This is a genomic window from Betaproteobacteria bacterium, assembly GCA_009377585.1.
Classification (GTDB): domain Bacteria; phylum Pseudomonadota; class Gammaproteobacteria; order Burkholderiales; family WYBJ01; genus WYBJ01.
This window is the reverse complement of sequence record WHTS01000009.1, coordinates 1,668-94,389: the sequence shown is the minus strand read 5'-3', so window position 1 is coordinate 94,389 and position 92,722 is coordinate 1,668. Positions and strand designations below refer to the sequence as shown.

The 92,722-nt window shown below is 65.5% G+C and carries 93 protein-coding genes, 1 tRNA gene and 4 pseudogenes; 44 read left to right on the top strand and 54 right to left on the bottom strand.

Going from position 1 to position 92,722, the window contains the following annotated elements; translation table 11 throughout:
* Positions 1–46: 46 nt before the first annotated feature.
* Together GEV05_05420 and GEV05_05415 are read left to right on the top strand one after the other, a co-directional pair.
* Positions 47–502 (top strand): hypothetical protein, encoded by a 456-nt coding sequence (locus tag GEV05_05420; GenBank protein ID MPZ42840.1) that lies wholly within the window; start codon positions 47–49, stop codon positions 500–502.
* 36 nt (positions 503–538) lie between these two features.
* Positions 539–808 (top strand): SDR family NAD(P)-dependent oxidoreductase, encoded by a 270-nt coding sequence (locus GEV05_05415; GenBank protein ID MPZ42839.1) that lies wholly within the window; start codon positions 539–541, stop codon positions 806–808.
* Here GEV05_05415 and GEV05_05410 read toward each other — a convergent pair.
* Positions 736–941, bottom strand: a pseudogene (locus tag GEV05_05410) (hypothetical protein). The gene GEV05_05415 and the pseudogene GEV05_05410 overlap by 73 nt on opposite strands.
* Before the next feature lie 34 nt (positions 942–975).
* On the opposite strand from GEV05_05410, the gene GEV05_05405 reads away from it, so the two are divergent.
* Entirely contained in the window at positions 976–1,482 is a 507-nt protein-coding gene (locus GEV05_05405; protein ID MPZ42838.1) for a hemolysin III family protein, read from the top strand.
* A 192-nt stretch (positions 1,483–1,674) separates the two neighbouring features.
* Here GEV05_05405 and GEV05_05400 read toward each other — a convergent pair whose 3' ends face one another.
* The 3 genes from GEV05_05400 to GEV05_05390 form a co-directional block, all read right to left on the bottom strand.
* Positions 1,675–2,112, bottom strand: a complete 438-nt coding sequence (locus GEV05_05400; protein ID MPZ42837.1) for a VOC family protein — start codon at positions 2,110–2,112, stop codon at positions 1,675–1,677.
* Between the two features lie 158 nt (positions 2,113–2,270).
* Positions 2,271–2,648, bottom strand: coding sequence for a YciI family protein (locus tag GEV05_05395; protein ID MPZ42836.1), 378 nt, complete (start codon positions 2,646–2,648; stop codon positions 2,271–2,273).
* A 113-nt stretch (positions 2,649–2,761) separates the two neighbouring features.
* Positions 2,762–4,003: a sigma-70 family RNA polymerase sigma factor gene (locus GEV05_05390; protein ID MPZ42835.1), complete on the bottom strand. Its 1,242-nt coding sequence runs from the start codon at positions 4,001–4,003 to the stop codon at positions 2,762–2,764.
* Positions 4,004–4,131: 128 nt separating this feature from the next.
* Between GEV05_05390 and GEV05_05385 the strand changes: the two genes are divergently transcribed.
* Complete coding sequence (locus tag GEV05_05385) at positions 4,132–4,890, top strand: TSUP family transporter (GenBank protein ID MPZ42834.1); 759 nt, start codon at positions 4,132–4,134, stop codon at positions 4,888–4,890.
* Positions 4,891–4,902: 12 nt separating this feature from the next.
* Here GEV05_05385 and GEV05_05380 read toward each other — a convergent pair whose 3' ends face one another.
* The 8 genes from GEV05_05380 to GEV05_05345 all read right to left on the bottom strand — a co-directional run bounded on the left by GEV05_05380 (position 4,903) and on the right by GEV05_05345 (position 11,109).
* A complete protein-coding gene (locus GEV05_05380) occupies positions 4,903–6,093 on the bottom strand; it encodes a class I SAM-dependent RNA methyltransferase (GenBank protein MPZ42833.1) in 1,191 nt (396 codons plus the stop codon).
* Between the two features lie 127 nt (positions 6,094–6,220).
* Positions 6,221–6,607, bottom strand: a complete 387-nt coding sequence (locus GEV05_05375; GenBank protein MPZ42832.1) for an HIRAN protein — start codon at positions 6,605–6,607, stop codon at positions 6,221–6,223.
* A gap of 32 nt (positions 6,608–6,639) precedes the next feature.
* Complete coding sequence (locus tag GEV05_05370; GenBank protein MPZ42831.1) at positions 6,640–7,053, bottom strand: TIGR00701 family protein; 414 nt, start codon at positions 7,051–7,053, stop codon at positions 6,640–6,642.
* A gap of 123 nt (positions 7,054–7,176) precedes the next feature.
* On the bottom strand, positions 7,177–7,944 hold the full coding sequence (locus GEV05_05365; protein MPZ42830.1) for a nodulation protein NodJ: 768 nt from the start codon (positions 7,942–7,944) through the stop codon (positions 7,177–7,179).
* A 44-nt stretch (positions 7,945–7,988) separates the two neighbouring features.
* Complete coding sequence (locus GEV05_05360) at positions 7,989–8,912, bottom strand: ATP-binding cassette domain-containing protein (protein ID MPZ42829.1); 924 nt, start codon at positions 8,910–8,912, stop codon at positions 7,989–7,991.
* Between the two features lie 4 nt (positions 8,913–8,916).
* Positions 8,917–9,534 (bottom strand): alpha/beta hydrolase, encoded by a 618-nt coding sequence (locus GEV05_05355; GenBank protein ID MPZ42828.1) that lies wholly within the window; start codon positions 9,532–9,534, stop codon positions 8,917–8,919.
* A gap of 108 nt (positions 9,535–9,642) precedes the next feature.
* Positions 9,643–9,951 carry a (2Fe-2S) ferredoxin domain-containing protein gene (locus tag GEV05_05350; GenBank protein MPZ42827.1) on the bottom strand — a complete coding sequence of 103 codons (309 nt, stop codon included), beginning with the start codon at positions 9,949–9,951 and terminating at the stop codon, positions 9,643–9,645.
* 81 nt (positions 9,952–10,032) lie between these two features.
* Complete coding sequence (locus GEV05_05345) at positions 10,033–11,109, bottom strand: hypothetical protein (protein ID MPZ42826.1); 1,077 nt, start codon at positions 11,107–11,109, stop codon at positions 10,033–10,035.
* Between the two features lie 86 nt (positions 11,110–11,195).
* Here GEV05_05345 and GEV05_05340 point away from each other — a divergent pair, with 86 nt between their 5' ends.
* Both GEV05_05340 and GEV05_05335 read left to right on the top strand, forming a co-directional pair.
* Entirely contained in the window at positions 11,196–12,164 is a 969-nt protein-coding gene (locus GEV05_05340) for an acetyltransferase (protein MPZ42825.1), read from the top strand.
* A gap of 42 nt (positions 12,165–12,206) precedes the next feature.
* Positions 12,207–12,482: a hypothetical protein gene (locus GEV05_05335; GenBank protein MPZ42824.1), complete on the top strand. Its 276-nt coding sequence runs from the start codon at positions 12,207–12,209 to the stop codon at positions 12,480–12,482.
* Positions 12,483–12,554: 72 nt separating this feature from the next.
* Here GEV05_05335 and GEV05_05330 read toward each other — a convergent pair whose 3' ends face one another.
* The 11 genes from GEV05_05330 to GEV05_05280 form a co-directional block, all read right to left on the bottom strand.
* Complete coding sequence (locus tag GEV05_05330; GenBank protein MPZ42823.1) at positions 12,555–13,988, bottom strand: sodium:solute symporter; 1,434 nt, start codon at positions 13,986–13,988, stop codon at positions 12,555–12,557.
* Between the two features lie 141 nt (positions 13,989–14,129).
* On the bottom strand, positions 14,130–15,650 hold the full coding sequence (gene ubiB / locus GEV05_05325; GenBank protein ID MPZ42822.1) for a ubiquinone biosynthesis regulatory protein kinase UbiB: 1,521 nt from the start codon (positions 15,648–15,650) through the stop codon (positions 14,130–14,132).
* A 91-nt stretch (positions 15,651–15,741) separates the two neighbouring features.
* The gene (locus GEV05_05320; GenBank protein MPZ42821.1) at positions 15,742–16,305 is read right to left on the bottom strand and encodes a ubiquinone biosynthesis protein; all 564 of its coding nucleotides are present in this window, start codon (positions 16,303–16,305) and stop codon (positions 15,742–15,744) included.
* A gap of 4 nt (positions 16,306–16,309) precedes the next feature.
* A complete protein-coding gene (locus tag GEV05_05315) occupies positions 16,310–17,119 on the bottom strand; it encodes a Tim44 domain-containing protein (GenBank protein ID MPZ42820.1) in 810 nt (269 codons plus the stop codon).
* A gap of 186 nt (positions 17,120–17,305) precedes the next feature.
* The gene (locus GEV05_05310; protein MPZ42819.1) at positions 17,306–18,178 is read right to left on the bottom strand and encodes a ubiquinone/menaquinone biosynthesis methyltransferase; all 873 of its coding nucleotides are present in this window, start codon (positions 18,176–18,178) and stop codon (positions 17,306–17,308) included.
* The gene (locus GEV05_05305; protein MPZ42818.1) at positions 18,099–18,488 is read right to left on the bottom strand and encodes a DUF971 domain-containing protein; all 390 of its coding nucleotides are present in this window, start codon (positions 18,486–18,488) and stop codon (positions 18,099–18,101) included. Before GEV05_05305 ends, GEV05_05310 begins: the two co-directional genes overlap by 80 nt.
* Positions 18,489–18,690: 202 nt before the next feature.
* The gene (locus GEV05_05300) at positions 18,691–20,292 is read right to left on the bottom strand and encodes a hypothetical protein (GenBank protein ID MPZ42817.1); all 1,602 of its coding nucleotides are present in this window, start codon (positions 20,290–20,292) and stop codon (positions 18,691–18,693) included.
* 240 nt (positions 20,293–20,532) lie between these two features.
* Complete coding sequence (locus GEV05_05295) at positions 20,533–22,053, bottom strand: hypothetical protein (protein MPZ42816.1); 1,521 nt, start codon at positions 22,051–22,053, stop codon at positions 20,533–20,535.
* Between the two features lie 282 nt (positions 22,054–22,335).
* Positions 22,336–23,340, bottom strand: a complete 1,005-nt coding sequence (locus GEV05_05290) for an ATP-binding cassette domain-containing protein (GenBank protein MPZ42815.1) — start codon at positions 23,338–23,340, stop codon at positions 22,336–22,338.
* Positions 23,337–24,305 carry an ATP-binding cassette domain-containing protein gene (locus tag GEV05_05285; GenBank protein MPZ42814.1) on the bottom strand — a complete coding sequence of 323 codons (969 nt, stop codon included), beginning with the start codon at positions 24,303–24,305 and terminating at the stop codon, positions 23,337–23,339. Before GEV05_05285 ends, GEV05_05290 begins: the two co-directional genes overlap by 4 nt.
* A 1-nt stretch (position 24,306) precedes the next feature.
* Positions 24,307–24,726, bottom strand: coding sequence for a DedA family protein (locus tag GEV05_05280; protein MPZ42813.1), 420 nt, complete (start codon positions 24,724–24,726; stop codon positions 24,307–24,309).
* 414 nt (positions 24,727–25,140) lie between these two features.
* Here GEV05_05280 and GEV05_05275 point away from each other — a divergent pair, with 414 nt between their 5' ends.
* The 3 genes from GEV05_05275 (at position 25,141) to GEV05_05265 (ending at position 27,432) form a co-directional block, all read left to right on the top strand.
* Positions 25,141–25,830, top strand: a complete 690-nt coding sequence (locus GEV05_05275) for an FAA hydrolase family protein (GenBank protein ID MPZ42812.1) — start codon at positions 25,141–25,143, stop codon at positions 25,828–25,830.
* A gap of 83 nt (positions 25,831–25,913) precedes the next feature.
* Positions 25,914–26,903 carry an aldo/keto reductase gene (locus GEV05_05270; protein ID MPZ42811.1) on the top strand — a complete coding sequence of 330 codons (990 nt, stop codon included), beginning with the start codon at positions 25,914–25,916 and terminating at the stop codon, positions 26,901–26,903.
* A 106-nt stretch (positions 26,904–27,009) separates the two neighbouring features.
* The gene (locus tag GEV05_05265) at positions 27,010–27,432 is read left to right on the top strand and encodes a hypothetical protein (protein MPZ42810.1); all 423 of its coding nucleotides are present in this window, start codon (positions 27,010–27,012) and stop codon (positions 27,430–27,432) included.
* 3 nt (positions 27,433–27,435) lie between these two features.
* Here GEV05_05265 and GEV05_05260 read toward each other — a convergent pair whose 3' ends face one another.
* The gene (locus GEV05_05260) at positions 27,436–27,975 is read right to left on the bottom strand and encodes a hypothetical protein (GenBank protein MPZ42809.1); all 540 of its coding nucleotides are present in this window, start codon (positions 27,973–27,975) and stop codon (positions 27,436–27,438) included.
* A gap of 464 nt (positions 27,976–28,439) precedes the next feature.
* On the opposite strand from GEV05_05260, the gene GEV05_05255 reads away from it, so the two are divergent.
* Complete coding sequence (locus tag GEV05_05255) at positions 28,440–29,624, top strand: porin (protein ID MPZ42808.1); 1,185 nt, start codon at positions 28,440–28,442, stop codon at positions 29,622–29,624.
* A 275-nt stretch (positions 29,625–29,899) separates the two neighbouring features.
* On the top strand, positions 29,900–31,099 hold the full coding sequence (locus tag GEV05_05250) for a porin (GenBank protein ID MPZ42807.1): 1,200 nt from the start codon (positions 29,900–29,902) through the stop codon (positions 31,097–31,099).
* Positions 31,100–31,219: 120 nt separating this feature from the next.
* On the opposite strand, the gene GEV05_05245 is transcribed toward GEV05_05250, so the two are convergent.
* Positions 31,220–33,676, bottom strand: coding sequence for a tetratricopeptide repeat protein (locus tag GEV05_05245; GenBank protein ID MPZ42806.1), 2,457 nt, complete (start codon positions 33,674–33,676; stop codon positions 31,220–31,222).
* Between the two features lie 342 nt (positions 33,677–34,018).
* Here GEV05_05245 and mgtE point away from each other — a divergent pair, with 342 nt between their 5' ends.
* From mgtE to GEV05_05230, 3 genes are all read left to right on the top strand, one after another.
* On the top strand, positions 34,019–35,458 hold the full coding sequence (mgtE, locus tag GEV05_05240) for a magnesium transporter (GenBank protein MPZ42805.1): 1,440 nt from the start codon (positions 34,019–34,021) through the stop codon (positions 35,456–35,458).
* Positions 35,459–35,557: 99 nt separating this feature from the next.
* Positions 35,558–36,505 (top strand): protein-methionine-sulfoxide reductase catalytic subunit MsrP, encoded by a 948-nt coding sequence (gene msrP / locus GEV05_05235; GenBank protein ID MPZ42804.1) that lies wholly within the window; start codon positions 35,558–35,560, stop codon positions 36,503–36,505.
* 20 nt (positions 36,506–36,525) lie between these two features.
* Positions 36,526–37,155: a sulfoxide reductase heme-binding subunit YedZ gene (locus tag GEV05_05230; protein MPZ42803.1), complete on the top strand. Its 630-nt coding sequence runs from the start codon at positions 36,526–36,528 to the stop codon at positions 37,153–37,155.
* Positions 37,156–37,317: 162 nt separating this feature from the next.
* Here GEV05_05230 and GEV05_05225 read toward each other — a convergent pair.
* From GEV05_05225 to GEV05_05160, 14 genes and pseudogenes are all read right to left on the bottom strand, one after another.
* Positions 37,318–37,380 (bottom strand): annotated as a pseudogene (locus tag GEV05_05225) (DNA-directed RNA polymerase subunit L).
* A gap of 293 nt (positions 37,381–37,673) precedes the next feature.
* Positions 37,674–38,927, bottom strand: a complete 1,254-nt coding sequence (gene lysA / locus GEV05_05220; protein ID MPZ42802.1) for a diaminopimelate decarboxylase — start codon at positions 38,925–38,927, stop codon at positions 37,674–37,676.
* Positions 38,924–39,079 carry a sugar transporter gene (locus GEV05_05215; protein ID MPZ42801.1) on the bottom strand — a complete coding sequence of 52 codons (156 nt, stop codon included), beginning with the start codon at positions 39,077–39,079 and terminating at the stop codon, positions 38,924–38,926. Before GEV05_05215 ends, lysA begins: the two co-directional genes overlap by 4 nt.
* 145 nt (positions 39,080–39,224) lie before the next feature.
* Positions 39,225–40,025: a 1-acyl-sn-glycerol-3-phosphate acyltransferase gene (locus tag GEV05_05210; protein MPZ42800.1), complete on the bottom strand. Its 801-nt coding sequence runs from the start codon at positions 40,023–40,025 to the stop codon at positions 39,225–39,227.
* A 55-nt stretch (positions 40,026–40,080) separates the two neighbouring features.
* Positions 40,081–40,614, bottom strand: a complete 534-nt coding sequence (gmhB, locus tag GEV05_05205; protein ID MPZ42799.1) for a D-glycero-beta-D-manno-heptose 1,7-bisphosphate 7-phosphatase — start codon at positions 40,612–40,614, stop codon at positions 40,081–40,083.
* Positions 40,611–42,707 carry a glycine--tRNA ligase subunit beta gene (locus tag GEV05_05200; GenBank protein MPZ42798.1) on the bottom strand — a complete coding sequence of 699 codons (2,097 nt, stop codon included), beginning with the start codon at positions 42,705–42,707 and terminating at the stop codon, positions 40,611–40,613. Before GEV05_05200 ends, gmhB begins: the two co-directional genes overlap by 4 nt.
* Positions 42,704–43,603, bottom strand: coding sequence for a glycine--tRNA ligase subunit alpha (glyQ, locus tag GEV05_05195; protein MPZ42797.1), 900 nt, complete (start codon positions 43,601–43,603; stop codon positions 42,704–42,706). The genes GEV05_05200 and glyQ overlap by 4 nt, the downstream gene beginning before the upstream one ends.
* Before the next feature lie 128 nt (positions 43,604–43,731).
* Positions 43,732–45,225, bottom strand: coding sequence for an apolipoprotein N-acyltransferase (gene lnt, locus GEV05_05190; GenBank protein MPZ42796.1), 1,494 nt, complete (start codon positions 45,223–45,225; stop codon positions 43,732–43,734).
* An 85-nt stretch (positions 45,226–45,310) separates the two neighbouring features.
* A complete protein-coding gene (locus GEV05_05185) occupies positions 45,311–46,198 on the bottom strand; it encodes a CBS domain-containing protein (GenBank protein MPZ42795.1) in 888 nt (295 codons plus the stop codon).
* Positions 46,192–46,674 carry an rRNA maturation RNase YbeY gene (gene ybeY, locus GEV05_05180; GenBank protein MPZ42794.1) on the bottom strand — a complete coding sequence of 161 codons (483 nt, stop codon included), beginning with the start codon at positions 46,672–46,674 and terminating at the stop codon, positions 46,192–46,194. Before ybeY ends, GEV05_05185 begins: the two co-directional genes overlap by 7 nt.
* Positions 46,628–47,683, bottom strand: coding sequence for an AAA family ATPase (locus GEV05_05175; GenBank protein MPZ42793.1), 1,056 nt, complete (start codon positions 47,681–47,683; stop codon positions 46,628–46,630). The genes ybeY and GEV05_05175 overlap by 47 nt, the downstream gene beginning before the upstream one ends.
* 22 nt (positions 47,684–47,705) lie before the next feature.
* On the bottom strand, positions 47,706–49,034 hold the full coding sequence (miaB, locus tag GEV05_05170; protein MPZ42792.1) for a tRNA (N6-isopentenyl adenosine(37)-C2)-methylthiotransferase MiaB: 1,329 nt from the start codon (positions 49,032–49,034) through the stop codon (positions 47,706–47,708).
* A gap of 7 nt (positions 49,035–49,041) precedes the next feature.
* Entirely contained in the window at positions 49,042–49,383 is a 342-nt protein-coding gene (locus GEV05_05165; GenBank protein ID MPZ42791.1) for a hypothetical protein, read from the bottom strand.
* A gap of 87 nt (positions 49,384–49,470) precedes the next feature.
* Positions 49,471–49,547: transfer RNA gene (locus tag GEV05_05160), tRNA-Met, on the bottom strand.
* Between the two features lie 240 nt (positions 49,548–49,787).
* Here GEV05_05160 and GEV05_05155 point away from each other — a divergent pair.
* From GEV05_05155 to GEV05_05145, 3 genes are read left to right on the top strand one after another with little or no spacing between them, the layout of a single operon-like run.
* Positions 49,788–50,993, top strand: coding sequence for a UbiH/UbiF family hydroxylase (locus GEV05_05155; protein MPZ42790.1), 1,206 nt, complete (start codon positions 49,788–49,790; stop codon positions 50,991–50,993).
* 51 nt (positions 50,994–51,044) lie between these two features.
* A complete protein-coding gene (locus GEV05_05150) occupies positions 51,045–51,749 on the top strand; it encodes a thioredoxin fold domain-containing protein (protein ID MPZ42789.1) in 705 nt (234 codons plus the stop codon).
* A 16-nt stretch (positions 51,750–51,765) separates the two neighbouring features.
* A complete protein-coding gene (locus GEV05_05145) occupies positions 51,766–52,407 on the top strand; it encodes a hypothetical protein (protein ID MPZ42788.1) in 642 nt (213 codons plus the stop codon).
* A gap of 386 nt (positions 52,408–52,793) precedes the next feature.
* Here GEV05_05145 and GEV05_05140 read toward each other — a convergent pair whose 3' ends face one another.
* The 3 genes from GEV05_05140 to apaG all read right to left on the bottom strand — a co-directional run bounded on the left by GEV05_05140 (position 52,794) and on the right by apaG (position 55,380).
* The gene (locus GEV05_05140; protein MPZ42787.1) at positions 52,794–54,182 is read right to left on the bottom strand and encodes a transglycosylase; all 1,389 of its coding nucleotides are present in this window, start codon (positions 54,180–54,182) and stop codon (positions 52,794–52,796) included.
* 170 nt (positions 54,183–54,352) lie between these two features.
* Positions 54,353–54,955 (bottom strand): methyltransferase domain-containing protein, encoded by a 603-nt coding sequence (locus GEV05_05135; protein ID MPZ42786.1) that lies wholly within the window; start codon positions 54,953–54,955, stop codon positions 54,353–54,355.
* A gap of 41 nt (positions 54,956–54,996) precedes the next feature.
* Positions 54,997–55,380: a Co2+/Mg2+ efflux protein ApaG gene (gene apaG / locus GEV05_05130; GenBank protein ID MPZ42785.1), complete on the bottom strand. Its 384-nt coding sequence runs from the start codon at positions 55,378–55,380 to the stop codon at positions 54,997–54,999.
* A 384-nt stretch (positions 55,381–55,764) separates the two neighbouring features.
* Between apaG and GEV05_05125 the strand changes: the two genes are divergently transcribed.
* From GEV05_05125 to GEV05_05115, 3 genes are all read left to right on the top strand, one after another.
* A complete protein-coding gene (locus GEV05_05125) occupies positions 55,765–56,463 on the top strand; it encodes a ribulose-phosphate 3-epimerase (protein ID MPZ42784.1) in 699 nt (232 codons plus the stop codon).
* Between the two features lie 56 nt (positions 56,464–56,519).
* The gene (locus tag GEV05_05120) at positions 56,520–57,155 is read left to right on the top strand and encodes a phosphoglycolate phosphatase (protein MPZ42783.1); all 636 of its coding nucleotides are present in this window, start codon (positions 56,520–56,522) and stop codon (positions 57,153–57,155) included.
* Positions 57,156–57,280: 125 nt separating this feature from the next.
* Positions 57,281–58,756, top strand: a complete 1,476-nt coding sequence (locus GEV05_05115) for an anthranilate synthase component I (GenBank protein ID MPZ42782.1) — start codon at positions 57,281–57,283, stop codon at positions 58,754–58,756.
* Between the two features lie 110 nt (positions 58,757–58,866).
* Here GEV05_05115 and GEV05_05110 read toward each other — a convergent pair whose 3' ends face one another.
* Entirely contained in the window at positions 58,867–59,142 is a 276-nt protein-coding gene (locus GEV05_05110) for a hypothetical protein (GenBank protein ID MPZ42781.1), read from the bottom strand.
* Positions 59,143–59,207: 65 nt separating this feature from the next.
* On the opposite strand from GEV05_05110, the gene GEV05_05105 reads away from it, so the two are divergent.
* Positions 59,208–60,185: a D-2-hydroxyacid dehydrogenase family protein gene (locus GEV05_05105; GenBank protein ID MPZ42780.1), complete on the top strand. Its 978-nt coding sequence runs from the start codon at positions 59,208–59,210 to the stop codon at positions 60,183–60,185.
* Positions 60,186–60,201: 16 nt separating this feature from the next.
* On the opposite strand, the gene pyrF is transcribed toward GEV05_05105, so the two are convergent.
* A complete protein-coding gene (gene pyrF / locus GEV05_05100) occupies positions 60,202–60,936 on the bottom strand; it encodes an orotidine-5'-phosphate decarboxylase (protein MPZ42779.1) in 735 nt (244 codons plus the stop codon).
* A gap of 667 nt (positions 60,937–61,603) precedes the next feature.
* Here pyrF and GEV05_05095 point away from each other — a divergent pair.
* Positions 61,604–61,882 (top strand): hypothetical protein, encoded by a 279-nt coding sequence (locus GEV05_05095; GenBank protein ID MPZ42778.1) that lies wholly within the window; start codon positions 61,604–61,606, stop codon positions 61,880–61,882.
* A gap of 166 nt (positions 61,883–62,048) precedes the next feature.
* Here GEV05_05095 and GEV05_05090 read toward each other — a convergent pair.
* Positions 62,049–62,185: pseudogene (locus GEV05_05090) on the bottom strand (conjugal transfer protein TraG).
* Between the two features lie 149 nt (positions 62,186–62,334).
* Here GEV05_05090 and GEV05_05085 point away from each other — a divergent pair.
* From GEV05_05085 to GEV05_05070, 4 genes are read left to right on the top strand one after another with little or no spacing between them, the layout of a single operon-like run.
* Positions 62,335–63,264 (top strand): alpha/beta fold hydrolase, encoded by a 930-nt coding sequence (locus GEV05_05085; protein MPZ42777.1) that lies wholly within the window; start codon positions 62,335–62,337, stop codon positions 63,262–63,264.
* Positions 63,249–64,508, top strand: coding sequence for a tripartite tricarboxylate transporter substrate binding protein (locus tag GEV05_05080; protein MPZ42776.1), 1,260 nt, complete (start codon positions 63,249–63,251; stop codon positions 64,506–64,508). Before GEV05_05085 ends, GEV05_05080 begins: the two co-directional genes overlap by 16 nt.
* 17 nt (positions 64,509–64,525) lie before the next feature.
* Positions 64,526–65,371 (top strand): alpha/beta fold hydrolase, encoded by an 846-nt coding sequence (locus tag GEV05_05075; GenBank protein ID MPZ42775.1) that lies wholly within the window; start codon positions 64,526–64,528, stop codon positions 65,369–65,371.
* A gap of 2 nt (positions 65,372–65,373) precedes the next feature.
* Positions 65,374–66,414, top strand: a complete 1,041-nt coding sequence (locus GEV05_05070) for a tripartite tricarboxylate transporter substrate binding protein (protein ID MPZ42774.1) — start codon at positions 65,374–65,376, stop codon at positions 66,412–66,414.
* Between the two features lie 40 nt (positions 66,415–66,454).
* Here GEV05_05070 and GEV05_05065 read toward each other — a convergent pair whose 3' ends face one another.
* Positions 66,455–67,054: a hypothetical protein gene (locus GEV05_05065; protein ID MPZ42773.1), complete on the bottom strand. Its 600-nt coding sequence runs from the start codon at positions 67,052–67,054 to the stop codon at positions 66,455–66,457.
* Between GEV05_05065 and GEV05_05060 the strand changes: the two genes are divergently transcribed.
* The 4 genes from GEV05_05060 (at position 67,022) to GEV05_05045 (ending at position 70,556) form a co-directional block, all read left to right on the top strand.
* On the top strand, positions 67,022–68,071 hold the full coding sequence (locus GEV05_05060) for a tripartite tricarboxylate transporter substrate binding protein (protein MPZ42772.1): 1,050 nt from the start codon (positions 67,022–67,024) through the stop codon (positions 68,069–68,071). The genes GEV05_05065 and GEV05_05060 overlap by 33 nt on opposite strands.
* 10 nt (positions 68,072–68,081) lie before the next feature.
* The gene (gene leuC / locus GEV05_05055) at positions 68,082–69,512 is read left to right on the top strand and encodes a 3-isopropylmalate dehydratase large subunit (protein MPZ42771.1); all 1,431 of its coding nucleotides are present in this window, start codon (positions 68,082–68,084) and stop codon (positions 69,510–69,512) included.
* An 86-nt stretch (positions 69,513–69,598) separates the two neighbouring features.
* On the top strand, positions 69,599–70,207 hold the full coding sequence (gene leuD / locus GEV05_05050) for a 3-isopropylmalate dehydratase small subunit (GenBank protein ID MPZ42770.1): 609 nt from the start codon (positions 69,599–69,601) through the stop codon (positions 70,205–70,207).
* 73 nt (positions 70,208–70,280) lie between these two features.
* Complete coding sequence (locus GEV05_05045; GenBank protein MPZ42769.1) at positions 70,281–70,556, top strand: hypothetical protein; 276 nt, start codon at positions 70,281–70,283, stop codon at positions 70,554–70,556.
* A gap of 107 nt (positions 70,557–70,663) precedes the next feature.
* On the opposite strand, the gene GEV05_05040 is transcribed toward GEV05_05045, so the two are convergent.
* The 5 genes from GEV05_05040 to GEV05_05020 all read right to left on the bottom strand — a co-directional run bounded on the left by GEV05_05040 (position 70,664) and on the right by GEV05_05020 (position 75,070).
* Positions 70,664–70,969: an amidohydrolase family protein gene (locus GEV05_05040; protein MPZ42768.1), complete on the bottom strand. Its 306-nt coding sequence runs from the start codon at positions 70,967–70,969 to the stop codon at positions 70,664–70,666.
* Positions 70,970–71,207: 238 nt separating this feature from the next.
* Complete coding sequence (locus GEV05_05035) at positions 71,208–72,455, bottom strand: polysaccharide deacetylase family protein (GenBank protein ID MPZ42767.1); 1,248 nt, start codon at positions 72,453–72,455, stop codon at positions 71,208–71,210.
* Positions 72,155–73,114 (bottom strand): polysaccharide deacetylase family protein, encoded by a 960-nt coding sequence (locus tag GEV05_05030; protein MPZ42766.1) that lies wholly within the window; start codon positions 73,112–73,114, stop codon positions 72,155–72,157. The genes GEV05_05035 and GEV05_05030 overlap by 301 nt, the downstream gene beginning before the upstream one ends.
* A 4-nt stretch (positions 73,115–73,118) precedes the next feature.
* Positions 73,119–74,078, bottom strand: a complete 960-nt coding sequence (locus GEV05_05025; protein ID MPZ42765.1) for a tripartite tricarboxylate transporter substrate binding protein — start codon at positions 74,076–74,078, stop codon at positions 73,119–73,121.
* A gap of 26 nt (positions 74,079–74,104) precedes the next feature.
* On the bottom strand, positions 74,105–75,070 hold the full coding sequence (locus GEV05_05020) for a tripartite tricarboxylate transporter substrate binding protein (GenBank protein MPZ42764.1): 966 nt from the start codon (positions 75,068–75,070) through the stop codon (positions 74,105–74,107).
* A gap of 169 nt (positions 75,071–75,239) precedes the next feature.
* On the opposite strand from GEV05_05020, the gene GEV05_05015 reads away from it, so the two are divergent.
* Genes GEV05_05015 through GEV05_04995 form a run of 5 tightly spaced genes read left to right on the top strand, consistent with a single transcriptional unit; the run spans position 75,240 to position 81,157 of the window.
* Positions 75,240–76,127: a polysaccharide deacetylase family protein gene (locus tag GEV05_05015; protein MPZ42763.1), complete on the top strand. Its 888-nt coding sequence runs from the start codon at positions 75,240–75,242 to the stop codon at positions 76,125–76,127.
* 6 nt (positions 76,128–76,133) lie between these two features.
* Positions 76,134–77,108, top strand: coding sequence for a tripartite tricarboxylate transporter substrate binding protein (locus GEV05_05010; protein MPZ42762.1), 975 nt, complete (start codon positions 76,134–76,136; stop codon positions 77,106–77,108).
* A 2-nt stretch (positions 77,109–77,110) separates the two neighbouring features.
* Complete coding sequence (locus GEV05_05005) at positions 77,111–78,487, top strand: MmgE/PrpD family protein (protein ID MPZ42761.1); 1,377 nt, start codon at positions 77,111–77,113, stop codon at positions 78,485–78,487.
* Positions 78,484–79,860, top strand: a complete 1,377-nt coding sequence (locus GEV05_05000) for an MmgE/PrpD family protein (protein ID MPZ42760.1) — start codon at positions 78,484–78,486, stop codon at positions 79,858–79,860. The genes GEV05_05005 and GEV05_05000 overlap by 4 nt, the downstream gene beginning before the upstream one ends.
* Positions 79,861–79,909: 49 nt before the next feature.
* Complete coding sequence (locus GEV05_04995) at positions 79,910–81,157, top strand: hydantoinase/carbamoylase family amidase (GenBank protein ID MPZ42759.1); 1,248 nt, start codon at positions 79,910–79,912, stop codon at positions 81,155–81,157.
* 24 nt (positions 81,158–81,181) lie between these two features.
* On the opposite strand, the gene GEV05_04990 is transcribed toward GEV05_04995, so the two are convergent.
* A complete protein-coding gene (locus GEV05_04990) occupies positions 81,182–82,339 on the bottom strand; it encodes an iron-containing alcohol dehydrogenase (GenBank protein ID MPZ42758.1) in 1,158 nt (385 codons plus the stop codon).
* A gap of 71 nt (positions 82,340–82,410) precedes the next feature.
* On the opposite strand from GEV05_04990, the gene GEV05_04985 reads away from it, so the two are divergent.
* From GEV05_04985 to GEV05_04970, 4 genes and pseudogenes are all read left to right on the top strand, one after another.
* The gene (locus tag GEV05_04985; protein MPZ42757.1) at positions 82,411–83,094 is read left to right on the top strand and encodes a hypothetical protein; all 684 of its coding nucleotides are present in this window, start codon (positions 82,411–82,413) and stop codon (positions 83,092–83,094) included.
* 278 nt (positions 83,095–83,372) lie between these two features.
* Positions 83,373–83,726: pseudogene (locus tag GEV05_04980) on the top strand (tripartite tricarboxylate transporter substrate binding protein).
* Positions 83,727–83,742: 16 nt separating this feature from the next.
* Positions 83,743–84,984 carry a tripartite tricarboxylate transporter substrate binding protein gene (locus GEV05_04975; GenBank protein ID MPZ42756.1) on the top strand — a complete coding sequence of 414 codons (1,242 nt, stop codon included), beginning with the start codon at positions 83,743–83,745 and terminating at the stop codon, positions 84,982–84,984.
* Positions 84,851–86,038: a type II asparaginase gene (locus GEV05_04970; GenBank protein ID MPZ42755.1), complete on the top strand. Its 1,188-nt coding sequence runs from the start codon at positions 84,851–84,853 to the stop codon at positions 86,036–86,038. The genes GEV05_04975 and GEV05_04970 overlap by 134 nt, the downstream gene beginning before the upstream one ends.
* A gap of 24 nt (positions 86,039–86,062) precedes the next feature.
* Here GEV05_04970 and GEV05_04965 read toward each other — a convergent pair whose 3' ends face one another.
* Together GEV05_04965 and GEV05_04960 are read right to left on the bottom strand one after the other, a co-directional pair.
* Entirely contained in the window at positions 86,063–87,373 is a 1,311-nt protein-coding gene (locus tag GEV05_04965; protein MPZ42754.1) for an amidase, read from the bottom strand.
* A gap of 27 nt (positions 87,374–87,400) precedes the next feature.
* Positions 87,401–88,393, bottom strand: a complete 993-nt coding sequence (locus tag GEV05_04960; protein ID MPZ42753.1) for a tripartite tricarboxylate transporter substrate binding protein — start codon at positions 88,391–88,393, stop codon at positions 87,401–87,403.
* 491 nt (positions 88,394–88,884) lie between these two features.
* Between GEV05_04960 and GEV05_04955 the strand changes: the two genes are divergently transcribed.
* The 5 genes from GEV05_04955 to GEV05_04935 form a co-directional block, all read left to right on the top strand.
* A complete protein-coding gene (locus tag GEV05_04955; protein MPZ42752.1) occupies positions 88,885–89,358 on the top strand; it encodes a hypothetical protein in 474 nt (157 codons plus the stop codon).
* Positions 89,328–89,882 (top strand): hypothetical protein, encoded by a 555-nt coding sequence (locus tag GEV05_04950; GenBank protein MPZ42751.1) that lies wholly within the window; start codon positions 89,328–89,330, stop codon positions 89,880–89,882. The genes GEV05_04955 and GEV05_04950 overlap by 31 nt, the downstream gene beginning before the upstream one ends.
* A 466-nt stretch (positions 89,883–90,348) precedes the next feature.
* Complete coding sequence (locus tag GEV05_04945; GenBank protein MPZ42750.1) at positions 90,349–91,392, top strand: tripartite tricarboxylate transporter substrate binding protein; 1,044 nt, start codon at positions 90,349–90,351, stop codon at positions 91,390–91,392.
* Between the two features lie 11 nt (positions 91,393–91,403).
* Positions 91,404–91,610 (top strand): hypothetical protein, encoded by a 207-nt coding sequence (locus GEV05_04940; protein MPZ42749.1) that lies wholly within the window; start codon positions 91,404–91,406, stop codon positions 91,608–91,610.
* Positions 91,607–92,722, top strand: a 1,116-nt coding sequence (locus tag GEV05_04935) for an amidase (protein MPZ42748.1), incomplete at its 3' end; no start/stop codon positions are given. The genes GEV05_04940 and GEV05_04935, both read left to right, overlap by 4 nt.

The following is a 92,722-nucleotide window of genomic DNA, read 5'->3' as shown; positions in this document are numbered from 1 at the left end:
CGGTACCGGCAGCTTGCAGCATCTGGGATGGGAGGTCCTCGCCCAGATGACGGGTGCGAAATTCAACCATGTACCCTACAAGGGTGGCGCTCCGGCGATCGTCGCCACGCTTGCGGGCGAAGTTCAGATCGGCTTCATCACGCTCACCAGAGCAAGACCGCACCTGCAGGCCGGACGCGCCCGGGCGCTGGCCGTCACGTCGCGCGAGCGCATGCGCGCGATGCCGGACCTGCCGACGATCGCCGAGCTGGGCGTGCCTGGTTACGAGCTCAATCAGTATTACGGCGTCGCGATCACCGCCAAGGCACCGCCCGCGATCGTCAGAAAGCTGAGCGATGGTATCGCCGCGGCCGTCAGGGCGCCGGATGTCGCGCAGCGGTTCGAAGCCGATCGCTGGACCCTGGTCGGTTCGACTCCGGATCAGTTCGGCGCGGTCATCCGTGCGGACCTGGAGAAGTGGACCAAGGTGATGAAAAACATCGGTCACGCGCTCAACTATTGATAGCGCCGTTTCGAAACATCGACCCAACGTAAACCTATGGCCAGGACACCGGACTACTTCAAGGGCAAGACGATCGCGATTACGGGCGCGGGCAGCGGGATCGGCAGGGCGACAGCCATGATCTTCGCGCGCGAGGGCGCACGCGTCGTCTGTGGGGATATCAACGAGGCAGGCGGCCAGGAAACCGCGCAGCTGGTCACGGCCGCGGGCAGACTTGGGGCCCCGCTGCTTACTCAGGCCGGCGTAAGCTCGGATACTGCCTTCAGGCGGTTTCCAATTGCGCGCTCTGCAAGCTTGAGGTCATAGGTGGCCTGCAGATTCAGCCAATACTGCGGTGACTGAGCGAATGCGCGAATTGGGCTTGCGATATGGCCCTTTCCTCGAGGATCTCTCGAAGAAACTCTCCCGGATGAATCGCTGGCAAACCATTCCCGATCATGTGACGCTCTGCCAGCGAGTCCGGCGCCGCCAACGTGGTTGGCGCCAGCGTGTTTTCGGCAACGATGGTGCTGCTGTATCTCGTGTCGACGCTGTACCACGCTCTGCCGGCCGGGCGCGCCAAGCGTGTCTTCATGAAGCTCGACCACGGCGCAATCTGTGTATTCATTGCCGGCAGCTATACGCCGTTTGCCCTGGGTGCGCTGCGCGGTGCGTGGGGGTGGACGCTCTTCGGCCTGGTGTGGGCGCTCGCAGTCTTCGGGGTGACGATGAAGGCATGCGACCGGCTATCGCATCCCTGGCTTTCGACGGGTCTCTACCTCGTCATGGGCTGGCTTGCACTCATCGCGGCCGTGCCGCTGGTCGAGCGGGTGCCGCTGCCCGGCGTGCAATTGGTCGTGGCCGGAGGCATCGCCTACACGGCGGGCGTCGTATTCTTCGTGCTGGATTCGCGCTTCCGCTACGCGCACGCGATCTGGCATGGCTTCGTTGTTGCGGGCAGCAGTCTTCATGTCTTCGCGGTGCTGCATTACGCCGCGTGACCAGTCGCCTACGTCATGGTCTAACTTCGGTGTTCCGCGGCCCGGGCGCGCGCTCCTCAGGGTACAGCTGCCGGCCGGCTGTATCGATGATCGCGACGCTCAGGGGTCTGAGCGCCGCGGAGATTGGCCGCACGGCGGCACGTTGCTCCCCGGCTTTCTTGCTTGCAGGGCGCGTCGCCCCTGTCCCCGCTGTTACTGCCTCGCCGCGCTCGGTTCCTCCTGCGCAACGATCACCATCCAGCCCACACCGAAGCGATCGGCCAGCATGCCGAAGCGAGGCGAGAAGAACGTCTTGGTGAGCGGCATCTGCACCTGACCGCCTTCGCTCATCGCGGCGAACACGCGATCGGCTTCGGCTTCCTCGCGCACCGCGATCGTCAACGCGAATCCCTGGAAGCTCGGGCGTCCTTCGCAGCGGCCGTCGGAGGCCATGATCAGCGTGTCGCCGACCTTGAAGGCTGCGTGCATCACCTTGTCGTCGGCGCCCGGCTGCGCGCAGCCCTCTTGCGGCGGTTCGGGGCTGTCCTTGAAGCGCATCAGAAACGTGGTCTCGGCGCCGATCGCGCTGCGGTAGAACGCCAGTGCTTCTTCACAGCAGCCATCGAAAAACAGATAGGGTTCGACGTACATTGTTGATGTCTCCTCGTTGGTAAATGGGTAAATTGGGACGCACACGGTAAATTGGCGGTAAATTGGGACGCACACAATTTCCATAAACGACCGTATGAAGTACTACGCACGGCGGAACGAAATTGTGTGCGTCCCAATTTACGGTGAAGCCCGCAAGGCTATTTCGGCACGCCGAGCGCGCTGCGGGTCTGCGCGTCGTCGGCGACCGGGCGGATTTCCACGCAGCCGTAGCGCGCCCCCGGTATTCGTGCCGCGATCTGGATCGCTTCGTTGAGGTCGCGCGCCTCGACGATGTAATAGCCGCCGAGCTGTTCCTTCGTTTCGGCGTAGGGGCCGTCGGTCGCGGTCACGCGGCCTTGGCGCACCCGCACGGTCACCGCGGTTTCCGGTGGCTGCAGCCGGTTGGCGGTGAGGAATTGGCCGCCGGCACGCAGGTTCTCGGTGAATTCGCGGTACTCCTCGAAGTGCGCGGCCGCCTCGGCGGGTGCGAACCGCTCCATCCAGGTTTCCGCGCAGATGAGACAGAGGTATTTCACGGGCTTCTCCTGGCAAATTGCATTCCCTAGTCGTTGCCGACCTTCCGGAATCGACAGCGGGCGAGAGGAATTTCGCCAGTCTGTGCTCCGGCAAGGAAGCCGGAAGGTCGCGGCTAGCTTGGGGGCGTCGACCTCAGGGCAGCGATCCGCATTTTTAGAAAGCGCCGCTCCGGCTCCTGGCGAGCGAGCTTGAGTGCCCGGGTGTAGGCAGTGAGCGCATCGTCGTCGCGTCCGAGGCGGCGGCAGAAATCCGCCCGGGCCGCATGCGCGAGGTGGTATTGCATGAGCTCGCCGCGAGCGAAAATGGCATCGACCAGCTCCAGTCCGGCAGCCGGTCCGTCGCGCATCGAGATCGCCGCCGCCCGGTTCAGCTCGATGATCGGCGAAGGCTCGATGCGCGCCAGGACGTCGTAGAGGCCGACGATCTGCGCCCAATCGGTATCGGCCGATGACAACGCCTCGGCATGCACCGCCGCGATCGCCGCCTGGATGGCGTAGGGACCGTATCCGCGCAAGGCAAGCGCCCGTTGCACCAAGACGATACCTTCGCGGATGTAGTCGCGGTTCCAAGCCGAACGATCCTGATCTTCGAGCAGGACCAGGTTACCCGCAGCGGAAGTACGCGCCTCGCGCCGCGACTCGTGCAGCAACATGAGCGCGAGCAGTCCCATGACTTCGGGTTCCGACAGGAGCTCCAGCAGCAAGCGGCCGACCCGGATTGCCTCGCCGGAGAGATCGTGCCGCGTCAATGCCTCACCGGCGGATGCGTAATATCCCTCGTTGAACACCAGGTAGATCGTGCGCAGGACGCTATCGAGCCGTTCCGGCAACTCCGCGCGCGGCGGAACGCGGTAGGGAATGCGTGCGTCGCGGATCTTGTTCTTGGCGCGTACGATGCGCTGCGCGAGCGTAGCCGGGGTCGTGAGGAATGCGCGCGCGATCTCCTCGGTGGTGAGCCCGCACACTTCCCGCAGCGTGAGCGCAACCTGCGCGTCCGAGGGCAGCGCGGGATGGCAGCAGGTGAAGATGAGCCGCAGGCGATCGTCTTCCAGCTCTTCCCTGTCGGCATCGGGCCCCGGCTCCGCCGCGTCTTCGAGCTCGATGGCGAGCTCGGCAGCCGCGGCGTCGAAGCGGGAGCGGCGCCGGATCTTGTCGATGGCCTTGAAGCGGCCCGTGGACACGAGCCAGGCGCGCGGGTTGGCGGGGATGCCGTCACGGCTCCATTGCTCCACCGCGGCGATGAAAGCGTCGTGCAGCGCTTCTTCCGCGATGTCGAAGTGGCCGAGCAGACGGATCAACGTGGCGAGCACGCGCCGCGACTCGCTGCGATAGATCGCGTCGACCGCCTGGCGGATGGGTATGTTCACTTCCACGTCCTCGGGGTTCGCTAGGGCAACCGTGAGGGCGAAGCCTAAAGGCGGATGGCGCAAAGGGGAAGAGGGAAAGCGGCTACCATCGCGGGTCGGAACTGGCGAGGGCGGTCATGTTCGTTCTGGGCGACCCGGGGGCGACGCTCGCCGGGCTCGCGATCATCGTCTTCGGCTATGTCGTCTTCGGCTTTACCGGCTTCGGCGCATCGCTGTTCACCGTTCCGGTGCTCTCGCACTTTTATCCGTTGCCGCTGGTGCTTGCCCTGGCGTCCCTGCTCGATCTCGCCGCCGCCATCACGGTCGGCGCTCAGGGACGGCGCGATGCCGCCGTGCGCGAGCTGAAATGGCTGATCCCGTTCTCGCTCGCGGGCGCTGTTCTGGGCGTGAGCCTGCTGGTGAGTCTGCCGCGCACGGCGAGCCTGCTCGCCCTCGGCGTCTTCATCGGCGGTTACGGCGCCTATCAACTGGCGAGCCGCCGCAAGAGCGCACCGATCTCGCAGGCCTGGGCACCGCTCGCCGGAATGATCGGCGGTGCCAGCGGGACCTTGTTCGGCATGGGCGGGCCGCCGTATCTGCTCTACCTTGCCCGGCGCATCGAGGACAAGAATGCGCTGCGCGCAACCATGGGGGTGATGGTCTGGTTCAGCCTCGTGATCCGGCTGGTCGTATTCGCCGCAGCGGGCGTGCTGCTTCAGCCGGGAATCGCGACCGGCTTGCTCTGGTTCCTGCCGGCGGCAGGTCTCGGGCTGTGGCTCGGCAACCGCATTCACATGCGTGCCGCAAGCACGGGAGTCGTGCGGATTCTCTATGGGCTCCTGATTGTTTCCGGTTTGTCGCTCATTGCTCGCGCGCTGCTCGTAACCTCGGCCTGATCCTTCCTCGTGTCATCGGTCGTCCGTGGCCGGCCGATCGGACTGGGTATCGGCACGGTCGCGTGTCCGCATCGATCCGGCCACGATGTCGAAGGCATACAGACGGCATTCGAGCGCCCCGTTGTAGAGCGGCGTGCGGCGCGCTGGCTTCAGGCCGATCAGCTTCGGCAGGCGCGTATCTGCGGTGAAGAAGCAGCAGCGCCAACCGGCGAAGTGTCGCTTGAGCCGGTCGCCGAGCTTGGGATAGAACGCGGCGAGTGCCTCCTGCTCGCCGATGCGTACGCCGTAAGGCGGGTTCGCGACCAGGATTCCGTTCGGGGCAGGCGCGGACGCTTCGAGGATGTCGACCTGTTGGAGCGAGACCACCGCTTCGATGCCGGCTCGGCGAAGCGCGTCCCGGGTGGCATTCACCGCCTTGCGATCGTGATCCGAGCCGTGAATCGGCAACGGGCCGAGCGGTTGGCGTGCGGCATCCGCGGCCTCGCGCACTTCGCGCCACAAGCGCGCGTCGTAAGTGCTCAGGCGCTCGAAAGCAAAGCCGCGATTCGTGCCCGGCGCGATCCCGAGCGCGATGGTTGCCGCCTCCAGCAGGAACGTGCCGCCGCCGCACATCGGATCGAGCAACGGTGCGTGTGGCTCCCAACCGGCGATGTGAAGAATGCCGGCGGCGAGGTTTTCGCGCAGGGGTGCATCCACGACGCTGGTGCGCCAGCCGCGCTTGAACAGCGGATCGCCCGAGGTGTCGAGATAGAAGCTCGCCCGGTTGCGATCCAGGAAGACATGGATGCGCACATCGGGAGTGCGCGTATCGACGTCGGGGCGCGACCCGGTGGCGGCCCGGAACATATCGCAGACGGCATCCTTCACGCGCAGCGTAACGAAGTCCAGGCTTTCGAGCGGCGAGCGTATGGCCGAGACGGCGACGCGAATCGTGCAGCTGCCATCGAACCATCGCATCCAGTCGACCGCACGCGCCGCACGATAGATATCGTCTGCGCTGCGATAGTCCGCGCCGCCGACCAGCAACAGGATGCGGCTCGCAAGCCGGCTCTCCAGATTGGCGCGGTAGAGCAGGCGCGCGTCACCGTTCGCGGTCACACCGCCGTCGGTTGTTGTGGTCGTGCCCGCACCGAGTCGCGAAAGCTCGGCGGCGAGCAGCGTTTCCAGGCCGCGCGGACAGGGCGCGAACAATTGCAGGGACATGGGCCAAGCCTATCGATAATCCGCAAAGTGACTGACGGGCCGCTTTTTGCACGACACGCCCCTCTCCCATGCCGATGCGCGCCCTGCAAGGGAGGGGGCGAGTTATAAAGCATTTACCGGAAGCTCGCTAAAGCGGCATGAAGATCTCGAATTCGATGCGCCGGTTCGGCGCCCGGGTGTGCTGAAGCTTGCTCACCCGGGCGGCCAGCCGCGTGCCGCGATCGAGCATGCGCGCCACGGCTTCGTTCTGCGAGCGCGGCACGTAACCGAGCTTGAAGCTGCGCCACTCGACCCGCACCGCGTTGCGATCGTGCGGGTTGTCGGGCTCGCGCACCAAGGACAGTTCGTCGCCCGAGCGCACCTCGCCCCACAGATTGGGCGCTTCGTAATGGCGAAAGCCTGCCAGCGGCGAGCTTTGCACGACGATGCGAGCCGGCAGCGGTTGCGCCACGGCGCCGTGCGCGCCGCAGGCAAGCGCCGCGGCCAGGACGAGCGGCTTGGAACGCATGCTCATCGGCTTCTCCTCACCTGCCGTGCCTCGTTGCCTTAGAAGGGCTTCAGCACCACCAGCAACACGATGGCGATCAGGAGCACGACCGGGAATTCGTTGAACCAGCGGTAGAACACGTGCCCATGACGGTTTCGATCGTGCCTGAAATCGGCCATGAGAAATCCGCACCAGACGTGATAGCCGATCAGCGCACCGACCAGCGCAGCCTTGGCGTGCATCCATCCGCCGCCGATGCCGTAGCCCAGCCACAACCACAAGCCGAGGAGTACCGTGATGACCGCGCCCGGCGTCATGATGCCGTAGAAGAGCTTGCGCTCCATCATCTTGAAACGCTTCCTGCCCGTCTCGTCCTCGGCCAGGGCGTGATAGACGAAAAGCCGCGGCAAGTAGAACAGGCCCGCGAACCAGGTCACCATGAATACGATGTGAAACGCCTTGACCCACAGCATGGCGGCTGCCCGTTCGATTGGTGTGCGGATTCTAGCCGCCCCGTCGTTGTGGCGCCCATCGCGCTTCTCGCCTAGTCCGAATGGCGGATGCGATCGTGCGCCGGTATGGCGAAAAAACTGCGGCTACTTCAGCAGCCGCCTGCGGGTCATCGCAAGCGCGACATGGAACCCGACCAGGCCGTAGGCCACGAGGACCAAAAGGTGGGTGACCAGGCCCGCCGGAACGGCGTCGTTCATGAGCGGGCGCGCGATGGCGACCGCATGCGTGAGCGGCAGCACGCCCGCGACCGCTTGCAGTGCCGGCGGCAATTGTTCGATGGGAAAGAACACGCCGGACACGAGCATCATCGGCGTGATTACCAGGGTGAAGTAGTACATGAAGAAATCGTAGCTGGGGCTCACTGCCGTCATGATGAGCCCGAGGCTCGCGAAGGTGAGGCCCGCGAGCAGCGCCAGCGGCACGATCCAGAGTGCGAGCCACGATTGCGCGAGTCCCAGAGCCGTCGCCACGATCAATACGGCCACGCCCGAGAGCGTGGCCTTGGACGCAGACCAGGCCACCTCGGCCACCACCACGTCGTCGAGATCGATCGGCGTATTGAGGATCGCGTCCCAGGTGCGCTGGACGTGCATGCGCGAGAAGCTGGAGTACATCGATTCGAAGGTGGCGCTGTTCATCGTGCTGGAGCAGACGGTGCCGGCTGCGATGAAAGCGATGTACGACATGCCCTCCATCTGTGGGACCAGCGCGCCGATGCCGTAACCGAAACCCAGCATGTAGAGCAGCGGATCGGCGAGGTTGCCGAGGATGGATGGAATGGTGAGCTTGCGCCATACCAGGAAATTGCGCCGCCATACCGGCAGGAAGCGCAGGCTCGGCTGCGGCGGCAGGAAGTGTCTGATGGCGAGGCTCATGTCGAAGTCGCTCGGGCAGGTCAATCGCGCAGCTCGCGACCCGTCAGCTTGAGAAACACGTCCTCCAGATTGGCGTGCCGATGCAGGTAGCGCAGCTCGCGGCGGCCTTCCAGGTCGTGCACCAGCCGGGTCGCTTCGCGCGTGTAGCAGAACACGGTTTCGCCGCTGCGCTCGCAGCGTTCGGCCAGGCCACGCCCGTGCTGCTCGGCCCATTCGAACACCCGATCGCCGTAGACCTCGACCACCTGCGGCTCGATGTGGCTGGCGACGAGCTCGCGCGGCGCGCCGGTCGCGACGATGCGACCATGGTCGAGCACCGACAGGCGGTCGCACAGCCGCTCCGCCTCGTCCATGAAGTGGGTGGTGAGGAAAATGGTCTTGCGCTCGGCGAGCAGCTGCTTCAATCGGCCCCAGATGAGATGGCGCGCCTGCGGATCGAGCCCGGTGGTCGGCTCGTCGAGAAAGATCAAGTCCGGGTCGTTCACCAGCGCGCGCGCAAGCGTGAGCCGGCGCTTCATGCCGCCCGACAAGGTGTTGATGCGCGATTGCGAGCGCGCGGAGAGTCCCGCGAACTCGAGCAGCATCGGAATGCGGGCGCGCACGTCGTGTGCGGAAATGCCGAAGTAGCGCCCATAGACCAGCAGGTTTTCTTCGACGGTGAAATCGGGATCGAGATTGTCGACTTGCGGCACCACGCCGACGCGCATGCGCGCCCGTCGCGGCTCGGCGACGACATCGATGCCCAGCAACCGGATCTCGCCCGCATCCGGCGCGGTGAGCCCCAGGCACAGGCGCAAGGTCGTCGTCTTGCCGGCGCCGTTCGGTCCGAGCAGCCCGTAGCATTCGCCGGGTGCCAAGGCGATATCGATGCCGCCGACGACTTCCTGTCCACCGTAGGATTTGCGCAGCTTGCGGGCTTCGAGCGGATAGTTGGCGCGCAACATCGCTCTAGCTTTCTCCGGCTTCGTGGCCGCGCCACCAATGCACCACGATGCGCTGCAATTGGCCGAGCCGCCCGTGGAAGAAGTGCTCGCCGCCGGGAACGACGGTGACACTCACGCCGTGCGGCCGTGCCCATTCGAGTACCAGCGAAAGCGCCACTACGTCGTCCTTGTCTCCGTGCACGATCAACGTGTCCTGCGCGACCGGCGCGGTAGCATCGATGCGATTGACGGCCGGGGCAATCAGCGCGAGGCGCCGCGCCGCCACCCGGCGCGCGACCCGGGTCTGCACGAATGCGCCGAAGGAGAAGCCCGCCAACACGAGCGGCAGATCGCCGTAGCGGCTCCGCAGTTCGGCCGCAACGGCGACCAGATCGTCGGTTTCGCCGATGCCCTGATCGTGAGCTCCTTCGGAGCCTCCGACGCCGCGAAAGTTCGGACGAGCCGCGCAATAGCCGAGCGAGAAGAACGCGCGCGCGAGCGTCGTCACTACCTTGTTGTCCCGCGTTCCGCCCTGCAGCGGATGCGGATGGGCGATCAGTACAAGCCCGCGCCGATCGTTTCCCGGGTCGTTGATCGCCACGTCGATGGCGCCGGCCGGCCCAGCGAGGGAAAGCTCGGTCAAGGTCGACGGATGCACGCCATCCTCGTCATCGATGCGATCAACGGCTTCGCAAGCCCGTAGCGCCAAGTGCTGCGGTCGAACGCGAAGGAGCTCCGAAGTCCGGGAGCGCTAGATGCGCAGCCGTTCGACCGGGCATCCGCCCTGAATATGGCTGCGGATGATTTCGTCGACATCTTCCTTGTCGACGTAGGTGTACCAGACGCCTTCGGGATAGACCACCATGACCGGGCCTTCGTCGCAGCGGTCGAGACATCCGGCCTGGTTCACACGCACTTTGCCGGGGCCGTTGAGCTTCAGCGCTTTGATGCGGCTTTTGGCGTAGTCGCGGACTTCGGCCGCGCCATGATCGTTGCAGCAGCGCTCTGCGTTCTGACGCTGGTTGCAACAGAAGAACACGTGATAGCGGAAGTGGCTCATGATGCGATTCTCGGACCCGCAGGCTGGATCGGCCGATTATAGCCGAAGGCCCCACCGGGAAAACCCCACTGCGGCGCCGCTTCAGACATACGTGCGATCGCGCCGCCAGAGCAGCAACAGATAGAGCAGCGCCGCATAGGGCCAGACTTCGGCCACCGTTGCCGCCAACCCGGTGTAGTGCATCAGCTGCAGATCGTTCCAGCGAAACAGCCGCAACGACAGAAACGATTGCGCCTCCCCGGGTTTGAGCACCGAGAGCCCGATCGCGCACATGAGCGACAAGGCGCACAGCATGCGGATCAGCGGCCGAGGCAGCGCCGCCGCCGCGCCGACGAACAGCATGCCGGCAACGATCGCCCACGCCACTTCCTTGCTGACCCAGAGAAACGCCGCTTCGCTGCGCAGAAGCACCGAGGCCGCAACCAGCTTGGTGAGCGCCGCAATCCACACGAGCAGCGCCACTGCGACCAGCGCCGCGCGCTTGGAGCGCATGACGAGCGTAAGGAGCAGCCCGAGGCTCACGAGGTTCATCGCCACCGAGATGGGGCCGAGCAGGCGGCGCGCGTGGCCGCTGACGATGCCGGCAAGCTGCGCCTGCACGCCATCGGAGAAGAATACGATGCCGAATAGCGGCAGCGACGGATCGAGCTGACTGAACAGCCACAACGCGATCAACGCGATGCCCAGGTCGATCGCTCCGCCGGGCAGGAACCAGTGCTGGCGAAAGCCGGCGAGCGGGCGCACGATGCGAGGCACCGTACCTGCGTGCGCGCCGATCCATGCGCCGATGCCGGTACCCACCATGTTGGCTACGAGGTCGAGCCTGTTCGCAATGCGACCCGGGAGGAAGCCTTGCGCATACTCCATCGCGAAGCTCAAGGCGAACCCGGCGACGAATCCCGTGACGCCGGCGGCCAACGCAGTGCGCCCCGGCAGCATCGAGGCGGCCACCAGCAGTCCGAACGGCACATACGCCAGTACGTTCACGACGATGTCGAAGGCCACGACGTAGCGAGGCCACGGTTCCGACAGGAAATGCAGCGCACTTTGGCCCGGATCGCGCCAGCCGCTGAACGGCGACAGGCTGGCATAGAGAATCAGCAGTGTGTAACCTAGGGCCAGGTAGAGCGCCAGGCGGGATCTAGGCTCTGCGCTCATCGCGAATCCTGGCGCAGCGCTGCGATCGGCTCGGCGCAATCATCGCGGCTTGCAGCCGTGCCCGCAAAGATCTTGGCTCGAACACGATGGCATTCTATGACATCTTCAACGGCGACGCGGACGGCATCTGCGCATTGCACCAGTTGCGACTGGAAACCCCGTGCGCGGCCCAACTCGTCACCGGCGCGAAGCGCGAGATCCGGCTGGTGGATCGCGTTGAAGCCGCCGCCGGCGACGAGCTGACCGTTCTCGACGTCTCGTTCGATTCCAACCGTCAGGGCGTACTGCGTGCGCTCGAGGCGGGCGCGCGGGTGCGTTATTTCGATCATCATTTCGCCGGCGATGTGCCGCGTCATGAGGCGCTTCAGGCGAACATCGATACGGCGCCCGACGTATGCACCAGCCTCATCGTCGACCGCGCGCTGCATGGGAAGCACCGCGTCTGGGCGGTCGTAGCCGCGTTCGGAGACAACCTCGGTGCAAGCGCGCAGCGCGCTGCCGAGGTGCTCGGCCTGGCGCCGCATGCGCTGGAGCAATTGCGCGAGCTGGGCGAATGCATCAACTACAACGCCTACGGCGAATCGGTCGGCGATCTGCACTATCATCCGCGCGATCTGTACCGAACGCTCGCGTGCTTTGCCGATCCGTTCCAGTTCATATCCGACGAACCCGTGTTCGACGTGCTGAAGCAGGGCATGGCGGACGACCTGTACCGCGCCTCCGAAGCCACGACGTTCGGCGAGAGCGCGGGGCACGCGCTGATCGTATTGCCCGCCGAGGCCTGGAGCCGGCGGGTATCCGGCATTCTGGGCAACCGGCTGGCGCAGCAGCATCGTGAGCGTGCACATGCCGTGTTGACAGCGCGACCCGACGGCGGGTTCGTCGTCAGCGTGCGGGCACCGGTTGCCAAGCCCGGCGGAGCGGATGCGTTGTGCCGGCAATTCGAGTCGGGCGGCGGCCGCGCCGGCGCGGGCGGCATCGATCACCTGCCCGCATCCGAGCTCGATCGGTTCGCGCGCGCGTTCGCCGCTGCCTACCCTGGCTGCGCGCAATAGCTTGTGCGGGCATGCCCGCATCCCATCGCAGGAGGACTTGTCTTGCAACCCGACGTATCGCTCGACACCCGCGCAACCCAGGAGTGGCTCTACCAGCTGTGGCGCGCCGCCGGCTCGAATGCCGAGGAAGCGCGCATCACCGCCGAGCATCTGGTCGGGGCCAATCGGGCAGGACACGATTCCCACGGCGTGAGTGTCGTGCCGGGATACGTACGCTCGCTAGCCCGACCTTCCCTCACAGTTGGCACAGTTGGCATAGTACGACGAATTTCTAATTGCGAAACATTGTTCGCATCTGTGGTGACGTTGCACGACTAACGTGTCGCAATACTAATGCCGCGAACCATGTCCCGGCACGTGATGCGTCTGCGCGGCGGCGGCGTGATGCAGTTACGCGTGCGGGTCGGCCACCGGCGTCGGCCGGCCGACGAAGTGCGGCAAAAGCGAACCGATGATCATGCCGGCGATCGCCGCGAACAATCCGACCAGCTGCGGCGGCCAGACCGTTTCCGGCCGCAGCACTTCGAGCAGGAGCCAGGTGCCGAAGCCGCCGAAGACCGCGAACAGGGCGCCCTGGATGTTGGCGCGCCTCCAGTACAGCCCGAACGCAAGCGGCACGAACGCGGTCACGAGCGTCACCTTGTAGGCGTTCTCGACCATCTTGAAGATGCTCTCGTTCGAGACGAGCGCGTTCACCAGCACGATCGCGGCGAAGCACACCAGCGTGGTGCGCATCGTCCACAGGAACTGGCGGTCGTTCATGCGTGGCAAGGCATTGCGGACGATGTTCTCGCTGAAGGTGACCGAAGGCGCGAGCAGCGTGGCCGCCGAGCAGCTCATGATCGCCGAGAGCAGCGCGCCGAAGAAAACGACCTGCGCGAACATCGGCGTATGCTGCAGGATGAGTGTCGGCAGCACGAGCTGCGAATCCCGCTCCAGCAGACTGCCGAACATGCGCGGATCGACCAGGGTGGCCGCGTAGGCGAGGAACATCGGCACGAACGCGAAGAAGAAATAGATCGATCCGCCCAGCACCGAGCCGCGCGCAGCGGTCTTCTCGTCCTTGGCCGATGTGATGCGCTGGAAGACGTCCTGCTGCGGGATCGAGCCCAGCATCATGGTCACCCACGCGCCGACGAACGGGATCCAGGCGGCTGCGGCTGCTTCGGGGAAGAAATCGAGCTTGCCCGCCTGCGCCGCGTGCTCGACAACCGCGCCGACTCCGCCCGTCATGCCGGAAACCACCCAGCCGATGAACAGCATCCCCACCATGATGACGATCATCTGCACGAAGTCGAGCACCGCGACCGAGAGCATGCCGCCGAAGGTCGTGTAGGTGAGCACGATCACGGCGCCGATGATCATGCCTTCCGGCTGGCTCACCGCGCCGGCCGTCACGACGTTGAACACCAGCCCCAGCGCCTTGATCTGCGCCGACACCCAGCCCAGATAGGAGCCGACGATCGCGAGCGTGCACATGATCTCGATCGGCCGGTTGTAGCGGATCCGATAGTAGTCGCCGATGGTGAGCAGGTTGAGCCGGTAGAGCTTGCGGGCGAAGAAAAGCCCGGCGAGGATGAGGCACAGGCTCGAGCCGAACGGATCGGCGACGACGCCGCCGAGGCCCTCCTTCACGAACGTGGCCGATATACCGAGCACGGTCTCGGCGCCGAACCAGGTCGCGAACACGGTCGCGGTGACCACGGGCAGCGGCAGATGGCGGCCCGCGAGCACGAAGTCCTTGGTGGTGTGGACGCGAGTGGCGGCATAGAGGCCGATGCCCACGGACACGACCAGATAGGTGACGACGAACCACACGAGCATCGGCGGACCCCCGCAGCCGGCGCGCTGCGCAGGCGGCGACTCAGCTCCGAGTGCCGTGTTCGGCTGCGTGCGCGCAAAACGCGCGCATGATAGCCGATCGATGTCCCGGCGAACGAACGCGTGCGCGCTTGCGTGCCGTCATCAGCCCCTGAGTTGCAGCAGCAGCGCGAAGCTTGCCGCCATCAGGAGCACCAGCAGCACCAGCAGCCAGGTGTGCCGGCGCTGCTCGCGGGCGAGGCGCGCGAGACTCTCCGCAATGGTCTCCTGGCCGCTTGCGGCCAGGGCGCGATGGATGAGGCGCGGAATCTGCGGCAGCCACACGCCGAAGTTCGGCGCCTCCTGCTTCAGCCGCCGCACCAGGCCCCGCCAGCCGATCTGTTCCGACATCCAGCGCTCCAGGTACGGCTTGGCGCTCACCCACAAGTCGAGCTCGGGATCGAGATCACGTCCCAAGCCCTCGATGTTGAGCAGCGTCTTCTGCAACAGGACCAGTTGCGGCTGCACTTCGATGTTGAAGCGGCGCGAGGTCTGGAACAGCCGCATCAGCAGTTTTCCGAGCGAGATTTCCTTCAGCGGCCGGTCGAACACCGGCTCGCACACCGCCCGGATGGCGGATTCGAACTCGTCGACACGCGTCTGCTTCGGCGCCCAGCCCGATTCGATGTGCGATTCGGCGACCCGCTTGTAGTCGCGGTGGAAGAAGGCGAGGAAGTTCTGCGCGAGGTAGTGCTTGTCGGTATCGCTCAACGTGCCCATGATGCCGAAGTCGAGCGCGATATAGCGTCCGTCGCGGTCCACCATGATGTTGCCCGGGTGCATGTCGGCGTGGAAGAAGCCGTCGCGAAACACCTGGGTGAAGAAGATCTCCACGCCGGCGCGGGCAAGCCGCGGTATGTCGATACCCTGGGCGCGAAGCGCGGCCACGTGACTGACCGGCGTACCGTGCATGCGCTCCATCACCATGACTTCCTCGCTGCAGTAGTCCCAGTGGATCTCGGGCACCAGCAGCAGCGGCGAATCCTCGAAATTACGGCGCAGCTGGCTCGCGTTCGAGGCTTCGCGCATGAGATCGAGCTCGTCTTCGAGATGCTTGGCGAACTCGGCCACGACTTCGTGCGGCTTCAGCCGCCGGCCCTCGCGCCACAGCAGCCGCATCAAGGCCGCACCCGCATCGAGCAGCGCGATGTCGTGGGCGATGATCGCGCGAATCCCGGGGCGCAGGATCTTGATGGCCACCTCGCGCCCGTCGGGCAGAAGCGCCAGGTGCACTTGCGCGACCGAAGCGCTCGCGACCGGAGTGAAATCGAATGCCTCGAAAACGCTCTCGACTCGTCGCTGGTAAGTGCGCTCCAGCGTCTCGCGCACCTTGGCCGAAGCGAACGGCGGCACCTGGTCCTGCAGCTTGGCCAGCTCGTCGGCCAGATCGGGCGGGAGCAGATCGCGCCGGGTGGAGAGCATCTGGCCGAACTTGACGAAGATCGGTCCCAGCTCTTCCAGCGCCAGGCGCAGGCGCACCGAGCGCGATCCCTCGAGCCTGCGCCAGGACATGAGCGCGCCCACCAGCGGCCGGATCGCCCGGAATCGCTCGTGCCCCAGCACGAACTCGTCGAGCCCGAAGCGTAGGGCAATCCACAGGATCCTGATCAGCCGCAACAGGCGCATCGGCGGATTCTAACCGTGGCTCGGCTCCGGACCACCGAGCGCGGCGGCCAGGCTGTCCTGCGGCTGCAAAGGAAGATTTCGGTGCGCGCTGCTACAAGCGGGCGATACGCTGAGCGAGCCGCTCGACGTCGTCGCGCAGGAGGTCGACCTCGTGCACCCAATTCGCGACATCCGCGCGCCGCGCGATCAAGGGACGCTCTTCCAGCCAGTAATCGCTCAGATTGCGGGCGAAGCTCGCGGCCGCGCGCGCCTGCAATTGCAGGACCGCGCGCCCCGCGCCCACTGCGCGGTGCGCCAACGTATCGCCGACGACGCGCGACAGATCCTCTTCCACGTCCCAGCGCGCGTTGCGAACCACGAACTGCAGTGCCTGCGCAAATTCGCCGTCACCATCCACGGCGACCTCGTCGTACGCCGCCTGGTCGCCTGCGAGGATGCGGGCGGCCGCAGCTGGCGTGAGACGGATATGGACGTCGGCGGCGGCACCGGACGCGGCTGCGGCGATCTCACCGCTGTCGCGCACGGTGACGAGCGCCGAAAACGGCAGCACATCGAAGCGTGCGGTGCAGCCCGCAAACGGAGCCAGGCGCCGCAGCGCCCAGCTCTCGCCGCGCAGGACGTGGTTGATGGGCGCTACGGCGAGCTGCGTGAGCACAAGCTCAGTCCTGCTGGATGCCGGCCATCAGCCAGCCGCTCGAACCGCTCAGCGGCTTCTGCAGGTGCCACACTTCGCTGAAGGACTCGGGTTGCGCACCCGGCTCATCCTTCATGAGGCCGGTGAAGCGCACGCTGGCGATAAAGTGATCGCCCTCGGTTACGACCTCGATCACCTTGGCATCGAGCGTGACGACGTCGGTCTTCTGTGCCTCGCCGCCGCGTTCGCGAATCTGCGCCTCGATCTCCGGGTACAAGTGCGGCGTCATCATGTCGCGCAAGGCGGCAAGATCGGCGCGGTCGTTCGCCTCCTGCAAGCGGATGAAATTACGCTTGGCCTGTTGGGCGAAGCCTTCGGCATCGAAACCCGCCGGGAAATAGCGCGCGGCCGGCGCGGCTGCCGCGCCGGCGCTGACGGGCTCGTCACGTGGCGCCGGGTCGATGCGCGGCTCGGCTCCGACACCCGCGTACTGCAGCGGCTCGCGCCGCCGGTCGGGGTGTTGCGGTTTGCGCATCATCTTGAAGAGATAGAACAGGCCGAACGCAAGCAGCGCGATCAGCAGCACGTCCATGAGCTTGATGCCCTCGAACGCGCCGCCGAAGATCATCGCGCCCAGCAGGCCACCGGCCAGCAGGCCGGCCACGGGCCCGAACCAACGGCTGCCGCCTGCCGCCCCGGCCGCACCGGGTTGTTGCTGGGGCGCCGCCTGCGGCGCTTTCTCGGGACGCGGCTGCTGCGGCGTGGCCTGGCGCTGTGCGCCGAAGGACTTGCCGCCTCCGAGGCGTCGCGCCGCCTCCGAATCGGGAATCGACATGCCGAATCCGACCAGTACCGCAAAGACTGCACCAAGAATCTTGTTCACGGTCCCTCCTAAAGGGGGAAAGGCGGGGGAAAGCAAAGCCGGCTCATTCTAGCAACATAGCCTGACCGCAAGCGCAACAGATGCTATGGCTCTCATTGAAAATGCGAATGGAGTGCGCTGCGTGCCGGCCTGGTTCGGTCAGCACAGCTTGAACCCGCGATGCACCGCCACCACCCCGGCGGCGAGGTTGAAGTATTCGACGCGCTCGAAGCCGGCCTGAACGAACAGATCCCGCAACTGATTCTGGTCGGGATGAACCCGGATCGATTCCGCCAGGTAGCGATAGCTGGCGGAATCGCGCGCGACCAGGCGCCCGAGCAAGGGCAGGACGGCGAAGGAATACGCGTCGTAGAGCGGCGCGAGCGCCCGCTGCACGCGCGAGAATTCGAGCACGATCAGACGCCCACCGGGGCGCAGCAGGCGGTGCATCTCGCGCAGCGCATGCTCCTTCCGGGTGACGTTGCGCAGGCCGAAGCCTATTGTGATGCAGTCGAAGTGATCGCTCACAAAAGACATCTGTTCGGCGTTGCAGAGAATGGCGCCGGCAGGCATGCCGGCGTCGAGCAGACGGTCACGCCCGCGCAGCAGCATCGACTCGTTGATGTCGGCGAGCACGACCTCCCCGCCCGGCATCACCCGCGGCCATAGCTTCAGCGCCAGGTCGCCGGTTCCGGCGGCGACATCCAGGACACGCTGGCCCGGTCGCAATCCGCACAACTCCACGGTGAAGGCTTTCCACAGCCGGTGCAGCCCGCCCGACATGAGGTCGTTCATCAGGTCGTAGCGCGGGGCAACGGAGCTGAAGACGGCGCCAACCCGATTCACCTTGTCCGCCTCGGGCACGGCCTGGAAGCCGAAATCGGCAGTCCTGGGCCCTGTGGTCGGATCCGGTGTCTTGAAGGAATTGTCCGCGCCGGGGTCCGGCTCGGCGTCAAGGCTTGGCGACGGGCGCTTCACGGCTTGCTCCGGCCTGCGCCAAGCGCTGCAGATAGTCGGCCCACATCCGGTCATGCTTCAAACCGTACTCGTACAGCAGGTCGAAGGAGTAGATCCCGGTGTCGTGGTGGTCGGAAAATACCAGTTGGACGGCGTAATTTCCGACCGGCTCGACGCGCACGATGTCGACGTCTTGCTTCCCGGTCTGCAGCACTTCCTGCCCGGGTCCGTGGCCGCGCACTTCGGCCGAGGGCGAAAACACGCGCAGGAATTCGCACGGCAGGCGAAACCGTTTCCCGCCGGCGTATTCGATCTCCAGCACGCGGGATTTCTGATGCAGGGTGATTGCGACCGGCGCGGGCGCCGCGCCGCGGGCATTCGCCATGACTGGCCTTCGAGGATGCAAGGAAGCGGCGGCGCAGCGACGCGCCGCATGGGCATGGGTAGCCGCAGCTACGCTGCCCATGATAGGCAGCGCGGCGGGGGCATGCAAGGCGGCGTCCGGTCAGATTTTTACGTGAGGCACTTTTACGTGAGGCAGTGAGGCAGTTAGTAGGGCGCCGGTTGCGTGCGCAGTCGACGGCGTGCTACGCGATGACTTCGAACACCGCGCGCTCGAAATCGGCGCCCCGCTCCAATAGCCGAACCATACGCACCCGCCGCAGGGTGCCGGAAAGCAATTCCAGCTCGCGCCCCGGCTGGAACAGATTCGGCGCGAGCAGCAGGGTTGGCGGCGTGCGCATCTCCGGCGCCGCAGGCAACAGGAGCGCCGAGGGTTGTGCGCCTTCGTCCGCAGGCTGGCCGTGCAGCTGCACCGGCGTGACATGGGGAATGCCCGGCAGCAAGCGCAATCCGATCGACAGATCGCCGTCTTCTTCCAATCGCATCCATTGCGCCACCGCAAGCTGGAAATGCGTCGCGCTGCGCCGCCGGATGGCGATCAGCTGATGATGTTGAATGCGTTCGTCGCACTCGGGACCGCGCGCCACGGCGATGAACCCGGGGGCATGAGTGGCCGCGACGTACCACTGCTCGGTAAACGGAGCGCCGAAAGCTCGGATCGGGATCACTATGGCGGCGTTACGGAACGCCTCGCCCTCCAGGCCGAGCTGGCGGCAGACGCCATCGAACCCGACCGCGGCGTGCGCATCCTCGCCACGCTCGCGCCGGGCAGCCAGCTGCCCCACCCCGGTGCCGCACCACTGGATGTACAGCAGTGTGAGCAATCGCTCACAGCCTGGCTGGCGTAAATCCTCGCCCAGCCCAAGGCTGGCGGGATCATCGCCGTGCCGCAACGAAGTCAGCACGCGGCGCAATGCCTGTCCGAGCTGCTCCAGCGTGATATAGCGGATCGAGGGGCCGGCCTCGATCCGGCGGGCCGAAACGGCAGGCGCGCTGGCCTTCAGATCGACCGCGAGAATCGCGCTCACGCCCGGCGCGATCGGGCTCGGCCCGATGCCGACCAGGGATTCCCAAAGCCCTGCCCAGCGGTACATCACCGTCATCTGGCGTGGCGACATGGCGTACGGGTTCGCCAGGTGAGCGAGCAGGGTGCGTGCATAGGCGGACGCCGGCGTGCGTACCACGACCGCGGCTGCAAGCGGGTCGGCGACGCCAGCCGAGGCCAATCCGTGGCGCTCGGCGAATGCGTAGGACTCGTGCAACTGTTTCCAAAGTGCGGGAGATACGTCGCGATAGACGCAGTGATGCTCCCGGACGGCCGCCGCCGTGAGCTCGATGCAACGAAGCGCGAGCAGCGGCGCATGGGCGCCGAGACCGCGCTCGGCCTTGAAGCAGCGCCGCAGCAGCAACGCGTATCCCGCGAACAGGCTCTGCCACAACGCAACCACCGAGTTCCAAAGCGAATACTCGACAATCGAAAGCGGCAGCGCGCGCCCGACGTAGCGCTTCGCCAGCTCCTCCTGCAGGAATGCGGCGCTCTGGTAGAGCACTTCGAGGATACGCAGTCGCTCCAGCGCCGGCATATCGGCGTGGCCGAGGAGACCGACTTGCGCGGCGACCATCTCGTGCGCTTCGGCGGGGCGATGCAGCGGAATCGATTCCAGCCAGCCGACACAACTCGCGGCATCGGTGAATTGCAATCGTGCGTAGTAGGTCGGTCCCGACGGTTGGGTCAGCATGTAGGCTCCTTGCGGCACCGCAATCTCCAGTGTTTTCCATTGCTTCATTGCCGCGCCGGCGTCAGGGCAGCGAACGCTGCCCGCGCTGGAACCGACGGGATGCCTCCCTCGTGCGGCAAGGAAGGCGCACCCTAGCGCAAAATCCCCGTACCCGGAAGTCAACTTCCGCACGGAAGTGCCATGCGGGCAGGGGGAAATCCGCACTCGGTTGCTTAAACCTCGTTCAAACCTCGCGCATCCGCCGAGTTGGATCAGCTTCCGCAATCCCGGCGCATCCGCCGAGTCGGGCTAAGACGTAAAGGCGAGCCGATCGAAATCGAAGCCGCGCTCGACATAGGCGCCGAGCGTGATGGTCTCGGCACGGGCCGTATGCATCTCGATACGGGCGCCGGGCGCGAATCGGCCGGCTTCGACGAGAAGCGTAGCGGGGGCAGCGCGCTGGGCATCGGCCTCGATCAGCAATGCGCGTTCGTATTTCTGCGTGGCGTCGCCCGCTGGGCGCAGCGCGACCCCGCGCACCTCGCCGCGAACGAGCCGGATGCCCACGTGCGTCTCCCCGGCTGCGTCGAGCTTGAGCCGCTGTATGGCGCCCAGGCTGGGCGGATCGATGCTGGTCGTGCGCAGGGCTACCAATTGACCGTGCGCAAGTCGGGACGTCAGGTCCGCTTTGCGTCGCACGGCGAGCCCGGAGGCGTTCTGCGACAGCACCTCCCACGGCTCGAGCGCCGCGCTACGGCCCGTGAGCAAGCGATGCTCGGTGCGCTCGGTGATATGGCCGAAGGTGGCCAGATCGTGCTCTTCTTCCCGCGTATAGCGCAGCCCCGGCTGGCGGAACGCGCGCCCGGAAATCTGGAAGTGCACCGCGTGCATGCCAAGCGCGGCCTGAGCACGCCGCGCGTTGCCCTGGCGTTCGTCCGCAGTCGCCGAGCCGGCACTGCACCATTGCACGTACAATTGCGTCAGCAAGCGCTCCAATACGGCGCGAGGCATGTCGGCCGCTGCTGGCAGCTCCGCAGCAGGTTGGGCACTGCGCAGGCAATCGGCCAGTTCGCGCAGCCGCATGCCGAGCGCGCTGGTATCCAGGTAACGGACCCCTTCGCCGGTGCCCGTGTCGCGCGCAAGTCTCGCGCCGACCTCAGCGCCGAGATCCAGCGCAAGCGGGGAGCGAGAAGCCCACAAGGGCTCGGAAGGCATGATATCGACCAGGCCAAGCCAGTGCGGCAGCCATTGGCCGAGTACCCGCATCTGTACTGCGGAAAGCGCATAGGGATTGGCGCACTCGTACAGCACGGTGACGAGATACGCATGCTTGCAGCTCGTTTGCGATTCGGCATGGTGCGGGTCACTCACCGCTATGTCGGCGAGCGAGCAATCGGCCGCCGAGCGGTAGCAGGTATGGAACTCCTTCCAGATGGTGCCCGGCACGGTGCGGTAGGCGTGAGTGTGCTCGCGGATCGCTCGGCCGAGACTGTCCAGCGCACGTTGCGACACGGTTGCCGCCGCCGCTTCACTCTGACCGGAGTCCGCGCACAAGGCATATGCGAAGTAGAACGCCTGCCACAAACCCACCATGTCTTCCCAGCACTGGCGCTCGCCTTCGGCCAGAGGGATCGGCTTGCCGGCGTAAATCGATCGTCTCGATTCGGTCGTCGCGATGGCCGTCGGACGCAGCGCCTCGAGCGCCGCAAAGCGCTGCGCCGGTGCGATCGGCTCGGCGGCCAGCGCATGCGCTTTTTGCCGCAGGATGCCGAGCGCCGCAGTCGGGTCCGCCGCCGGCCGGTTCAGGTCGGCGCCTGGTTGGTGGGACAAGGGAGGTGCCGCGCTCATTTGGGCCTGTGCTGCCAAGAAACGTATGGATTTCGAAACCGACCCGGGTCTGCCGCGTCGCCTGCTGACCCTCTGCCAGTTACGGCGAGCGCGGGTGTGTACTTGAGGGTTGAAAAAGCGCGTGCGATGAAAACGAATTTGAATCGGCGCAAGCGCGGACTATTGTCACATCGCAGCGGCGCGAAGCGTTGAATTGTTCCTCTGAATTCGCTGCGCGCACAAGTGTCGCTAAGACCCGACACTGCGACTTCAGGCTGTGTTCATTCAGGCTGTGTTCAGATGACAGGCCGACGAGCGTCCCGGCGCAACCGCGCGCAACTGCGGCGTCTCGACCGTGCAGCGGGGCATCGCATGCGGGCAGCGCGGGTGAAAGTGGCAGCCGCTGGGCGGCGCGAGCGGCGACGGGATCTCGCCGCGTATGGGCCGGTAGGACGCGCCGCGCGCATCCAGGCGCGGCACCTCCTCGAGCAGCGCTCGAGCGTACGGATGGTTCGGCGCGCGAAAAAATTCCTCGGCGGGCGCGAGCTCGACGATGCGACCGAGATACATGATCGCGATGCGATCCGACATGTGCTCGATCACGCCCAGATCGTGACTGATGAAAAGATAAGTCAGCCCCAGGCTCTCGCGCAGGTCGATGAACAGATTGAGCACCTGGGCGCGGATCGAAACATCGAGCGCCGAGACAGCCTCGTCGCACACCAGGAGCTCGGGATTCACGGCCAGCGCTCGCGCCACCCCGATGCGCTGCCGCTGGCCGCCGGAGAACTGGTGCGGGTAACGCGATTTGCAGGCGGGATCGAGCCCCACGCGCGCGAGCAGTGTGTCGAGAAAGGGGCCGATCGCTTGCCGCTGCACGAGCCCGTGCACCAGCGCGGCTTCGGCCACGATCTCGCCGACCCGCATGCGCGGATTGAGCGACGCGAACGGGTCCTGGAAGATCATCTGAATCTTGAGCGCAATCCGCTTCGCTGGCGGCGAGTCGCGATCGGTCGCATCGATGCCGTCGTACACGATGCGCCCGGAGCTGGGCCGCAGCACCCCCGCGATCATGCGCCCGAGCGTCGATTTGCCGCAGCCCGACTCGCCTACCAGGCCGAGCACTTCGCCGCGCGCCACATTGAGCGAGACGTGATCGACCGCGTGCACCACCTGTTCCTTCGGCGCATGTCCACCCAATCGCGCGAGGCGGGCGGCCAGGTCGGGCGGCTGGCGGAATTCCTTGGAAAGCTCGGTGAGCTCGAGCAGCGCGGGATCGGGCATGGTCATTCCAGCGGATGGATGCAGCGCAGCTCGCGTCCCGGTGCCGGAGTCGAACGGGGTATCTCGGCCCCGCAAGCCTCGCTTGCCCGTTCGCAGCGCGGGCGGAAGGCACAGCCTCGCGGCAGCTCGGTGAGGCGCGGCGCCATCCCGGCGATCTGGGCGAGCCGCGTGCCGCGCCGATTGCGGCTCGGTACCGATGCGATCAGGCCGCGCGTGTACGGGTGCAATGGATGCGTCAGCACGGCGTCCACCGGACCGGCCTCGACGATGCGGCCGGCATACATCACGGCGATGCGATCGGCGAGCCCCGCGAGCACCGCGAGATCGTGCGTGATCCACAGGAGCGCGGCGCCGCTGTCGCGGCACAGTGCGCGCACTTCGTGCAGGATCTGCGCCTGGATGGTGACATCGAGCGCGGTCGTGGGCTCGTCGGCGACGATGAGATCGGGCCGGTTCAGCATCGCGATGGCGATGGCGACGCGCTGGCGCATGCCGCCGGAAAGCTGATGCGGGTAGCTGCGCAAACGCTCTGCGGGCGCCGGAATGCCGACCTTGTGCAAGGCTTCGCAGGCGCGCTCCCGCGCTTGCGCCCGACCGATCGCGGCATGGGCCTGCAACGCCTCGATCATCTGCGTGTCGACCCGCAGCACCGGATTCAGGGTCATCATCGGGTCCTGGAATACCATCGCGATCCGGTCGCCGCGCAGCCGCCGCAGCGCCTCGGGTTCGAGCCCGATGAGATCACGCCCACGGTAGGCGATGCGGCCGGAGACGATCCTTCCCGGCGGATCGACCAGCCCCAGGATGGAAAGCCCGGTGACCGACTTGCCCGAGCCCGATTCACCGGCGATCCCCAGGATCTCGCCTGCGGCCAGCGCGAACGACACGCCGTCCACCGCCTTGGCGATGCCCTGCCGGGTATGAAACCACGTGCGCAGGTCGTCCACTTCGATGAGCGGCGTGCTGCTCATGTCATGTCGCCATTGCGGCGACGAACAGATAGCGGCCGAGCTTCCCGAGCGCCATGAACATCATCACCGCCGGCCACGGCAATCGCAACCACCCCGCGGCCACGCACAGAGGATCGCCCAGGATCGGCACCCACGCGGCGAGCAGCGCGGGGCTGCCTAAGCGACGCGCGTAATCGACAGCGCGTGCGCGCGTGCGTTTGCCGGCCGCATGCGTGTCGGCGGCGGGGAGCAAGCGACCGATCAGATACGAGCTCATGCCGCCCAGGGTATTGCCTAGCGTGGCCGCAGCGATCGCCGGCCAATACAGCCCCGCGTGCAGCTTCAGCACGCCGAACAGCGCCGCCTCCGATCCGCCGGGCAACAACGTGGCGGCCAGGAAGCTCGCAGCGAACAGCGCCCACAGACTCGTATCCTCCGTCATGCCGGCTCGGGAGAGACGCCACGACGCATATGTTGCGGCTTGCGCAGGAGCCATGTCGTGGCGTCTCTTCCCTCACTCCCAGCCCCTCTCCCAGAGGGAGAGGGGAGCGTCGCGTGCCCGCTGATGCGGGCAGGTTCCTGAATGGGTCGCGTGCTATACTCGCCCGCTCGGTGCGGGGGGCCGATCATGCATGTGTCGCCAGGGGCCGCTTGGCGGCCCTTGTTACGAGCCGCTTGGCGGCCCTTGTCACGAGCGCACCCGGCTGCAGCGCCAGTCTGATTCGTTCATTGTGCAATCCGGTCTCGCGCGAGGCTCGGCCACGAACGCGCATTATGGTGACGATCGCCATGCAGGACAATCGGCGCACCGCCCGCCGTCGCTAGCGCCCCGCGAGGCACGACCCCAGAGGAGCTCATGGCGTACGCAATCGAATTCGGCCCGCAGGTCACGCTACCGGTCGCCGAGAGCAGCAGGCTGTTTCCCGTGGGCCGCATCTATTGCGTCGGCCGCAACTACGCCGAGCACGCGCGCGAGATGGGACACGATCCGGAGCGCGAGCCGCCGTTCTTCTTCATGAAGCCGGCCGATGCGATCGTGCCGAACGGGGCCGCGATCGCGTATCCCACGATCACCAAGGATCTGCATCACGAGATCGAGATGGTGGTCGCCATCGGCAAGGGCGGCGCGGATATCGCGGTGGACAAGGCGCTCGAGCACGTCTTCGGCTACGGCGTCGGCCTCGACATGACCCGGCGCGACGTGCAGGGCGAGGCGAAGAAGATGGGCCGGCCGTGGGAGATGGGCAAGGCGTTCGACGATTCGGCGCCGTGCTCGGCGTTGAAGCCGGTGGCGATGGTAGGGCATCCGGCGCAGGGCGCCATCTGGTTGAAGGTGAACGGCAAGACCACGCAGCAGGGCGATCTTTCGGAGCTCATCTGGAACATTCCCGAAACGATCGCGTATCTTTCGAAGCTGATCACGCTGCGCGCCGGCGATCTGATCTATTCCGGCACGCCCGCCGGCGTCGGTCCGGTGAATCGCGGCGATCGGCTCGAAGGCCATGTCGACGGCGTCGGCGACCTGACGGTCACCTACGCCAGATAGCGCCTGTGCGCGCCACGCGCGCGCAGCGACCGCTCGACACACCGGGTCTAGCGCCCGGTGCCTCATTCGACCAGGAGGATGCGATGCAGAAACGCAAGCTGGGAAGGAACGGTCCGGAAGTATCGGCGCTGGGCTTAGGCTGCATGGGCATGTCGATCAGCTACGGCGAGCGCAACGACCCGGAGTCGATTGCAACCATTCATCGCGCCATCGATCTCGGCGTCAACCTGATCGTCACCTCGGATGCCTACGGCGCCGGCGTCAACGAAGAGCTCGTCGGCAACGCGCTCGCAGGCCGCCGCGACAAGGTGCTGATCGGCACCAAGTTCGGCAACGTCGGCCAGGGTGGCTCGGTACCCGAAGGCCTGAGCCCCGGCCATCCGCAGTACGCGGCCATGGCGTGTGACGCAAGCTTGAAACGCCTCGGCGTCGACGTGATCGATATCTATGGTCTGCACCGAGTGGATCCCAAGGTGCCGATCGAGGATACGGTCGGCGGCATGAAGCGCCTGGTCGAGCAAGGTAAGGTGCGCTACCTGCTGTTGTCGGAGGCCGGCCCGCAAACCATTCGTCGCGCCCACAAGGTGCACCCGATTACGGCGATGGAAACCGAGTATTCGCTCTGGTCGCGGGACGTCGAAAACGAGATCCTGCCGGCCTGCCGCGAGCTGGGCATCGGCTTCACGCCCTACTCGCCGTTAGGACGTGGCTTTCTTACCGCGACCATCAAGCATGTGGATGCGCTGATTCCGAAGGACCGGCGGCGCGAGCATCCGCGTTTCGATCCCGCCAACATCGAGAAGAACGTCAGGCTGCTGGAGCCGATCGAGAGCATCGCGCAGGCGCATGGCTGCAAGCCGGCCCAGATCGCGCTCGCCTGGTTGCTGGCGCAGGGCGAGGATATCGTTCCGATCCCGGGCACCAAGCGGCGTACCTATCTGGAGGAGAACGTCGCCGCGGCCGAAGTGAAGCTCACCGCACCGGAGATCGAGCGCCTCAAGCAGGCATTCCCGGCCGGCGTGACCGCCGGTACGCGCTATCCCGAGAAGCAGCTGCAGGCGCTCGGCATCTGAGCGCGCTCCAGCGGGAATGAACACGGGCGGCCGGCTGTTGATGCCGATGCAGGCTGCGCGTTCCCGCAGGGGCTGCGGCACGCCGTCTGATGCCACGGAGAGTTCCATGCGTCGCGCTCTCGCCGCTTTTTCCGTCTTGCTCCTGTGCGCTTGCGTCCAGCTGCCGCCCAGTCCCCAGGATCTGCAAGCCAAGCGCTTCGAAGCCGTGCCTGACAAGGCGGTGATCTATATCGTGCGCCAGCCCATGGATTCGACCGAGTACGGTGCGCTGCTGATGGATACAGGCGAACAGGTAACGCTTTTTCCGGGCACGTTCTACCGCTGGGAAGTGCCGGCGGGTGCCCGCCGGATCAGCGGATTGGGTCCCTGGAACGTGCTGTACAACCTCGATGTGGAGCCCGGCCGCATCTATTTTCTGCGCTATACCGTGGCTGGAACACCGCGCATGGGTCCCATACTTGCCGGGCTCGAGGCGATTGGCGAGCAGCAAGGGCGCAGGCTCGTGCAGCAGGCCGAGCTCGTTCGTTGAGCGTTACTTCTGCAGGGCCTCTTCGAGGCTCTGCCCGGCGCGAGCGCACTCGGCCATCTCCAGCTGGAACTCGGGCGGGCCGTAGGCCGATACCGCCTGCTGCACGGTGTAGCGTCCGTTCTCCATGATCTGTTCCGAATAGAGCAGCATGCGCTGGTTGGTTTCCGCGAACTGCTGCAGCCACTTGAGCGCCCGGGGCGGGATGCGCCGCCCCACCGGCACCGCAACGTCCACCGGACGCCCGCGCCAGCGATGCTGGTTGAAAAGTACGACCACCCGCGCATTGCTGGGCTTCATCCATTCGGGCAGCGGGCTGCCTTCCATGCGCCAGCCGCAGATGAAGTGCACGCACGGATCGACCGGGCGGTTGGCGTAGTCGTTGCAGCCGCTGCCCGTGCTGTGCGGACAGGGTTTGCCGGGATGAACGGGTACGCCGTTGACGCGGATCTGCAGCCAGCCGTCGCAGCAGGCCGTGCACGGCTGACACTCGCGGGATGAAGGCTTGTTCGCCAAACCAGCTCGGGATCGGTGGCAGGACCGCATGAGGCGGCGCTGAGGTCGTAAAAATCGATCGAGCGCCAGCGGCTCGCGCACGCCGCGCTCGCGGTCCGAGTTTACTCCAGCCGTATCGGCGCCGGAAGTTGCCGCTACCGTCGCCACCAGGGGGCGCAGCAACGCCTTTCATCCCGGCGAAACTGCCGGGACAGGCGCTCGGTCCGCTCGTTGACCCGTCCTCACGCCGGGGTGGATGTCGTGTCATCCGCCCAGGTGGCCTCGCCTCTGCGCGTGATTATGCGAACCGACTCGACGCTGCGGGCTCACCACCCGCCAGCGAACCGAGGCGCCCGCGCCAGTCGCACGCATGTGTTGCGAGCCCGCAACAACCGGAGGCGCCGTAATGGCGAAATCCTTGCGAATCCGTTGCGATGGCGTACGTTATCCTACAAGCTTGGCATCAACCGTAAAGGGAGTGCCGTGCTACCAAAAATGCGTACGCGGTTGCCTGAATGGTGAATCTGATAAGGAGATTTGGAATGGAGAAGAAATTGTTGGCGGTGGCGGTCGCCGGAGCGCTCGCCGTGCCAGCCATCGCGTTCGCACAGAGCACGGTGCAGATCTACGGCCGGGTGACCTACGAGTACGGCCAGGCCGACCAGGGACCGGGCCGGCCGGACCTCGACTTCGCCGATACGCCGGGCGGCAGCGCGATCGGCTTCAAAGGCGTCGAACAACTGGGCGGTGGCATGTCGGCGTGGTTCCAGTGCGAAAGCTCGGCCGACATCACCGGTTTCGACACGTCCAGCATCTGCACCCGTAACAGCGCGGTCGGCTTCCGTGGCGGCTTCGGCAACATCTTCGCCGGCAAGTGGGATACGCCGATGAAGCGGGCCATGGGCCTCGGTACGGTCGGTGCCGAAGAGACCGGCATTCTCGGCATGTCGTTCCTGCCCTTCGGCGGCTCGGGCGGTGCGGACATCTCCGGCGCCGGCGTCGATTCGCAGCTGCGGCAGCGCTGGAAGCGCCGTGAATCGAACATCATGCAATACGAGACGCCGAAGTTCGGTGGCTTCCAGGTGATGGGCGCCGTGACGGCAGCCAACCGGACTGCAAGCGCTCTCAGCGGGGAAAACGATGAGTCGCGGCTTTGGTCGGTTGCCGCAACCTACGCCAACGGTCCGCTCGGCGTCGGCCTTGCGTATGAGAGACACAATGAAGTTGGTACAAACCTGGGCGCCGCCGATCTGGACGACCGCGCATGGGGCGTTGCACTCGGCTATCGCTTCGGCCCCGTCCGAGTCGGTGGCACGTTCCTCGACTCCAAGTACGAAACCGGGCCCGGGACGGAGCTCAAGAAGAAGAGCTGGACGCTCGGCGTGGATTGGATGATTGCGGGTCCGCACACCGTGTCGGCGCAGTACGCAAAGATTGGCGACTCCAAGGGCAACAGCCCGATCGGCATCGGCGGTACATCCAACGGCGCGCACGCTGCAAGCGGCGGCGACACCGGTGGCGACGCCTGGTCGCTCGCATATCAGTACGCATTCTCCAAGCGTACAACCGTGAAGCTCGGCTATGTCCGGGTCGACAACGACTCGAACACCGGCACGTATCGGATCGGGAACACCGCGAACCTGCTGGACGCAGGCGAGAACGTCGACGGCTGGGCGTTCCTTGTGAAGCACAACTTCTAACGATGTCGGTTCTACACGAGGACGGGGACACCGTCCTCGTGTAGCAGCGGGTAAGACCTTCTCCAGGTCTTCTCCTGATCGGTTCGGCAGGCCCCGAGGGGACCTGTCGGCCATGCGTTGTTGCGAACCCGCAACATTACGTTAGACTGGGTTGCACAAAGACAAGGCGCGCTATTGCTCCGGCGCGATCGTCTCCTGCACACTGCGTTCGAACCTCGCCAGATCGGGGGGTATCGGGATTGTCGCAATCGGATGGTGCGACCGGCCCTGGCGTCATGAACCTGATAAGGAGACTTGGAATGGAGAAGAGATTATTGGCGGTGGCGGTCGCCGGAGCGCTCGCCGCGCCAGCCATCGCGTTCGCACAGAGCACGGTGCAGATCTACGGTCGGATGACCTATGAGTGGGGCCGTGCCGATCAAGGGCCCGACCGGCCGGACCTCGACTTCTCCGATGGGCCGGGCGGCAGCGCGATCGGCTTCAAGGGCGTCGAGCAACTCGGTGGTGGCCTGTCGGCCTGGTTCCAGTGCGAAAGCTCGGCCGACATCACCGGTTTCGACACCTCCAGCATCTGTACCCGCAACAGCGCGGTCGGCTTCCGCGGCGGGTTCGGCAACGTCTTCGCCGGCAAGTGGGATACCCCCATGAAGCGCGCGCTAGGCTTGGGGACCGTCGGTGCGGAGGCAACCGGTATCCTGGGCATGTCCTTTCTGCCGTTCGGCGGCGCGGGCGGCACGGATATTTCCGATGTAGGCGTCAACAGCTTGACGCGCCATCGCTGGAAGCGGCGTGAATCCAATTTGATGACGTACGAAACCCCGAAGTTCGGCGGCTTCCAGGTGATGGGTGCGGTTACCGGGGCCAACCGGACTTCCACCGCCAACGACAATGTCGATCCGAATAATCAACAGGCGCGCCTGTGGTCGCTTGCAGGCACTTATGTCAACGGCCCCCTCGGAATCGGTCTGGCCTACGAGAGACACAACGAAGTAGGTTTTGGCCAGACGCCCGCAGGGACACAGGATCTGGACGACCGGGCGTGGGGTGCCTCCGTGGGCTATCGCTTCGGCCCGGTTCGCGTCGGCGCTACCTATCTGGATTCCAAGTACGAAACCGGTCCTGGGATAGAGTTGAAGAAGAAGAGCTGGACGATCGGTGCGGACTGGAGGGTTGGAGGCCCGCATATGCTATCGGTACAGTACGCGAGTATTGGCGATTCGAAGGGCAACAGCCCGATCGGGGTCGGCGGAACGTCGAACGGCTCGGTTGCCGCAAGCGGCGGCGACACCGGCGGCGATGCCTGGTCGCTCGGTTACACGTACGCCTTCTCCAAACGAACGACCGTGAGGCTTGGCTACGTCCGGGTCGACAACGACTCGAACACCAACACATACCGGGTCGGAAATACCGCGAACCTGCTCGACGACGGCGAGAACACGGACGGCTGGGCATTCCTCGTAAAGCACAATTTCTAACCGAAGCCGAACTGCATTCGTTTGGACGGGCGCCAGCGAGCGCCCGTTTTTCCGCGCGTCCGGGCCATCGGGCCTCGATCGGTCTGCCGTGCATCCCTGCGCACGCGTAGCGTTGGCCCCCTACGGGCGTTCGTTCGCCAGATTCGAGTAAAGCGCCTCCAAAGCCCGGGTGAAGCCGGTGGAGTCGAATAGCGCCGATGCATCTTGCGCCTGCGCTACCCGGCTACGGACCGATTCGGCAAACGCGGCCTCGGTGGCAAAGCGCCTGGCGAGGCGCTCGTACCCGGCGAGATCGCGTGTGATCAGGTCCGCCAACCCGGCGCTCGTAAGCAGGCTGCCGGATACGCGCGAGGCAAAGGTCTCGCCGCACAAGCCCACGGCAGGGCAGCCGCACCACAACGCGTCGCTCAAGGTGGTGTGCGATGTATAGGGAAAGGTATCGAGAGCGAGCTCGGCAACGCGGTAACGCGCCAGATGCTCGGCATTCGGCAGCTTCGGCGCGAATACCAGGCGTTCGACTTCGACGCCGCTGGCCTGCGCGAGCTCGGATAGATTGCGCTTTGCCTGCGGGTAGCTTTCGAGCAGCCACAGCACGCCCCCGGGAACGGCGCGAAGCAGCCGCATCCAGACCGCGAACACTTCGGGCGTGATCTTGTAGGTCTGATTGAAGCAGCAGAAGACGAATCCGGCATCCGGCAACCCATAGTCGCGCCGCGATCGCGGTTCCTCGACCGCGCGCTTGCGATCGTTCGGCTGATAGCAATATGGCAGACGCAGGACGCGCTCCGAGTAGCCGCGCTCGCTCTCTGGCGGTATGACGAAAGCATCGGCGATCACGCCATCGATGAACGACGCGCCGGTCGTGCCGGGGTATCCCAACCAGGTGAGTTGCACCCTGCACGGCCGGCGCGCCAGGATCGTGAGGCGATCGCCCACGGTGTAGCCCTTGAGATCGACCAGGATGTCGAGCGCATCGTCGCGCAGGCGCTGCGCCGCCACGTCGTCGGGCTCGCGCGCGATGTCGATGAAATGCTCGCACGCGCCCTGCAGCCGCCTTCGCATCGGGCTCGCGTCGGCGGGCCCGTACGAGTAGGCGAATATCTCGAAGCGCTGCCGTTCGTGCTGCTCGAGCACTTCCGCGATCAGGTAGGCGGTGGCGTGCTCCTGCAAATCCGAGGAGAGATAGCCGATGCGCAGACGATCGCGGCGTGGCGGGGCGGGTGCTGCCGAAGTGCGACGCGTGATCGGCCCGAAGCGCGCTGCCGCCCAGCGCGTGACGTAGTCGAATTGCTCCTGCGCCTCTAGCGGCTCGCACAAAAGCCAGAACGGCCGGCCCGCGAGCTCGCCACGGTCGATGGCCGCCTTGGTTTCGTCCCACGCCGCCGTCCATCGGCCCCAGTCGCACGCATGCCGCAAGAGGTAAGTCAGCATGCCCAACAGATCGCTATTCCGGGTGCGCGCATAACCGCGCTCGAGCACGCCGATCGACTCGTCCAGGCGACTGCGCACGAGCGCCACGTTCGCAGCCGTGGTGTACGCCTCGGCGATGTCGCCGTTCAGCTCGATCGCACGCCGGGCAGCGGCCTGCGCTTGGTCGAGATCGCCGCGCTCGAACAGGCTGCCGGCCAGCGCGCAATGTGCGTTCGCATTGCCGGGCTCGACTTGCAACACGGCCTGCAGGTGCTCGATCGCTTCGTCCAGGCGGCCCATGGCGAGACAGACCGACGCCAGGCCCTCGTGGGCGGCAACCAGGTCCGGCGCGATCCTCAATGCCGCGAGGTAATGCGCTCGCGCTCTCTCGCTCAGGCCTTGCAACGCGAGGGTATGCGCGAGCTCGCTCATCGCGTTGGCGTGAGCCGGGTCCAGTGCGATCGCTCGCGCCAGGCGCTCGGCCGCCTCGTCCAAAGCGAATTGCTTCTGCAGAACGATACCCAGATTCACCATCGCGTCGACGAATCGAGGCGACTTGGCGAGCGCCTGCTCGAACCATCGCCGAGCCGCCGTCCAGTCCTCGTCTCGCAAGGCGAGGACGCCGAGATTGAACTCCGCTTCAGCGCTCGCCGGGGCAAGCTGCATGGCGGCCTGGAAGCATTCGCGGGCGGCCGCGCGCTCGCCCGTATCGGCCAGCGCGCGACCCAGGTTCACTCGCGCATCGGCGTCCTGCGGCGCGATCGCGACCGCGCGGCGCAACGGGGCCAAGGCATCGCCGGGCCGACTCTGCTCGAGCATGGCGATACCGAGGCGCATGAACACCGTCGCAGGCGCTCCCGCCAATCGAGCCGCTTTCGCCAGTACCGCTTCCGCCTCGGCATACCGGCCGAGGAGCAGATGCGCGAGGCCGAGCGTCTCCAGCGCGGCGCCGCTTTCTGGATCGACCGACAGTGCGCGCTCTAGCGTTGCAATCGCCTCGGCGGCGCGATGCTGCGAAAGCTGCGCGGTACCGAGCAGGTACAGCGCCTCCGGATTGCGCGGCGCCTTGCGCAGAACCTGCTCGCACAACGCAGCCGCAGCGGCCGCGTCCCCGGTGTGCAAGCACTTTTCGGCTTGCCGCAGCTGGCGAAACAATACAGTGGACATCGTGCAGCCGATCGCGTGTTGCCCGGATGATATAGCAACCGCTTGCCGCGGCTCGCGAGCTGCCAACGCTGCCGCGATGGAACGTTCGTTCGCGTTGGCGCGTCATCGATGCCGGCGGTAAGAGAGCACCGATGGTAAGCCCGGGTCGATTGTTGCCCGGGCTCGACGGGGCTCCTACAATCCGCGAGCGGCGGCGGTCGCTTCGCCCTCCCGATCGCTCGCGGCTCGCGCTGGCGCAGCAGCTTGCGCCGGTAAACGGGGCGCGCCTCGCGTCCGCGCGACGAGCAAGCGCCGAACCGAGTTCCATCCCGGCCGCGCCAGGGCGCAACGAGTCAGTCAGTCATGCCCGAAGTCGAGGAAAAGCGCCCGCGCCTGCAGGAGAACCTGCAGCAGGTCATCGAGCTTCTGCGCGGTCACGAGGCTGCGGACGAGCTCGCTCGCGAGTCCGACGAAGGGCCGGTGGCGGCCGCTGCCGCGCGTGCGGCGGGGGAGAGTCTTGCCGAGTTGCAGGCGACGCTGGAGGAGATGCACCCGGCGGATGTCGCCCACATCCTCGAAGCGCTGCCGCTCGATCAGCGCCTGATCGCCTGGGACCTGGTCCGTCAGGATCGCGACGGCGAGATCCTGCTGGAAGTCTCCGACGCCGTGCGCGAGTCGCTGATCGCGCACATGGAGACCGACGAGCTGATCGCCGCGACCGGACAGCTCGATGCCGACGAGATCGCCGACCTCGCACCGGATCTTCCGCCGGAGGTCATGGACGATGTGCTCCGGTCCCTGTCGGTGGAGGAGCGCGAGCAGCTGCGCGCGGCGCTGTCCTACCCCGAGGAGTCGGTCGGCGCGCTCATGGACTTCGACATGATCGGCGTGCGCGACGACGTGACGGTCGAAGTCGTCCTGCGCTACCTGCGCCGGCACGAGGAGCTCCCGGACCACACCGACCAGCTGTTCATCGTCGATCGGGCCGAGCGCCTTAAAGGTTTCCTGCCGGTGAATCGACTATTGGTGAGCGCTCCGGACACCCTTGTCGGCGACATCATGTCGACCGAGGACATGGTGACGCTGCGCCCGGAGCAGGATGCGCGGGAAGCCGCGCTCGCCTTCGAGCGTTACGACCTCGTCTCCGCCGCGGTGGTCGACCGCGCGGGCAAGCTGCTGGCGCGCGTGACGGTCGATGCGGTGGTCGATTTCATCCGCAGCCGCAGCGAAAGCGAGATGCTGTCGGCGGGCGGCTTGCGCGAGGACGAGGATCTGTTCGCCCCGGTGTGGGCGAGCCTGCGCAACCGCTGGACGTGGCTCGCCGTGAACCTCGTGACAGCCTTCGTCGCTTCGCGCGTGATCGGTGTGTTCGAAGGCTCGATCGAAAAGCTGGTGGCCCTGGCGGCGCTGATGCCGATCATCGCCGGCATCGGCGGCAATTCGGGCAACCAGACGATCACGATGATCGTGCGCGGATTGGCGCTGGGCCAGGTGACCAGCGACAACGCCCGGGCGCTGCTGGTGAAGGAGTTCCTGGTCGCGCTGGTGAACGGTTTGATCTGGGGTGCCGTGGTGGGCTTGTTCGCCTTCGTGATCTACCATAACTGGCAGCTCGGTCTGGTGATGATGGGTGCGATGCTGCTCAACATGATGCTTGCCGCCGTCATGGGATTTGCCATCCCGATGACCATGCACAAGCTGGGACGCGATCCGGCGATCGGGTCGAGCGTGATGATCACCGCGATCACGGACAGCAGCGGATTTTTCATCTTTCTGGGATTGGCGACCGTGTTCCTGGTGTAGACGCATGCCGACCCCACGCTTCGCACCCGAGGCACGGCGATGCCGTGGCACGGGCCACATGTCCCACCTGTTCGATCGTCGCCTCCGGCGGAGCTCACCATGACCGTGCTGAAACCGAACGCTATCCGGCCCTCGGAGATCACGCCGCAAAGCGTTTACGCGCAGCGCCGGCGCTTCATCCGCGGCTGCGCCGGCGCCCTTGCCTCGGCCGCTTTGCCGGCCTGGATCTCCGAATCGGCGGCGCAGACGGGCGCGAAGTTCGCCGGTTTGCGCAAGAGTGCGTACTCCACCGAGGAGACGCTCAATACCTTCAAGGAGATCAGCACCTACATCAACTTCTACGAATTCGGCACCGACAAGACCTCCCCGGTGCAGCGATCGCAAAGCCTGCGCACGCGCCCATGGACGGTGGCGATCGAGGGCGCGGTCAAGCGGCCGCGCACCTTCGGCATCGAGGAGTTGCTGCAACTGGCGCCGCTGGAGGAGCGCATCTACCGGCTGCGCTGCGTCGAAGCCTGGTCGATGGTGATCCCCTGGGTCGGCTATCCGCTGGCCGAGCTGATCAGGAAGGTCGAGCCGACCGGCAACGCCAAGTTCGTCGAGTTCGTCACGCTGCTCGATGTCTCGCAGATGCCCGGCCAGCGCCTGCCGGTGCTGGAATGGCCCTACGTCGAGGGGCTGCGCATGGACGAGGCGATGCATCCGCTCACCTTGCTCACCTTCGGCTTGTACGGGCAGGTGCTGCCGAACCAGAACGGCGCGCCGGTGCGCATGGTGGTGCCGTGGAAGTACGGCTTCAAGAGCGCGAAGTCGATCGTCAAGATCCGCTTCGTCGACAAAGAGCCGGTCAACTCGTGGCAAAAGTCGGCCGCGCACGAGTACGGCTTCTACTCCAACGTGAACCCGAACGTCGACCATCCACGCTGGAGCCAGGCGCGCGAGCGCCGCATCGGCGAGTTCTTCAAGCGCCCGACCTTGCCCTTCAACGGCTACGCCGAGCAAGTCGCGAGCCTCTACAGCGCAATGGACCTGAAGAAGCTCTATTGATCGCCCAGCGGCCGGCGTCCTTGCGCCACATCGAAAACGTGACGTTCCGGCGCATCCGCGCGGGCGTCTTCCTGCTCTGCCTGGCGCCGCTCGCGCGGCTCGTGGTGCTTGGCTCGAGCGACGGCCTGACGGCGAACCCGATCGAGTTCATCACCCGCTCCACCGGCACGTGGACGCTCGTTTTCCTTCTGATCACGCTCGCGGTGACGCCGCTACGCCGCGCGCTCGGCTGGGCGTGGCTGCTGCGGCTGCGCCGGATGCTGGGCCTCTATGCCTTCTTCTACGGCTGCCTGCACCTCACGACTTATGTCTGGCTCGACCAGTTCTTCGATCCGGTCGCGATCGCGCGCGATATCGTGAAGCGCCCGTTCATCACCATGGGCTTCACCGCCTTCGTGCTGATGCTGCCGCTGGCGCTCACCTCGACCCATGCCATGGTGCGGCGCCTGGGGGCGGCGCGCTGGCAGCGTCTGCACCGGCTGGTCTACGCGGTGAGCGTCGCCGGGGTCGTTCACTACTGGTGGCTGGTGAAGCGCGACGTGACCCAGCCGCTCATCTATGCGCTGCTGCTCGCCGTATTGCTGCTGCTGCGGGTGGGATACTGGATCGGCGCGGCTCGAGGGCGGGAAGCGAAGCGCGGTGCGGCATGAAGAGAGCAAGAGCGGGCACACAGCGCGTCGTCGATGACTGTGCTTTGCGAGAATTCGCAACGGGCGGGTGACGTTGTAGAGCGGCCCCAGAAGCAAAAAAGGCGGGAGCACGAATGCTCACCGCCTTATGCTGCTAGCGGGAGTCTTGCTCCCGCCTTTTCTTTACACTTTCTTCTTGGCTGCTTTCTTCGCAGGCTTCTTCGCTGCCTTCTTCGCTGGCTTCTTGGCCATTCTCATCTCCTTACGAGGTTGCTGTTCAGTACGAGCTCGTGACCCGCACCGCCAAGCTTTCCATTCGACTTTGCATGCATCGCTTCGTCGTTGTATCCACTCATGACGAGAGGATGGATGCTTGGTGAGCGCATTCTATGCCAGATTTAGATCAAAATACAACAGCCTCGTCAAGTTTTTTGCGCGCGCATCGCGCTGCGCGTCATCGATGCGACAGTCGCCTCGCAGCGAATGCGATGCGCACGCGTGCCGCGGCTAGAGCATGCGACGCGCGCGCCGTCGCTCACTCAATCGGGAAGAAACGATTCGCGCGCGTACAGCTCGGCGATGCTCTCGCGGGCGCGAACGAGATGGACGCGATCGCCGTCGACGATCACCTCGGCAGCGCGCGGGCGCGAGTTGTAGTTCGAGCTCATGCTCATGCCGTAGGCGCCGGCCGAGAGCACGGCGATCAGATCGTCCGCCTCCACCGAGAGCATGCGATCGCGGCCGATGAAGTCTCCGCTCTCGCAGACCGGGCCGACCACCTGGCACAGCCGCGCCGCCTCGGAGCTGCGGCGGTTGAGCGGACGGATCTCGTGCCAGGCATCGTAGAGCGCAGGGCGGATCAGATCGTTCATCGCCGCATCCACGACCGCGAAGCAGCGCTCCGGCGTTACCTTCAGGTACTCGACGCGGGTGAGCAGGAGGCCCGCGTTGCCCACCATGGAGCGGCCCGGCTCGACCATGATGCGCAGGCGCCGCTCTCCCAGCCGTGCAGTCAGCGCGTGCACATACTGCTCGATGCTGGGCGGGTCGTCCTCGGGTCGATAGCGGATTCCGAGCCCGCCGCCCACGTCGAGGTGCTCGATGGCGATGCCTTCCGAGCGCAGCGCATCGGCGAGCGCGAGCACCCGCTCCAGCGCGGCCGCGAACGGGGCGGCCGTCGTGAGCTGCGAGCCGATGTGGCAATCGATGCCCGCGATATGCAACCCCGGCAACCGGCTTGCCTTGCGATAGAGCGCGAGAGCCTGTTCGTGCGGGATGCCGAACTTGTCCTGCCGCAGGCCGGTGGAGATGTACGGATGGGTGCGCGCGTCCACGTCGGGGTTCACGCGCAGGCTCACGTTGGCGCTGCAGCCGCAGCCGGCGGCGAGCTGCGACAGGCGATCGAGCTCGGCCTCGGACTCGACGTTGAAGCAGTGGATGCGCGCGGCCAGCGCCTGCTCGATCCCGGCGCGGCTCTTGCCGACGCCCGAGAACACGATCCGCGACGGATCCGCCCCGGTTGCCAGCACGCGCGCGAGCTCGCCGCCGGAAACGATATCGAAGCCGCTGCCCAGGTCGTTGAAGAGCTTGAGGATGGCGAGATTCGAGTTGGCCTTCACCGCGTACAGGATGCGATGGTCGCGAGCGCCGAACGCGCGCCGGTACTGGTCGAACGCGTCCACCAGCGCGGCCTTCGAGTACACGTAGCAGGGCGTGCCGAATCGCTGCGCGATCGTGTCGAGCGCGACGCCTTCGACCGCGTGCTCGCCTTGCCGGTCGGTGAGCAGCGTCACGAGGATCTGCCCGGTTCGGTCGCCGGTGCGGGCGGCACGGGTTTCGCCGGCTGCTTCTGCGCCGGCTTGTCCGTGGGCAGGTAAAGCGGGCCTTTCAAGCCGCAGCCGCACAGGCAGGCGGCCACGATCAGGCTCAACACGATGCGTCGCATCTGCGGGGTCTTTCGTCGGTCGATTGTGGGTTGACTATAGCAGCGCTTTCGGCCGCGAAACCATGGCCTGAATCAGCGTTTACTCAGGTTTTTACGTGAGGCAATACGTGGCCGCAAACGACGCGCCGTGTCGGTACCCGCCGCGTCAGCGCTGCGAGGCCGCGCTACCGGTGATGCGCGCCATCTCGCGTTCGATCCAGTCTGCCACGTTCCGATTCAGCGCGTCGGCCTTCACGCCCTCGCATGCGATCGGTTCCCCGATGCTCACCGTGACCGTCCCCGGATACTTGATGAAGCCGTTCTTGGGCCACAACTCCCCGGCATTGTGCGCGACCGGAACCACGGCGACGCGGGTACGGCATGCGAGCCACGCGCCTCCGGCCTGGAACGACGTGCGGCTGCCGGGCGCAACACGCGTTCCTTCGGGAAAGATCACGATCCAGAAGCCCTGGGCGAGGCGATCCTTGCCTTGCTCCAGCAACCGGCGCAGCGTCTGGCTCGGCGCCGCGCGCTTTACCGTGATCGGTGAGAGCGTTGCCAGCCCCCAGCCGAAAAACGGAATCCACAGCAAGCCCCGCTTCAACACCAGCACTTGCGGCGGCAGCAGCACCTGGAATGCGAGCGTCTCCCAGGCCGACTGATGTTTCGAGAGCACGATGTACGGCCCGTCCTGGGGAACACGACCCTGTATTCGATAGCGGATGCCGCACACAGCGCGGGCGAGGGCGATGACGACATGCGACCAGGAGGTGACGATGCGATAGCGTATGTGCGCCGGTAGCGGCAGCACCAGCCACGATGCCAAGGCGTAGGGCGGCGTGATGAGCACCACGAGCACGGCGAACAGGGTGGAGCGCACGATTACGCCGAGCCTCGGTCGCTGCTGCAGCGGGATCGTGCGCTCGGCGGACGGATCATGCGCTGCGCTCACGTCCGGCGAGCGCATCGGTGCACGCGGCTTGAGATCGGGCTGCATGCGGGCCAAAGAGACTCCGCTTGCTTCAGCCGGCCAGGTGCCGGGCGAAGTCGGCCAGGTCGTCGAACACCTGCGTATGCGGCGGCAGGTCGCCTTCCTTGAGCGTGATCCTGCCCTTGCCGGTCGTGACCAGGACCGGAGCTGCTCCGACTTCGTGCGCGGCCTGCAGGTCACGCAGCGCATCGCCGACCGCAGGTACGTCCTTCAGATCCGAATTGAAGCGCCGGCCAATCTCGCGCAGCATCCCGGCCTTGGGCTTGCGGCAGTCGCAGTGGGCGTCGGCCGCGTGCGGGCAGTAGAACACGGCGTCGATGCGGCCGCCGACCTGCGCCAGGGTACGGGTCATCTTGTCGTTGATGGCGTTGAAAGCCGCCATGTCGAGCAGTCCGCGGCCGATACCGGACTGATTGGTTGCGACCACGACCCGGTAGCCGCGCTGGTTGAGCATTGCAATTGCTTCCGGGCTCCCCGGTATCGCACGCCACTCCTCCGGGGTCTTGATGAAGCGGTCGCTGTCTAAATTGATGACCCCGTCACGGTCCAGAACGATCAGCTTCATGCCGGCAACCTGGAGATGTTGGCCACGCAATTGAGCAGATGGTTGAGCGCGTTCAAGAGCGCAAACCGGTTGTTGCGCAGCGCCGAATCGGGCACCACCACGCGCACATCGGTGAAGAACCGGTCCACCGGGTCGCGCAAATGGGCGAGCGCGCTCAATGCCGCGGCGAACTCGCGCCGTTCAACCTGCGACTCGACGTCGGGCTTCATTCGCGTCAGGGCCGCGTAGAGCGCCTTTTCGGCCGGCTCTTGCAGCAGCGCTTCCGATACGCCCTGACCGAGCTCCACGACTTTCTCCTTCGCCACGATGTTGCGCGAGCGCTTGTTCGCTTCGATCAGGCTCGCCGACTCGGGCAGCGCGCGGAAGCGGCGGATCGCATCGAGCCGCGGCAACAGCTGATTCAACGGCAGGTTATGGGTGCGATAGAGATCCAGCACCGACTCGATCTCCTCGGGCGCATAGCCGCGCTCGTTGAGGTAGCCCACCGAGCGATCGAGAACGAATCCGACCAGATCGGACACGACGTTTTGGTCGAGCGCCACTGCGTGCTGGAAGCCCTCGCGCGCGAGCGCGAGCAGATCGTAGAGCGCGAGCGGCAGGTCGTATTCGATCAGGATGCGCAGCAGCCCCAGGGCATGGCGGCGCAGCGCAAACGGATCGCGATCGCCGCTCGGGACGAGTCCGATGCCGTAGATCCCGACCAGGATGTCGAGCTTGTCTGCGAGTGCCAGGACGGCGGGTGCACCTCGCGCCGGCAAGGCGTCCGCTGCGAAGCGCGGCCGGTAATGCTGCTCGATCGCCTGGCCGACTTCGGGCGAGTCGCCTGCGTGGATCGCGTAGTAGCGCCCCATGATGCCCTGCAGTTCGGGAAACTCGCCCACCATGCCGGTCGCGAGGTCCGCCTTGCACAGGAGCGCGGCGCGGTCCACGACCATGGGATCGACGCCCAGGCGCGAGGCGATGCGTCCGGCAGCCGAGCGCAGCCGCTCCACCCGCTCGCGCTGCGAGCCGAGCTTGTTGTGATACACCATGCGCTCGAGCTCGGGCAGGCGCTGTTCGAGCGGGACCTTGCGGTCCTGCTCGTAGAAGAAGCGCGCGTCGGCGAGCCGCGGCCGCACCACCCGCTGATTGCCATCCACGATGGCGACGGCGTCGTCGAGACGCATGTTGGCGACGATCAGGAAGGCGTTGAGCAGGTTGCCGCTAGGGTCGAGAAGCGGAAAGTACTTCTGGTTCTGACGCATCGTCAGCATCAGGCACTCGTGCGGCACCTGCAGGAATTCGGCCTCGAAGCGACCGACGTAGACGCTGGGATGCTCCACCAGCGCGGTCACTTCGTCGAGCAGGCTCTCCGGATCGGCTAGCACCGCATCGAGCTCTTGCGCCCGGGCTGTGATCTGGGATGCGATCTCGGCGCGCCGCTCGGCAAAGCTCGCGATCACCTTGCCGTCCTCGCGCAGCCGCTGCTCGTAGTCGTTCGCATGCGCGAGCACGATATCGCGCCGGCCCTGGAAGCGATGACCCCGGGTGGTGTTGCCGGCTGCGATGTCGAGCACCTGGCCGGGAACGACGCGGCTGCCGTGCAGCAGCACCAGGCCGTGCACGGGACGAACGAACTGCGCCTCGCCCGCGCCCCAGCGCATCAGCTTGGGGATCGGCAGCTTCTTCAGCGCCTCCGCGAGCAGCGCCGGTAAGTGCGCGTCGAGTGATTCGCCCGCCCGCCGGGAGCGAAACGCCCAGTATTCGGCCTTGCCATCCTGGACGTGCTCCAGCGCCTCGACCGCCACGCCGCAGGAGCGCGCGAATCCCGCCAGCGCGGCCGTGGGTTTGCCGGCGGCATCGTGCGCGGCCTGCACCGAGGGTCCCTTGCGCACGACCTCCCGGTCCTCCTGCCGGCCGCGGACCTGCGGGTAGCGTACGGCGAGGCGCCGCGGCGTGGCGAACACAACCGGCTCCGCGGCATCGGGCGCAACAAAGCCGGCCGCCTGCAACCCGACCCGCAGTTGCTCGGCAAGCGCTTCCGAGAGCCGGCGCAGCGCCTTCGGCGGCAGCTCTTCGCACAACAGCTCGACCAGCAGGGCTTCGGTGGTCATCGCTTATCGGCCGTCAGCATCGGAAACCCCAGCCGCTCCCGCGCCTCGTAGTAGCTCTTCGCGACCGCCCGTGCGAGTGCGCGCACCCGGGCGATATAGGCGGCGCGCTCGGTCACCGAAATGGCGCCACGAGCGTCGAGCAGGTTGAAGGTATGCGAACACTTCATGACCAGCTCGTAACCGGGGAGCGGCAGCCCCTGCTCGAGCAGGCGCATGGCCTGCGCTTCGTAGTCGGCGAACTGCCGGAAGAGCCAGTCGGCGTCCGCCAGTTCGAAGTTGTAACGCGACTGCTCGATCTCGTTCTGGTGGTACACATCGCCGTAGCTCACGCCCGGCGTCCATACCAGGTCGTAGACGCTGTCCTTGCCTTGCAGGTACATCGCAAGGCGCTCCAAGCCGTAGGTGATCTCGCCGGAAACCGGATGGCAGACGAGCCCGCCCACCTCCTGGAAGTACGTGAACTGCGTGACTTCCATCCCGTTCAGCCATACTTCCCAGCCCAGCCCCCAGGCGCCGAGCGTGGGCGATTCCCAATCGTCCTCGACGAAGCGGACGTCGTTGCGGCCGAGATCGACCCCCAGCGCCGCCAGCGAGCCGAGATAGAGATCCTGAAAGGCCGCCGGCGACGGCTTCATGATGACCTGGTACTGGTAATAGTGTTGCAGGCGGTTGGGATTCTCGCCGTAGCGCCCGTCCTTCGGCCGGCGCGAGGGCTGCACGTAGGCGGCATTCCAGGGCTCGGGCCCGATAGCGCGCAGAAAGGTCGCGGTATGGAAGGTGCCCGCGCCGACCTCCATGTCGTAGGGCTGCAGCAGCGCGCAGCCTTGTGCATCCCAGTACTGCTGCAGGCTGAGGATGATCTGCTGGAAGCTCGGCGTGTCGAATCGATCGGACATGAGCAGGCGATTGCGGGCGTCGTGCTGGCGGAAGCGGCACACTTGCAAAGAAGAGCCGAATTCTACCGGGTTCGCCGCGGCTGCGGCCTAACGAAGCTGTAGAAAAACGCCGCGGTTGTGCAAGGCGTTCAATCGCGCACTCGCCTGGGTTTGCGCACGAATCCGGCGAGCAGGAACACGGCGGCAAGGCCCAACGCCGGCGCATTGCCGAAGCGAACGTAAGGCGTCGCACCCGTGTGTCCCCGCACCTCGGCCTCCACGGTTGCGTTGCGAAACGTTAACGCCACGTGGGTCACGCGCCCTGTTGGCGCCACCACTGCCGTCATGCCGGTGTTGGTAGCGCGCAGCATAGGACGGCCGGTTTCGATCGCTCGCATCTGTGCGATCTGCAGGTGCTGCCTGGGCGCGATCGAATCGCCGAACCAGGCAACGTTGCTCACGTTGACGAGCAGTGTCGCCTCGGGCAACTGGCGGATGATTTCCTCGCCGAACACGTCCTCGTAGCAGATGTTCACCGCCACGCGCTGGCCCGCGACCGCAAGCGGACGCTGGGTCGGCGTGCCGCGAGAAAAATCGGTGAGCGGGATGGCCATCGCCTCCACCACCGGCGCGAGCAGCGGCCGCAACGGGATGAACTCTCCGAACGGCACCAGGTGCGACTTGCGGTACACCTGCGAGGGCGAGGCGCCGATGCTCACGACACTGTTGTAGTAGCCACCGTCGCCGCGCTCCGGCAGGCCGAAGAGCACGTCGGCGCCATGGGCCTTCGCATGCGCGTCCACCGCTTGCAGGAATTCTTGCGGCACATCCCGCAGGAACATCGGCAGCGCGGTTTCGGGCAGGATGATGAGCTGCGCCGAGGACGCGAGGATCATGCGCTGGTACAAGCGCAGCGTCACGGCGACCTGCTCCGGGCGCCATTTGATGCTTTGGGCGACGTTGCCCTGCAGCAGGCTCACCCGCACGGGTTCGCCGGCCGGTTCGGTCCAGGTATTCGCCTTGAGCCCGGCGGCAACAACCCACAGCAGCGCAGTCACGGCGAGCGGTCGCCAGTCGGGATTGCGCCAGCCGTCCGCGAACACATGCAGCGCGAGACCGGCGCTGGCGACGAGCGCGAGGCCGACACCGTGTACGCCCAGCACCGGCGCTATGCCGACCAGTGGACTCTCGGCGGCCTGAGAGTAGCCGATGCCGAGCCAGGGAAAGCCCGTGAAGAGCCAGCCGCGGACCCACTCGGTGAGGACCCACGCGCCCGGGAACACGACACAGCGTCGCAGCCAATCGGAGCGGGTGCGGACGGCGACGCTCGAGGCAAGCGCCGGGTAGAGCGCCAGGTACGCGCAGAACAATAGCGTGACGCCTGCGGCGAGCGGCGCGGGCATCGCGCCGAAGTCGTGCAGGCTCACATAGACCCACGACACGCCCGCAAGAAAGAAGCCGAGCCCGAAGGCAAAGCCGAGCTTGAAGGCGGCGCCCGGCGCGGCCGCCCGCTCGGCAAGGCGCAACAGCCATGCGAGCGTGACGACCGGCAGCAGGAAAATCTCGAACGGCGCGAATCCGCCGACCGTGCCCAGGCCGAGAGCGAACGCCGCGGCAAGCGGTTTCCAGCGCACCGCTGCCATCGATCAGGCGCCGGCGAAATCCGCGGACGGCGCCGCCGCGCGCTTGCAGCGCGCACTCCGCCTGGGAGCCGCGAGGGCGCCGGAGCTACTCGCGTGCATCCTCGGCGCCCGGGTCGTCCGGAAGGCGTTCCACTTCCAGCAGATGCAGCCGCCGGCTGTCGGCGCGCAGGACGTTGAACAGCAGGTTGTCGATGCGGATCGATTCGCCGCGCTTGGGCAGCCGGCCGAAGCGGTTGATGACCAATCCGCCCACGGTATCGAAGTCCTCGTCGTCGAAGTGGCAGCCCAGCGCGGCGTTGAAGTCGCGGATCTCGGTCAGGGCCTTGACCCGGTACTGTCCGGGCTTGTCCTGCACCATGTTGTCGTCGGCTTCGTCGTAGTCGTGCTCGTCCTCGATCTCGCCCACGATCTGCTCCAGCACGTCCTCGATCGTGAGCAGTCCCGCCACGCCACCGTACTCATCCACGACCATCGCCATGTGATTGCGATTGGCGCGAAACTCCTTCAGCAGCACGTTCAACCGCTTCGATTCGGGAATGAACACGGCCGGGCGCAGCATGTCGCGGACGTTGAACTCCTCCTCGCCGGCGTAGTAGCGCAGCAGGTCCTTGGCGAGCAGGATGCCGATCACGTCGTCCTTGTTCTCGTTGATCACCGGAAAGCGCGAGTGGCCGCTTTGGATCACCAGCGGGATGAAGCGATCGGGGGATTCCTTGACGTCGATCACTTCCATCTGCGAGCGCGGCACCATGATGTCGCGCGCCTGCAGCTCGGAGACCTGCAGCACGCCCTCGATCATCGACAGCGCGTCGGCGTCGAGCAGATTGCGCTGAAACGACGAGTGCAGCAGCGATACGAGCTGCTGGCGATCGCCCGGCTCGCGCATCAGCAATGCGCCCAGGCGGTCGAGAAGACTGTGTCTCGGTGAAGTCGCCATGGGCTTTGTCGTTGCGGCTGCGAACCCGATCAGCATGCGGGACGATACGGATCGGGATAGCCCAATCGTTTCAGTATCGCGCTCTCGCGTGCTTCCATGGCCGCCGCATCGCGGCTGGCGATGTGATCGTGCCCCTGCAGGTGCAGCATGCCGTGGACGACCAGATGCGCGTAATGCGCCTCCAGCGCGATTGCGCCCGCACGCGCTTCGCGCTCGACCACGGGCGCGCATAGCGCGATATCGCCCGCGAGCCGCGGCCGGTCGTCGTAGACGAAGGTGAGCACGTTGGTAGCGTAGCGGCGGCCGCGAAAGCGCTGGTTGAGGCTCCGTCCCTCGCGCCCGTCCACGATACGCAAGGTTACGCGTGCATCGCGCTCCAGTGCGGCCTGGGCCCACGCGCGCAGCTTCCGGCGCGACGGGATTGCGGCTGCCTTGCACGCGAGCTGGAGCGTGAACACGAGCTTTCTAGTCCTGCGGCTTGTCGGTGTGCGGGCGGTGCGTTTCGTAGGCATTGACTATGCGCTGCACCAGCGGATGACGAACGACGTCGACGCTTTCGAACAATGTGAACGCGATGCCCTTGACATCCGCGAGCACCTCGCGCGCCTCCACCAGGCCGCTCTTCTGCCCGCGCGCGAGATCGATCTGGGTAACATCGCCGGTGATCACCGCCTTAGTGCCGAAACCCATGCGGGTCAGGAACATCTTCATCTGCTCGGGCGTGGTGTTTTGCGCTTCGTCGAGGATGATAAAGGAATGGTTGAGCGTGCGCCCGCGCATGAACGCGAGCGGTGCAATCTCGATCGTGCTGCGCTCGAACAGCCGCCCGACCTTGTCGAAGCCCATCAGGTCGTACAGCGCGTCGTAGAGCGGGCGCAGATAGGGGTCGACCTTCTGCGCCATGTCGCCGGGCAGAAAGCCCAGGCGCTCGCCCGCCTCCACGGCGGGGCGCACCAGCACGATGCGCTTGACGCGGTCGCGCTCCAGTGCGTCGACCGCGCAGGCGACTGCAAGATAGGTCTTGCCCGTGCCGGCCGGCCCGATGCTGAACGTGATGTCGTAAGTCTGGATGTTCTGCAGGTACTGCACCTGCCGAGGCGTGCGCCCGCGCAGATCGCCCTTGCGCGTGAGCAAGGGCGCGATCTCGTTCGCCTCGGCCGCGGGCATTTGCTGGCGCACTTCGACCAGGCCCAGCTGGATGTCATCCGGGCTCACGTGCTCTCCGGCTTGCGCATACAGCCGTTCGAGCGCCTGCGCGCCTTGCGCGGTTCGTTCGGGTGCGCCGGAAAGCAGGAAGCGTTCACCACGGCGGGTGATGGAGATGTCGAGTGCCGACTCGATCGATCGCAGATTTTCGTCCAGTGCGCCGCACAGGTTGGCAAGGCGCTGGTTATCGACGGGGGTGAAGCTGATCTCGACGGACTTCGCTCTCAATGACGAACGAGCAGGAGAAAATGTTGTGACGATTGTCGGGCATTTCGCCGCGGCCAGCAAGCGCGCGGCCGGGACGCGGAATCGCATGCGCCGTGCCCGAATTCGAGCGTTATGCCGTAAGCAAGCGCCCGCGCAGAGAATGCGGCAACGCCTGCGTGATCTCGACATCGGCGAAGCGGCCGAGAAGGCGCTCGGGCCCGGCGAAATTGACCACCCGGTTGTTGTCGGTGCGCCCGCTCAATTCGCGCGCATCCTTGCGGGCATGCGAATCGATCAGCACGCGCTGGCGCGTGCCGACCATAGCTGCTCCGATCGCCTGCGCCTGCTGCTCGATCAGTGCCTGCAGGCGTTGCAGCCGCGCAAGCTTGGTGGCCTGCGGTGTGTCGTCGTGGAAGTTTGCTGCCGGCGTGCCGGGACGCGCGCTGAACACGAAGCTGAAGCTCGCATCGAAGCCGACCTCTTCCACCAGGCGAACGGTGGCTTCGAAGTCGGCCTCGGTTTCGCCGGGAAAGCCGACGATGAAATCCGAAGAAAGCGATAGATCGGCGCGCACGGCGCGCAGCCTGCGTACGATCGACTTGTACTCGAGCGCGCTATAGCCGCGCTTCATAGCGGCGAGGATCCGGTCCGAGCCGCATTGCACCGGCAAATGCACGTGGCTCACGAGCTGCGGGACCGCCGCGTAGGCATCGATCAGGCGTTGCGTGAATTCCTTCGGATGCGAGGTGGTGAAGCGGATGCGATCGATGCCCGGAATTTCCGCGACGTACTCGAGCAGCAGGGCGAAATCGCCGAGCCCGCCGTCGGTTAGTCGCCCTCGCCAGGCGTTGACGTTCTGGCCGAGCAGCGTCACTTCCTTCACGTCCTGCTGAGCGAGCACTGCGACTTCGGTCAGCACGTCGTCAAGCGGGCGCGAGACCTCCTCGCCGCGGGTATACGGCACGACGCAGAATGTGCAGTATTTGCTGCAGCCTTCCATGATGGAGACGAATGCGGCTACGCCCTCGACCCGCGCGGGTGGCAGCGCGTCGAATTTCTCGATCTCGGGAAACGAGATGTCGACTTGCGCCTTGCCGGTGCGAATGCGCTCGTCGATCAATGCGGGCAGCCGATGCAGCGTTTGCGGGCCGAACACCAGGTCGACGTAGGGCGCGCGCGCGACGATTTGCGCGCCCTCCTGGCTCGCCACGCATCCGCCCACGCCGATCAGCAACCCCGGACGCGAACGCTTCAGATGCTTGACGCGGCCCAGGTCGTGGAACACTTTTTCTTGCGCCTTCTCCCGCACCGAGCAGGTGTTGAAGAGAATTACGTCGGCCTCACCGGGGTCGTCGGTGGGCTCCATTCCACGCGCAGCGTGCAGCACGTCTGCCATCTTGTCCGAGTCGTACTCGTTCATCTGGCAGCCGAAGGTGCGAATGAAGACTTTGCTCGTCATGAAGGCGCTAGCGCCGGGCCGCGTCCAGTCTCTGCTGTTCCTGCGCGTTGAGCAGGTAGATGCGCATCACCGACCCGGTCTGATCGATCGTATAGACCACGTCGGCTTTCGCCGGCAGGAAGCCGGGCGTTATGGTGCGGTTGTTGATGTCGAAGATCACTGCACCGGGGGCGAGCCGGCGCACCTCGCCGCCAATGACCACGAACGGGCTCTGGTAGCCGGTGAGCTCGGCGCGCTTGGCGTTTGCGGGCAGCGTGCGTAGCTGCGAATAAGCCTGCCCGGGATCGAGCGCGAGCCAGATGCCCAGGATCAGCCCCGCCAGCAGGTTTGCGAGTCGGTCGAAAGCCATAGAGAATCAGGAATTTGTTTCGGGCACATTATAGCCCGGCCGACGGCGGGCGGTTTGGCCGCGCTGCGACAGGCGACGAGCTGTGGTTGGTAGTGATGGAGGGACTCGAACCCTCAACCTCCACATTATGAGTGTGGCGCTCTAACCGGTTGAGCTACATCACCCGATATGCCGCCGCACGCGCATCGAGCCGGACGCGCGCGGGGCTCGTATTATGGCATGAATCGTGTGCTCGGCCAGGCAAAGGGGCGTGAGCGCATTGCCTCACATTGAAGGTAACCGAAGTCGATAGTGCGAGGGATTCGAACCGCTCATCGCGAACGCTGCACCGCCTGGCGGTGGTGGTTACAGCGGCAACCGGGCCGGTCGTAAACTGCCGATTGCGTACGGTGTAAGGAGCAACATTGCAAGGCAAGACTGCGGATTCGGATAGCGCACGGGCTGCAGTTGAATGCGACGTGCTCGTGATCGGTGCCGGCCTGGTGGGCGCCGGCTTCGCGAGAGCATTGCGCTCGAGCGGTTTGCGCACGCTGCTGCTCGATGCCGAGGTTCCCGCCGAGCCCTCGCAAGACGGCGGGGACAGCCGAATCTATGCGATCAGCCCGGGTTCGAAAGACTTCCTCGACCAGTGCGGTGCGTGGGGACGCATTGCGTCCGAGCGCATTGCCTGCGTCGAAGCCATGCAGGTTTTCGGCGATGCGCAAGGCGCCGAGATCATCTTCAGCGCCTACGACTGTGCGATCCCGGAGCTGTGCTACATCGTCGAGGGCCGCGAAATTCAGCAGGCATTGGCGGCGGCGAACGCCGAACCGGGCGGCCCCGCTCGGCTGTTCGGCCATTCGCCGGTCGCCCTGGCGCTGGGCGAGGAGGGCGTGCTGGTCGATCTCGCCGACGGCCGATCGATCGATGCGCGGCTCGTGGTCGGCGCCGACGGAATGAATTCGTGGGTGCGCGAAATGGCGGGTATGGAGCACAGCGTGCGCGCCTACGGCCAGCAGGGTGTGGTCGCCAATTTCGAAACCGAGCTCGGCCACGAATCGATCGCGCGCCAGTGGTTCGTCTCTGGAGGCGTGGTTGCCTTGCTGCCCTTGCCCGGGAACCGCGTGTCGCTGGTCTGGTCTACCTCGGACGCTCACGCCGCGCGTCTGCTGGCGCACGAACCGCACGATTTCGAACACGAGGTCGCGACCGCCTGCCGTCATGCCTTAGGCGCTATGCGCCTGGTGACGTTGCCCCGATCTTTTCCCTTGCACCTATTGCGGGTCGCGCAGACCGTGCGCCCGCGCCTGGCGCTGCTCGGCGATGCCGCGCACGTGGTCCATCCGCTTGCCGGGCAGGGCTTGAATCTCGGCTTCCAGGATGCGTGCGAGCTGGCCCGCGTGCTACGCGAACGCGGACCGCAGGACGATTGCGGCGACCACCGGCTGCTGCGCCGCTATGCGCGCGCGCGCCGTGAGACGGTCGCGGCGATGCAGTGGACCACGGACGGACTGCAGCGGCTGTTTGCCACGCGCGCATACGGCGCAAGCTGGCTGCGCAACACGGGGCTGCAGTTCACCAATGCAATCGTGCCCCTGAAGAATATTCTCATCGAGCACGCGCTCGCTTGAAGGGCGCGGCATAAGGAGCCTGAGTTGAAACGATCGTTCGTGTGGGCCTGTATGTTTGCGGCGTTGGTGGCAAGCGGGATCGCGAGCGCCAACGAAGCCGAGGTGCGCAAGAACATGCAGGCGCGCTATCCCGGCATTGCCGTCGAAAGCGTCGTCCGCACTCCGCTGCCGGGCATCTACGAGGTGTTCGCCAACGGCGTCATCATCTACACCGACAAGGACGTGAGCTACATCATCGCGGAAGGCCGCATGGTGGATGTCAAGACCCGCACCGACCTCACCGCCGAGCGGCTGCGCAAGCTGCAGGCGATCCCGTTCGATTCGCTGCCGCTGCAGCAATCGTTCAAGGTCGTGCGCGGCAACGGCAAGCGCAAGCTCGCCTACTTCACCGATCCGAATTGTCCCTATTGCAAGCGCCTCGAGCAGGAGCTCGTGAACGTCAAGGACGTGACGCTGCACGTCTTCCTGCTTCCCATACTGTCCAACGACTCGGTGGAGAAGGCGCGCGCGGTCTGGTGTTCGAAGGATCGCGCCAAGGCGTGGACCGATCTCATGCTGAAGGACATCGCGCCCAAGGCGGCGGCGAACTGCGACGCGCCGCTGGAAAAACTGGTGCAGTATGGTCAGGACAAAGGCATCAAGGGCACGCCGACCTTGATTTTCGCCGACGGCAGCCGCGTACCGGGCACGCTGCCCGCCGCCGATCTCAGCAAGCTGCTCGATTTGGCGAGCCAGTCGGGGCGTCCCGGCAACTGACGGGTCATCAAGCCTCATGGCGCGGATCGCGTGGGATGCAAGCTTCGATGCCGATACGGCCCGGCGCCTTGCGTTTGCCCTGGCGCTCTCGGCCGTATTGCATGCCGCGGTGATCCTGGCGATTCGGGCCGGGCCACCGGACATCCCGATGGCACCCGGGATGCCGATCGAGGCGCGGATCGAGCCGGCCGAGCCGGAGCCGGCAGCGTCCGCCTTGGCGTCGATGCAGGCAGTGGCCGAAAGCCCGGCCACGAGCTTCCGCGCCGCGTCGCAGACGGCGCCCGCGCACGAACCGCTGGTGACGGCGAGCGCGTCGGCGCCGCTCGGGAATGACCGGGCCAGCAACGCCGCAGTCGGTGCGCAAGCGCCGCTTGCCGCCGATTCGACCTACTATGCCATCACCGCGCTCGATCGCCCGCCCGCGCCCTTGACTCGGCCGGACGCCTGCTACCCGCACGGCGCAACCGGCGAAGTGACCTACGAGCTCATGATCGACGAGGTGGGGACCGTCAACCAGGCCACCGTGCTCGCGGTCAAGCCGGTCGGGCTTTTCACGGCGGCAGCCACCGAGCTGTGCAGCGCGCTCAAGTTTTCGCCGGCCATCAAGGATGGGCGCACGGTGCGCAGCCGCGTACGCTTCGTCGTCGGTCCCGGGTAGCGCCAGTGAGCTTCCCGGGTGAGGGGGGCGTTGCGAGCTTCCCGGGCGAGGGGCCCCGCTTGCGGGGATCGACCGCAAAGCGAGCAACGCCGGCCACCGACGGTTTGGCGGTTCGTCTGCCGCTGCGGTTCGGAGGTGGACCCACGCAGTGGGGATCGACCGCAAAGCGAATCGGCGCAGCCGCCGACACCCTGACGGTTCATATACGCTGAACGATCGGAGGCGGCGCCGTGAGCTTGCCGGACGATGCATATACGTTGGCCGATCGCAGGCGGCTATCGAGCGTTCCCAATTTCATGTCACGCTCGTCCCTCACCCCCAACCCCTCTCCCGGGGGGAGAGGGGAGCGTCGTGTCCGTATTGGACTGTCGTCCAATACGGAACGATCAATAGTTCGGCAGTAGGCGCTCGGGCGAAACGCCGAGCGGCAACAGCACCCACATGCGGCCGCTTTGGCGCATGCGTCCGGCCTGCACGCCGGCCTGGTCGCCATGGCCCCAGAAGTAATCGCCGCGAATCGGACCGCGAATCGCGCTGCCCGCATCCTGCGCCATCACCAGCCGCTGCAACGGACGTTGCGTATTCGGCCAGGTCGTCGCCAGATACACCGGCGCGCCGAGCGGGACATGGCGTGGATCGACGGCGAGCGAGCGGCCGGCGCTGACCGGCACGCCGAGCGCTCCGAGCGGCCCGGGCAAGTCCGACGCGAGCTCGCGAAAGAAGACGTAGCTCGCGTTGTGCTGCAGCACCTCGGGCAGCTTGTCGGGATTCTTTCGTGCCCACTCCTTGATCGCCTGCATCGACGCCTTGTCGGGCGCAAGCTCGCCACGGTCGATCAGGAACCGGCCGATGGAGCGATACGGATACCCGTTCTGGTCGCCGTAGCCGATCCGCACCCGCTCGCCACTATCCAGACGGATCTGGCCGGAGCCTTGCACTTGCAGGAAGAACAGGTCGATCGGATCGTCCACCCAGTAGAGCACCTCGGCGTCGAACGGCGCCTGCCCGTTTTCGATCTGCGCGCGCGAGTAGTAGGGCACCACGCGCCGGCCTTCGAGGCGCCCGCGCACGCGCCGTCCCTTGAGCTCGGGGTGCAGCTCGGACAGGTCGACCACGAGCAAATCGTCGGGTACGCCATACAGCGGAAAGCGATACCGCGCGGAGGGTTTGCGGCTGCCGTGCAGCAGCGGCTCGTAGTAACCGGTGATGAGCCCTCGATCGCCGCCTTGTTCGTTGAGCGCGCGGTACGGAAGAAAATGCGCTTCGAAATAGCGCCGGGCGGCCGCAGGACTCGCACGCGGCACCTTGCGGGCCGCCATACACGCAGCACGCCAAGCCTCGCGCGTGGCCAAGGCTTCGCATCCGCGCACGAAGGCGGCCAGTGCCGAGGCATGGTCGTCACGCTTCCACCCGGGCAGATCGTCGAATCCGGCAGCAGCGAACGCGGACGATTTCGTCGTCGTACCGGGCTCCGCCGGTTGCGCGAGCGGCGGCGGCGTCGGCGCGACCGGTTCGCCGCCCGGTTCCGTGACCGGGCGCTTCGCAGCCGGCGGCGCTTTTGGCGCGCCCGGTTCGCCGGCCGGGGGTTTCGGCGCCGGTTCGCTCGCGGGCGGCTGCATGCTGCAGGCGGTGCCAACCAGCGCGAACAGCAGTACGAGCAAACGCAAGCCCGATTGGCTTGTGCGCGCGGATCGACTAAAGTGCCGGCTCGCGCGGCGCACGCTTGCGCCGAGCTTGCCTTCCACCAACGACAACCGTCCTCGCTCATCGACCATGTGGGTCATTGCCCTCGAAGCCTTCGTTGCGCTCTGCCTGCTGGCGCTGATCGTCTGGCTCACCATGGGTTCGTCGCGGCGGCGCGAAGAAGATTCCCCGCCGCAGCTCGGGCACGACAAGGACGGGCACGGCAAGGACAGCGAGGACAAGCGCTAGCCCGGAACATTGCTCAGGCGGCGTTCTTGCGCAGCACGATGCGGCGAAACCAGCCGCCCGCCAGCGCCGGTTGGTCGCTGGCCACGTGCAATTCCGGCACGCGCGCCAGCACGTCCTCGAACACGACATCGAGCCGCGTTGCGATCCGGCCGGCGAGCGGGCTCATCAGTCGCCGTAACGGAGCCGGGCGCGACGGGGCGAGAAACTTGTCGAGCACGAGCAGCGTGCCGCCGGGGCGCGTGACCCGCGCCGCCTCCGCCAGCACCGATGCGGGCTCGCCGACCACCGCCACGATCAGATGCAGGATGACGAGGTCGAACGCTCCCGCTTCGAAAGGCAGGCGCGTACTGTCTGCGCGGGCCAGCGCACAGTCGAGACCCTGCGTTCGCGGCAGCGCGCGCATGAGCATCGCTGCCACGAGATCGGTTGCGACATAGCGATGGCAGGTCGGTACATGGCGCAGGTCGAGCCCCGTGCCCACGCCGCTCAAGAGAATCTGCAAGCGCCCGCTGGCCGGAATACTGGCGAGGCTTGCGTGCCGGGCGGCCGCCAGCGGTGCGGCCACGACTGCGTCGTAGAACGGGGCGATCCAGCGATACGAAGTCGAAAGCTTCACGCCTCTCGCGCCGGGTTGCCGCGCCAGCGCAGTCGCGCAAGTCAGTGCAATACCCGCGGGATGCTGAGCGTGAACTCCGGGATCGGGGCGTCGAACTTGTGTCCGTCCGCCGCCATCATCTGGTAGCTGCCGCGCATCGTACCCACGCCGGTTGCGATTGCCGTTCCGCTCGTGTACTCGAAGCTCTCGTGCGGCTCGAGCAGCGGCTGGCTGCCCACCACGCCCAGCCCGCGCACTTCCTGCACCTTTTCGTTTGCGTCGGTGATGATCCAATGGCGGCTGACCAATTGCGCCGCAACCGTACCTGCGTTGGTGATGGTGATGGTGTATGCGAACACGTAGCGCCCGGCCGCTTCGTCGGACTGATTCGCCAGATAGGTCGTGCGCGCGTTCACGCGAATGTCGTACTTGCCGGGCTCACTCATCGAGGTATTGCACTCCAAATCGGAATCGATGGCAAGCCATCCCGCCCGTCCCGGGCGCCTGTCCGTAGCACCGACGAAGAGCCTCGCCGCACGGCGAACCGCAACGACGACGACCCTAGCGTCCTGAGTCCGAAATTCGCCGCGCAAAAGATGCCGAGAATCGACGCCATACATTGTCGCGAATCCTCGCCAGGTGTCCAACCTGGCTGTGGTGTCGCGTTCCGCGTCTGGCGCCGATTTCGACACTTTTGCCCGCTTGGCCTCAGGGCAGACGTTCGAGATTTCTGCGACGAACCTGGACTCAGGACGCTAGGTTAGAATCGGGCCATCATTCGCACGACCCCATTGTCTTTGGCGGCGAGTCTCTTCGGCGCAAGGACTGCCATGGCACGAACGTTTCGAATCGCACCGAGCATTCTCTCCGCCGACTTCGCGCATCTGGGCGACGAGGTCGAACGGGTGGTCGCGGCCGGCGCCGATATCATTCATTTCGACGTGATGGACAACCACTACGTGCCCAATCTGACGGTCGGTCCGGTCGTGTGCGCCGCCATTCGGCCGCTGGTCGAGGCGCCGATCGACGTGCATCTGATGGTGAAGCCGGTGGATCGTATCGTCCCCGATTTCGCCCACGCCGGTGCCAACGTCATATCCTTCCATCCGGAAGCTTCCGAGCATATCGACCGAACGCTCGCCTTGATCCGCAGCCACGGCTGCAAGGCGGGCCTGGTATTCAACCCGGCGACACCGCTCGTGTATCTCGATCACGTCATGGACAAGGTGGATCTGATTCTCATCATGTCGGTCAACCCCGGCTTCGGCGGCCAGCAGTTCATCCCTCAGGCGCTCGACAAGTTGCGCGAGGCGCGCCGGCGCATCGAGCGTAGCGGGCGCGACATCTGGCTGGAGGTCGACGGCGGCGTGAAGGTCGACAATATCGGCGAGATCGGGCTCGCCGGCGCCGACACCTTCGTCGCCGGCACGGCGATCTTCGGCGCCGACGACTACGCGGCCACTATCAGCGCGATGCGCGCGGAGCTCGATCGTGCGTGCGCCAGCGCAAGCGCGAGCGTCGGGCCGTGAGCGCGGTCGAATTTCCGCTCGCTGTCCGGGCTGTTGCCATCGACCTGGACGGCACCATGCTCGATACGATCGAGGATCTCTGTGCCGCGGTCAATCGCACCCTGGGCGAACTGCGGTTGCCGAAGCTCGAGCTCGAACTGGTGCGCACCTTCGTCGGCAAAGGCATCTCCAACCTGGTCGAGCGCTCCTTGCGCGCAGCGCTCGAAGCCGAGCCCGACCAGGCATTGGTGGCGAAAGCCATGCCGGTGTACGAGGCCAATTACGAGCGCGTGAACGGCGATACCACCACGATCTATCCGGGGGTGCGCGAGGGACTGGATGCGCTGACCCGGGCGGGCCTGCCGCTGGCCTGTATCACCAACAAGTCATCTCGCTTCACCGCGCCGTTGCTCGAGCGCATCGGATTCGCGCGTTATTTCCCGGTGGTCGTGTGCGGCGATACGCTGCCGCAGAAGAAACCCGATCCTCAGCCGCTCACGCACGCGGCCGCGCGCATGCAGGTGCAACCGGCGCAGATGCTGATGATCGGCGATTCGATCAACGACGCCCAGGCGGCGCGCGCCGCGGGCTGCCCGGTGTTTTGCGTCAGCTACGGCTATAACGAAGGCCACGATGTACGCTCCCTGGATGTGGATGCTATAGTGCCTTCTCTCATCGAAGCAGCGGCTCTCGTACGGAAGCTTCATTCATGATTCTCGGGACGGTGTCGGCAGGCGACGCGAGGCGATGGCGATGGTGCCATGGCTCGAACGTTGCCCGTGCGCACCCGCGGCCTTGCGGCCCGGGCGCTTGAACCGACACTTTCCGCGAGGATGCCATGACCGAGTCCGAATTCCGGGCGCTCGCCGCCCGGGGCTATAACCGCATTCCACTCACCGTCGAGACCTTCGCCGATCTCGATACGCCGCTTTCCGTCTATCTCAAGCTCGCCAACGCGCCGAACAGCTATCTGCTCGAATCGGTGCAGGGGGGCGAGCGCTTCGGCCGCTATTCGTTCATCGGCCTGCCGACCGGTAACCGGATCGAAGTGCGCGGGCGCGAATGCGTCGAGATCCGCGACGGCGAAGTCGTCGAGCGCCGCGAGCTCGACGATCCGCTCGAATTCGTCGCCGCCTATCGCAATCGCTTCAATGTGTTCGTGCCCGAAACCCTGCCCCGGTTCTGCGGCGGGCTGGTCGGTTGCTTCGGCTACGACTGCGTGCGCTACTTCGAGCGCAGGCTCGCCCAGACCCGCAAGCCGGACAGCGTGGACACGCCCGACATCGTGCTGCTCGCATCGACCGAGGTTGCGGTGGTCGACAATCTCAAGGGCAAGCTTTATTTCATCGTCTACGTCGATCCGGCGCAGCCCGATGCCTACGAACGCGGACGCGCGCGGCTGGCCGAGCTGGTGCACAAGCTGCGCCAGCCCGTTGCGATTCCCGCCGAGCGGCCTCGACCGCCAGCCGATCCGAGCAGCGAATTCGCGCGCGCAGGATTCATCGCCGCGGTGGAGCGGGCCAAGCGCTACATCGTCGACGGCGACATCATGCAGGTGGTGCTCTCGCAGCGCATGAGCCAGCCGTTCGACGCCTCGCCGCTCGCGCTCTACCGGGCGTTGCGCGCGCTCAATCCGTCTCCCTACATGTTCTACCTGGACTTCGGCGGCTACCAGATCGTGGGCGCCTCGCCGGAGATCCTGGTGCGGCTCGAAGGCGACACCGTGACGGTACGGCCGATCGCCGGCACCCGCCCGCGCGGCGCCACGCGTGAAGAGGATGCACGCCTCGCCGCCGACCTGCTCGCGGATCCGAAGGAACGCGCCGAGCACGTCATGCTGATGGACCTGGGACGCAACGACGTGGGGCGCATCGCCCAGCTCGGCACCGTGCACGTGACCGAGAACATGGGCATCGAGCACTATTCGCACGTCATGCACATCGTGTCCAACGTCGAAGGGAAGCTGCGACCCGGGATGAGCGCGATGGACGTGCTGCGGGCGTCGTTTCCCGCCGGGACGGTGTCGGGTGCGCCGAAGGTGCGGGCGATGGAGATCATCGACGAGCTGGAGCCGAGCAAACGCGGCATCTATGCCGGCGCCGTGGGCTACTTGAGCTTCTCGGGCGACATGGATGTGGCGATCGCGATCCGCACCGGGCTGGTGAAGGATGGGCGGCTGCTGGTGCAGGCAGGCGCTGGCATCGTCGCCGATTCGGTCGCCGAAAGCGAATGGACCGAGACCGAGAACAAGGCGCGGGCGCTGCTGCGCGCGGCCGAGATGGCGCAAAGCGGGCTCGATACGCGTTTCGATTGAGCCCGGGGATTACGTTCCGGTAGTGCTTGGCCAAGAGCAGGAACCCCCGGCTTTGTCGGGTACGGTTACTCCTGGCGGAGTTGCGACTTCCGAAGGTGGGTCGGCCTCGGTTATTTCGCGCGCATGATGGGCTTGATCGTCCGGGTCCAGCGCTCGATCTCGGAATCGACCAGTTCGGCCAGCTTTTGCGGCGTGCCCCCCACCGCTTCCGCACCGACTGCTTGCATCCGCTGCCGCGTGGCCGGAAGCGCGAGCGCCTTGTTAATCTCGGCGTTGAGCCGTTGGATGATCGCCGCAGGCGTTGCGGCAGGCGCGAAGGTGCCCAGCCAAAGCGAAATATCGATCGGCTTTCCGGTTGTCTCGGCAATCGTCGGGATACCCGGCAGCGAGGCGAGCCGTTTGCCGCTGCTGAATGGCGCGTCGAGGTCGACGCCTGAACATGGAGAACGACATGAACATCACCATACTCGACGACTATCACGATACGGTGCGCACCCTCGATTGCTATCGCATGCTCGACGGCCACCAGATGACCATCTGGAACGATCACGTGCAGGAGGTCGACCGGCTGGCTGAGCGGCTGCAAGACACCGAAGTGCTGGTGCTCATCCGCGAGCGCACGCAGATCCGCCGGCCGCTCATCGAGCGGCTGCCGCGGCTGCGGCTCATCAGCCAGCGCAGCGTCTGGCCGCATATCGATATCGAGGCGTGTACCGAACGCGGCGTGCTGGTTTGCTCGAACATGCATGCGGGCACGCCGTCGTACGCGACCGCGGAGCTGACCTGGGCGCTCGTCCTTGCTGCCATGCGCCAGATTCCGCAGCAGATGGCATCGCTGCGCGCGGGCAACTGGCAATGCGGCGTCGGGCGCACGGTGCGTGGCAAGACGCTCGGCATCTACGGCTGGGGACGCATCGGCGGCGCGGTGGCCGGATACGCGCGCGCCTTCGGCATGAAGGTGCTCGTCTGGGCGCGAGAAGCTTCGCGCGAGCGGGCGAGCAAGGAAGGCTGGGACGTCGCCGCGAGCAAGGAGGAGTTTTTCGAGCACTGCGACATCGTCTCGCTGCACATGCGGCTGGTCGATGCGACCCGCGGCATCGTCACCGAAGAAGACCTGCGGCGCATGAAACCGGACGCGCTCATCGTCAATACCAGCCGCGCCGGCCTCATCGGGCCCGGGGCGCTCGCGTCAGCCCTGCGCTCGGGGCGGCCCGGGATGGCCGCCATGGATGTCTTCGACCAGGAGCCGGTGCGCGACCCGAGCCATCCGCTGCTTACCACGGACAACGTGGTATGCACACCGCATATCGGCTACGTCACCCGCGACGAAATGGAAGTCGCCTTCCGCGACATTTTTCAGCAGGTGCTCGCCTATATCGACGGCGAGCCGATCCACATGGTCAATCCGGATGTCCGGGCGCGACCATAGCGAATGGGGCGATGTACTAGCTGGGAAACAGCGCGGCGATACGCTTCTGCACGTTCTCGGCCGCCGCCTTGGGATCGGGAGCGTTACGAATCGGCCTGCCGACGACGATGTAATCGGCGCCATTGCGAAACGCTTCATCGACATCGACCGTGCGCTTCTGATCATCGACGTTTTTGACGGGACGAATTCCGGGGGTGACGATGACGAACTTGTCGCCGCAGTGGTCGCGAAGACCGGGGGCTTCCAATCCTGACGAAACCACGCCGTCACATCCGATCTGCAATGCCCGGCGAGCTCGCGACAGCACCAAGGTAACAGCGTCACACTGAAATCCGAGGTCCTTCAAGTCGCCGTCGTCCAGGCTCGTAAGCACGGTCACCGCCAGTATTTGCATGTCGCCTTTGACCTCGACGGCGGCCTCGAGCATTGCGTCGTTGGCGTGAACCGTAACGAACGTTATGGCGTGCTTGCTGGCCTGACGCACAGCTGCCTTGACGGTTTCCGGAACATCGAAGAACTTGCCATCCAGCATGACTTTCTTGTTGCTGCGTACGAGAAAGTCGACGACTTCCAGGTAACGGCCCCCGATGATCAACTCGAGACCGACCTTGTAGAAGGCGACCGAGTCGCCAAGCCGGGCCACGAGAGCCATGGCTTCTTCGTTGGTCGGAACATCGAGCGGGAAGATCAGCCGATCGCGCGGGACGATGGATTTTTTCGAGAGCAAAGTCTCCGGGGACGAGGTTGCCATTGTCTTCAGTGCAAGGTTTGCGCGCGGCGACCTTTGTTTCCCTTCGGGTTGGCGAGCCGAAACTCGTGCCGGGGGCGATGACGGAAAGCCGGGCAAATGCTATCACAGGTGGTCGGAACTGCTGTCTCGTCTCTGTTCTACTGCTCGGGATTGTGCTGAAGCGTTTCAATGTTTGCCCCCCATCGCGCCGCATGAGTCTGTCACGAGTCTTCGATAGGGGCGGCGGCCGCCCGGCTTGCCGCGGGCAACTTGGATTGCGCGCAGGTTGTCTGGATAATTGACCTCCTTGGCCGGGCATATGCGCGGGCACCATGGCGCTTGTTCGCAGTCAGAGTGTGGTATGGGCAAACGGGTGACGACGACATGCTGCTGATGCTCGACAACTACGATTAGCGTCCATCGAACTCCACCGTGTTCCACGGTGGTTGTGTAGTTCATTGACGGTAAACAGTTATTGTTCTTTCGTGTTCTGACAGCAGCTAGCCCAATCTGCCGCATTTGTGTATATTTTGGTGTATATCGGCCTTCAAGAAAGGTGATATACACAGATGGCCATGCACCTGCTCTCGGCCCGCAGCAACGCCCTGGTGGTCGACCATAGGCTCACCCAAGCCAGCGGCACCGCAAGACCGTTGGTGCGGACAAGGCCTACGACAGCGCCGACTTCATCGAAGCCTGCCGTGAGCTGGGCATCACCCCGCACGTTGCTCAAAACACCACCCGCCGCGCCAGTGCCATTGATCAGCGCACCACGCGCCACCCCGGCTACGAGATCAGCCAGGTGGTGCGCAAGCTCATCGAGACGATCTTCGGGATGCTAAGCAACACGGGGACGCTGCGCCAGGTGAAGCAGCGCGGGCTGGATCGGGCGCAGCAAGTATTTGCCTTGGCCATGACAGTGGTCAACTTGCGTCGACTGCCCAAACTGATGGCTTCCTCCGGATGAACCACACGGCAGGTGCGCCCGATGTATGCCCAGCAACGCCGAACCACCGTTTCGAGGACTGCCAAAACGGCAGACTGAAGCGTTGGACACGCCGATTCGTGTTATCGCGAAGCGTCATATGGCCACTTCAGTGCTCATCCAACAGTACTTTTCAACGCACTGCTAAGTTGCTGTGCGGGCGATTCCAGCTGAAACTCAAGCGTAGAGCGCATCGAGAATCGTGCTGTCGATCCAGCGTGCGAGCTGGAACCAGAAGTCCACGAAGAACAGCGCGAATTCCACGCAGCTCATCGCCACCGATGAATGGAAGCGCGACATGGAGAAGAATTTCTGGAGCGAGTTCTATCTCGACAGTCACGATTCCGAAGCTTTCCTCGAGAAGGAGCAAGCGACGCTGCGCGCGCTGCTCACCGATCTGGGGCTCGCGAAATAGCGGCTGATACCAGCCATACATGCGTGCCGCCCGTGCCAGGCCATATCATGACCGCAGCCCGGGCGCTATCGGGGCGACGGGTAGTCGGATCACGAGGACCACTATGCCATTCGTGCGTCGCGACAAGGAGCCGGACCTCCATTACGAGATCGACGACTACACGGACCCGTGGGCGAATGCGCCTTACATCCTGCTCCAGCATGGATTCGGGCGCTCGTCGAAGTTCTGGTATCGATGCGTGCCCTACCTGGCGCGCTTTTACAGGGTCATCCGCCCCGACTTGCGCGGATTCGGTCAGTCAGCTCCCAGCACCGACCCGCCGGACGAGTTTACGATTGAAACTGCGGTTCGCGACTTTGAGGCTGTGCTCGATGCCGTAGGCGTCGAATCGGTACATTACTGCGGCGAATCGCTCGGCGGAATTCTCGGCATGGTGATCGCGGCAGAGCGGCCGAAGCGCGTGCGCACCCTCACGCTCATCTCGTCCCGGGTGAAGCTCAACCAGGCTTCCCAGGAGCGGTACCGCTTCGGGCAGGAGTCCTGGGAAGACGCGCTCGTGAAGCTCGGGGCGCGCGGCTACTCGGAAGCGAAGAACACCAGCGATCGCTTTGGCCCGGGCACCGACCCGGGGCTGATGAAGTGGTTCGTGCAGCAGCAGGGCAGTTCACGCATCGAGTCGCTGGTGGCTGTGCAGCGCCTGGCCCGGACCATCGACACGACGCCGTATCTCCCACGGATCGAGGCGCCGGTGCTGACGATCTACCCCTCGAAGGGACCGATCACGACGCCCGACCAGGAGGATCTGCTTCGCAGGCACGTGCGCAATCTTCGCCTTGCCCATCTTCCCTCCGAATATCACAACCTTCATCTTACGCAACCTGCCGCTTGCGCGATGCACCTTCTGCACTTCGTCGCCGAGCACGACGGAATCGCGTGTTGGGAGCCGTGATGTTTCGAACGAGCACAATGCTTGTCGTTCTGCTGAGTGCCGCCATCGCGTTGGCGAATGGCGCTGCCGCAACGGACAGTTTTCCTTCACAGCCGATCCGTCTCATATCGCCGTTCGCCGCCGGCGGCGGCAACGACACGATCTCGCGCGCGCTCGCGCAAGCGATGGCCCGCAACCTCGGCCAGGGCGTCGTGGTGGAGAACAGACCCGGAGCGAACACGATCATCGGTATGGAGTACCTCGCGAAGTCCTCGCCCGATGGTTACTCGCTGATCATGACCAGCAGTTCGCTGGCACTGAATGCAGCGCTGTACCCCAAGCTGCCGTATGACTCCGCGCGTGCTTTTGCACCCGTTGCGCTCGTTGCGTCGTCGCCGCTCATCGTAGTCGTCCATCCTTCGCTGCCGGTGAAGTCGGTAAGGGACCTCATAGCGATCGCCAAGGCAAAGCCCGGACAGTTGTTTTACCCGGTGTCCGGCGTCGGAAATATCTCGCACCTCGCCGGCGAGCTCTTCAATCTGCTCGCCGGCGTGAAGCTCGTGTCCGTTCCATATAAGGGGTCCGGACCCGGATTGAACGATTTGCTGGGTGGGCGCTTGTTTGTCGGATTCAACTCCGCGCTCTCGACGCTGCCGCACATAAGATCCGGCCGGCTGCGCGGAATCGCCGTGACAGCGGCCGCACGCTCGCCGGGCCTGCCCGATCTGCCGACGGTCGCGGAGTCCGGTGTTCCCGGGTATGAAGCAACCACCTGGTACGGCGTGCTCGCGCCCGCCGGAACTCCAAAGCGCGTCGTGCATCGATTGAGCAGCGAGATTGGCAGAGCGCTCGAATCCGCGGAAGTCAACGCGACGCTGACCGCTCAAGGCCTCGACCTCGCCGGCAGCACACCGGAACAGTTCGCGACCTTTATCAGCAGCGAGATGGTCAAGTGGGAAGAGGTCGTCAAGGCGACTGGCATCGCGCTGCAGCAGGGCCGTGCGCAACGCGATGCACCAAAAGCCTTGGCTCCAGAGCCGCATGGAGCGGCTCGTCATGGGACTCATGAGCCGGATTCACGGGACAGCACACCTCGGCGCCACCGCATGGGCCGGCTCGCCGCAAAGCAGGATTCACGCGTGTACGAAGAAGGCGATCGCCAATTGGATAGCTTAAGATCGAAATATTCCGAGGACGCGCAGCCCATGACCTTGTTAGATGCCTGGCATTATCGAAGCGCTTGCCTCGAGCGCGTAAGGCCTTAACCCAAGGAATTGCCCTCATGCCCTTCGTTCATCGCCCAGGTCAGCCGGACATCCACTACGCGCTGGACGACTTCACCGATCCTTGGCGCAACGCACCTTACCTTTTCCTTCAGCACGGCTTCGGACGCAGTGGCCGCTTCTGGTACAGCTGGGTGCCCTATCTTGCGCGCTGGTTCAAGATCGTGCGTCCGGACGTGCGCGGACTCGGCCAGTCAAGTGCCGGGTTCGATCTAGAGCGCGAGTTCACCCTGGAGAATTGCATTTCGGATCTGGTCGCGATCATCGATCATCTCGGAGCCGAATCGGTTCACTACTGTGGCGAATCGATGGGCGGCATCCTGGGCATGGTTTTGGCTGGGACTCATGCGAGCCAGATTCGAACGCTGACGCTGGTTTCCACGCCAGTGCATCTGAACGAAAATACCAGAAACACGTATGCGCTCGGCCATGGGTCCGAATCCGAGGCGCAGAAGGCCATCGGCATGAAGGCCTGGGTTGCCGCGACGAATCGCACCACGCGCTTTCCGCCCGACGCAGATCCGCAGTTGCTTGAATGGTACGAGCAGGAATTCGCCCGCAACGATCCGGAAGTGCAGCGGGCGATGAGCCGTGTGATGCACGCCGCGAGTGTGTTGCCGTACCTTGCGCGCATCGAGGCGCCCGTTTTAGGGCTTTATCCGTCCGCCGGACCCATCACTACCGAGGAGCAGCAAGCCATGTTGCGCACGCATATCCGCCGCCTCACGTTGATTCACCTCAGGTCCGAATTCCATAAGATCCAACTCATGTTCCCACGGACCTGCGCCACACACCTGCTGCACTTCGCGGCGGCGCACGACGGATTTGCCTGCCACGAGGCGTAATCATGGGCACATCGATGTGCGCGTTCCGACGCTTCGCTTCCGCGGGAGCGGCGCTTGCCAATGCGAGCGTGCTTTTCGTGAGCACGGCTGGCTTGCTGGCGAGCATGAGCCATATCACCTGCGCGGCTACGCCGACCCAGACGCAGAACTATCCGGCGCGGCCGACTCGTCTCATCATCCCGTACCCGCCCGGTGGACCTCGTGACATCCAGGCGCGCCTGCTCGGGCCGCGTCTAAGCGAGGTCTGGGGCCAGTCGCTCGTGATCGACAACCGTGCTGGGGCGAGCGGGATCATCGGAACGGCTCTGGCCGCTAAAGCGCAGCCCGACGGCTACACGCTGGTGATGATCTCGTCGGGGTTTGCGACGGCGCCGAGTCTGTATGCAAAGGTGCCCTTCGATCCGCTCCGCGACTTCACGGCGGTCGCGCCGCTCACCTCCGGACCGGGGCTACTGATCGTGAACGACGCGCTGCCGGTGCGATCGGTGAAGGAGCTGATCGCGTACGCGCATGCCCATCCCGGTCAGCTCAACTATGGTTCGGCGGGCAACGGCGTCCCCAGCCATCTTTCGGTGGAGCTGTTCAAGATGATGACAGGGACATCGCTCACGCACGTTCCTTACAAAGGCATGGCGCCTGCCATCAATGATCTCCTGGGCGGTCAAATCCAGGTAAGCCTGCCGACCATTCCGGCTGCATTGCCGCACGTGCAAGCCGGGCGCGTACGCGCACTCGGCGTCAGCGGGGTCAAACGTTCTCCGGCCGCGCCGCAGGTTCCCGCGATCGCTGAAGCCGGCATTCCGGGCTACGTGTCGACCAACTGGTATGGGATTGTGGCGCCGGCGGGGACGCCTTCTGCGATCGTCAGCAAGCTCAACGGTGAGATCACGCGCACGCTCACGCTGCCCGAGGTGCGAACGAAGCTGCTCGCTGTCGGCATGGAGGTCCAGACGGGATCGCCCACGGCGTTCGAGGCTTTCCTCGCCGCCGAAGTAGCGAAGTGGGCCAAGGTGGTGAAGGCAACAGGCGTACGTCTCGACTAACTAGCGAGTCGCGCTCCATGGACTCGAGCAGGATCCCACTTTAAGTGAACCTGCACGCGGTGACGGAGTGCAAAGCAGGCCGGACGAGATCAGGACGCACCGTTGCGCGCTTTAGCTCCGCGAGGGGCCGGACCTGAGTGCGGTTGAGCGCCGAGATGCTGTTTGCACCCACGTGAAGTACCGTGTTCGCCATCTCCCGATTGAAGTATTCGATTACGCCCTGAATTCCGCCCGGTCGGCCCACCGTCAGCCCACTTGGGCCGCCTGATGGCGACCGATCGGCCCAAGCGCCACGGCCGTCCACGTCCATGCCGCGACGGATGCCGCTGTCCATGATAATCGGCAGGGCACCCTGCACGGGATCGGCGATCGGCGGCAGCAGGGAATTGACCTGCCCCCGAAATTTCTGACCCGTTGTTATTTGAGGATGGCATCCTGTCCTGTCAGCGCAGCTACGCCGGCCACGGCGGCATGACGTAACGGCGACGTTTGCCGAAAGCTCGATAGGAGCGGGAATGCGCAACGTGCTCTCGCCTGGGCTCCCGCGTTCACGGGTTTCGAACGGGTACATTCGTAGCCTTTGCGTGCCACGGGCAGCGAGCGCAAAATGGGCCGTCATCCGTTCTTGCGAATGATCCATGGATCACGATGGAGGAGGAGACTCGTGACGTTGAACAACTATCGAAGTCGCTGGCGCTCGCGCGGCACCGTCTTGCTGTCCGCACTCGCGCTCGGCACCGCGGGCGCGGCGCTCGCTCAAGACTACCCGACCAAGCCGATCCGGTTCCTCGTCGGCGTCGCGCCCGGCGGCGGCACGGATTTCATGGCGCGGCTCGTCGCCCAGAAGCTCAACGAAGCGTGGGGGCAGCCGGTCGTGGTCGACAACCGGATCGGCGCCACGGGCCTCATCGCGATGGAGATGCTGGCCAAGTCGGCGCCCGACGGCTATACGGTGATCGTCTTCAACGTCGGACACATGATGTCGGCCCATCTCGCACGCAAGGTGAGCTTCGATCCGGTGAAGGATTTCGCGCCGGTGAGCCTCATGGCGAACGGGACGAGTATGCTGGGCCTGCATCCTTCGATTCCGGCGCGCAGCGTGCGCGAGTTCGTGGCGCACGCCAAGGCGCATCCGGGCAAGCTCAGCTACGCTTCCGGCGGCATCGGGGGCATTCAGCACCTGGCGACGGAACTGCTCAAGCGCGAGGCGGGCATCGACGTCGTCCACGTGCCGTACAAGGGCAGCGGCCCGGGTACCGTGGCCCTGCTGAGCGGACAGGTCCAGATGTTCCTCACCAACGCGTTGGCGCTGCTGCCGCACACCAAGAGCGGCAAGGTGAACGGACTCGCGGTGACCGGCGACAAGCGAATGAAGGCCGCACCGGACATCCCCACCTTCGCCGAGGCCGGCTATCCCACGGTGGACATCAGCCTGTGGCAGGGCATGTTCGCACCCGCAGGCACCCCGAACGCGGTCATCGACAAGCTGAGCAGCACGATCGCGGCCCAGGTTCGAACACCGGAGGTCACGCGCGTGCTGGAAGCGCAGGGCGCCGAGCCCGCAGGTTCGACGGCAGCCGAATTCGGGCGCTTCGTGCAGAAGGAGCGTGAACGCTGGCTCCAGGTCGTGCGTGACGCGAAGATCACAGCCAACTGAAGGAGGCGGCATGAGTCAGCACGGTTCGTCCGCCGCACCGCAGACCCTCGTCGAGAAGATCTGGAACCGCCACGTCGTGGCGGAAGACGGCGGCGAACTGCTGCTGCACGTCGATCGCGCCTTCATCCACGAAGGGGCTTCGCACGCGTTCGACAAGCTTAAGGAAGAAGGCCGCACCATCGCGCGGCCGCGGCAGGTGTTCGCCTTCACCGATCATTACGTGCCGACCACCGGGCGCGACAAAGGGATCGAAGGCATCGCGAACCTCGACATCCGCAACATGGTGCTCCAGCTGCAGGCCAACGCGGCCAGGCACGGCATCACCCTTTTCGGGATCGACGATCCGCGTCAGGGCATCCTGCACATCGTGCCGCCGGAGCAGGGCATCACGCAGCCGGGCCTGCTGATCTGCGGGGCGGACTCGCACACCGCGACCCATGGCGCGTTCGGGTGCATCGCGTTCGGGATCGGCGCTTCGGAAATGACGCACGTGATGGCGACCCAGGCCATCTGGCAACGACGGCAGAAGTCCATGCGCATCACGATCGACGGCCAGGTAGGCTTCGGGGTCTCTCCCAAGGACATCATTCTCGCCATCATCGCGAAGATCGGCGTCGACGGCGGTACCGGGCATATCGTCGAATATGCGGGCAGCACCATCCGGAACATGAGCATGGAAGGCCGCATGACGATCTGCAACATGTCGATTGAGGCCGGTGCGCGCGCCGGGATGGTCGCGCCGGACGAAACGACTTTCGCGTACTTGCATGGCCGCCCCTATGCGCCGAAAGGGCAGCAGTGGGAGGCCGCGATGGCGCTCTGGAAGACGCTGCCCTCCGACGAAGGCGCACGCTTCGACCACGAAGTTGCGCTGAGTGCGCCCGAGATTGCGCCGATGGTGACGTGGGGTACCAACCCCGCGCAGGGCGGGCCGGTGACCGGCGTGGTTCCCGATCCGCGCGATGTCGCGGATGCAATCGTGGCGCAGGAGGTCGCGTCGGCCATCGAGTATCAAGGGCTGACGCCCGGCATGGCGCTCTCCGACATCCAGGTGGACAAAGTGTTCATCGGCTCGTGCACCAATAGCCGCATCGAGGACATCCGAGCTGCGGCCGAAGTGGCGAACCTCGGCAATGCCGTCGTGCCCGCGTGGGTGGTGCCGGGCTCGCAGCTCGTCAAGCGTCAGGCGGAGCAGGAAGGTCTAGATGCTGTCTTCAAGAGCGCCGGCTTCGAATGGCGCGAGCCGGGCTGCTCGCTGTGCACCGCGATCAACGGCGATCAATTGCGCCCCGGAGAACGTTGCGCTTCCACCTCGAACCGCAACTTCAAGGGGCGGCAAGGCACCGGCGGACGCACTCATCTGGTCAGCCCCGCGATGGCCGCGGCCGCGGCGATCAAGGGGCGCTTGACGGATGTGCGCGACCTGCTGAAGAACGCTTAGCCGCAAACGTACACTGCTGAGCTCGGCCGGATTTGCATCGTCGTCGATCTCGACATGTTCGACGCCGATCGGAAAAGGACGTTTGCATGAATTCCTTCACCAGCATTACCGCCATTGCCGTGCCGATCGACGAACCGAACGTCGATACCAATCAGCTGTGCCCGACGCGATTCAATAAAGTGCCGCGCGGTCCGGCGTATGCGAGCATTCTCTTTCACGACCGGCGCTTCAATGCCGACGGCAGCGAGAAGGAGCACATCCTGAACGCCGAGCCGTTCAATCGCGCGCAGATAATCGTGGCCGATCGCAACTGGGGCAGCGGGTCGTCGCGGGAAAGCGCGGTCTACGCGCTCTACGAGTTCGGCATCCGCTGCGTGATCGCACCGAGCTTCGCGGACATCCATCTCAACAACTGCTACAAGAACGGCTTGCTGCCGGTGGTGCTCGGCGAAGCCGAGTGCGAGTCGATGCGTCGGCAGCTGCGCGATCATCCGGGGGCGACGATCAGCGTCGATCTTGGCGCCCAGACGGTGACCGACCAGCAGGGAAAGGTCCACCGCTTCGAAATCCATGCCGTGCGAAAGAAATCCCTGCTGGAAGGGCTGGACGACATCGCGCGCACCCTGCAATACAAGGCGGCTTTCGAAGCATTCGAGGCCGAGTACCGGATGGAGCGGCCATGGCTCTACGCGTGAGGCGCCGCGCAGGACGAAGCGCGCGCTTGGGCAGCTTGCGCGCTGCGCCGGACGCACCGAGGATGAGGTGACCATGAGCGCCCCCAAACCATCGAGCTTGCATGGCAATCGTTACAGCGGGATCGAAGTCCGGCCTCTGGATGCTGCGCTGGGCGCGGAAGTGCGCTGCGGCGACCTCAGGCAGGCAAGCGATGCGCAGTTCGCGCAGATCAGGCAGGCATGGCTCGACCATCTGGTCCTCGTCTTTCGCGGACAGTCGCTGTCCGACGAGGATTTGATCGCGCTCGGCCGCCGCTTCGGAGACCTTGATGGAACGATTCAACACCGGACCTGGTATGGTGAATCGTAAGGTCATCGCAATTCGTCATTCCCGCGTAATCGGGAATGACGAATACGAACTCACTCGAATGAACTCACTCGAGCCTCACCACACTCGCATTCGCGCCCTCGATCGACTTACTGCGCCGGCCATTTGATCACCTTGGCCGGCGTGCCGTGCATCGTCGTCTGCACGTCGGCGGCCGGCAGGTAGGCCGCCGCGTACTTGCGGATGATGCTGGCATTCTGCGCATAGGTGCCGCGGTTCTTGCCCATTGTCTGGGCCTGGTCCGAGGCCCACATGAGGGGTTCGGCGCCGTAGGCCGCGTGCACGCGCCTGATCAGCGGATGCAGGTCCTCGTACTCGGGCGGCTCGCTGCCCGAGTCCAGCGGCAACGACGACACCTTCACATGTACGTTGGGAAAGCGCGCAAAGGATCCCATGGCCTGCACCTAGCACTCGCGATCCTTCCCGGGGGTGGCCCAGGTGAAGTGGTCGATGATGTGGTACTCGGCCGCTGCAGCCTGCGCGCACGCCGGGCTGCGATCGGGCGCGACGCCGGCCGGAGAGATCACGGCCCGCCCGGTCGAGACGCCGGCTTCATCCATCAGTTCGAGCATGCGCTCGGTCTCGTTGGGCAAGTTCTCAACACGGTAGCGTACACTCGTAGACGCTTCTCCTTCATTGCGCACCCGCACGACGCTGCGGCGCGAGCCGCGCATGCGGCTGCCTGCGATACCACTCGATGATGTCCGATCCGGTCGCAAGCCAGATCTGGCTGCGCTGCGTCATGTGCGCCACGATCTCCTCCAGCGCCTTGATCCGGTACGGCTGGCCCACGCACCAGGGATGGAGGCGAAACGCCAGCAGCAACCCGGTGTCCGCCGCGTCGTCGTACATGACATCGAACGCCTCCTTCACCATCTCGACCCAGCGCGGAAGAAGGAGCTTGCGATTGAAGTGGCCGATCGTGTCGCCGATCTCGATCATGCAAGGCAGGGCGTACAGCTCGCCGCAGGCCGTCCGGATCGGGTAAGGCTGCTCGTCGTTGGGAAAGTCGCAGCAGTAGCGGATGCCGGATTCGGCCAGGATCGAGGGCGTACGCACCGATTGCGAGTGCTCCGGACCGAGCCAGCCGGCGGGCGGTTTGCCCGTCGCCTTGCGCAGCGCTTCGATGCTGTGCGCGATGAGAGCGCGCTCCTGCGGCTCCGACATGAGGCTCGTGATCGCTTGCCGTTGCGTGACGCCGTGGCCGATCGGCTCCCACCCGCGCTCGAGGCACGCATCGACGAGCCATGGATAGTTTTCGGCGGTATGCGCATCCATCGGCACGGTGGCCTTGACGCCGTATCGGTCCAGCACCTCCATCATGCGGAAGATTCCGATCCGGTGGCCGTATTCGCGAAAGGTGACGGACACGTAATCCGGGTACGGATTTAGGCTGTGCGGGGGCATGTGCGTGGGCGGGTCGAAAGCGCCCGCAGGGGGAGCCCACTCGTAGTGGCCGAGCTCGACCAGAATGCACACTGCGAGGCGCGCGCCGTCTGGCCATTGCAGTGCGGGACGTCGCCCGATCGGCGACCAGTCCCAGTAGTCCTGATCCATGCCGTAATCGAAACGGATCGGCATTATCGACTCCGCTCGCGGGCCCGCTGCGCGCGCTCCGCCTGCAGCCGCCGGATGTGCGCGACGGCGTCGTCGTAATGATGCGCGATGTAGTGCTCCGCGATCTCGTCCGCGGTCGCCTGCCACACGCCATCGTGGCTCATCACGTAGTCGAGGATGCGCTCGAGATGGCGGATCCGGTAAGGGTAGCCCGAGCACCACGGGTGCACCGGCAGGCAGAGCACCATGCCGTTGTCCGCACCTTCGGCGTACAGCCGGTCGAAGGCATCGCGAACCATGTCGAACAGGGTGTCGAGCTCCCATGGACGGTTGCGGGAAGTCATCACCGAATCGTTCAGCTCGGCACCGTAAGGGATCGAGACGAGCTTCCCGCGCACAACGTTGATGGGCGTCGGCTGGTCGTCGTGGAAGTAATCGGCGTGATAGATGATTCCCTCCTCGGCGAGGATATCGGGCAGCTCGGCGGAGGCGCGGCTCAGGACGTTAAAACCCTTGAGCTGCTTTCCCGTCGTGCGCTTGAGGAACGCGATCGAGTCACGGACGAAGGCGCGCTGTTCGGCGGGCGTCATGCCTTTCGGCGCGGCACGCGTGTTGTAGACGCCGTGGCAGCAGAAGTCCCAGCTCCGTTCCACCATGGCATCGCGCTCCTCGGGAAAATGGTCGAGCACTGCGAGGTTGATGTTCACGGTGCAGCGGATCGAGTACTTGTCCAGCGCCTTGAGCATCCGCCAGAACCCGACCCGGTTGCCGTAGTCGCGCCGCACGGCGACGGGAATGTTGGGTGCGGGGAAGTCCGGGTTGTCGTGGCCGCGCGGCTCCCGCGCCGTGCCCTGTGGCGGCAGGTATTCGTAGTGCTCGACGTTCGGGACGACCCAGAATGCGATGCGCGCATTGCCGGGCCAGCGGATGCGCGGGCGATCGTTGAGCGGGAGATAGTCGATCCTGCGGTCCAGCGCAATCATCCGCTCACTCCAGCTTCACGCCTGCAGTCTGCACCACCTTGGACCAGCGCTTGATCTCGCGCTCCATATAATCGCGAAATTCCTGAGCAGTGCCGCCCACCGGATCCAGTCCCTGTGCCTTCAATCGATCGGCAAGATCGGTCGCTTTCAACGCGTTCACGAGTGCTTGGTGCAGCTTTCCGACGATGGCCTCCGAAGTCCCCGCCGGAGCGAGGAGTCCGTACCATGCTTCCGCCTGATACCCGGGGATGGTTTCGGCGATCGTCGGGACATCAAGGCGGGGATTGCGCATGTTGCTCGATACGGCGATGGCCCGCAGCTTGCCGGCCTTTACATGAGTGATCAGCGACGACATGTCGTTGATCATGAAATCGATCTGTCCTCCCCTGAGAGCAACGAGCGCCGGCCCGGATCCCTTGTAGGGCACATGGGTGGTCTTCACACCCGCCATCATGTCGAACATCTCCACGGTCAGGTGATTCGAGCTGCCGGTTCCGGCCGAGCCGTAATCGAGCTTTCCCGGCTGCGCCTTGGCAAGGGCAATGAAATCCGCCACCGTCTTGACCGGCAGCGCCGGGTGAACCACCAGAACGAAGGGCGTGGTCGCGATCAACGAGATGGGCGCGAAATCGCGCAGCGGATCGTAGCCGAGCTTGGGATACAGGCTCGGGGCGGCGCCGTGCGTGCTGGACGCCGCCATGGACAGGGTGTAGCCGTCGGCTGGTGCACGAGCGGCTGCTTCGGAGCCGATAGTGCCGCCGGCTCCCGCGCGATTGTCGACGATGAACGTCTGGCCGAGAGCCTCGCCGAGCTTCTGAGCCGTCGCCCGCGCGACGATGTCCGTGCCTCCGCCCGGCGGGAAAGGAACGATGATGCGTACGGTTCGGTTCGGATAGTCCTGAGCATGGCTTGCCAACGCGATACCCAAAGCCGCCCCGCATGCTGCCCAGCGCACTCGCGTCATCCGAATCCTCCTGCAGAGCTGCCGTTTCACTGGATCCGTGCGCCCGAAACCTGGATGGTCTTGCCCCATTTCGCCAGCTCGGACTTCACGTACTCGCCGAACTGCTCGGGCGTGCGCTCGACCGGCTCGATGGCGAGCGCCACGTAACGCTCCTTCATCTGCGGGCTCCGCATGATCTTCTGGATCTCTGCGTGCAGCCGCTGGACGATCGCGCGCGGCGTGCCGGCCGGCGCGAGCACGCCGTACCAGCCGGCGAGCTCGTAGCCGGGAACGGTCTCGGCGATTGCCGGAATGTCGGGCAGCAACGGCGAGCGCTTTGCCGTCGTCACCCCCAGCGCGCGCAACTTGCCGGACTTGATGTACGGCGCGAACGGCGGCATGTCGGAGAAGAGAAGCTGGACCTGCCCGGCAAGCAGATCCGGCAAGGCGGGCCCGACGCCCTTGTACGGCACGTGCAGCATGTCGATCTTGGCCAGGTACTTCAGGTACTCGGCGCACAGGTGCAGCGAGCTGCCGTTGCCGGACGAGGCGTACACGATCTCGCCCGGGCGCGCGCGTGCAAGCGCCACGAGCTCCTTGACGTTGCGCGCGGGCAGCGACGGATGCGCGGCCAGCACGATCGATGCGCTCGCCACCTGCGCCACAGGCGCGAAGTCGCGCACGATATTGAACGAAAGGTTCGGATAGAGCCCGGGACTCACCGCGGTCGAGCTGGTCGAGCCGAACACAAAGGTGTATCCATCGGGGGCCGAACGGGCGCCTGCCTCGGTGCCGATCGTGCCACCCGCCCCCGTGCGGTTCTCGACCACGAACTGTGTTCCGAGCGCTTCGCTCAGACGCTGCGCGTACAGGCGCGCGATGATGTCGGTCGTGCCGCCAGTGCTGAACGGGACGATGAGCCGTATCGGCTTGGATGGCCAGTCTTGCGCCGACGCGTGAGGGGACGATGCGATGAGCGCGGCGCACGTCGCCACGACGAAGGCGCGGATCATATGCTCTCCTTTTTTGTCCGAGGCAATCTTGAAGAGGCCACTGCGATCGTACAACAGCGCCCGATCGCGGCATACGCCCCGCAGCAACGCGGGATGGCCGAAATCGCGGTGCTAGAATTCCTCGCATCTGCATCGTGCCCGCGCGCCTGCCCCCTTAAGGAGATTCGACATGCAGCCGGCAAGCTACGGTCCCTTTCCCTACGTCCCGGTCAACCGCCGCAAGCCGTGGAAGTGGCCGAACGGCGCGCGGCTCGCGCTGTGGGTCATTCCCAATCTCGAATTCTTCCATCTCGGCACGCCGCTGGCGGGACATCCGTGGGAGAAGGCTTCCGAGTACAAGGCGCCGACGGTGCGCGCGTGGGGACAGCGCGACTACGGCAACCGCGTCGGCGTGTTCCGCTTGATGGACGTGCTGAGCAAGCACGGCATCCGGGCGACCGCCACCACCAACGCCGACATCTGCGACTTCCACCCCGAGATCATCGAGGATGCGGTCAAGCTCGGCTGGGAGTTCATGGGGCACAACAAGACCAACACCACGCGCCTGAGCGGCCTCGGCCGAGAGGAAGAGCGCGAGCTCATTCGCTACTGCCTGCAGAAGCTCGAGCAGGCGACGGGAAAGCGCCCGGTCGGATGGCTCGGTGCCGGGCTCGCCGAGACCTGGAATACGCTCGACCTCCTGGTCGAGGAAGGCTGCCTCTACGTCTCCGATTGGGTGAACGACGATCAGCCGTACCGCATGAAGGTGAACGACCGGGAGATCGTCTACGTGCCGTACTCCTACGAGGTGAACGACTCCAATCAGATCAACTACCGCCTCGGCACGATCGACGATTTCGAGCGCACCATCAAACGCACCTTTGACGTGCTCTATCGCGAGGGGGCGCAGTCGGCGCGCGTCATGGCCATCTGCCTGCATCCCTTTATGATCGGCGTGCCGCATCGGATCGGCGGGCTCGACGCCGCACTGAGGTACATCTGCGATCACGACGGCGTCTGGCTTGCAACCGGCGAGGAGATCGCACGTGCCTACCTTGAATCCGACACCTCGATCTGAGCGACGATGAAAGCAGCCAGCATTGCGCGCGCGGCGGTCGCACTGGCAGCGGTCGCACCGTGCGTCGCTTTCGCGGCGGGCCCCTACCCGAGCCGGCCGATCCGCATGATCGTCGCCTTTGCGCCGGGCGGCGGCACCGACATCATCGCCCGCATCGTCGCGCAGGGCATCGGCACCGCGCTCAAGCAGCAGGTGGTCGTCGAGAACCGTCCCGGTGCCGGCGGCAACATCGGCACCGAGCTTGCCGCCCGTTCCGCGCCCGACGGCTATACGCTGATCACCTCCGGCACGGGCGCACATGCCATCAATCCTTCGCTCTATGCCAACATCCCCTACGATGCGATCAACGATTTCACGCCGGTGAGCCTGGTCGCATCGACGCCTTATCTCATGGTCGTCCATCCTTCGGTGGCCGCGAAGTCGGTGCAGGAGTTCATTGCGCTCGCCAAGGCCAAACCGGGCGCGCTCAACATGGCCTCCTCGGGCAACGGCGGCATGCCGCATCTCGCGGGCGAGCTGTTCCAGCTCATGGCGCAGGTGCGGCTCACCCACGTTCCCTACAAAGGCACGGGCGCAGTCTTCCCGGACCTGATCGGCGGCCACGTGCAGGTGCTGTTCGGCGACATCGTCGCGACTTCGCCGCACGTGACGTCCGGGAAGCTGCGAGCGCTCGGCATCACCTCGCCGGAGCGCTCGCCCAACCTGCCCGGGATTGCGACCATCGCCGAAAGCGGCGTCCCGGGCTACGATGCAGTGGGCTGGTTCGGTGTATTCGCGCCGGCCGGCACGCCGAAAGACATCGTCTCGCGCCTGAACGCGGCGATCCGCGAGCACGTGCAGCAGCCGGAGATGAAGGCTAGGCTCAGCAGCCTCGGCGCCGACGTGGTGGCGAGCACGCCCGAAGCCTTCGCCGAGAAGCAGCGCGCCGATCTCGAGCGCTGGGCCAAGGTGATCAAGGCGGCGAACGTCAGGATCGAGTAAGGATGAACAGCGCAACTGCAGTTGCCCCAAAGGTGTGCCAGGACGTCACCCGCGCGCTGGTCGAACGCGCTCTGGCGATCGATTACACGCGCCTTCCCGAAGACGTGCGCACGCTCGCGCGCCAATGCCTGCTCGACTGGTTCGCCGTCACTCTGGCCGGAATTGGCGATCCGCTGGTCGAGCTGCTGCTCGACGCGGCGCGCGAGGAGGGCGGAACGGCGGCCGCCACGGTCGTGGGCCGCGGTGTGCAGCTCACACGCGCGCAGGCGGCGCTCGTCAACGGTACCGCCTCGCACGTGCTCGATTACGACGACGTCAATCTCAACATCAACGGCCATCCTTCCGCGGTGCTGGTGCCGGCGGTGCTCGCAATGGCGGAGGCGACCGATGCGCCGGGCAGCGAGCTGCTGAGCGCGTTCGTTGCCGGTTACGAGGCAGCGTGCCGCGCGGGCCGGCTGGCCGCTCCCGGGCACTACCTGCGCGGCTACCACGCCACCTCGACCGTGGGCGGGCTCGGCGCCGCCGTGGCCTGTGCGCGCCTGCTGCGACTCGACGCCGAGCGCACTGCGATGGCGCTCGGCATTGCGGCCACCGAGGCCGCCGGCCTCAAGGCGATGTTCGGCACCCAGTGCAAGCCCTTTCATGCCGGAATGGCCGCGGAGCATGGCATTCGCGCGGCATTGTTGGCGCAACGCGGAATGCAAAGCCGGACCGATGCGCTCGAGTGCAGGCAGGGATTCGCGCAGGTGCTGAGCCCCGATCTGGATCCGCAGGCCGCCTTGGGCGACCCGGAGGCCTATTTCATCCGCGACAACCTCTTCAAGTACCACGCCGCCTGTTACGGCACGCATTCGGCGATCGAATGCGCCCGCACGCTGCGCGCCGAGCATCGCTTCGCGCCCGACGAGATCGAGAGCGTGACGGTGCGCGTGGAGCGGGGCGCCGACGCCGTCTGCAACATCGCCAGTCCCCGCACCGGACTGGAGGCCAAGTTCAGCCTTCGCCTGACCACGGCGATGGCGTTGTGCGGACGCGATACCGCGGATCTCGCGGTCTACTCGGAGAGCACCGCCGCCGACCCGGTGCTCGTCGGCGTGCGCGACCGCATCCGCATGGAACTGATCGAGGGTTGGCCCTTGATGCAGACGGAAGTCGCGCTCGGCCTGCGCGGCGGTCGCCGGCTGGTGACCGCGTGCGATACGGGCATACCGAGCGCGGATTATGCGCGTCAGGGCACGCGGCTGCAGGAGAAGTTCGTGCGGCTTACGCGGCCGGTGCTTGGCGCCGAGCGCAGTGCCCGATTGCTCGAGCGATTGAACGCGATCGAGTGCACACGCGTGCGTGAGCTGATGCGCGTAGCGGGAGAGGCGGTGCAATGAGCGAGCAGGCGATCAAGCAGGCGACCGCGGACGGCGTTCGCACCCTCCTTGCCTGGGCGGCCCAGATTCGGCCGACCGACATTCCGCAGCCCGTGCTGCGCAAGGCAGTGCTCATCATTGCGGACGATGTCGCGGCCGCCATCGCGGCGCGCGACGAGCCGGAAGTCGTGCGCGTGCACGAGCAGCTTCTGCGCGACGGCGCACGCGTGGAGGCATCCTTCTTTCGGCCTGGTGCCGTCCGCACCGACCGGATCTCTGCCGCCCTAGGCAACGGCATTGCCGGCAGCTGGTGCGAGCTCGACGAGGGCTATCGGCTGGCCGCCTGTCATGGTGGCCTGTACACGCTGCCTGCCTTGCTCGCGGAAGCCGAGGCGCGTGCCTCGAACATCGCCGAGGTGCTGTTTGCCGCGGTGGTCGCCTACGAAGTGACGGCCCGGTTCGCGCGCTGCTGGGTCTTTCCGGCGCCGGGCTTGCACCCGCATCCGCAAAGCGCGGCCGTCGGCGGGGCCATCGCCAGCGCGCTCGTGCGCCGCTTTGATGCGCGTCTCACGCTCGATGCCGTGACAGCCGCCTGCACGCTCGTCTCGCCCGGCGACTATCAGCACGCCATCGACGGGGCGTTGGTGCGCAACGTCTGGGCCGCGGTCGGGACGGCGAACGGCATGCGCTGCGCCGACTGGGCCGAGTGCGGCATCGCCGGACATGCCGGCAGTCCCTATGCGATCTACACCGAACGCCTCGGCCAGCCGCCGGCGCCCGAGGCGTTGATTGCCGCGCTCGGCGAGGAGTGGGCGATTCAACGCGGCTATCACAAGATTCACGGCTGCTGCCAGTCGACGCATTCGGCGGTGGAAGCGACCCTCGCCGCACGCGCCGCCATGCCGGCGGGGACGAGCGCGCGCGACATCCGCCGCATCGTGCTCGAAACGCACCGCCCCGGAATGACCAATACGCGTCCGGCGACGACCCTGGCGGCCCGGTTCTCGTTCGAGCACGTGGTCGCAACCGCGCAGGTGCACGCCCGCGCCGAGGCGTTCTCCGCCGCCACGCTCGATGATGATGTCATTGCGGGGCTGCGGGAGCGGATCGAGCTCCGCCGCTTCGAGCCGGCCCTGCCGCGGCCGCACGATCGGCCGGCCCGTGTGACCTTCGAGCTCGCCGATGGCAGCTCGATCACCCGCGAGTGCCTGAGCGCGCAGGGCGGCCCGGACCGGCCGTTCGAGGAAGGCGTGATTTTCGACAAGATCCGCGATGTCACGCATGCGGCCTGTCCGCGGTTCGGCCCCGCCTTCGAGCGCCTGCTTGATCTCGAGCCCGCACAGCTCGACCGGCCGTGGCGCGTCCTGATCGAGGACGCTCTGAGGGCCGCCTGAAATGAGCGCGCCGGACGCCAGTGCGATTCGCGACGCGGTCGTTACCGCGATGCCGCTCGCCGAAGAACTGTTCTCGGCGCTGCGCAGCCGCACCGTCCAACGACGGGGCGTGAGCCGCGAGAGCTATGGACCCGGTGAGCAGGTGGCGCACGAGCTCGCAGCGCAGTTCGGGCGCGACCACGGGCTCGAACTCTCCTGCGATGCCGCCGGCAATCTCTATCTTCGGCTTCCGGGACGCGATCGCTCGCTGCCCGCCTGGATCACCGGCTCGCACCTCGATTCGGTGCCCGAGGGCGGCAACTTCGACGGCGCCGCCGGCGTCATCGCGGGGCTTGCCGTCGCGGCCGGCTTTCGCCGCGCCGGCATCGTTCCCGAGCGCGACGTGGTGGTGATGGCGGTGCGCGCGGAGGAGGCGAGCAGTTGGTTCGCGGGCAGCCACCAGGGGCACATCGGCAGCCGTGCGGCGCTCGGTTTGCTGAACCCCGCAGAGCTGGACGAGGCGGTGCATTCGGGCGACAGCCGCAATCTCGGCAGCCATATGCGCGAGGCCGGGTTCGATCCGGCGCACATCTTTCGAGCGGCCCCATACCTCAGGCCCGAGCGCTTCCACGGCTATCTGGAGCTGCACATCGAGCAGGGTCCGGTGCTGGAGACGATCGCAAGGCCGGTCGGCATCGTCACGGGCATCCGCGGTTCCGCACGCGCCCGCAGCGCTCGTTGCATCGGCGCCTATTCCCACTCGGGCGCGGTGCCGCGCGAGTACCGCAGCGATGCGGTACTCGCCACGGTGGCGCTGTGCGGCCGTCTGGACGAGGCGTGGACCGAGTTGCAGGCGGCGGGGGCCGATCTCGTCTTCACCGTCGGCAAGCTCACCACCGATCCGGCGCTACATGGGATCACCAAGGTTCCGGGCGAGACGCGATTCTCGATCGACCTGCGAAGTCAGGATTGCGAGACGCTCGCAACGATGACCGAGCGGGTGCGCGCGGCTGCCGAGATGATCGGACGCGAGCGGCGGGTGCGCTTCGAACTGGGCGCATTCGATCTCTCGCCGCCCGCGTCGATGGATGCCGGCCTGCAGGATGCGCTCGCTCAGGGTGCACAGGCGCTCGGGATCGCGGCGCCTTCGCTCCCCAGCGGGGCCGGACACGATGCGCAGGATTTTGCCCATGCAGGGTTCCGGTCCGGCATGATCTTCGTGCGCAACGCCAACGGCAGCCACAATCCCGACGAAGCGATGGCGATGAAGGACTTCTGCCTCGGCACGCAGCTTCTCGCCTGGCTGCTGGCGCGCTGACAGGCGCGTCGACCGGAGCGCTGCCTACCAGGCGCGGCAGAGCAGCTCGTGGATCTGCTCGGCGCTGTGGATCTCGGCCGGATTGAAGGCGAGGCCCGGTTCGGTGAAAACGCGTCGGGCGAGCTCGTCGAGCTGTGAGCGATCGAGGCCCAGTTCCCGCAGGCGCGTTTGAAGTCCGGCGCGCAGGGCGAGCGCGCTCAAGCGCGTCGTGATCTCGGCAACGAGGCTCGCCGCGGGCTCGTCCGCCGCGGAGATCCCCATCGCCTGCGCCATCCGGACGGTTTCTCCGGGACAGTACGGCAAGTTGAATGCGAGTACGTGCGGCAGGACGGCCGTGTTCGCTTCGCCGTGCGAGGTGTCGGCGAGTGGGGCGAGCTTGTGGCAGATCGCGTGATGCAAGGCGGTGCGCGCGTTCACGATGGCGGCGCCGGCGAGATAGGCGCCCAGCAGAAGCTCGTCCGCGCTCGCGTTGCCGCCTGCGCGCTGCTCCAGACCGCGCCACAAGCGCTGCAAGCCATCGACAGCGAGCAGCGAGCTGATGGGCGTTCGCGCCTTCGAGTAGAGCGCCTCGAAGCAATGGGCGAGCGCATTCATGCCCGATCCCACGAGCATGCGCTCCGGCGCGTCGGCGAGGAGCAGCGGATCGAGCACGATCAGACGCGCAGCCAGCGCGGAATCGCGGAAAATGAGCTTGTAGGCGTCCGATCGCGTGAGGCTGAAGCCGGGCGTGACCTCGGCCCCGGACAGCGTCGTCGGCAGCGCGACGAGCGGAAGCATCGGCGCCGTTCTCACCCGGGCGGGCGATGCACCGCGGTCGCGGCGCAACGCCAACGATTCGATCCCGGGGCCTTCCGCCAGCGCGAGGGCGACGCCCTTGGCGAGATCGGACGCGCTGCCGCCGCCGAAGCTTACGATGCCGTCGGCCCGGTGCAAGCGCGCCACCTCGGCACCTCGCAGCGCAGATTCGAGCGGCGCGTGCGTCTGCACGCCGGGCCACACCTGTGCCGTGCCGGGCAACCGAGCGACGATCGCCGCCACATGCGGCCCCGAGGCGGCCCGGGGACTGCAGACGACAAGCGGGCGGGCAACGCCGAGACGCTCGAGCGGCTCACGCAGATCCGAGGCGCTGCCCCGGCCGAACAGAACCTGCTGCTGAGGAAACCCGTGAGTGAAAGGCACCATAGGCTTCTCGTTTGCCGCCCGATCGCGTTGCTGCCTATTATCGCCCGCAGTCCCACGGCCGCTCGAAAGCCATGACGAAACCGCTCGGAATCCTCATCTCGTCCTTCGATTACTCGCCGGTAGCGGAGGATGAGTTTCACGACTGGTACGACACGGAGCACATTCCCGAGCGTGCGCGCATCCCCGGGTTCTTGCAATGCACTCGGTGGCTCGCCGTGGACCTGCCGAAGGTCTCCATGACCACCTACGAGCTCGCTTCGATCGACGTGCTGCGCAGCGCGGGCTATCTCGCGGTCGGCTATGAGAACAACTCGCCGTGGACGCGCCGCGTCGGCTGGCGCTGCATCAAGCGGCTGCGCATCGAAGGTGTTCAGGCGACACCGGGCGATTGTTTGCCGCCGGAGCGGTCGCAGGGCCTGATGGTGGTCGCGATGAACGCCCTAGGGTCAGACGACGCGCTCGCCGCAAGGCTGGATGTGGAACTGCCCGAGCTGGCGTGCGTGCACGGCGTGCATGCTGCGCGACGATTCCGTGCGGCGAGCGGCACTCATGCCCATGTCCTCACGGTCCATCTCGAGTCGCCGGATGTTGCGGTGAGCACGCCCTGGAGACGCGCAGCCGAGAGGCTGCGGGCGCTCGAGAGCGAGCTGCAGGTGCAGAACTTCTCGTACACGCTCTGCATCCGCTACCAGCGGATCGAGCCGATGCCGGGCAACCACCCCGTAGGTGACACGGTCGCGTCCCGCCCTTCCTGAAGTAGGAACAGACGGCTTCCATACTCCCCGCCTCTCACGAGACGGGGTGGCACGAAGCGCCGGGGGGTGAGGCCGGGAATTCGCGGACCATGGTCCGCGCCGGCCGAACGGCATCGGCCCGTATGCCGACGCGCGCCCTGCAAGGGATGTGGTTTCGCGTTGTGCCGCCACCATCCGCGATACTGTCGTGTCCCGTTCTCTGAACAGGAGGGAACTGCGATCAAACGCCACAGACTTGGGAGGGACGACGCGAAAGTCATGACTGGGACGAGCAGGTCATCATCGATCTCCGACCCGGCGCCAACAGCATCATCGGCACCGAGATCGCCGCCCGCGCGCAGCCTGATGGCTACACGATGCTCATGGCGTTGCCGGCGCTGGTGATCAATCCGCACGTCTACCGGAAGCTTCCTTATTCGATCGGCGATTTCACGCCAATCACGAACATCGCCACGGCGCCCTACCTGATGCTCGTCAATCCGTCGGTCAAGGTGGAGAGCCCGTGCGAGCTAATCGCATTCGCGAAGGCGCGGCCGGGGCAGCTCAACTTCCGGTCGGGCGGCGCGGCGAGCCCCGCGCATCTCGCGATGGAGCTTTTCATGGCGAGTGCGGGCGTGACGATGACGCACGTGCTCCTACAAAGGAGGCGTGCCGGCGTTGACCGACCTCATCGGGGGGCAGATCCAGGTTTTGGTGAACCCTGCGCTCTCGGCGGTGCCGCATGTGCGGTCGGGAAAGTTGCGTGCGATCGCAGTCACCGAACCAGTGCGGTCGGCGATGGGTGGTAGTGGCTTCCCGATTGCTTCGCATCTATCATTCTTCAGTCAGAGGAACGGTGGAGGTCGGCGGCAGACAATGGTGGCGACACGTGCATGGAAGCAGACGAAGCCGCGGGCAGGATCATGCTTCTCCGGGCCGAAAAGTTCGGCGTTGGTCTCGTGGACCGCGTTGCTGTTGACGAGTCCGGTATGCGGTCAAGGCGATGCGACCACCTATCCACAACGGCCCGTGCGGCTCATCGATCCCTACGCGCCAGGAGGAGGTTCCGGGCTCATCGCGCGCCTGTTGAGCGACAAGCTCTCTCCTGCCTGGGGTAAGCAGATCGTGGTCGACAACCGGCCGGGCGCGGCGGCGGCGATCGGAACCGAAATGGCGGCGAAGGCCGCGCCGGACGGTCACACACTTCTCATGGGCACCAGCGGATCGATCGCCATCAATCCAGGCATGTACGCCAAGTTGCCGTACGACCCGGTGCGCGATCTCGTCGCGATCACCCAGACGAGTGCACAAGTCAATGTGCTGGTGCTGCATCCGTCGGTGAACGCGAGTTCGGTGAAGGAGCTGATCGCACTCGCCGCGTCTCAGCCGGGCAAGCTCAATTTCTCGTCCGCAGCCACGGGCAGCACCGGACACCTCGCCGGCGAGCTTTTCCAGGGGCTCGCGAAAGTGCGCATGACGCATGTCGCGTACAGAGGTAGCAGTCCGGCTGCCATTGCCGTTATCGCGGGCGAGGTTGAGCTCATGTTCGGCAACGTCCTCGCGGTGCTTCCGCACGTGAACTCCGGGAAGCTGAAGGCAATCGCCGTCAGCAGCCGGGAGCGGACGAAAGCCCTGCCCAATCTCCCTACGATCGCCGAGGCCGGCGTGCCAGGATACGAGGCATTAGGTTGGAATGGCGTTTTTGCGCCTGCCGGAACGCCACGTCCGATCGTGGCGAAGCTCAACAGGGACATCGTGGGCGTACTCAACATGCCGGATGTTCGCGAGCGCCTGGAAAGTATGGGCTCCAACCCCGTCGGCGGTACGCCCGAGCAGTTCGGTGCATACGTCAAGCGGGAGATTGCCCGCTGGGGCAAGATCATCCGCGACAACAACATCCGCATCGAGTGAATCGCCGTCCGGTTGCAGCAGAATGGGAAGAAGCATGAGGGCCATGGACAGGGAGCATCTCCCCCAGGTCGTTGTTCTGTCGACCGGCGGCACGATCGCCGGCCGGGGCGGATCTTCGCTGAGCTTGTCCGAATACAAGGCGGGCTCCCTGCTCGGTCAGGAGCTTGTGGAAGCCGTTCCGGAGCTCGATCGGTTCGCACGCGTGCGGGTCGAGCAGATCTGCAACGTCGGCAGCTCGAACATCACCTTCGCCCATTGGCGCGAGCTCGCCGAGCGTATCGATGCGATCTTCACTACGGAGTCCGATGTCGCCGGGGTTGTGATCACGCACGGCACGAGCACCATCGAAGAGACGGGGTATTTCCTCAATCTGACCGTCCGCCACGATCGCCCGGTGGTACTCGTAGGTTCTCAGCGCCCTTCGACCGCATTGAGCGCGGATGGTCCGCTCAATCTCGTCAATGCCGTTCGCGTCGCCGCATGCTCCGAATCTCGTGGACGCGGCGTGCTGGTAGTCCTGAACGAGGAGATCAACGCAGCGCGCGACGTCACGAAGAGCAATACGTATAGGCTGGAGACCTTCCGTTCCGGCGAGCTCGGCTTCCTCGGCTATGTCGACCAGGACAAGGTTGCGTATTATCGCCGGTCCGATAATCGGCACACGGTGAATTCCGAGTTCGCGCTGGATGCGCTCGGAGAGTTGCCGAGCGTGGAGATCGTCTACTCGTCGGTGCAGTCAAACACGCCGTTGCTCGTCGAGACGTTGCAAAAAGCGGGCGTTCGTGGAATCGTGTTCGCGGCCACCGGCGCCGGCTCGCTCTCCGATCGCGAAAAGGAAGTTGTGGCCCAATCGGTTGCACGCTCGCTCGGAACGGTTTTCGTTCGAGCGAGCCGGGTGGGCAATGGGCGGGTCACCGGGCGCAGCGAATTCGACCGGCTCGGAATCATTCCCGCCGACAACCTCAGTCCGCAGAAGGCGCGCGTACTGCTCATGCTTGCGCTCGCACGAACGAGTAACCTGGATGAGCTGCGACGGGTTTTCTCGCAGTACTAGACGAATGCGCTGCTGCTTGCCTTGCTACCAGAGCTCCCGCAACGGCGCATCGGGTTCGATATCGATTGCCGGTGCAACGGCTGCAGCGATCGCCAGCAGCCGGGCATCCGATAGCCGCGGCCCCACCAGTTGTACGCCAACCGGCAGCCCGAGCACCCCGCGCCCGGCAGGGATGTTTACACACGGGACGTGCAACAGAGTCCACATCTGATTGAACACCGCGTTTCCGGTCGTGTGCAGGCCCTCGGGGGCTTCACCGGGGGCGCTTGGGGTTAGAACGACATCGAGCGATTTGCCGAACAAGGCGTCGAAGGCGACACGACAGGAATCGGCGAGTGCGTAGCTCTCCAGCAATTGCCGGTCCGAAATTCCGCCAGCGTTTTCCACCTTGTCCTTCAGTCCTTGCGCGAGCAACGCTTTCGCGTTTACGTATTCGGGCAGGAAGGCCACGCCCGCTTCGCGATTACTAATAGCGGCATGCGCGGCACGAAGCCCATCGAAGCGGGCCTCCAGTAGGAGCTCTTCGACCACCGCGCCGCACTCGGCCAGCCGGTTGCCTGCTCGTTGCAGCGCGCTCGCTCCGGCAGGCTCGATTAGCGGCCACGACGGGCTTCGACACAAGCCTACGCGCAATCCGCGCAGATTCACGCGAGTGGCCCATGGCTGCATGCCGAATGCCTCGCCGACCAGCGTGAGGTCCTCCACCGAACGTCCGTACCAACCGACCGTGTCGAGGCTGGCGGAATACATGCGTACGCCTTCGCGGCTGATCCTATTCCACGTTGGCTTCATCGCGTAAATGCCGTTGAATGCAGCCGGGCGGATCAGCGATCCGCTGGTCTGGGTGCCGAACGCAATCGGCGCCATGAAGTCGGCCACGGCAGCCGCAGAACCTGAGGACGTGCCGCCGGGCGTATGCGCCGGGTTGAACGGATTACGCGTGAGCGCTTTGCGGCCGCTCGATGCGAACTCGACGGTGTCAGTCTTGCCGAGAACTACAGCACCCGATCCACGCGCCAACGCAACGCAAGCGGCATCGCGCCCGACGCGCAGGCCGGGGTAGATGGGCGAGTTCTGCGTGGTCGGGTAGTCGGCGGTATCGATCACATCCTTCACGCCGATCGGCAGACCATGCAGCGCGCCTGTGGGCGGCCGCTTGTCCGCTTCACGCGCGTCGCGAATTGCCTGCTCGGGTTCCGTATGTAACCAGGCGCGCACCAATGCGTCACGCTTGGCGATGCGCTCCAAACACGAGCGAACCAATTCCTCCGAGGAAAGCTGCCGCTCCTTGATCAACCTGGCCGCTCGTGTGGCAGAAAGCTGACATGGCTGCATGATCTGTCGGATGCGTGTACGAGGTTCTCAGTCGAGCTTGATGCCAGCTTGCTTCACTACGTTTGCCCACCGATCCACGTCGCGCTTGAGGATTGCGGCAAATTCTTCCGGCGGCCCCGAGACAGCTTCCATCCCGCCACTCGCGAAGCGCCCCCTGATGTCCGGCATCTGGATGATGCGAGCGAGCTCGGCGTTCCACGCTGCAACGATTTCCTTCGGCAAGCCCTTCGGGCCGACGAACGCGTACCAGGAAGTCACGTCGTATCCGGGGACACCTGCTTCAATGACCGTCGGCAGATCGGGTGCTCCGGCGATGCGCTTGGGACCGGTAACCGCGAGGCCCCGCAGTCTCCCGCTTTTGACATGAGGCATTACGGGCGCGGTCGCAGCAATCATGATCTGAATCTGACCGCCGATCAGATCACTGACTGCAGGCCCAGTGCCTTTGTATGGAATATGCGTGAGGTCCACTGCTGCAGTCAGCTTGAAGAATTCCATGACCAGGTGGGTCGAACCGCCGGTGCCCGTCGCCCCGAAATTGATTGCGCCCGGCTTTGCACGCGCGAGAGCGACGAACTCCTTGACGGTTCTCGCGGGGACCGAGGGGTGGACTACGACCATGAACACCGTCGATGCGACTCGGCCAATTACGGTGATATCGTTGATCGGATCGTAGGGCAGGGTGCGCAGACTCGGGTTGGCCGCGTAGCTGCCGGTCGCAATCAGAATCGTGTAGCCATCCGGAGCCGACCGCAAGACGTGCTCGTTACCAATCGTACCGTTCGCACCTCCCCGATTCTCCACGAGGACTTGCTGGCCCCACGCTTGCGTGAGCTTGGGCGCGATCAATCGAGCCACGACATCAGATCCGCCTCCCGGAGGGAAGGCGTCGACAATGCGGATTACCTTGACCGGATAAGCAGGCAGCCCCGCACCGCCTTGCGCGCCCGCTGCGCTCTGCGAATGTACCGGCGCTGCAAGTGCGGCCAAAAATCCCACGAAGGCCAACCCGAACGCCAATCCTCTGGCAAGGAGGTTTGGTTAGCACAGCTCCGTTCTCCTCTTGAAGCTTCTCAGATGCAGCGCACGGGCTACTCAAGCAACTCTAACACGCATTCGCGGGCAGTCCCAGGCCTGGACTGCATGGGACCCAACGAGAGCATATCCGACGACGTTCACCGGTCGAACATAGCCGACGTGACGTGATCCCAGGTCATAAAGCGTGGGAATGTTGGCCTCGGCGCCTGGAGCGTGATGAAGATAAGAACGATGCCGATCGGTATCGTCAGCATCGCGACTACGCGATCGAAGCTAAGGCTGACACGCGCACTCAGTACTGCTCGCGTAAAACCGTCACTGGCGGCGCTGGCCTGATCTCTCTAGTACCGTAGAGATGCGACCGCTGTTCCGCGATGCGGACCGCTATTGCACCGCCGCCGTGGGCGCCATAGCATGCCTCTGCATTTCCTGGGCGCGCATGGCGTCGTACACGAACTGACGAGGTCACAAAAATGAAACGGGTTGTCGTTCTGCTCGCATGTCTTGTAGCGGCCCCAGCCGCCGCGCAGTCGTATCCGGTCAAGCCGATCGAGCTCGTTTCGCCGACGGGCGCCGGGGGCGGCTCGGACCTCGTCGCTCGCATCGTCGGGGAGATCATCGCGAAAGAGAAGCTGCTGCCGCAGCCGATCGTTATCGTGAACAAGGCGGGAGGCGGGGGCGCTATCGGTCAGCGTTACGTAGCGTCGAAGAAAGGCGATCCGTACACGATCCTTCTCGCGGCGACCGGTCTCATCACCGTCCCGTTGCGTACGGGGCTCGATGTCGGCATGGATAAATTTCAGCCGCTCGGCATCATCGGCCTCGATCTCAACTCGCTAGCGGTGCGTGACGATTCGCCTTATCGCACGGTCAAGGATCTGGTCGCCGCGATTCGCCTTATCGCACGGTCAAGGATCTGGTCGCCGCCGCGAAGACGAAATCAATAAACGTCGCGATCACCTTTCCCGGCGGGTCCGCGCATCAGCTCATCTTCCGACTGGAGCAGCTCACCGGCGCCAAGTTCAATACGGTGTCGTTCAAGAGCGGCGCCGACGCCGTGACAGCCGTCCTGGGCGGTCATGTGCACGTCACCGCGGAGAATCTCGGCGAAGTAATGCCGCATGTAAGATCGAATGACCTGCGCCTGCTGGGTGTGCCGGCGCTGAAGCGCCCCGCCGGGCTTCCCAACGTGCCAACCCTCAAAGAGCAAGGATTCGACATCCAGGCCGGCGGGGCCCGCGGTTTTGTCGCGCCGGCCGGTATTCCACGCGATGTGGTGAAGCTCTGGGAGGAGACGCTTGCCAAGGTTCACAAGAGCGCGGCGTGGAAAGAATACATGGCGCACAACATGTACGAGGACCTGTACATGAACGCCGACGAAATGAGCCGCTGGCTTGCGAGTCAACAGGGGGAGACCACGCGCTTTCTGACGGAGATGGGGCTGGTGGTCAAGAAAGAAGACAAGAAGTGACGCCCGCCGGTCGTCGCCCGAGGAACGCAAGACCGACAGCCTGAATCAGGAACTTCTGGACGGAAGATCGCTGTAGGAATACGAAGGTGCAGTCATGCTGGTATCGCATGATCGCTATTTGGAAGCGGAGCTCGCAACCCTGAGCGAGGTGCGCGACGCGATTGATGCGCGCGCGGGCACGGCGAGGAGCGAAGCGGTCGCAACAATGCAGTGACGGCGGGCCGAGATCGAGGTGCAGGACGCGCTCAGTGCACTGGAGAGCGTCTGGTGCCGATTGCCCCCGGGGAAAGTATGACGGTTCCGCACGACACGTTGAATTGCTCGGCCCGCTCGTAACGTCTCGCGTTGTGTGCGAGCATCGCGGTTGGCAAGGCATGCAGCGATCGCCGCGGCGGCCGCTGGCGAACAGGCGCCGGCGTGAGCCGCGTCAGGTGCTTTCCCGTACCGCTGGGCCCTCAGGCTCGGAATGCCGGAGGCGCTATCGCGCGTCGCGGTTCCGGACAGACTCGTTCCAATCCGGATCACGTCCACCCAGGAGGTCGGCAACGTCATGAAGTGTCTAGGTGCAGTCATTTTTCTCTCGGCCATGCTTCCTGCAGGAGGCGTGCTCGCGCAAAAGACCTACCCCGAGCGTCCCGTGCGGGTGATCGTTCCCTTCGCGCCTGGCGGCGGCACGGACATCGTCGGGCGCATCGTCGCGAAGCAGATGACCGAGGTTCTCGGCCAGTCCGTGATGGTCGACAACCGTCCCGGCGCGGGCGGCAGCATCGGCGAGGAGATGATCGCCCGTGCGACGCCGGACGGATACACCATCGGAATGGTGTCGGGCTATGGAACCAACGCTGCGGTGTACAAGCTCAACTACGATCCGGTTAACGACATCCAGGCCATCATCTCCATCGGCGATTCGGGCATGATCGTCTCGCTGCATCCGGAGGTGCCGATCAAGTCGCTGCAGGAATTCATCGCCTACGCGAAGGCCAATCCGGGCAAGCTCAACTATTCATCGAGCGGCACCGGCGCGATCACGCATCTGGCGACTGAGCTGCTGAACCTGTCCGCCGCGATCAAGACGACGCACATCCCATTCAAGGGCACGGGCCCCGCGCTGACCGCTCTGTTGTCCAAGGAGGTCCACTTCCTTCTTGGCAGCATGCCTGCGACCTTGCCGCACATCCAAGGCGGGCGGCTGCGCGGCGTCGCGGTGACGACGCCCAAGCGGTTGAACGCGCTCAAGGATCTGCCCGCGATCGCGGAGGTCGTACCCGGCTACCGGGCGGTCATCACCTATGGCCTGATCGGACCGAAGGGTCTGCCGGACGAGGCCGTGCGTCGCTGGAATACGGAGGTCAACAAGATCCTGAAGACGGGCGAAATGAAGGAACGACTCGCCAAGGACGGCATCGAGCCGGTGGGCGGTGCGCCGGAGGTCTTCCACGACGTGATCAGGCGCGACGTCGAGCAGTGGAAGCGGGTGGTCAGAGAAGCCAAGCTCAACTTCTCGAGCTGAGGAGCAAAAGCATGCCCCAGAAGACCGTCGACGCACCAGCCGTGAGGCGACTTCTTGCGCAACTGCGCGGCCATGCCGTGACCGAGGAACGTGCGGAGCAGCTTGCGCTGGATATCGCCCAGGTGAACGAAGCCGCACGTGCCGAGGGCGCGAAGAACGACTTCAATGACGAACCCTCGCGCTTTGGCGTCACCCTGACGAGGCTCGCGACGCGATGAACCGCGAGCTGCTCGACATGAGTTTGTGCGAGATCGCACAGGCGATCCGGCGCAAGCGCGTATCATCACTGGAGGTGATCCGCGCTTGCATCGAGCGGGCGAAAGCGGTGCAGCCGGCGACCAACTGCTTCATTGCTATAGAAGAGGAAGAGGCGCTTCGTGCGGCCCGTGCCGCCGACCGCGCGATCAAGCGCGGCGCGCGTCTCGGTCCGCTGCATGGCGTGCCCCTCGCGCACAAGGACATGTTCTATCGCGCCGGGCGCGTCTGCAGCGGCGGCAGCAAGATCCTTCGCGACTATCGTCCGGCCGTCACGGCGACGGTGGTCGAGCGGCTGGCTGCAGCCGGCGCTCTCTGGCTCGGGCGTCTCAACATGGCGGAGCTTGCGGCGAACCCGACCGGACACAACGAGCACTTCGGCGATTGCTGCAATCCGTGGAACCCTGCGCACATCACCGGCGGCTCCTCCAGCGGTTCCGGTGCGGCCGTGGCGACACGAGCATGCTACGGCGCGCTCGGCTCTGACACGGGCGGCTCCGTTCGCCTGCCAGCGGCTGCGAACGGCGTCGTAGGCCTCAAACCGACCTATGGGCGCGTGAGCCGGTACGGCATCCTGCCGCGCGTCTGGTCGCTCGACACGGTCGGCCCGCTCACCCGGACGGTGCGCGATTGCGCCCGCCTGACGGCGGTCATCGCCGGTGCGGATCCGGTCGATCCGACCGCGCACGCCTATCCGGTTCCACGCTACGAACGCCTGCTCGATCGCCGCATCCGGGGATTGAAAATCGGCGTGCCGCGCAATCACTACTACGAAGAGGTTGCGCCGGACGTCGCTCGCGCGATGCAGGAGAGCGTGACGGTACTGCGGTCGCTCGGCGCCCGCATCGTCGAGCTTGAGGTCCCCGACCCGCAGCACACCTTCCAGCTCAACAACGTGATCGGGCAGGTCGAAGCGAGCGCCATCTGCGCGAACTGGCTGCGCGAGCGGCCGCAGGACTTCTCGCGCGTCGTGCGCACGCGCTCCGAGGCGGGATTGCTCGTGCCCGCGGTGAGCTACCTCGAGGCGCTCAATGCGCGGCCGCGCATCACCGCCGAGTTCGTGCAGGCGGTGTTC

What these genes read in the sequence shown, in the direction of transcription:
- GEV05_05310 (MPZ42819.1), bottom strand. Translation starts at nt 18,178, where the DNA reads ATGACCGGATGTGGGCCGACTATCTGCAGCGCTTGGCGCAGGCCGGAG.
- GEV05_05065 (MPZ42773.1), bottom strand. Translation starts at nt 67,054, where the DNA reads ATGGATCATTCGCAAGAACGGATGACGGCCCATTTTGCGCTCGCTGCC.
- apaG (MPZ42785.1), bottom strand. Translation starts at nt 55,380, where the DNA reads ATGAGTGAGCCCGGCAAGTACGACATTCGCGTGAACGCGCGCACGACC.
- GEV05_04990 (MPZ42758.1), bottom strand. Translation starts at nt 82,339, where the DNA reads ATGGTGCCTTTCACTCACGGGTTTCCTCAGCAGCAGGTTCTGTTCGGC.
- GEV05_05350 (MPZ42827.1), bottom strand. Translation starts at nt 9,951, where the DNA reads ATGAGCCACTTCCGCTATCACGTGTTCTTCTGTTGCAACCAGCGTCAG.
- GEV05_05120 (MPZ42783.1), top strand. Translation starts at nt 56,520, where the DNA reads ATGCTCGATACGATCGAGGATCTCTGTGCCGCGGTCAATCGCACCCTG.
- GEV05_04965 (MPZ42754.1), bottom strand. Translation starts at nt 87,373, where the DNA reads ATGCAGCCATGTCAGCTTTCTGCCACACGAGCGGCCAGGTTGATCAAG.
- GEV05_05340 (MPZ42825.1), top strand. Translation starts at nt 11,196, where the DNA reads ATGGCATTCTATGACATCTTCAACGGCGACGCGGACGGCATCTGCGCA.
- GEV05_05020 (MPZ42764.1), bottom strand. Translation starts at nt 75,070, where the DNA reads ATGATCCGCGCCTTCGTCGTGGCGACGTGCGCCGCGCTCATCGCATCG.
- GEV05_05250 (MPZ42807.1), top strand. Translation starts at nt 29,900, where the DNA reads ATGAACCTGATAAGGAGACTTGGAATGGAGAAGAGATTATTGGCGGTG.
- GEV05_05035 (MPZ42767.1), bottom strand. Translation starts at nt 72,455, where the DNA reads ATGGGAGCTCGACACCCTGTTCGACATGGTTCGCGATGCCTTCGACCG.
- glyQ (MPZ42797.1), bottom strand. Translation starts at nt 43,603, where the DNA reads ATGTCCGATCGATTCGACACGCCGAGCTTCCAGCAGATCATCCTCAGC.
- leuC (MPZ42771.1), top strand. Translation starts at nt 68,082, where the DNA reads ATGAGTCAGCACGGTTCGTCCGCCGCACCGCAGACCCTCGTCGAGAAG.
- GEV05_05245 (MPZ42806.1), bottom strand. Translation starts at nt 33,676, where the DNA reads ATGTCCACTGTATTGTTTCGCCAGCTGCGGCAAGCCGAAAAGTGCTTG.
- GEV05_04955 (MPZ42752.1), top strand. Translation starts at nt 88,885, where the DNA reads ATGAAACGGGTTGTCGTTCTGCTCGCATGTCTTGTAGCGGCCCCAGCC.
- GEV05_05085 (MPZ42777.1), top strand. Translation starts at nt 62,335, where the DNA reads ATGCGTGCCGCCCGTGCCAGGCCATATCATGACCGCAGCCCGGGCGCT.
- GEV05_05415 (MPZ42839.1), top strand. Translation starts at nt 539, where the DNA reads ATGGCCAGGACACCGGACTACTTCAAGGGCAAGACGATCGCGATTACG.
- GEV05_05345 (MPZ42826.1), bottom strand. Translation starts at nt 11,109, where the DNA reads ATGAGCGCAGAGCCTAGATCCCGCCTGGCGCTCTACCTGGCCCTAGGT.
- GEV05_05330 (MPZ42823.1), bottom strand. Translation starts at nt 13,988, where the DNA reads ATGCTCGTGTGGTTCGTCGTCACCTATCTGGTCGTGTCCGTGGGCATC.
- GEV05_04970 (MPZ42755.1), top strand. Translation starts at nt 84,851, where the DNA reads ATGTTCGCGAGCGCCTGGAAAGTATGGGCTCCAACCCCGTCGGCGGTA.
- GEV05_05255 (MPZ42808.1), top strand. Translation starts at nt 28,440, where the DNA reads ATGGTGAATCTGATAAGGAGATTTGGAATGGAGAAGAAATTGTTGGCG.
- GEV05_05265 (MPZ42810.1), top strand. Translation starts at nt 27,010, where the DNA reads ATGCGTCGCGCTCTCGCCGCTTTTTCCGTCTTGCTCCTGTGCGCTTGC.
- GEV05_05145 (MPZ42788.1), top strand. Translation starts at nt 51,766, where the DNA reads ATGGCGCGGATCGCGTGGGATGCAAGCTTCGATGCCGATACGGCCCGG.
- GEV05_05260 (MPZ42809.1), bottom strand. Translation starts at nt 27,975, where the DNA reads ATGCGGTCCTGCCACCGATCCCGAGCTGGTTTGGCGAACAAGCCTTCA.
- miaB (MPZ42792.1), bottom strand. Translation starts at nt 49,034, where the DNA reads ATGACGAGCAAAGTCTTCATTCGCACCTTCGGCTGCCAGATGAACGAG.
- ybeY (MPZ42794.1), bottom strand. Translation starts at nt 46,674, where the DNA reads ATGCCTACGAAACGCACCGCCCGCACACCGACAAGCCGCAGGACTAGA.
- msrP (MPZ42804.1), top strand. Translation starts at nt 35,558, where the DNA reads ATGACCGTGCTGAAACCGAACGCTATCCGGCCCTCGGAGATCACGCCG.
- pyrF (MPZ42779.1), bottom strand. Translation starts at nt 60,936, where the DNA reads ATGGCAACCTCGTCCCCGGAGACTTTGCTCTCGAAAAAATCCATCGTC.
- GEV05_05300 (MPZ42817.1), bottom strand. Translation starts at nt 20,292, where the DNA reads ATGAAGCAATGGAAAACACTGGAGATTGCGGTGCCGCAAGGAGCCTAC.
- GEV05_04985 (MPZ42757.1), top strand. Translation starts at nt 82,411, where the DNA reads ATGACGAAACCGCTCGGAATCCTCATCTCGTCCTTCGATTACTCGCCG.
- GEV05_05040 (MPZ42768.1), bottom strand. Translation starts at nt 70,969, where the DNA reads ATGGGATCCTTTGCGCGCTTTCCCAACGTACATGTGAAGGTGTCGTCG.
- GEV05_05005 (MPZ42761.1), top strand. Translation starts at nt 77,111, where the DNA reads ATGAACAGCGCAACTGCAGTTGCCCCAAAGGTGTGCCAGGACGTCACC.
- leuD (MPZ42770.1), top strand. Translation starts at nt 69,599, where the DNA reads ATGAATTCCTTCACCAGCATTACCGCCATTGCCGTGCCGATCGACGAA.
- GEV05_05115 (MPZ42782.1), top strand. Translation starts at nt 57,281, where the DNA reads ATGACCGAGTCCGAATTCCGGGCGCTCGCCGCCCGGGGCTATAACCGC.
- GEV05_04995 (MPZ42759.1), top strand. Translation starts at nt 79,910, where the DNA reads ATGCCGCTCGCCGAAGAACTGTTCTCGGCGCTGCGCAGCCGCACCGTC.
- GEV05_05280 (MPZ42813.1), bottom strand. Translation starts at nt 24,726, where the DNA reads ATGACGGAGGATACGAGTCTGTGGGCGCTGTTCGCTGCGAGCTTCCTG.
- GEV05_05060 (MPZ42772.1), top strand. Translation starts at nt 67,022, where the DNA reads ATGGGCCGTCATCCGTTCTTGCGAATGATCCATGGATCACGATGGAGG.
- GEV05_05290 (MPZ42815.1), bottom strand. Translation starts at nt 23,340, where the DNA reads ATGACCATGCCCGATCCCGCGCTGCTCGAGCTCACCGAGCTTTCCAAG.
- GEV05_05030 (MPZ42766.1), bottom strand. Translation starts at nt 73,114, where the DNA reads ATGATTGCGCTGGACCGCAGGATCGACTATCTCCCGCTCAACGATCGC.
- GEV05_05285 (MPZ42814.1), bottom strand. Translation starts at nt 24,305, where the DNA reads ATGAGCAGCACGCCGCTCATCGAAGTGGACGACCTGCGCACGTGGTTT.
- ubiB (MPZ42822.1), bottom strand. Translation starts at nt 15,650, where the DNA reads ATGCGCCTGTTGCGGCTGATCAGGATCCTGTGGATTGCCCTACGCTTC.
- GEV05_05105 (MPZ42780.1), top strand. Translation starts at nt 59,208, where the DNA reads ATGAACATCACCATACTCGACGACTATCACGATACGGTGCGCACCCTC.
- GEV05_05000 (MPZ42760.1), top strand. Translation starts at nt 78,484, where the DNA reads ATGAGCGAGCAGGCGATCAAGCAGGCGACCGCGGACGGCGTTCGCACC.
- GEV05_05370 (MPZ42831.1), bottom strand. Translation starts at nt 7,053, where the DNA reads ATGCTGTGGGTCAAGGCGTTTCACATCGTATTCATGGTGACCTGGTTC.
- GEV05_05315 (MPZ42820.1), bottom strand. Translation starts at nt 17,119, where the DNA reads ATGTCGATTCCCGATTCGGAGGCGGCGCGACGCCTCGGAGGCGGCAAG.
- GEV05_05150 (MPZ42789.1), top strand. Translation starts at nt 51,045, where the DNA reads ATGTTTGCGGCGTTGGTGGCAAGCGGGATCGCGAGCGCCAACGAAGCC.
- GEV05_04940 (MPZ42749.1), top strand. Translation starts at nt 91,404, where the DNA reads ATGCCCCAGAAGACCGTCGACGCACCAGCCGTGAGGCGACTTCTTGCG.
- GEV05_05045 (MPZ42769.1), top strand. Translation starts at nt 70,281, where the DNA reads ATGAGCGCCCCCAAACCATCGAGCTTGCATGGCAATCGTTACAGCGGG.
- GEV05_05275 (MPZ42812.1), top strand. Translation starts at nt 25,141, where the DNA reads ATGGCGTACGCAATCGAATTCGGCCCGCAGGTCACGCTACCGGTCGCC.
- GEV05_05215 (MPZ42801.1), bottom strand. Translation starts at nt 39,079, where the DNA reads ATGCGACGCATCGTGTTGAGCCTGATCGTGGCCGCCTGCCTGTGCGGC.
- GEV05_05140 (MPZ42787.1), bottom strand. Translation starts at nt 54,182, where the DNA reads ATGGTCGATGAGCGAGGACGGTTGTCGTTGGTGGAAGGCAAGCTCGGC.
- GEV05_05070 (MPZ42774.1), top strand. Translation starts at nt 65,374, where the DNA reads ATGGGCACATCGATGTGCGCGTTCCGACGCTTCGCTTCCGCGGGAGCG.
- GEV05_05175 (MPZ42793.1), bottom strand. Translation starts at nt 47,683, where the DNA reads ATGCGATTCCGCGTCCCGGCCGCGCGCTTGCTGGCCGCGGCGAAATGC.
- GEV05_05125 (MPZ42784.1), top strand. Translation starts at nt 55,765, where the DNA reads ATGGCACGAACGTTTCGAATCGCACCGAGCATTCTCTCCGCCGACTTC.
- GEV05_05375 (MPZ42832.1), bottom strand. Translation starts at nt 6,607, where the DNA reads ATGAGCATGCGTTCCAAGCCGCTCGTCCTGGCCGCGGCGCTTGCCTGC.
- GEV05_05200 (MPZ42798.1), bottom strand. Translation starts at nt 42,707, where the DNA reads ATGACCACCGAAGCCCTGCTGGTCGAGCTGTTGTGCGAAGAGCTGCCG.
- GEV05_05270 (MPZ42811.1), top strand. Translation starts at nt 25,914, where the DNA reads ATGCAGAAACGCAAGCTGGGAAGGAACGGTCCGGAAGTATCGGCGCTG.
- GEV05_05380 (MPZ42833.1), bottom strand. Translation starts at nt 6,093, where the DNA reads ATGTCCCTGCAATTGTTCGCGCCCTGTCCGCGCGGCCTGGAAACGCTG.
- GEV05_05360 (MPZ42829.1), bottom strand. Translation starts at nt 8,912, where the DNA reads ATGTTGCGCGCCAACTATCCGCTCGAAGCCCGCAAGCTGCGCAAATCC.
- gmhB (MPZ42799.1), bottom strand. Translation starts at nt 40,614, where the DNA reads ATGAAGCTGATCGTTCTGGACCGTGACGGGGTCATCAATTTAGACAGC.
- GEV05_05165 (MPZ42791.1), bottom strand. Translation starts at nt 49,383, where the DNA reads ATGGCTTTCGACCGACTCGCAAACCTGCTGGCGGGGCTGATCCTGGGC.
- GEV05_05305 (MPZ42818.1), bottom strand. Translation starts at nt 18,488, where the DNA reads ATGGCGAATGCCCGCGGCGCGGCGCCCGCGCCGGTCGCAATCACCCTG.
- GEV05_05010 (MPZ42762.1), top strand. Translation starts at nt 76,134, where the DNA reads ATGAAAGCAGCCAGCATTGCGCGCGCGGCGGTCGCACTGGCAGCGGTC.
- GEV05_05015 (MPZ42763.1), top strand. Translation starts at nt 75,240, where the DNA reads ATGCAGCCGGCAAGCTACGGTCCCTTTCCCTACGTCCCGGTCAACCGC.
- GEV05_05385 (MPZ42834.1), top strand. Translation starts at nt 4,132, where the DNA reads ATGTTCGTTCTGGGCGACCCGGGGGCGACGCTCGCCGGGCTCGCGATC.
- lnt (MPZ42796.1), bottom strand. Translation starts at nt 45,225, where the DNA reads ATGGCAGCGGTGCGCTGGAAACCGCTTGCCGCGGCGTTCGCTCTCGGC.
- mgtE (MPZ42805.1), top strand. Translation starts at nt 34,019, where the DNA reads ATGCCCGAAGTCGAGGAAAAGCGCCCGCGCCTGCAGGAGAACCTGCAG.
- GEV05_05025 (MPZ42765.1), bottom strand. Translation starts at nt 74,078, where the DNA reads ATGACGCGAGTGCGCTGGGCAGCATGCGGGGCGGCTTTGGGTATCGCG.
- GEV05_05075 (MPZ42775.1), top strand. Translation starts at nt 64,526, where the DNA reads ATGCCCTTCGTTCATCGCCCAGGTCAGCCGGACATCCACTACGCGCTG.
- GEV05_05210 (MPZ42800.1), bottom strand. Translation starts at nt 40,025, where the DNA reads ATGCGCTCGCCGGACGTGAGCGCAGCGCATGATCCGTCCGCCGAGCGC.
- GEV05_04945 (MPZ42750.1), top strand. Translation starts at nt 90,349, where the DNA reads ATGCCGGAGGCGCTATCGCGCGTCGCGGTTCCGGACAGACTCGTTCCA.
- GEV05_05400 (MPZ42837.1), bottom strand. Translation starts at nt 2,112, where the DNA reads ATGTACGTCGAACCCTATCTGTTTTTCGATGGCTGCTGTGAAGAAGCA.
- GEV05_05185 (MPZ42795.1), bottom strand. Translation starts at nt 46,198, where the DNA reads ATGCTGATCGGGTTCGCAGCCGCAACGACAAAGCCCATGGCGACTTCA.
- GEV05_05420 (MPZ42840.1), top strand. Translation starts at nt 47, where the DNA reads ATGACGGGTGCGAAATTCAACCATGTACCCTACAAGGGTGGCGCTCCG.